At 73.4% G+C, this 111649-nt stretch carries 110 protein-coding genes, 2 pseudogenes and 1 riboswitch (2 of these 113 cut by a window edge); of the genes and pseudogenes, 58 read left to right on the forward strand and 54 right to left on the reverse strand.

Translation table 11 applies throughout. From position 1 onward, the window contains the following. The 6 genes from PV364_RS03985 to PV364_RS04010 form a co-directional block, all read right to left on the reverse strand. Positions 1–548, reverse strand: the 5' portion of a protein-coding gene (locus PV364_RS03985) for an HAD-IA family hydrolase (protein WP_319658203.1). It extends 157 nt beyond the left edge of the window; the window shows 548 of its 705 coding nt (coding positions 1–548); the start codon lies at positions 546–548; the stop codon falls past the left edge of the window. Between the two features lie 96 nt (positions 549–644). Then, positions 645–1055 (reverse strand): ester cyclase, encoded by a 411-nt coding sequence (locus tag PV364_RS03990; protein ID WP_319658204.1) that lies wholly within the window; start codon positions 1053–1055, stop codon positions 645–647. A gap of 102 nt (positions 1056–1157) precedes the next feature. After that, positions 1158–1871, reverse strand: a complete 714-nt coding sequence (locus PV364_RS03995; protein ID WP_319658205.1) for a phosphatase PAP2 family protein — start codon at positions 1869–1871, stop codon at positions 1158–1160. 10 nt (positions 1872–1881) lie between these two features. Next, positions 1882–2820 (reverse strand): M56 family metallopeptidase, encoded by a 939-nt coding sequence (locus PV364_RS04000; RefSeq protein ID WP_319658206.1) that lies wholly within the window; start codon positions 2818–2820, stop codon positions 1882–1884. Between the two features lie 74 nt (positions 2821–2894). Further along, on the reverse strand, positions 2895–3482 hold the full coding sequence (locus PV364_RS04005) for a DUF5134 domain-containing protein (protein ID WP_319658207.1): 588 nt from the start codon (positions 3480–3482) through the stop codon (positions 2895–2897). A 92-nt stretch (positions 3483–3574) separates the two neighbouring features. Next, positions 3575–4513, reverse strand: a complete 939-nt coding sequence (locus PV364_RS04010; protein WP_319658208.1) for a DMT family transporter — start codon at positions 4511–4513, stop codon at positions 3575–3577. On the opposite strand from PV364_RS04010, the gene PV364_RS04015 reads away from it, so the two are divergent. Beyond that, complete coding sequence (locus tag PV364_RS04015) at positions 4512–5969, forward strand: PLP-dependent aminotransferase family protein (protein WP_319658209.1); 1458 nt, start codon at positions 4512–4514, stop codon at positions 5967–5969. The two genes, PV364_RS04010 and PV364_RS04015, sit on opposite strands and share 2 nt — an antisense overlap. A gap of 15 nt (positions 5970–5984) precedes the next feature. Here PV364_RS04015 and PV364_RS04020 read toward each other — a convergent pair whose 3' ends face one another. Next, positions 5985–6593, reverse strand: a complete 609-nt coding sequence (locus PV364_RS04020) for a DJ-1/PfpI family protein (RefSeq protein ID WP_319658210.1) — start codon at positions 6591–6593, stop codon at positions 5985–5987. Between the two features lie 378 nt (positions 6594–6971). On the opposite strand from PV364_RS04020, the gene PV364_RS04025 reads away from it, so the two are divergent. From PV364_RS04025 to PV364_RS04035, 3 genes are read left to right on the forward strand one after another with little or no spacing between them, the layout of a single operon-like run. Beyond that, complete coding sequence (locus PV364_RS04025; RefSeq protein WP_319658211.1) at positions 6972–7922, forward strand: 3-hydroxyacyl-CoA dehydrogenase NAD-binding domain-containing protein; 951 nt, start codon at positions 6972–6974, stop codon at positions 7920–7922. Between the two features lies 1 nt (position 7923). Beyond that, positions 7924–9138, forward strand: a complete 1215-nt coding sequence (locus PV364_RS04030) for an acyl-CoA dehydrogenase family protein (protein ID WP_319658212.1) — start codon at positions 7924–7926, stop codon at positions 9136–9138. Between the two features lie 5 nt (positions 9139–9143). Further along, positions 9144–10376: a CoA transferase gene (locus PV364_RS04035; protein ID WP_319658213.1), complete on the forward strand. Its 1233-nt coding sequence runs from the start codon at positions 9144–9146 to the stop codon at positions 10374–10376. 57 nt (positions 10377–10433) lie between these two features. Here the strand turns inward: PV364_RS04035 and PV364_RS04040 are convergent, their stop codons facing one another. Beyond that, on the reverse strand, positions 10434–11342 hold the full coding sequence (locus PV364_RS04040; protein WP_319658214.1) for a LysR family transcriptional regulator: 909 nt from the start codon (positions 11340–11342) through the stop codon (positions 10434–10436). A 250-nt stretch (positions 11343–11592) separates the two neighbouring features. On the opposite strand from PV364_RS04040, the gene PV364_RS04045 reads away from it, so the two are divergent. After that, positions 11593–13545: a SpoIIE family protein phosphatase gene (locus tag PV364_RS04045; protein WP_319658215.1), complete on the forward strand. Its 1953-nt coding sequence runs from the start codon at positions 11593–11595 to the stop codon at positions 13543–13545. Here PV364_RS04045 and PV364_RS04050 read toward each other — a convergent pair. Beyond that, positions 13529–13915: a VOC family protein gene (locus PV364_RS04050; RefSeq protein ID WP_319658216.1), complete on the reverse strand. Its 387-nt coding sequence runs from the start codon at positions 13913–13915 to the stop codon at positions 13529–13531. The two genes, PV364_RS04045 and PV364_RS04050, sit on opposite strands and share 17 nt — an antisense overlap. Before the next feature lie 73 nt (positions 13916–13988). On the opposite strand from PV364_RS04050, the gene PV364_RS04055 reads away from it, so the two are divergent. The 3 genes from PV364_RS04055 (at position 13989) to PV364_RS04065 (ending at position 15438) form a co-directional block, all read left to right on the forward strand. Continuing rightward, on the forward strand, positions 13989–14264 hold the full coding sequence (locus PV364_RS04055) for a hypothetical protein (RefSeq protein ID WP_319658217.1): 276 nt from the start codon (positions 13989–13991) through the stop codon (positions 14262–14264). Positions 14265–14401: 137 nt separating this feature from the next. Beyond that, positions 14402–14857, forward strand: a complete 456-nt coding sequence (locus PV364_RS04060) for a hypothetical protein (RefSeq protein ID WP_319658218.1) — start codon at positions 14402–14404, stop codon at positions 14855–14857. Positions 14858–14895: 38 nt separating this feature from the next. Next, positions 14896–15438, forward strand: coding sequence for a GNAT family N-acetyltransferase (locus PV364_RS04065; protein ID WP_319658219.1), 543 nt, complete (start codon positions 14896–14898; stop codon positions 15436–15438). Between the two features lie 16 nt (positions 15439–15454). Here PV364_RS04065 and PV364_RS04070 read toward each other — a convergent pair whose 3' ends face one another. The 4 genes from PV364_RS04070 to PV364_RS04085 all read right to left on the reverse strand — a co-directional run bounded on the left by PV364_RS04070 (position 15455) and on the right by PV364_RS04085 (position 18782). After that, a complete protein-coding gene (locus PV364_RS04070) occupies positions 15455–16207 on the reverse strand; it encodes an amino acid ABC transporter ATP-binding protein (protein ID WP_319658220.1) in 753 nt (250 codons plus the stop codon). Further along, a complete protein-coding gene (locus PV364_RS04075) occupies positions 16204–17085 on the reverse strand; it encodes an amino acid ABC transporter permease (protein ID WP_319658221.1) in 882 nt (293 codons plus the stop codon). The genes PV364_RS04070 and PV364_RS04075 overlap by 4 nt, the downstream gene beginning before the upstream one ends. Next, a complete protein-coding gene (locus PV364_RS04080; protein WP_319658222.1) occupies positions 17082–17996 on the reverse strand; it encodes an ABC transporter substrate-binding protein in 915 nt (304 codons plus the stop codon). The genes PV364_RS04075 and PV364_RS04080 overlap by 4 nt, the downstream gene beginning before the upstream one ends. A gap of 90 nt (positions 17997–18086) precedes the next feature. Next, the gene (locus tag PV364_RS04085; RefSeq protein WP_319658223.1) at positions 18087–18782 is read right to left on the reverse strand and encodes a glycerophosphodiester phosphodiesterase; all 696 of its coding nucleotides are present in this window, start codon (positions 18780–18782) and stop codon (positions 18087–18089) included. Between the two features lie 233 nt (positions 18783–19015). On the opposite strand from PV364_RS04085, the gene PV364_RS04090 reads away from it, so the two are divergent. Genes PV364_RS04090 through PV364_RS04100 form a run of 3 tightly spaced genes read left to right on the forward strand, consistent with a single transcriptional unit; the run spans position 19016 to position 22301 of the window. Continuing rightward, the gene (locus PV364_RS04090) at positions 19016–20434 is read left to right on the forward strand and encodes a DUF6421 family protein (RefSeq protein ID WP_319658224.1); all 1419 of its coding nucleotides are present in this window, start codon (positions 19016–19018) and stop codon (positions 20432–20434) included. Positions 20435–20460: 26 nt separating this feature from the next. Next, positions 20461–21225 (forward strand): SDR family oxidoreductase, encoded by a 765-nt coding sequence (locus PV364_RS04095; RefSeq protein WP_319658353.1) that lies wholly within the window; start codon positions 20461–20463, stop codon positions 21223–21225. Beyond that, positions 21204–22301: a low specificity L-threonine aldolase gene (locus PV364_RS04100; protein WP_319658225.1), complete on the forward strand. Its 1098-nt coding sequence runs from the start codon at positions 21204–21206 to the stop codon at positions 22299–22301. Before PV364_RS04095 ends, PV364_RS04100 begins: the two co-directional genes overlap by 22 nt. A 126-nt stretch (positions 22302–22427) precedes the next feature. On the opposite strand, the gene PV364_RS04105 is transcribed toward PV364_RS04100, so the two are convergent. Then, positions 22428–22706 (reverse strand): chaplin, encoded by a 279-nt coding sequence (locus PV364_RS04105; RefSeq protein ID WP_319658226.1) that lies wholly within the window; start codon positions 22704–22706, stop codon positions 22428–22430. Between the two features lie 80 nt (positions 22707–22786). Then, on the reverse strand, positions 22787–23959 hold the full coding sequence (locus PV364_RS04110) for a sialidase family protein (protein WP_319658227.1): 1173 nt from the start codon (positions 23957–23959) through the stop codon (positions 22787–22789). 287 nt (positions 23960–24246) lie between these two features. Here PV364_RS04110 and PV364_RS04115 point away from each other — a divergent pair, with 287 nt between their 5' ends. Both PV364_RS04115 and PV364_RS04120 read left to right on the forward strand, forming a co-directional pair. Continuing rightward, positions 24247–25650: a peptidase C39 family protein gene (locus PV364_RS04115; protein WP_319658228.1), complete on the forward strand. Its 1404-nt coding sequence runs from the start codon at positions 24247–24249 to the stop codon at positions 25648–25650. A gap of 155 nt (positions 25651–25805) precedes the next feature. Next, a complete protein-coding gene (locus PV364_RS04120; protein ID WP_319658229.1) occupies positions 25806–26408 on the forward strand; it encodes a nitroreductase family protein in 603 nt (200 codons plus the stop codon). A 9-nt stretch (positions 26409–26417) separates the two neighbouring features. Here the strand turns inward: PV364_RS04120 and PV364_RS04125 are convergent, their stop codons facing one another. Further along, positions 26418–27353: a hypothetical protein gene (locus PV364_RS04125; RefSeq protein ID WP_319658230.1), complete on the reverse strand. Its 936-nt coding sequence runs from the start codon at positions 27351–27353 to the stop codon at positions 26418–26420. Between the two features lie 382 nt (positions 27354–27735). Here PV364_RS04125 and PV364_RS04130 point away from each other — a divergent pair, with 382 nt between their 5' ends. Beyond that, complete coding sequence (locus PV364_RS04130; RefSeq protein WP_319658231.1) at positions 27736–28284, forward strand: hypothetical protein; 549 nt, start codon at positions 27736–27738, stop codon at positions 28282–28284. A 9-nt stretch (positions 28285–28293) separates the two neighbouring features. Here the strand turns inward: PV364_RS04130 and PV364_RS04135 are convergent, their stop codons facing one another. Beyond that, the gene (locus tag PV364_RS04135; RefSeq protein WP_319658232.1) at positions 28294–29955 is read right to left on the reverse strand and encodes an IclR family transcriptional regulator domain-containing protein; all 1662 of its coding nucleotides are present in this window, start codon (positions 29953–29955) and stop codon (positions 28294–28296) included. Positions 29956–30089: 134 nt separating this feature from the next. On the opposite strand from PV364_RS04135, the gene PV364_RS04140 reads away from it, so the two are divergent. From PV364_RS04140 to PV364_RS41195, 16 genes and pseudogenes are all read left to right on the forward strand, one after another. Further along, the gene (locus PV364_RS04140; protein ID WP_319658233.1) at positions 30090–30860 is read left to right on the forward strand and encodes a CoA transferase subunit A; all 771 of its coding nucleotides are present in this window, start codon (positions 30090–30092) and stop codon (positions 30858–30860) included. Further along, positions 30860–31543 (forward strand): CoA transferase subunit B, encoded by a 684-nt coding sequence (locus tag PV364_RS04145; RefSeq protein WP_319658234.1) that lies wholly within the window; start codon positions 30860–30862, stop codon positions 31541–31543. The genes PV364_RS04140 and PV364_RS04145 overlap by 1 nt, the downstream gene beginning before the upstream one ends. After that, a complete protein-coding gene (locus tag PV364_RS04150; protein ID WP_319658235.1) occupies positions 31540–32733 on the forward strand; it encodes a thiolase family protein in 1194 nt (397 codons plus the stop codon). The genes PV364_RS04145 and PV364_RS04150 overlap by 4 nt, the downstream gene beginning before the upstream one ends. A gap of 10 nt (positions 32734–32743) precedes the next feature. Then, positions 32744–33526 (forward strand): protocatechuate 3,4-dioxygenase subunit beta, encoded by a 783-nt coding sequence (gene pcaH / locus PV364_RS04155; protein WP_319658236.1) that lies wholly within the window; start codon positions 32744–32746, stop codon positions 33524–33526. Then, positions 33523–34092, forward strand: a complete 570-nt coding sequence (pcaG, locus tag PV364_RS04160) for a protocatechuate 3,4-dioxygenase subunit alpha (RefSeq protein WP_319658237.1) — start codon at positions 33523–33525, stop codon at positions 34090–34092. Before pcaH ends, pcaG begins: the two co-directional genes overlap by 4 nt. Next, on the forward strand, positions 34079–35503 hold the full coding sequence (gene pcaB / locus PV364_RS04165; RefSeq protein ID WP_319658238.1) for a 3-carboxy-cis,cis-muconate cycloisomerase: 1425 nt from the start codon (positions 34079–34081) through the stop codon (positions 35501–35503). Before pcaG ends, pcaB begins: the two co-directional genes overlap by 14 nt. Positions 35504–35573: 70 nt before the next feature. Next, complete coding sequence (gene pcaC, locus PV364_RS04170; RefSeq protein WP_319658239.1) at positions 35574–36854, forward strand: 4-carboxymuconolactone decarboxylase; 1281 nt, start codon at positions 35574–35576, stop codon at positions 36852–36854. Between the two features lie 7 nt (positions 36855–36861). Further along, positions 36862–38043 (forward strand): 4-hydroxybenzoate 3-monooxygenase, encoded by a 1182-nt coding sequence (locus PV364_RS04175; RefSeq protein WP_319658240.1) that lies wholly within the window; start codon positions 36862–36864, stop codon positions 38041–38043. A 73-nt stretch (positions 38044–38116) separates the two neighbouring features. Beyond that, positions 38117–38827: a molybdopterin-dependent oxidoreductase gene (locus PV364_RS04180; RefSeq protein WP_319658242.1), complete on the forward strand. Its 711-nt coding sequence runs from the start codon at positions 38117–38119 to the stop codon at positions 38825–38827. Next, positions 38811–39551 (forward strand): cytochrome b/b6 domain-containing protein, encoded by a 741-nt coding sequence (locus PV364_RS04185; protein ID WP_319658243.1) that lies wholly within the window; start codon positions 38811–38813, stop codon positions 39549–39551. The genes PV364_RS04180 and PV364_RS04185 overlap by 17 nt, the downstream gene beginning before the upstream one ends. 233 nt (positions 39552–39784) lie before the next feature. Beyond that, entirely contained in the window at positions 39785–40234 is a 450-nt protein-coding gene (locus PV364_RS04190) for a phospholipase (RefSeq protein WP_319658244.1), read from the forward strand. Between the two features lie 137 nt (positions 40235–40371). Further along, positions 40372–40581, forward strand: coding sequence for an HTH domain-containing protein (locus tag PV364_RS04195; RefSeq protein ID WP_319658245.1), 210 nt, complete (start codon positions 40372–40374; stop codon positions 40579–40581). Positions 40582–40583: 2 nt separating this feature from the next. Next, positions 40584–41156 (forward strand): Clp protease N-terminal domain-containing protein, encoded by a 573-nt coding sequence (locus PV364_RS04200; protein ID WP_319658246.1) that lies wholly within the window; start codon positions 40584–40586, stop codon positions 41154–41156. 268 nt (positions 41157–41424) lie between these two features. Next, positions 41425–43050 carry a Na+/H+ antiporter gene (locus PV364_RS04205; RefSeq protein ID WP_319658248.1) on the forward strand — a complete coding sequence of 542 codons (1626 nt, stop codon included), beginning with the start codon at positions 41425–41427 and terminating at the stop codon, positions 43048–43050. A 33-nt stretch (positions 43051–43083) separates the two neighbouring features. Further along, on the forward strand, positions 43084–43770 hold the full coding sequence (locus PV364_RS04210) for a pyridoxal 5'-phosphate synthase (RefSeq protein ID WP_319658250.1): 687 nt from the start codon (positions 43084–43086) through the stop codon (positions 43768–43770). A gap of 121 nt (positions 43771–43891) precedes the next feature. Continuing rightward, a pseudogene (locus tag PV364_RS41195) lies at positions 43892–43990 on the forward strand (IS481 family transposase); the annotation flags it as partial. 293 nt (positions 43991–44283) lie between these two features. Here PV364_RS41195 and PV364_RS04215 read toward each other — a convergent pair. Beyond that, positions 44284–45549, reverse strand: a complete 1266-nt coding sequence (locus PV364_RS04215) for a D-arabinono-1,4-lactone oxidase (protein ID WP_319658252.1) — start codon at positions 45547–45549, stop codon at positions 44284–44286. A 216-nt stretch (positions 45550–45765) separates the two neighbouring features. Next, positions 45766–46263 carry a peptidylprolyl isomerase gene (locus tag PV364_RS04220; protein ID WP_319658253.1) on the reverse strand — a complete coding sequence of 166 codons (498 nt, stop codon included), beginning with the start codon at positions 46261–46263 and terminating at the stop codon, positions 45766–45768. Between the two features lie 97 nt (positions 46264–46360). Here PV364_RS04220 and PV364_RS04225 point away from each other — a divergent pair, with 97 nt between their 5' ends. Beyond that, the gene (locus tag PV364_RS04225; RefSeq protein WP_319658255.1) at positions 46361–46999 is read left to right on the forward strand and encodes a GNAT family protein; all 639 of its coding nucleotides are present in this window, start codon (positions 46361–46363) and stop codon (positions 46997–46999) included. A 40-nt stretch (positions 47000–47039) separates the two neighbouring features. Here PV364_RS04225 and PV364_RS04230 read toward each other — a convergent pair whose 3' ends face one another. Then, the gene (locus PV364_RS04230; RefSeq protein WP_319658257.1) at positions 47040–48047 is read right to left on the reverse strand and encodes an aldo/keto reductase; all 1008 of its coding nucleotides are present in this window, start codon (positions 48045–48047) and stop codon (positions 47040–47042) included. Positions 48048–48249: 202 nt separating this feature from the next. Further along, positions 48250–48381, reverse strand: a complete 132-nt coding sequence (locus PV364_RS04235; protein WP_319658259.1) for a hypothetical protein — start codon at positions 48379–48381, stop codon at positions 48250–48252. A 332-nt stretch (positions 48382–48713) separates the two neighbouring features. After that, positions 48714–48923: riboswitch (cyclic di-AMP (ydaO/yuaA leader) on the forward strand. A gap of 4 nt (positions 48924–48927) precedes the next feature. Between PV364_RS04235 and PV364_RS04240 the strand changes: the two genes are divergently transcribed. From PV364_RS04240 to PV364_RS04250, 3 genes are all read left to right on the forward strand, one after another. Next, the gene (locus PV364_RS04240) at positions 48928–50061 is read left to right on the forward strand and encodes a transglycosylase family protein (protein WP_319658261.1); all 1134 of its coding nucleotides are present in this window, start codon (positions 48928–48930) and stop codon (positions 50059–50061) included. A gap of 203 nt (positions 50062–50264) precedes the next feature. Then, positions 50265–51080 (forward strand): SAM-dependent methyltransferase, encoded by an 816-nt coding sequence (locus PV364_RS04245; protein WP_319658263.1) that lies wholly within the window; start codon positions 50265–50267, stop codon positions 51078–51080. A gap of 2 nt (positions 51081–51082) precedes the next feature. Continuing rightward, positions 51083–53239 carry a putative bifunctional diguanylate cyclase/phosphodiesterase gene (locus PV364_RS04250; protein WP_401974080.1) on the forward strand — a complete coding sequence of 719 codons (2157 nt, stop codon included), beginning with the start codon at positions 51083–51085 and terminating at the stop codon, positions 53237–53239. A gap of 458 nt (positions 53240–53697) precedes the next feature. On the opposite strand, the gene PV364_RS04255 is transcribed toward PV364_RS04250, so the two are convergent. After that, complete coding sequence (locus tag PV364_RS04255; protein WP_319658267.1) at positions 53698–54519, reverse strand: alpha/beta fold hydrolase; 822 nt, start codon at positions 54517–54519, stop codon at positions 53698–53700. Between the two features lie 141 nt (positions 54520–54660). Here PV364_RS04255 and PV364_RS04260 point away from each other — a divergent pair, with 141 nt between their 5' ends. The 5 genes from PV364_RS04260 (at position 54661) to PV364_RS04280 (ending at position 58401) form a co-directional block, all read left to right on the forward strand. Next, positions 54661–56007, forward strand: a complete 1347-nt coding sequence (locus PV364_RS04260) for a PLP-dependent aminotransferase family protein (RefSeq protein ID WP_319658269.1) — start codon at positions 54661–54663, stop codon at positions 56005–56007. 135 nt (positions 56008–56142) lie between these two features. After that, the gene (locus PV364_RS04265; RefSeq protein ID WP_319658271.1) at positions 56143–56526 is read left to right on the forward strand and encodes a hypothetical protein; all 384 of its coding nucleotides are present in this window, start codon (positions 56143–56145) and stop codon (positions 56524–56526) included. Beyond that, positions 56523–57437, forward strand: coding sequence for a transcriptional regulator (locus PV364_RS04270; protein WP_319658273.1), 915 nt, complete (start codon positions 56523–56525; stop codon positions 57435–57437). Before PV364_RS04265 ends, PV364_RS04270 begins: the two co-directional genes overlap by 4 nt. Positions 57438–57517: 80 nt before the next feature. Next, positions 57518–57910 carry a roadblock/LC7 domain-containing protein gene (locus PV364_RS04275; protein WP_319658275.1) on the forward strand — a complete coding sequence of 131 codons (393 nt, stop codon included), beginning with the start codon at positions 57518–57520 and terminating at the stop codon, positions 57908–57910. A gap of 116 nt (positions 57911–58026) precedes the next feature. Then, positions 58027–58401 (forward strand): hypothetical protein, encoded by a 375-nt coding sequence (locus PV364_RS04280; RefSeq protein ID WP_319658277.1) that lies wholly within the window; start codon positions 58027–58029, stop codon positions 58399–58401. 89 nt (positions 58402–58490) lie between these two features. On the opposite strand, the gene PV364_RS04285 is transcribed toward PV364_RS04280, so the two are convergent. Next, positions 58491–58955, reverse strand: a complete 465-nt coding sequence (locus PV364_RS04285; protein ID WP_319658279.1) for a hypothetical protein — start codon at positions 58953–58955, stop codon at positions 58491–58493. 347 nt (positions 58956–59302) lie between these two features. Here PV364_RS04285 and PV364_RS04290 point away from each other — a divergent pair, with 347 nt between their 5' ends. Next, positions 59303–60481: an acyl-CoA dehydrogenase family protein gene (locus PV364_RS04290; protein ID WP_319658282.1), complete on the forward strand. Its 1179-nt coding sequence runs from the start codon at positions 59303–59305 to the stop codon at positions 60479–60481. A 73-nt stretch (positions 60482–60554) separates the two neighbouring features. On the opposite strand, the gene PV364_RS04295 is transcribed toward PV364_RS04290, so the two are convergent. Next, positions 60555–61031: a hypothetical protein gene (locus PV364_RS04295; protein ID WP_319658284.1), complete on the reverse strand. Its 477-nt coding sequence runs from the start codon at positions 61029–61031 to the stop codon at positions 60555–60557. A 227-nt stretch (positions 61032–61258) separates the two neighbouring features. After that, positions 61259–62311 (reverse strand): LacI family DNA-binding transcriptional regulator, encoded by a 1053-nt coding sequence (locus PV364_RS04300; protein ID WP_415924523.1) that lies wholly within the window; start codon positions 62309–62311, stop codon positions 61259–61261. 149 nt (positions 62312–62460) lie between these two features. On the opposite strand from PV364_RS04300, the gene PV364_RS04305 reads away from it, so the two are divergent. From PV364_RS04305 to PV364_RS04335, 7 genes are all read left to right on the forward strand, one after another. Continuing rightward, the gene (locus PV364_RS04305) at positions 62461–63765 is read left to right on the forward strand and encodes an ABC transporter substrate-binding protein (RefSeq protein WP_319658286.1); all 1305 of its coding nucleotides are present in this window, start codon (positions 62461–62463) and stop codon (positions 63763–63765) included. A 16-nt stretch (positions 63766–63781) separates the two neighbouring features. Beyond that, the gene (locus tag PV364_RS04310) at positions 63782–64711 is read left to right on the forward strand and encodes a sugar ABC transporter permease (protein ID WP_319658287.1); all 930 of its coding nucleotides are present in this window, start codon (positions 63782–63784) and stop codon (positions 64709–64711) included. Further along, positions 64711–65529, forward strand: coding sequence for a carbohydrate ABC transporter permease (locus PV364_RS04315; protein WP_319658288.1), 819 nt, complete (start codon positions 64711–64713; stop codon positions 65527–65529). Before PV364_RS04310 ends, PV364_RS04315 begins: the two co-directional genes overlap by 1 nt. Positions 65530–65576: 47 nt before the next feature. Further along, the gene (locus tag PV364_RS04320) at positions 65577–67883 is read left to right on the forward strand and encodes a beta-glucosidase family protein (RefSeq protein WP_319658355.1); all 2307 of its coding nucleotides are present in this window, start codon (positions 65577–65579) and stop codon (positions 67881–67883) included. Continuing rightward, positions 67880–69505 (forward strand): glycoside hydrolase family 43 protein, encoded by a 1626-nt coding sequence (locus PV364_RS04325; RefSeq protein WP_319658289.1) that lies wholly within the window; start codon positions 67880–67882, stop codon positions 69503–69505. Before PV364_RS04320 ends, PV364_RS04325 begins: the two co-directional genes overlap by 4 nt. 19 nt (positions 69506–69524) lie before the next feature. After that, complete coding sequence (locus PV364_RS04330) at positions 69525–70496, forward strand: acetylxylan esterase (RefSeq protein ID WP_319658290.1); 972 nt, start codon at positions 69525–69527, stop codon at positions 70494–70496. Between the two features lie 146 nt (positions 70497–70642). Next, entirely contained in the window at positions 70643–71419 is a 777-nt protein-coding gene (locus PV364_RS04335; RefSeq protein ID WP_319658291.1) for a hypothetical protein, read from the forward strand. A 116-nt stretch (positions 71420–71535) separates the two neighbouring features. Here PV364_RS04335 and PV364_RS04340 read toward each other — a convergent pair whose 3' ends face one another. Beyond that, on the reverse strand, positions 71536–72330 hold the full coding sequence (locus PV364_RS04340) for a metalloregulator ArsR/SmtB family transcription factor (protein WP_319658292.1): 795 nt from the start codon (positions 72328–72330) through the stop codon (positions 71536–71538). A 252-nt stretch (positions 72331–72582) separates the two neighbouring features. On the opposite strand from PV364_RS04340, the gene PV364_RS04345 reads away from it, so the two are divergent. Further along, entirely contained in the window at positions 72583–73527 is a 945-nt protein-coding gene (locus tag PV364_RS04345) for a sensor histidine kinase (RefSeq protein ID WP_319658356.1), read from the forward strand. A 64-nt stretch (positions 73528–73591) separates the two neighbouring features. Here PV364_RS04345 and PV364_RS04350 read toward each other — a convergent pair whose 3' ends face one another. From PV364_RS04350 to PV364_RS04380, 7 genes are all read right to left on the reverse strand, one after another. Beyond that, complete coding sequence (locus tag PV364_RS04350) at positions 73592–73726, reverse strand: CsbD family protein (protein ID WP_319658357.1); 135 nt, start codon at positions 73724–73726, stop codon at positions 73592–73594. After that, complete coding sequence (locus tag PV364_RS04355; RefSeq protein ID WP_319658293.1) at positions 73680–74639, reverse strand: YhjD/YihY/BrkB family envelope integrity protein; 960 nt, start codon at positions 74637–74639, stop codon at positions 73680–73682. The genes PV364_RS04350 and PV364_RS04355 overlap by 47 nt, the downstream gene beginning before the upstream one ends. 15 nt (positions 74640–74654) lie before the next feature. Next, positions 74655–75131, reverse strand: coding sequence for a hypothetical protein (locus tag PV364_RS04360; protein WP_319658294.1), 477 nt, complete (start codon positions 75129–75131; stop codon positions 74655–74657). A gap of 170 nt (positions 75132–75301) precedes the next feature. Then, on the reverse strand, positions 75302–76525 hold the full coding sequence (locus PV364_RS04365; RefSeq protein ID WP_319658295.1) for a glutamate--cysteine ligase: 1224 nt from the start codon (positions 76523–76525) through the stop codon (positions 75302–75304). Positions 76526–76535: 10 nt separating this feature from the next. Then, a complete protein-coding gene (locus tag PV364_RS04370) occupies positions 76536–77417 on the reverse strand; it encodes a hypothetical protein (protein WP_319658296.1) in 882 nt (293 codons plus the stop codon). A gap of 18 nt (positions 77418–77435) precedes the next feature. Further along, a complete protein-coding gene (locus PV364_RS04375; RefSeq protein WP_319658297.1) occupies positions 77436–77897 on the reverse strand; it encodes an SRPBCC family protein in 462 nt (153 codons plus the stop codon). Positions 77898–78407: 510 nt separating this feature from the next. Next, positions 78408–78623, reverse strand: a complete 216-nt coding sequence (locus PV364_RS04380) for a hypothetical protein (RefSeq protein WP_319658298.1) — start codon at positions 78621–78623, stop codon at positions 78408–78410. A gap of 167 nt (positions 78624–78790) precedes the next feature. Between PV364_RS04380 and PV364_RS04385 the strand changes: the two genes are divergently transcribed. The 5 genes from PV364_RS04385 to fxsA all read left to right on the forward strand — a co-directional run bounded on the left by PV364_RS04385 (position 78791) and on the right by fxsA (position 84630). Then, the gene (locus tag PV364_RS04385) at positions 78791–79231 is read left to right on the forward strand and encodes an Lrp/AsnC family transcriptional regulator (RefSeq protein WP_319658299.1); all 441 of its coding nucleotides are present in this window, start codon (positions 78791–78793) and stop codon (positions 79229–79231) included. 147 nt (positions 79232–79378) lie between these two features. Further along, on the forward strand, positions 79379–80929 hold the full coding sequence (locus PV364_RS04390; RefSeq protein WP_319658358.1) for an amidohydrolase: 1551 nt from the start codon (positions 79379–79381) through the stop codon (positions 80927–80929). Positions 80930–81486: 557 nt separating this feature from the next. After that, a complete protein-coding gene (gene lnt, locus PV364_RS04395) occupies positions 81487–83145 on the forward strand; it encodes an apolipoprotein N-acyltransferase (RefSeq protein WP_319658300.1) in 1659 nt (552 codons plus the stop codon). Beyond that, on the forward strand, positions 83142–83936 hold the full coding sequence (locus PV364_RS04400; RefSeq protein WP_319658301.1) for a polyprenol monophosphomannose synthase: 795 nt from the start codon (positions 83142–83144) through the stop codon (positions 83934–83936). Before lnt ends, PV364_RS04400 begins: the two co-directional genes overlap by 4 nt. A 46-nt stretch (positions 83937–83982) precedes the next feature. Continuing rightward, on the forward strand, positions 83983–84630 hold the full coding sequence (gene fxsA / locus PV364_RS04405) for an FxsA family membrane protein (RefSeq protein ID WP_319658302.1): 648 nt from the start codon (positions 83983–83985) through the stop codon (positions 84628–84630). Positions 84631–84692: 62 nt separating this feature from the next. On the opposite strand, the gene PV364_RS04410 is transcribed toward fxsA, so the two are convergent. The 4 genes from PV364_RS04410 to PV364_RS04425 form a co-directional block, all read right to left on the reverse strand. Continuing rightward, a complete protein-coding gene (locus PV364_RS04410) occupies positions 84693–85067 on the reverse strand; it encodes an RNA polymerase-binding protein RbpA (protein ID WP_319658303.1) in 375 nt (124 codons plus the stop codon). Positions 85068–85323: 256 nt separating this feature from the next. After that, entirely contained in the window at positions 85324–86781 is a 1458-nt protein-coding gene (locus PV364_RS04415) for an MFS transporter (RefSeq protein WP_401974053.1), read from the reverse strand. A 113-nt stretch (positions 86782–86894) separates the two neighbouring features. After that, on the reverse strand, positions 86895–88211 hold the full coding sequence (locus PV364_RS04420; protein WP_319658304.1) for a hypothetical protein: 1317 nt from the start codon (positions 88209–88211) through the stop codon (positions 86895–86897). Positions 88212–88538: 327 nt separating this feature from the next. After that, complete coding sequence (locus PV364_RS04425; RefSeq protein ID WP_319658306.1) at positions 88539–90371, reverse strand: acyltransferase family protein; 1833 nt, start codon at positions 90369–90371, stop codon at positions 88539–88541. A 761-nt stretch (positions 90372–91132) separates the two neighbouring features. Here PV364_RS04425 and PV364_RS41200 point away from each other — a divergent pair. Next, positions 91133–91774: pseudogene (locus PV364_RS41200) on the forward strand (class F sortase); the annotation flags it as partial. A gap of 174 nt (positions 91775–91948) precedes the next feature. On the opposite strand, the gene PV364_RS04435 reads toward PV364_RS41200, so the two are convergent. Together PV364_RS04435 and PV364_RS04440 are read right to left on the reverse strand one after the other, a co-directional pair. Next, positions 91949–92737 carry a glycerophosphodiester phosphodiesterase gene (locus PV364_RS04435; protein WP_319658308.1) on the reverse strand — a complete coding sequence of 263 codons (789 nt, stop codon included), beginning with the start codon at positions 92735–92737 and terminating at the stop codon, positions 91949–91951. Further along, on the reverse strand, positions 92734–93429 hold the full coding sequence (locus PV364_RS04440; protein ID WP_319658309.1) for a hypothetical protein: 696 nt from the start codon (positions 93427–93429) through the stop codon (positions 92734–92736). The genes PV364_RS04435 and PV364_RS04440 overlap by 4 nt, the downstream gene beginning before the upstream one ends. A 98-nt stretch (positions 93430–93527) precedes the next feature. Here PV364_RS04440 and PV364_RS04445 point away from each other — a divergent pair, with 98 nt between their 5' ends. Continuing rightward, positions 93528–95018 carry a PLP-dependent aminotransferase family protein gene (locus PV364_RS04445; RefSeq protein WP_319658310.1) on the forward strand — a complete coding sequence of 497 codons (1491 nt, stop codon included), beginning with the start codon at positions 93528–93530 and terminating at the stop codon, positions 95016–95018. A gap of 74 nt (positions 95019–95092) precedes the next feature. Here the strand turns inward: PV364_RS04445 and PV364_RS04450 are convergent, their stop codons facing one another. The 3 genes from PV364_RS04450 to PV364_RS04460 form a co-directional block, all read right to left on the reverse strand. Beyond that, positions 95093–95485 carry a hypothetical protein gene (locus PV364_RS04450; protein ID WP_319658311.1) on the reverse strand — a complete coding sequence of 131 codons (393 nt, stop codon included), beginning with the start codon at positions 95483–95485 and terminating at the stop codon, positions 95093–95095. 110 nt (positions 95486–95595) lie between these two features. Beyond that, complete coding sequence (locus tag PV364_RS04455; RefSeq protein ID WP_319658312.1) at positions 95596–96057, reverse strand: MarR family winged helix-turn-helix transcriptional regulator; 462 nt, start codon at positions 96055–96057, stop codon at positions 95596–95598. 123 nt (positions 96058–96180) lie between these two features. Then, positions 96181–97482, reverse strand: coding sequence for a M28 family metallopeptidase (locus tag PV364_RS04460; RefSeq protein WP_415924524.1), 1302 nt, complete (start codon positions 97480–97482; stop codon positions 96181–96183). Positions 97483–97643: 161 nt separating this feature from the next. Between PV364_RS04460 and PV364_RS04465 the strand changes: the two genes are divergently transcribed. Continuing rightward, a complete protein-coding gene (locus PV364_RS04465; protein ID WP_319658313.1) occupies positions 97644–98021 on the forward strand; it encodes an RNA-binding S4 domain-containing protein in 378 nt (125 codons plus the stop codon). Between the two features lie 522 nt (positions 98022–98543). On the opposite strand, the gene PV364_RS04470 is transcribed toward PV364_RS04465, so the two are convergent. The 4 genes from PV364_RS04470 to PV364_RS04485 form a co-directional block, all read right to left on the reverse strand. Continuing rightward, positions 98544–99344 (reverse strand): crotonase/enoyl-CoA hydratase family protein, encoded by an 801-nt coding sequence (locus tag PV364_RS04470; RefSeq protein ID WP_319658314.1) that lies wholly within the window; start codon positions 99342–99344, stop codon positions 98544–98546. Between the two features lie 157 nt (positions 99345–99501). Further along, complete coding sequence (locus PV364_RS04475; RefSeq protein ID WP_319658315.1) at positions 99502–99966, reverse strand: acyl-CoA thioesterase; 465 nt, start codon at positions 99964–99966, stop codon at positions 99502–99504. Between the two features lie 123 nt (positions 99967–100089). Further along, positions 100090–100539, reverse strand: coding sequence for a tetratricopeptide repeat protein (locus tag PV364_RS04480; protein WP_319658316.1), 450 nt, complete (start codon positions 100537–100539; stop codon positions 100090–100092). Positions 100540–100918: 379 nt separating this feature from the next. After that, complete coding sequence (locus PV364_RS04485) at positions 100919–101362, reverse strand: YchJ family protein (RefSeq protein ID WP_319658317.1); 444 nt, start codon at positions 101360–101362, stop codon at positions 100919–100921. Between the two features lie 93 nt (positions 101363–101455). Between PV364_RS04485 and PV364_RS04490 the strand changes: the two genes are divergently transcribed. Continuing rightward, entirely contained in the window at positions 101456–102358 is a 903-nt protein-coding gene (locus PV364_RS04490) for a hypothetical protein (protein WP_319658318.1), read from the forward strand. Between the two features lie 26 nt (positions 102359–102384). Here PV364_RS04490 and PV364_RS04495 read toward each other — a convergent pair whose 3' ends face one another. The 8 genes from PV364_RS04495 to PV364_RS04530 all read right to left on the reverse strand — a co-directional run bounded on the left by PV364_RS04495 (position 102385) and on the right by PV364_RS04530 (position 110430). Then, complete coding sequence (locus tag PV364_RS04495) at positions 102385–103152, reverse strand: uracil-DNA glycosylase (RefSeq protein WP_319658319.1); 768 nt, start codon at positions 103150–103152, stop codon at positions 102385–102387. A 100-nt stretch (positions 103153–103252) separates the two neighbouring features. Continuing rightward, the gene (locus PV364_RS04500; protein WP_319658320.1) at positions 103253–105532 is read right to left on the reverse strand and encodes an MMPL family transporter; all 2280 of its coding nucleotides are present in this window, start codon (positions 105530–105532) and stop codon (positions 103253–103255) included. Between the two features lie 88 nt (positions 105533–105620). Beyond that, entirely contained in the window at positions 105621–106241 is a 621-nt protein-coding gene (locus PV364_RS04505) for a TetR/AcrR family transcriptional regulator (RefSeq protein WP_319658321.1), read from the reverse strand. A gap of 122 nt (positions 106242–106363) precedes the next feature. Further along, positions 106364–106891, reverse strand: a complete 528-nt coding sequence (locus PV364_RS04510) for a VanZ family protein (RefSeq protein WP_319658322.1) — start codon at positions 106889–106891, stop codon at positions 106364–106366. After that, on the reverse strand, positions 106888–107598 hold the full coding sequence (locus PV364_RS04515; protein ID WP_319658323.1) for a DUF3152 domain-containing protein: 711 nt from the start codon (positions 107596–107598) through the stop codon (positions 106888–106890). Before PV364_RS04515 ends, PV364_RS04510 begins: the two co-directional genes overlap by 4 nt. Before the next feature lie 103 nt (positions 107599–107701). Continuing rightward, positions 107702–108868 carry a sensor histidine kinase gene (locus PV364_RS04520; RefSeq protein ID WP_319658324.1) on the reverse strand — a complete coding sequence of 389 codons (1167 nt, stop codon included), beginning with the start codon at positions 108866–108868 and terminating at the stop codon, positions 107702–107704. After that, entirely contained in the window at positions 108865–109521 is a 657-nt protein-coding gene (locus PV364_RS04525; RefSeq protein WP_319658325.1) for a response regulator transcription factor, read from the reverse strand. The genes PV364_RS04520 and PV364_RS04525 overlap by 4 nt, the downstream gene beginning before the upstream one ends. Positions 109522–109710: 189 nt before the next feature. Continuing rightward, positions 109711–110430, reverse strand: a complete 720-nt coding sequence (locus PV364_RS04530; protein ID WP_319658326.1) for a TetR/AcrR family transcriptional regulator — start codon at positions 110428–110430, stop codon at positions 109711–109713. Between the two features lie 156 nt (positions 110431–110586). On the opposite strand from PV364_RS04530, the gene PV364_RS04535 reads away from it, so the two are divergent. Continuing rightward, positions 110587–111649 carry the 5' portion of a saccharopine dehydrogenase family protein gene (locus PV364_RS04535; protein ID WP_319658327.1) on the forward strand. 161 nt of this gene lie beyond the right edge of the window, so the window shows 1063 of its 1224 coding nt (coding positions 1–1063); the start codon lies at positions 110587–110589; its stop codon lies off the right edge, out of view.

Consider the following 111649-nt stretch of genomic DNA (forward strand, 5'->3'; position numbering starts at 1 on the left):
GCCTCGCAGGCGATCTCGAACAACCTCGGGTCCGGCTTCTGCACCCCGTGCTCGTAACTCAGCACGAACACGTCCACCAGGCCGTCCAGTCCGTGCGCGCGGAAGACCGGGCGCAGGTCCCACCCGATGTTGCTCACCACGGCCACCGGCACCCCGCGCCGCCGCAGCTCACCGAGCACCTCCGCGGTGTCCGGGTAGGGCGTCCAGGCCTCCGGCCGCATGTGCCGCTCGTACAGCGCGTCATAGATGCCGTGGGCGCCGTCCCACGGCAGCCCCGCCTCCCGCGCGAGGCCCGTGTACGCGGCCCTGTGGTGATCGGCCGACAGGTCGCGCTCGCCCCAGGCCTCGGCCAGGTGCGCGGGCACGTGCGCCGGTGCCACACCGCCCGGCAGCGCCCCGACCCGCTCCAGGCGCTCCGCGTACGCCGCCAACTCGCCCTCTTCGAGCGGGATGCCGCGCTCCGCCACGACCGCGCGCAGCCAGCTCTCCGTGGGCTCCACGCGCAGCAGCGTGCCGGAGAAGTCGAACATGAATCCCTTGATGGTCATGCCCGACATCCTCTCCGACCCTGCTCGCGGAGACGTCACGGGGCGGCTGCGCGGGGCCGAACCGCGGCCTTCCGGGCGGTTGCCGTCCCGCGGCGGTCAGTCGACGAGGCCGAGCTGCCGCAGCATGCCGAGTTCGTCGCTGCTGCCCCAGCGTTCGACGAGCTTGCCGTCCTCGACGCGGCTGATCTGCATGCCCCGGTAGCTCACCGTGCGGCCGGTCGGCGGATGCCCCATCAGCTCGCCGAGGTGGGTCCCCGTGACGGTGTAGGCGAAGGCGATCTCGTTGTCGGTGGCGAGTACGTGCTCGACGTCGATGTGCAGATCGGGGAAGGCCGTCCGCATCGCCGCGAACATCTCCTCGTAGCCCTCGGGACCCGGGACCTGCCCCGGCGCCGGGTCGTGGTCGACCGAGGCGGGCGCCACATAGGAGTCGATCTCGTCCAGCCGGCCGTCGTTCACCGCCGAGCCGAAGTGCTCCAGGATGGAGAGGTTGGATTCGCGCGACATGTCGTGCTCCCTGACGTGGGGACCGCGGGCGCCCTCCGACCGAGGCCGTGTGCCCGCCCCTTCCACTCTCCACGGTAGGCGCGAAGGACGCCGCGTGCCGCGTCAGGCGTCCCGTCGTCCCCGAGGTGTCCGCGGCGCCGACGTGCGCCAGGGTTCGCAGAGCGCCGCGGTCCCCGTGAGCACGGCCGCCCCCAGAAGCCAGCCGCCGAGGACGTCGCTGGGCCAGTGGACGCCCAGGTAGATCCGGGTGAGGCCGACCCCGACGACCGAGACCGCGGCCAGGGCCCAGGCGGCGGCCCGCCACGGGGTCCCGGCCCGGGGACAGCGCAGGAGGAACAGCCAGAGCAGGGCGCCGCAGCCGATGGCGGCCGTCATGGCGTGCCCCGACGGGAACGCCGCGTAGGACGCCGTGGCGAGGGGATCGGGCCAGTGGGGCCGGGGGCGCCCCACGGCGGCCTTGACGGCATGCTGGAGGGCCCAGCCCAGGATGCCGCAGACGCCGAGCCACAGCGCCTGCCGCCCGGCCCGCCGCCACACCAGCCACAGCAGGCAGACGGCGAGCAGGGCGCGCATGGTCGCGGGGTCCCAGACGGCGTCCGACAGCACGCGGTTGACCCGCGTCCAGCCGGGGTGAAGGACCCCGAAGGAGTGGAACGCGACGACGATGCGCCGGTCGGCGTCCGTCAGCGGGCCCCACCGACCCGCGACGAGCGCCAGGAGCAGCAGGAAGACGGCAGCCGTCGCGGCGCAGTACCGCAGGCACACGGCGCGCGGGCCACCGCCCCGGGTGGCGGTGGGGGCGGGTGGGGCGTCCATGCGCCCGAGATTACGTCAGGGCGCCGATCCCGGGGCCGAACGCGACGAGCAGCGGCACGAAGGGGATGAGCAGGGCGCACGCGGAGGCCTGGGCACGGCCGAGCCGGGTCAGCCGCGGCGCCGGGTCGAGCAGCCGGCTGACACGGCCGGGCAGATGGCCGTGCGGGGCGGAACCGGGGCCGAACACCCCGCGGTCCTCGTTGAGTTCGACCAGGGCGAGGGCTGTCGTGAGCCCTCCGAAGCGGCGCGAGGCGATGTCGTCGGCGGCCAGTTCGATCAGGTGGTGCACCTGGTGGCGGAAGCCCGCGAAGACCGGGATCTGCGGGAAGCCGGCCGCAAGCGCGCCCGCGCAGTGCAGGAGTACGTCGTGCCGGGCCCGGGCGTGGCCCTGCTCGTGCGCGAGGACCGCATCGAGCTGACGGCCCTTCAGGCGGCGCAGCGCGCCCGTGGTGATGACCAGTTGGGGCCGCTGCCCGGCCAGCCACCACGCCTCCGGCCGCTCGTCCTCCAGGACGACCAGCCGCTCGCCGGAGGCCGCCGCCTCGCCGGGCAGCCGCGGCGAACGCACGCGCAGTTCGGCGCGCCGCCGACGCTGCCGGGAGCGCGCGGTACGGATCTCGCGGGCCAGCATGGCGCCCGTCCAGGCGCCGCCACAGGCCAGCAGAACGGCCAGGTACCCCGCCCAGGGGCCGTAGTCGGAGAGCCCGTAGGCCTCCACGACCCCGTTCGGCGCGAACGCGAACAGTCCGCCGCGCAGCCAGCCCCACGCGGCGGACGCGCTCAGCGCCATCGCCAGGAAGCAGCACAGGAGCACGGCGCCGACCACGCACTGCCACACCCACAGGGCCAGGACGGGTTCACGCTCAGGCCATCCGGCCCGGGTCAGCAGTCGGGGCGCCGTGGCCGCCGCCGTCACACCGAGCAGCAGCAGCACCAACGGGACCGTCATGGCGCCACACTATGAGGGCCCCACGGCCCCCCGGTACGCCGCCGCGCCCTAAAGTGACGTACGCCTCACGGGCGTCACAGCGTCAGGAGCATGGCGAACATCCCGATCGCCATCGACACCCGGCACGCCGACGCGAGCTCGGGCGCGTGCCGCACCGCGACGGGCCCCGCCGGCCCTGCCGCTCCCGTCCCCGACGCGACCGGAACGGACACCAGGCGCACGCCCCCGGCCAGCACATAGACCGCGAAGTACACCAGCAGCAGTCCGGTCAGCAGGGGCGCGCCCACCGCGCCGTGCCCCGCGTGCGCCGACCCACCGGCGCCCTCCATCGCCGCGGTCATGTAGACCATCGCGACCGCGCCCACCGCGTGGTGCAGATGATGCGCGCTCCGCCGTGCCGGCAGCAGCGATCGCACCGCGGCCGCGCCGAAGACCAGCGCGAGAACGGCGGCCGCCCACGGCGGCTGCTCCAGGACCGACACCGGTACCGCCATCACCGCCATGCCGACGCCCATCAGCGCCTCGGCACGCGCCACGCTCTGTTCCTCACGTTCGTCCCGTGTCGTCCCCGGGCAGCCCGGCCGTGCGCGCACCAGACAGTAGGCGGCGGTGGCCGCTCCCAGCGCCACGAGCAGCCAGGCCACCAGCGGTGGTCCGTGCATGACCCGACCCCCTTCGGCTCCTCACCGGAGGATGCCCCTGCCCGGCGGCGCGAACCCCCGCGCATGGGGGCATAGGGGGGCGCGGCACGGGATCAGCTGCGGGCGCGCTGCGTCACGGCGACGCACACGAGCACCGCCACCGCCGCGGGCGCGGTCAGCGTGCCCAGGTCCTCGCCCAGCAGCGCGGCCGCCCACACCAGCGTCAGCAGCGGCTGCGCCAACTGCAGTTGGCTCGCGCGGGCCACACCGATCGCGGCCATCCCGCGGTACCAGACCATCAGCCCGAGGAACTGCGACACCAGCGACACCCAGACCAGCCCGACCACGGCCCGGGCGTCCGCGTGCGCCGGTTCCGCGGTCAGCGACACCGCGGCCGCGGGCACGGTCAGCGGGAGCGCCCCGACGAGCGCCCAGCCGATCACCTGCCAGCCGGGCATCACGGAGGCCAGCCGGCCGCCCTCCACGTAGCCCGCCGCGCAGACCACCAGCGACGCGAACAGGAAGAGGTCGCCGGTCGTCGGGGCGCCACCGCCCTGCCACAGCGCGAACCCCACCACGACCGCCCCGCCCGCGACGGCCGCGGTCCAGAACAGCGACGAGGGCCGCGCCCCCATGCGTACGGCGGCGAGCGCGGCGGTGACCAGCGGCAGCGCGCCGACCACGACGGCGGCGTGCGAGGTGCCGGTGGTGCGCAGCGCCAGCGTCGTCAGCAGCGGGAAGCCGAGCACGACCCCGGCCGCCACGACCGCGAGCCCCGCCCAGTACCGCCGCTCCGGCACCGGTACGCGCGCGAGAGCCAGGCACGCACCGGCGACGGCGGCCGCGAGGACGCCCCGGACCGTCGCCGCCGTCCAGGGGCCGAAGCCGGTCAGCGCCCAGTGCGTGGCCGGGAAGGTGAGGGAGAAGGCGGCGACGCCGAGGCCGGCCAGGGCCGTGCCGCCGAGAGCCGTGCGCGCGCCCGGTCCACCCGGCGTTCCGGGTCCGTCGACCGCTATCGGCGTGGGTGCGGTAGCGCTATTGTGTGCTGTCATGAATGACGGTAGCAGTTCGGGGAATCTCGCAGAATCCCTCCGAAGTGAGCTGATCCGCTACTCTCCGGGAGAGAAACTGCCGTCGAGTCGCGTCCTGGTCGAACGCTTCGGCGTCTCCCCGGTCACGGTCTCCCGCGCCCTCGCCGCCCTCGCCGCGGAAGGACTCGTGGTCACCCGGCCCGGCGCCGGCGCCTACCGCTCGCCCGGACGCACCAGGGACGCCCCGGCCGTCGACACCTCCTGGCAGCAGGTGGCCCTCACGGCCGAGGAGCAGCACGGCGAACCCGCGCCGCGGGTCGTCGACGCCTCCGGGGTCACCACGAGCCTCGCGGTGCCGCCGCCCGGCGTCATCGCCTTCAACGGCGGCTATCTGCACCCCTCGCTCCAGCCCGAGCAGGCACTCGGCGCCGCCCTCGCCCGCGCCGGCCGCCGCCCCGGAGCCTGGGAGCGGCCCCCGCTGGAGGGACTGACCGCGCTGCGCACCTGGTTCGCCCGCGAGACCGGCGGCCCCGGCGGCGACTTCGGCCCCGCCCACGTCCTGGTCACCGCGGGCGGACAGGCCGCGATCACCACCGCCCTGCGGGCCCTCGCACCGCCCGGCGCCCCGGTGCTCGTGGAGTCACCGACCTACCCGGGCGCCCTGGCGGTAGCCCGCGCCGCGGGACTGCGTCCGGTTCCGGTGCCCATGGACGACGACGGGGTGCGGCCCGACCTGCTGGCCGAGGCCTTCGCCGCGACCGGCGCCCGGGCCTTCTTCTGCCAGCCGCTGTTCCAGAACCCGACCGGCACCGTGCTCGCCCCCGGCCGGCGCCGCCGCGTCATCGAGATCGCGCACGCCGCCGGAGCCTTCGTCATCGAGGACGACTTCGCGCGCCGTCTCGGCCACGGCGGGCCGCTGCCGCCCCCGCTCGTCGCCGAGGACCCGTACGGCGCGGTCGTCCACGTGACCTCGCTGACCAAGCCGACCGCGCCCAGCCTGCGGGTCGGCGCGCTCGTCGCCCGGGGGCCGGTCATGGAACGCCTGCGCGCGATCCAGGTCGTCGACAGCTTCTTCGTGCCCCGGCCTCTGCAGGAGGCCGCCCTCGAACTCGTCGGCGCCCCCGCCTGGCCCCGCCACCTGCGCGCGGTCTCCGCGGGGCTGCGCGAGCGGCGCGACGCGATGCTCGGCGCACTCCACCGCCACCTGCCCGCCCTCGCCGCCGGCGTCCGGGCGCCCAGCGGCGGCTACCAGTTCTGGCTGCGCCTTCCCGACGGCACCGACGAGACCGTGCTGGCCGCCGCCGCGCTCCGCGCGGGCACGGCCGTCGCCCCCGGCCGCCCCTATTTCGCCGCCGAGGCACCGGCCCCGTACGTCCGCCTCAGCTTCGCCGACACCACCGGCACCGACGAGATCGCCGACGGCGTCCGCCGCCTTGCCGCGGCCTGCGCGGAGACCGGCGTCACAACAGGTACCTGAGCCGGTCGCGGGGCGTCAGCTCAGCGCGACCTCGCCCGCGTGGACGGCCCGCAGGGCGCGCTCGACGGTCTCCTGGCTCTCGCCGACCGGGGCCACGTAGCCGATCACCTCGCGTACGGCGTCCTCCCCGAGCGTCCGGTGCATCACCCAGGTGGCGAGGTACTGCGACGCCAGGCAGGCGCCGGCCGTGGCGATGTTCCCCTCGGCGTGGAACGGGGCGTCCAGCACGGTGACATCGAGGGCTTCGACAAAGGGCCGGGTCTTGGGGTCCGTGCACACCGGCATGTCCCCCAGCAGCCCGAGCCGCGCGAGCACCAGCGCACCCGAGCACTGCGCGCCGACCAACTGCCGTGAGGGGTCGAGCGGCAGCAGGGAGAGCAGCCTTTCGTCGGCGGCGACCTCGCGCGCCTTCACGCCGCTGCCGATCAGCACGACGTCGGCCTCGGCCACGAAGTCCATGGGCCGCTGGCCGCTCACCTCGACGCCGTTCATCGACGTGACGACCGGCGTCGGGGTGGTGATGAAGGCTTCCAGACCGTCCTTGCGGCATCGGTTGATCAACGAAGAGGCGATGAAACTGTCGAGTTCGTTGAACCCGTCGAAGGTGACCACGGCTACCTGCATCACAACTCCTCCAGTAGGGCAGATGTCCAGTCTCCCCGGCGCGCTGTCCCCGGGTCGAGGGCCAATCGGCGGTCCGCGGCCCCGTGCACCCCGGGCAGAATTCCGGCTGCGCGAAGCATTCACGCGGGGCCGGGAATTGTCGCGCGAAAGGGCGCGAGTCAATTCAAGGAAAGTGTCGCCGGGGAAATTCCGGGACGGTGTGACCGCTGCGGTCACGGTGCCGTTTCCGGTTCGATAATTCCGTCCGGCGTTGCCCGCCTTTAGCGTCGGGTGTGAAATGAGAGAGCGCGCAGTGGAGACGGAGAGGGTGGCGGAATCCCGCCGGCCCGGTGTCCGCCCCGGCGCGCCGGCCCTCGACTCCGCGAAGGAGGACGGGCGATGACACGCCCCTTCCGCACCGCCGCCGTGATCGGCGCAGGCACAGTCGGACTGTCCTGGACAGCCCTGTTCGCCGCACACGGACTGACCGTCCAGGTCAGCGATCCCCGCCCCGATCTGGAGGACGCGACCGACGAGGCGCTCGCCGAGTTCGCCCCGCACCTGGCTGCCCAGGGCCTGGACACCGACGGTCTCGCCGGCCGCGTGCACCTCGCGGCCGACGTCGCCGAAGCGGTCCGCGACGCGGACGTCGTGCAGGAGAACGGGCCCGAGCGCGTCGAATTCAAGAAGGAATTGTTCGCCCAGCTGATCCGGGAGACCCCCGGACACGCGCTGCTGCTGAGCTCCTCTTCGGCGATCCCGGCGACAGCGTTCAGCGCGGGGCTGGAGGACGCCGGCCGCGTCCTCGTCGGACACCCCTTCAACCCGCCCCACCTGATGCCGCTCGTCGAGGTCGTACCCGGCGAGCGGACCACCGAGGAGGCCGTGCACGCGGCCGTCGACTTCTACACCGCGGTCGGCCGCACCCCCGTCGTCGAACGCCAGGAGATGCCCGGCTTCGTGGGCAACCGGCTGCAGAGCGCGCTCAGCCGCGAGGCCGTCTACCTCGTCCAGCAGGGAGTGATCTCGCCCGAGGACCTGGACACCGTCGTCACCCACTCACTCGGCATCCGCTGGTCCGCGGTGGGGCCGTTCCTCGGCTCGCACCTGGGCGGCGGCCCCGGCGGCTACCGCCACATGAGCGCGCACATCGGCCAATCCATGCAGCAACTGGACCTCGGGCAGCCCTCGCAGGACCCGCAGGACCGGGAGCGCGTCATCGAAGCGGTGGAGAAGGCCTACGCCGCCACGCCGTACACCGAGCTCGCCGAAGCCCGCGACCGCAAGCAACTCGCCGTCCTGGCCGCCCTGGACGACGTCCGCCGCACACAGCACGACAAGGAGAACTGACATGACCACCAACGCCACGCCCCTCACCCAGGTGGACGACCAGTTGGAGGCCGACTTCTACATGTACCAGTCGCTGCTGTCCGGCGAGGAGCTCGAGATCCTGCTCGGGGCCCGCGCGTTCCTGAGCAAGGAGATCAAGCCGCTGGTCAACGAGTACTGGGCCAAGGCCGAGTTCCCCGTCGAGTACATCGAGAAGTTCCGGAGCAGCGGACTGGCCGCGCTGCCCTACGAGGGCTACGGCGAGCACAAGCAGGCCGTCAGCCACCTGCTCAGCGGGATGCTCGCGGTGGAACTCGGCCGCGTCGACGCCTCGACCGCCACCTTCTTCGGGGTCCACAACGGCCTCGGCTTCTACTCCATCTACTACGGCGGCGACCAGGAGCAGCGCGACCGGTTCCTGCCCGCCATGGCCACGATGGAGAAGATCGGCGCGTTCGCGCTGACCGAGCCGCTCGGCGGCTCCGACGTCTCCGGCGGCATGCGCACCACCGCCAGCCGCGAGGGCGACACTTGGGTCATCAACGGGGCCAAGAAGTGGATCGGCAACGCCACCTTCGCCGACTACACCGTGGTCTTCGCCCGTGACGTCGACGACAACAAGGTCAAGGCCTTCGTCGTCGAGAAGGGCACCCCCGGCTTCTCGCCGGCGAAGATCGAGGGCAAGATCGCGCTGCGGATCGTGCAGAACGCGGAGATCACCCTGACCGACTGCCGGGTGCCGGAGGCGAACCGGCTGCACAACATGAAGGGCTTCCGGGACGTCGGCGAGGTCCTGCGCCGGACCCGCGGCGGCGTCGCCTGGCAGTCACTGGGCGTCATGATCGGCGCCTATGAGCTCGCACTCGAGTACGCCAAGCAGCGCGTCGCCTTCGGCCGCCCGATCGCCGGGTTCCAGCTGATGCAGGACCTCCTGGTCAAGAGCCTGGGCAACATCACCGCCTGCTGGGGCATGCTGGTGCAGCTCGCCCGGCTCCAGGACGGGGGCGTGTACCGCGACGAGCAGTCCGCACTCGCCAAGGAGTACGTCGCGGCCCGTATGCGTGAGGTCGTCTCCTGGTGCCGCGAGCTCTTCGGCGGCAACGGCATCCTCCTCGACTACGACATCGCCCGGTTCTTCACCGACGCCGAGGCCCTCTACTCCTACGAGGGCACCCACCAGATGCAGACCCTCATCGTCGGCAAGTCCATCACCGGCCACAGCGCCTTCGTGGGGTGACCGACATGACCACCGAATCCGTCTTCACCGGCCTGAAGGTCCTCGACGTGGCGACCTACATCGCAGGACCGGCAGCGGCCACCATGCTCTCCGACTTCGGAGCGGACGTCATCAAGATCGAACCCCCGGGAAGGGGCGACCCGCAGCGGCTGCTGAGTTCCGTGCCGCCCAGCCCCGTGGCGCAGGCCAACTACGGCTGGCACCTCGCCAACCGCAACAAGCGCGGCATGGTGGTCGACCTGAAGTCCCCCGCGACCGTGGAGGTGCTCAAGCGCCTCGTCCGGTGGGCCGACGTGGTGATCACCAACTTCCCGCACGGCACACGCGAGAAACTGCACCTCGGTTACGACGAGGTGGCGGGCTGGAACCCGAGGGTCGTCTACGCCGACCTCACCGGCTTCGGGGACGCCGGCCCCGACGCCAGGCAGCCGGGCTTCGACCTGACCGCCTTCTGGTCGCGCAGCGGACTGCTGGCCTCCACCCGGGACGCGGGAGCCCCGCCGACGGTGCCGGTCTGGGGCAGCGGCGACTACACGTCGGCGACGGCGATCTACGCGGCGATCGCGACCGCCCTGTACCGCCGCGAGCGGACGGGGCAAGGGGCCGACGTCGGGACGTCGCTGCTCGCCACGGGCGTCTGGGCCACCGGAACACTCGTGGCCGGGGCCCTCGCCGCGGGCACGCCGTTCGAGCTGCACGACCGCACCATGCCGGCGAACGCGCTGACCAACCCCTATCGGACGGCCGACGGCCGCTGGTTCATGCTGGCGACCTCGTCCGTGCACTGGCCGGCACTCGCGCGGGCCATCGACCGCCCCGAACTGGCAGAGGACCCCCGTTTCACCGACCTCGAGGGCTTCGCCAAGAACGCCGCCGCGCTGGCCGAACTGCTCGACGACGCGTTCCGCGCACGGCCCTTCGCCGACTGGAAGGAGGCTCTGGCCCGCGAACGCGTCAACTACAGCCTCATCCAGACTCCGGAAGAGGCCGCGCAGGACCCGCAACTGCGCGCGAACGCCATCGTCGTGCCGATCGAAGGTGTCACCGGGCTGGACCACACCGTCAACAGCCCCGTCACCCTCCGAGGGGTGCCGAAGGTGCCGGCGAAGCGGGCGCCCGACCTGGGCGAGCACAACGACGAGATCCTCGCGGAGCTGGGCTTCGACACCGCCGAGATCGACGAACTGCGGGCGCGGGGAGCGATCCCCGCCACGGCCGAGGCGCAGCGGGTGCGCTGAGCACGGCGCCGCGGAACACGGCGGCCCCGGGGGGCCGCCGCGCAGCGTTTCCCCGGCTCAGACGTGCAGCGGTTCGGCGAAGACCTTCCGGGCCATGGCGACGAGTTCGTCCAGGTCCCCGTCGCGGGCCCGGTCGCGGCGCCAGACCAGGACGGTCTCCAGGCGGCGCTCGAAGTCCGTGAACGGCAGGACCCGTGTGTTCTTCCTGGCGTAGCCGTGCAGGGGGCTGTCCGGATCGAGCAGGGAGAAGGAGAAGGCCATCCCGCTGGACACTATCTCGGCGATACCGGAATAGTCGGTGTCGGTCAGGTCGATGCGTTTCCTGATCCCCCGCTCGAAGATTTCCCGGTCGAGTTCGTCGAAGTACGCGGGTCTGCCTTCCTTGGGGGCGACGACGAAGCTGAGGTCGGCCAGCTCGGCCAGCGCCACGCGGTCCCGCCCCGCGAACCGGTCGGCGGGCACCACCGCTCCCAGCCTCTCCGTCATGACGGGCAGCAGGTCGAGTGCCGGATCGCCCACCGGCAGCCGCACCAGCGCGAGGGCGAGCCTGCCCTCGCTCACGCCGCCGATCAGGGCCCTGGACGTGCCCGGCCAGCACATCAGCTCGTACCTCTCGCCGACCCGCTCGCGGAGCGTCTCGGCGAGGTCGCGCACTCGGGGGTGCACCCCCAGAGGGATGCCCACGAAGAGGGTGCCGCGCCCCGACGAGGTGGCCTCGCGCAGCCGCCACGGAACGGAGTTGATCTGCTCCAGTACGTCGCGCGCGATCGGCAGCAGCGCCTCGCCGGCCCGGGTGAGCGTGACGCTGTGGGTGTCACGGTCGAACAACCGGTGGTCGAGCTCGTGCTCGAGGTCCTTGATCCGCTGGCTGAGCGGTGACGTGGCCATGTGCAGCCGCCGCGCCGCCGCCGAGAAGTTCAGCTCCTCCGCGACGGCGACGAAATAGCGCAGATGGAATATCTCCACGCATTCACGTTAACCCCCGCCGGGCCGGCCGGGCCGGGTCCCGGCCGGCGGCCGGTCCTGCGGCGCGGGGGTGGGGGCGACCGGTGCGGGGCAGGCACAGGGTGTAGGACTCCTGCAAACGGCTTCGGCGCGAAGGGCTGCCGCAAGGCCCCGCCCTCGGCCATGGGAGGTGCCCCGCGTGCACTCGGTCCGGGACGACAGAAGCTTCGCCGTTCTCCTTCTGAGCGTTGTGCTGATCTCAGGCGTGAGAGTGGGATTCGCCGCTGCCGGCCTGCAGATCATGGGCGTAGCGGAGTACGCCGTGCTGATCCCCGTGGTGGCGAGCGCACTGCTGTCGGTACGCCGGACGCTGATCGTGGGGCTGTTCAACATGGCCGCCGCCGTCGCCGTCTACGGGACGGTCCTCCACGACGTCATGGGGCTCATCAGCCAGGTCACCACCATCACGGCGCTGGCCGTCGCACTGGGCGTCAGCCTGGTCGTCTGCCGCATCCGTGTGGCGGGGGAGAGGCGCTTCGGACGCCTGATGATCGCCCGCGAGCGCCTCGCGCTGCTCAGCGAGGCCAGCGCGTACGTCGGCAGCACCCTCGACGCGGCGCGGACCGCCGAGGAACTGGCCGACGTCGCGGTGCGCGGCTTCGCGGACCACGCCGCGGTGGACCTCTTCGACTGCGTGCTCAAGGGCGAGGAGCCGGTTCTCGGACCCGGCACGGACAGGATCACCCTGCGCCGCACCGCGCAGTCGGGCTCGGCCCTGCCCCTGGGGGGTGTACGGACCGGCGGCGTCGTCGCCCAGTGCCAGGGATCGGCGCCGGCCCCCGACGTGATGACCGCCGGCCCCGTGATGACGGAGATCGCCGACGCGGCCGACACCAACGCGCCGCACTCCGCGCTGGTGGTACCCCTTCGCGCACGGGGGGTCACCCTCGGCGCCGCGCTGTTCACCCGCTCCCGCAGCCGCGCCCCCTTCGACGCCGACGACCTGCTCCTGGCGGCGGAGATCGGGGCGCGGGCCGCGGTGTGCGTGGACAACGCCCGGCGCTACACCCGCGAGCGCAACACGTCCCTCGCCCTCCAGCGGAGCCTCCTGCCACAGGTGGTGGCCGAGCAGCCGGCGGTGGAGGCGGCGACACGCTACGTGCCCGCGGGAGTGCGCGCGGGCGTGGGCGGCGACTGGTACGACGTCATCCCGCTCTCGGGGGCCCGGGTCGCCCTGGTGGTGGGGGACGTGGTCGGGCACGGCGTGCAGGCCTCGGCGACGATGGGGCGGCTGCGTGCCGCGGTCCGCACGCTCGCCGACGTGGACCTGCCGCCCGACGAACTGCTCACCCACCTCGACGACGTCGTCACACGGTTCCGCGAGGAGATGGGAGGGACCCCGGACGGGAGCCGCGATCCCCGGTCGGACACCGGAGGCATCGTCGCGACCTGCCTGTACATGATCTACGACCCGGTCTCGCGCCACTGCGTGGCCGCTCGCGCCGGCCACCCGCCACCGGCCGTGGTGGGTCCGGGATCGAACGCCGAGTACCTCGACATCCCCGCGGGACCCCCGCTGGGCGTGGGCGGACTCCCCTTCGAGACCGCCGAGCTCGACCTGCCGGCGGGCACTCTGCTCGCCCTCTACACCGACGGACTCATCGAGTCCCCCGGACGCAGCCTCGACGAGGGACTGGGGCGCCTGAGGAAAGCCCTGTCCGAGCCGATGTCCTCCCTGGAGGACATGTGCGACCACGTCCTGAACACGCAGATCGGCGGGGGCTCGCGGGACGATGTCGCCCTCGTCATCGCCCGTACCCGGGAGTTCGACACGACGCACGCCGCCGCGTGGGACCTGACGGACGACCTCGCCGAGGTCGCCCGCGCCCGCGACCTCGCCTCGTCCCGGCTGGCCGGCTGGGACCTCGAAGAGCTCGCGTTCACCACGGAGATGGTCGTCAGCGAGCTGGTCACCAACGCCATCCGCTACGGCACGGGTCCCGTGCAGCTGCGCCTCATCCGCCAGTCCACGTTGATCTGCGAGGTGTCCGACAGCAGCAACACCGCCCCCCACCTGCGCCGGGCCCGGATGCTCGACGAGGGCGGGCGCGGGCTGTTCATCGTGTCGCAGCTCGCCGAGCGCTGGGGCACCAGGCAGCGGCCCGACGGAAAGACCATCTGGGCCGAGGTGGCCCTCCCGCCTGTGGTCACGGCCGGTACCTGAGCGGATGGTCCTCCGGCACCTCCACGACGCAGACGCGCACCCCGTCGGGATCCTCGATCCACATCTCCAGGAGCCCCCACGGCTCCTGCCGCGGCTCCCGCACCACGCGCACGCCGCGCTCCGCCAGCTCGGCATGGGCCGCGCTCACGTCCGGTACCTGGAGCCAGAGTTGCAGACCCGGCGCCGGTGGGCCTCCGGCGTGCCCGGAGACCTCCAGGAACCCTCCGCCCAGGAAGAAGACCGTGCCGCGCGTCTCGCGGGGCCCGAACTCCCGGTAGACCGCGAGCCCGAGGTCGTCCCGGTAGAAGGCCCGCGAGCGCTCCGGATCGGTGGGCCGCAGCAGGATCCTGCTGCTCAGTACGTTCACCATGCGCGCGAAGCTACCCACGAGCCCCCGGGAAAACCGCCTGACACGTCGGGCCGCCGTCCGGCACCCTGACCGCATGGCTCACGGACCGGGCGCGATCGCCCCGCTGTACAGGACGTGTCCGGGGTGCGGTGCGGAAGCCCGCTGCGAGAGCGGGGCGATCGTCATCGACGGGGATCTGCACTGGAGCGTGGAGGGCACGTGCGCGGCGTGCGGGAAGCACGCGGGGTTGGAGTGCGGTCGCGGTGAGATCCCCTGGTACGTGCGGGACGCGCTGATCGCCGGGCACGGCGAGGCGGTGCTGCGCGCGGAGCCGCGGCCCGGTGGCCGCCGCGCTCAAGACCGTCCGTGAGCTGTTCGGCGTGCCGCTCTCCGAGGTCCGCGCCCGCCTGCGCGCCCTCGCCGAGGACGGCGTGCGGGGCGCCGAGGTGGAGCTGAGACTGCCGGCCGCCCGTCTGGAGGAGGCCGGTTTCAGCGGTCTCCGTGCGGGTGGCGGAACCGCTCGCCAGGAAGCGCCGCGACGCGCCGGACGAGCACCGGCGCTTCGACGCCCGCCGGCCCGCCAACCCTGCCGCGCAGGGCAGGCCGGCATTCGCCCGTGCCCCGTTCCGGGCGAGCGGGGCCGAGGTGGAGGAGGCCGGTGAGATACCGGACGCGCCAGAGGTCGAGCTGGTGCCGGGGAGCCTCGCCGAGGAACTGCGCGCCCCCCTGGCCGTCCACCTCGCCGGGGGCAGCGTCGTCGTCATCGCGGCGGGCGTGGCACCGGACCCGCTGGCGCAGGACCCGTACGACCACGTCCCGGTCGACCTGGCCACCGACGGTACGTGGACCTGGGACCTGGCGTGGCGGCACTGGGTGCACGAGCACGGCTGCGCGCCGCCCGCGGAGTTCGTCGCGCACGCACGGGCCAGGGGTTTCGCGCCGCCGCCCGCCGTGACCGGCTAGCCTCGGGACGACCCGCCGGCCCCGAGAGGACCCCCGTCATGGAGAGCGAGCCCCTCGTCACCCCCGACTTCCGCACCGCGACCACCGCCGACGTGCCCGCGCTCGTCGCGCTCGTCGAGTCGGCGTACCGCGGCGACGCGAGCCGGGCCGGATGGACCACCGAGGCGGATCTCCTGGAGGGGCAGCGGACCGACCCCGCGGGCGTCGCGGCCGTCGTCGACGGGGAGCGGAGCCGGATGATCGTGGTCGAGTCGGACGGTGAGATCGTGGCCTGCTGCCAGCTGGAGAACCGGGACGGGCACGCCTACTTCGGCATGTTCGCCGTCCGCCCGGGCCGGCAGGGCGGCGGCCTCGGCAGGATCGTGCTGGCCGAGGCGGAGCGTTTCGCGCGTGAGGAGTGGGGCGCCGACGCGATGCACATGACCGTGATCACCCAGCGCGAGGAGCTGATCGCCTGGTACGTGCGCCGTGGCTACGAGCGCACCGGCACGATCAGCCCCTTCCCGTACGGCGACGCCCGCTTCGGCCTGCCCACCCGTGACGACCTGGCCTTCGAGCTGCTGGTGAAGAAGCTCGGCTGAGCCGGCCCGCGGACGCTCAGAGCCGCCCGGCCTCGACGATCCGCGACAGGAAGCGCCGGGTCCGCTCCTGCTCGGGGGCGCCGAAGACCTGCTCGGGCGTGCCGCGCTCCAGGACGACGCCGCCGTCCAGGAAGCACACCTGGTCGGCGACGTCGCGGGCGAAGCCCATTTCGTGCGTGGCGATCACCATGGTCATCCCCTCCCCCTTCAGGTCGCGGACGACGCCGAGCACCTCGCCGACGAGTTCGGGGTCGAGCGCGGCGGTGATCTCGTCGAGGAGCAGCAGCCGGGGCCTGCCCGCCAGGGCCCTGACGATCGCCACGCGCTGCTGCTGTCCGCCGCTGAGCCGGTCCGGGTACTCGCGCGCCTTCCCGTCCAGCCCGAGGCGGCCGAGCAGTTCGTGCGCCCGCGCCTCCGCCTCCGCGCGGGCCACGCCGTGCACCCGGCGCGGTGCGAGGGTGACGTTGTCCAGCACGGTCATGTGCGGGAAGAGGTTGTACGCCTGGAAGACCACGCCGACGCGACGCCGCACCGTGTCCGGGTTCACGCGGGGGTGGGTGATCTCCTCGCCGTCCAGGAAGATCGCCCCGTCATCGATCTCCTCCAGGAGGTTGGCGCAGCGCAGCAGCGTGGACTTGCCGGAGCCGGACGCGCCGATGAGGACGGTGACGCTGTGCGGCGCCACCTCCAGGTCGACGTCCCGCAGCACGGGTGCGCCGCCGAAGGTCTTGCGCACGGACTCCAGCCGCAGCACGGGTGCGTCGGTCATACGGTCCCTCCTTGCGACTCACGGCGGTTCATCCGCGCGGTGACCCAGTCGGTGAAGCGGGTCATCGGGATGGTGAGGGCGACGAACACGAGCCCCGCGACGATGTAGGGGGTGTAGTTGAAGCTCTGGCCGGCGATGATCTGCGCCGCGTAGACGGCGTCGACGGCCCCGGCGATGGAGACCAGGCCGGTGTCCTTCTGCAGCGACACGAGGTCGTTCAGGAGTGCGGGCACGACGCGCCGTACGGCCTGTGGGAGCACGACGAACCGGAGGGTCTGCGCGCCGCTCAGCCCGAGCGAGCGCGCCGCCGCCCGCTGGCTGGGGTGGACGCTCTCGATACCGGCCCGGAACACCTCGGCCACGTACGCGGAGTAGGTGAGCACCAGCCCGGTGCCGCCGAGCACCACCGGGTCGGTGGGCACACCTTGGAGGCGGAGGGCCGGGACGCCGTAGATCACCGTCAGCAGGCAGATGATCAGCGGCAGGCCCCGGAAGAAGTCGACGTACACGACGGCCAGCGCCCGCAGCGGGAAGAGCACCGGTCCGCGCAGGGTGCGCGCGATCGCCAGCAGCAGGCCCACGACGAGCACGACGGCCCCGCACACGACCAGCAGCCGCAGGTTGAGCAGCAGCCCTTCGAGGACCTTGGGCAGCGCCTCGCGCGCGTAGTGGCCGCTGAGAAACGTCTCCCGCACGCGGGGCCAGCCGGGGGAGCGGGTGATGCCGAGGTACAGCAGCACGGCCGTGACGAGGGTGCTGGCCGCGGCGATGCCCGCGGAACGGCGGGTCCGGACACGGCGGTGGCGCTCGCGGGCGATCCGCCGCTCCGACGGCGTGTACGGGTGCGGGTCCTTGCGGACGTCCTCGCCGAGGGTCACTTGAGCACCGGCGCGTCGACGGCGTCGGACAGCCACTGCTGTTCGAGCTTCGCCAGGGTGCCGTCGGAGCGCAGGGCGTCGACGGCCCGGGTGACGCAGGCGGTGAGCGGGCTGCCCTTGTCCAGGACGAGGCCGAACTGTTCCTGCGCGCCGCCGCCGGTAGCGAACTGGCCGACGATCCGGGCGTCCTCCAGCTCGGCGGAGGTGATGTAGAAGGCGGTGGGCAGGTCGAGCACGATGGCGTCGACCTGGCCGTTCTTGAGCGCGGCGACCGCGAGGTCGTTCTTCTGGTAGACGGCCGCGGCCGCGGTGGGCCTGATCTCGTCGTTGATCACGTCGAGGCTCGTGGTGCCGATCTGGGCACCCAGCTTCACCTTCTTCAGCGCCGCGACGCTCGTGGCGGAGGCGGCCTTGGAGCCCTTGAGGGCGATGACCGCCTGACGGACGTCGTAGTAGCCGGAGGAGAAGTCCACGGCCTTGCGGCGCTCGTCGGTGATCGAGATCTGGTTGATGTCGAAGTCGAAGGTCTTGGCGCCGGGTGCGAAGGCGTTGTTGAAGGGGACCGACTGCCAGTCGACCGCGGCCCGGTCGTAGCCGAGTCGCCGGGCCACCGCGTAGGCGACCGCCGACTCGTAGCCCTTGCCGTTGGCCGGTTCGTTGTCCTCGAACCAGGGTGCGTAGGCCGGGTTGTCGGTGCCGATCGTCAGCTTGCCCGAGGTGCGTGTGCGCAGTGCGGAAGGCGGGCACGAGGCGGCGGACGCGGATCCCGAGGGCCCGGGCGTGACGGCCTTGGTGTCGCCCGAGGCGGAGTCCTCCTGCGGCGCGCACGCCGCCGCGGTGAGGACGAGGACGGAGAGGGCCGCCGCGGCGGCGAGGCGCGAGGACGCCCGGGAGGCGGGAGCGTGAGACATGGCGGGACCTTGGCACCGCCGGGCGGGCACTGTCCACGCCAAAACGCGGCGATCCCGTATGCCGGACGTTTGTGTCCGGCGTGTTGCCGGCTACCAGTCCGTGAGGCCGGTCTCGACCGCGCGCTTGACCTTGGGGACGTCGGTGACCGCGCCGTCCAGGCCCAGGGCGTGGGCGAGGGCGAGTTCGCGCGGGGTGTTGACCGTCCAGGCGATCACCGAGATGCCGGCGCGGTGGCACTCCTGCACCAAGGCGAGGCTGATGCGCCGCAGGCTGAGGCTGACGAGGCGGGCGCCGACGGCCTGGGCGCGCGGGATGATCTCGGAGCCCATCGGGCCCTCGGCGACCAGCACGGTGCGGGCCTCCGGCAGGCAGGCGCGGATCTCGGCGAGGGCCGCGTCGTGGAAGGACAGCACGTCCACCCGCTCGACCAGGTCGCGCTCGCGCAGCACGTCCGCGAGGACACGGGCGGCGGCGACGTCCTTGATCTCCGCCTGGATGGGCGCCGCGACCGCGTCGACGACCTCCTCGAAGACCGGCACCCGCTCGCCGCGGCCCGCGTCGAGGCCGCGCAGCTCCTCCAGGGTGAGATCGGAGACGAAGCCGGAGCCGTCGGTGGTGCGGTCGACCTTCTCGTCGTGCATGACGATCAGGGCGCCGTCCTTGCTGAGGTGCAGGTCGAGCTCGATCTGGTCCAGTCCCTCCCGCTCGGCGCGGACGAAGGAGCGGAGGGTGTTCTCGGGCTCGACGCCCATGACACCGCGGTGACCGACGGTGAAGAAGCTCAAGACGGTTCGTTCGCTTCCGGTGCTGGTGCTTGCGTTTGGTCCACGGACACCGCGCAGCCTAGCGGGCCCCTGAGGCGGCGGGCCGAACGCCGGGTGAACGGCGCGCCCGCCCGCAGGAAGAATCGCGGCGAGGGCCGCCCTGAGCGGAAGATTTTCCTCCGCCTGCACTTGAACGGAAGAAGCAGGCCTATATACGGTGGCCATACAAGAGGTTCTTCTGTGAAGGAGGGGTCATGACGGAAATCCTGTCGCCGGCGACGGCGTCGAACGACAGCGCGGGCACCAGCGGGACCGGTGTGTCCGGCGGCGGTGTTGTCCGGCACCCGGCCTGGGCGGTCCTGAAGCAGGCGGTGGAGGAGATCCGCCCCTGGCAGCTCAAGGACGGCTCCATCGACTTCTCCGCACAGGACGCGCCGCAGCGCGCCGTCGTCGACAACGCGCTGGACCGCGTGGTCCGCGCCGTGGAGGAACTCTCCCCGCTGCTCCCGCACGACTCCGCCTACCACGAGGCCCTGGTCAAGGACCTGCGGCGCTGGTCGGACGGCGGCTACGCGGTCCCGGACTTCCTGGACGCCCTGCTCTCCTTCCACCCCGCCGCCGAGCGCACCGACGGCCTGGAGCACCTCGTGGTGTTCCCGATGTACACCCAGAACGGCAACCCCGACCGCAACCTGGAGGCCGTCGCGCTGCGCGTGGTGTGGCCGCAGTGGCTGTCCGAGCTGGAGCGCACCCGCTACGACAACCCGCTCTTCGTGCCGATCACCTTCGAGGACTTCACGCCCGGGTACGACACGAACTCCGCGGTGCTCTTCCCCGAGACCGTCGCCGTGCGCGAGGCCCCCGAGCGCTTCACCTGGGGCGGCATCTTCTGCGACCGCGAGGCCGCCCGCTTCCGCGCCGTGAGCCGCGCCGCCGTGGACACCCTCGGCGTGGCGCTGCCCGAGGACGCCGAGGAGCTGCTGGCGGACCAGGAGCTCAGCCAGCAGACCTTCGTGCTGTGGGACATGATCCACGACCGCACCCACAGCCACGGCGACCTGCCCTTCGACCCCTTCATGATCAAGCAGCGCCAGCCGTTCTGGATGTACGGCCTGGAGGAGCTGCGCTGCGACCTCACGACCTTCAAGGAGGCCGTGAACCTGGAGGCCGAGGGCCACGGCATGGGCCGCTACCTCCAGTACGCGATCCTCTTCGACCGCCTCTTCCGCTTCCCGGTCACCGGCGACCGCGTCCGCAACTACGACGGGCTCGGCGGCCAGCTGCTCTTCGCGTACCTGCACAAGCACGACGCCGTGCGCTGGACCGACAACAAGCTCCGCATCGACTGGGAGCGCGCCCCGCAGGTGACCAACCAGCTCTGCGGCGAGATCGAGAAGCTGTACCGGGACGGCATCGACCGCCCCAAGCTCGTCCACTGGTTCGCCGCCTACGACCTCGTCTCCACTTACCTCTCCCCGCACCCCGGCTCGGTGTGGGCCAAGGGACCGGACGCCCTGGACCTCGGTCTGCCGCCGCGCAAGCTCGTCGACGAGGTGCTGCCGGACGAGTTTCCGCTGAGCATGTTCTACGAGGCCCTGGCCAAGAAGCTCCGTGATGTGATCGCCTCGACCAAGGGCATCACGGCCCACGGCACGGGTCAGGTGGCCGCGTGACCGACGCAGCGGAGGAGGCGGCGCAGATGACGGAAGCAGGCGGTACGGCCGGAGGATCCCTGGCCGGGGCCGTGATCGCGGTGGCGGGGGCCGGCGGTCCCGCCGGACGCGCGACCCTGCAGCGGCTCGCCCGCGCGGGGGCCCGTGTGGTCGGCGCGGACGCCAATCCGGAGCGGCTCGCCGAGGCCGTCGACCTGGCGCGCTTCGACGCGGGCGGCGCCGTCATCACCGGCGACGTGGTCGACCTGCTGGACCTGTCCGCGACCAAGGAGTGGGCCGGCCGGATCGAGAAGGAGCACGGGCGCGTCGACGGGATGGTCCACCTGGTGGGCGGCTGGCGCGGTTCCGCGTCCTTCCCCGAGACCGACCTCGCGGACTGGGACTTCCTCGAGAAGCTGCTGATCCGCACCGTCCAGCACACCTCGCTCGCCTTCCATGACGCCCTGCTGGCCGCGCCCGCCGGGCGGTACGTACTGATCAGCGCGGCCGGCGCCAGCCGGCCCACCGCGGGCAACGCGGCGTACGCCGCCGCCAAGGCCGCCGCCGAGGCGTGGACGCTGGCGCTCGGCGACTCCTTCCGCAAGGCGGCGGGGGAGCAGGCGCCGACCGCGGCCGCCACCGTCCTGGTGATCAAGGCCCTCGTGCATGATGGGATGCGCAAGGAGCGCCCGAACGCCAAGTTCGCGGGCTTCACCGATGTGACCGACCTGGCCGACGCCGTCGCCGACGTCTGGAGCCGGCCCGCCGAGGAAGTGAACGGAACCCGCCAGTGGCTCACACCCCGCCCGTGACCGATACCCGTACGGACGCCGTCCGCCACCACGACCCGCGGACCCGCGGCTTCGCGAGCGACAACTACGCGGGCGTCCACCCCGAGGTGCTGGCGGCGATCGCCCTCGCCAACGGCGGCCACCAGGTCGCCTACGGCGAGGACGAGTACACCCTGCACCTGCAGGACGTCTTCCGCGCCCACTTCGGCCCGCGCGCCCAGGCCTTCCCGGTCTTCAACGGCACCGGCGCCAACGTGGTCGGTCTGCAGGCGCTCACCGAGCGCTGGGGCGCGGTGATCTGTGCGGCCTCCGCCCACATCCACGTGGACGAGGGCGGCGCCCCGGAGCGCATGGGCGGTCTGAAGCTGCTCACCGTGGCCACCCCGGACGGCAAGCTGACCCCCGAGCTGATCGACCAGGAGGCCTGGGGCTTCGACGACGAGCACCGCGCCCAGCCGCAGGTCGTCTCGATCACCCAGACCACCGAGCTGGGCACCTGCTACACCCCCGAGGAGATCCGGGCGATCTGCGAGCACGCGCACGAGCGCGGTCTCGCCGTCCACCTGGACGGCTCGCGGATCGCGAACGCGGCCGCCACCCTCGGCGTGCCCCTGCGCGAGTTCACCACCGACGCGGGCGTGGACGTGCTGTCCTTCGGCGGCACCAAGAACGGGCTGCTGTTCGGCGAGTGCGTCGTGGTGCTGAACCCGGAACGGGTCCGGGCGATGAAGCATCTGCGCAAACTGTCCATGCAGCTCGCCTCGAAGATGCGCTTCGTCTCGGTGCAGTTCGAGGCGCTGCTCACGGGCGACCTCTGGCTGCGCAGCGCCCGCCACGCCAACGCGATGGCCCGCCGCCTGGAGGCGGCCGTGCGGGAGGTGGACGGGGTGACGGTCGTCCGCCCGGTCCAGGCGAACGCCGTCTTCGCGCTGCTCCCGCGCGAGGTCGGCGAGCGGCTGCAGAAGCGCTACCGCTTCTACTTCTGGGACGAGGCCACCGGCGAGGTGCGCTGGATGTGCTCCTTCGACACCACCGAGGAGGACGTGGACTCCTTCGCGGCTGCGCTGGCCGAGGAAATGGCCGCGCAATCCGTGTGAGCGGTTCCCCGGGGGAGAATTTCCCGGGGAACGAATTCCCCGGGAAAGGCCGCCGCGGAACTGCTGGAGAACGCCGAGGGGCGTACCGGACGATCCCGGTACGCCCCTCGCGCCGTTCTCGCGGTGTCAGCGGTTGACGCAGACGTTGCCGGCCACCGGGTTGAGCAGCGCGACGGCGTTGATGCCGTTGCCGCAGACGTTGATCGGGATGTTGACGGGCACCTGGACGATGTTGCCGCTCAGAATGCCGGGCGAGCCGATGGCGGCGGCCCGCGCGTTGGCACCGCCACCGCCGTGGCCGCCGAAACCGCCGCCGTGGCCGCCGGCGACGGCGCCGGTGGCGGCACCGAGCACGGTCACACCGGCGACGGCGGACAGGGCCGCGGCCTTCGCGATGCGCTTCATGGCGTTCTCCTTCGAAATTCGTTGGTGACCCCGTCCGACGACGTGCGGCGCCACCCGAATGTGTGCGCCCGCCGGTCCGGTCACGTGGTGAACCGGGTGAAGGTCAGGGTCTCGTACGGAGAAGTGGTTCCCGTCTCGTAGAGCAGCCCCACCGTGCCACCCCCCAAGTCCACCAGGTCGGAGTACGCGGCCGGGTGACTACTCGTCAGCAGGGCCGGTTCCCAGTAGATGCCGCCGTCGGCGCTGGCCCGGACCTCCATGGCGGCGCGCGCCCCCGGATCGGACGGTCCGGAGTACAGCAGCAGCCCGCCCGGCAGCTGCAGGACGCTGCCCTGCACCTCCGGCCCCTCGATGGCCTCCTGGGGCTCGAAGCTGCCCTCCACGCTCTCTCCGCCGTCGGTGCTGTAGGCGTTGGCGCGCGAGGCGTTGGAGAAGCCGCCGTCGTCACGGCTGTTGATGTAGATCCGGCCGTCCGGCAGCTCGGCCATGGTGGTCTCGTTGAGATTGATCCAGCCGCCCGGGACCTCCTCGACGAACCCGATGTGCCAGGTCTTGCCGTGGTCGTCGCTGTAGAGGGAGTGGGCGCCGTGCACCACCTCGCCGTCGACGACGGCGGTGTGGTTGGCCGGCACGAGCAGGCGTCCTGCGTGCGGGCCGTTGCGCAGCGCGATGGCGTGGCCGGGCCCGGTGGCGTACCAGCGCCAGTTGTCGGGTTTGACGCTGCTGGTGATCTGCCGGGGCGCGGACCACTTGGCCCCGCCGGAGTCGCTGTGCAGTTCCCAGACCTGCCGGGCGTCGTAGACCGCCTTGGAGCTGCCGCCGAGTTGAGCCTTCGTCAGATTTCCGACGGTGCGGCAGATCAGCAGCACGATGCGGCCGGTCTTCGGGTCGGCCACCGGGGTGGGGTTGCCGAACGTCTCACCGGCGCCGCGGGCGACGACGCGCATGGCCTGCCAGGTGCAGCCGCCGTCCAGGGAGCGGCGCAGCACCACGTCGATGTCCCCCTCGTCGTCCGCCGACGTACGGCGGCCCTCGGCGAACGCCAGCACGGTGCTCTTGCCGATCCGCAGCACGGCCGGGATACGGAAGGTGTGGTAACCGCCGGTGCCGGAGCGGAACGGCACGGACGTGGCGCATTGGGCGGTGGGTGCCACGGCCGCCTCTCCGGCCGGCGCCTGCCAGCCCGCCGCCCCGGTGAACAGGACGGCCAGACCGGCCAGTGTGCGCTTGCTTCTGACGGCACCGAGTGTCATCAGGCTTCCTCCGGACGGCGTCGACATGGCCAGAAGCGCAAGATTCTCATCCGCCATGCGGGGTGCGTGGATGACACTCCGTTCGCGTTTTTTCCGGTAAGTCAATATGAGTAATGCGCGCGAAACGGTGCGGATATCCTTGACACTTTTTTGGCGTGTCCCTTGGCTGCATTCCATGGTATCCACCACGGACCGTGCTCCAATGTGCCGGGAAGTGATGGTCGAGAGGCGCGCGCGGGACGACAGTTGAGAAACCGGCGTCCGTGCTCATGACAGGGGGACCGTTCATGACACGACCCGCCCCACGCCGTACGATGCTGGTCGGCGCCCTCGTGGCCGCGACCGCCGCGGCCACTCCGCGGGCCCTCGCAGCGACCGGCGGGGACCGCCGCCCCTGCGAGCCCGGCCCGTCCGGCGGCCGACCCGGCCGGCACCCGTACGGCGATCACGACGAGGCCTCCGTGGACCACCACGCATGGACCCGCTGGTCCGACTGGCACAGCGGTGACGGCAGCGGCACCTGCGTCGAGCCCGGTCCCCGCCCCGGGATCGCCATCGGCAGGCCCTCGGGCGTCCTGGAGTACGCCGACCCGCACACCGGGATCACCGAGACGTGGGAGACCGCCACGTGGACGTCACCGGTCCACACCCCGCGCAGTCCCGCGACCGAGATCGTCGCCTCCTGGAACGCCCGGACCCCCGCGGACACCTGGATCCAGGTCGAGCTGTGCGCCACCTACACCGACGGCAGCATGACCCCCTGGTACGTCATGGGCCGCTGGGCGTCCGGCGACGCCGACATCCGGCGCACCTCGGTGGACGGCCAGACCGACGCCAAGAGCAGCGTCTCGACCGACACCCTCGCGATCGACGACCCCGCCTCCGGCGTGCGCCTGGCCTGGTACCGCCTGCGCCTCACCCTCCTGCGCCGCCCCGGCAGCGACGCCACCCCCACCGTCTGGCGGGTCGGCGCGATGGCCTCCGACATCCCCGACCGCTTCACCGTGCCCCCCTCCGGGCCCGGTGTCGCCCGCGGCATCGAACTGCCCGTGCCGCGCTACTCCCAGGAGATCCACAAGGGCCAGTACCCCGAGTACGACAACGGCGGCGAGGCCTGGTGCAGCCCCACCTCCTCGCAGATGGTCATCGAGTACTGGGGCCGGGGACCGGACGAGGACGACCTCGCCTGGGTCGACCCCTCCTACGAGGACCCGCAGGTCGACCACGCCGCCCGCTCCACCTACGACTACCAGTACGAGGGCTGCGGCAACTGGCCCTTCAACACCGCCTACACCGCCACCTACCGGGACCTCGTCGCGACCGTGACGCGTCTGCACGGCCTGCACGACGTGGAGCGGCTGATCCGGGCCGGCATCCCGGTGATGACGTCCCAGTCCTTCCTCGCCACCGAGCTGGACGGGGCCGGCTACGGCACCTCCGGCCATCTGATGTGCGTCATCGGATTCACCCCTGAGGGCGATGTGGTCGTCAACGACCCCGCGAGCCGGGACGACGAGGCGGTGCGCCGGGTCTACCGGCGGGAGCAGTTCGAGACCAACTGGCTGAGGACGAAGCGCTACGCCGCCGACGGCCAGGTCCGCAGCGGCACCGGCGGCGTCTGCTACCTGTCCTGGCCGTTGTGGCCGTCCCCGGCCCAAAGCCGGGTGCTGCACCGGATCGGGGTGCTCTGAGCCCGGCCCGGGCCCGGCACTGTTGCGGCCGTGTGAAATCACCGCCGCGGGCCCTGGAAAGCAGCGGAAGCGGGAATTCCGGTGCGGGTCCGGCCCGCTGAGCGGATGGGGCACCACGATGCCCCGGCCGGCTCTCTGCCGACAGGAGTCCACACATGCCGCACCGCGCCCTCACCTCGGTCCCCGTGCACCCGCTGCTCGCCGAGCGCTGGAGCCCCCGGTCCTTCGACCCCGCGCACACACTCGGCGGCGGACAGCTCGCCTCCCTGCTGGAGGCCGCCCGCTGGGCGGCGTCCGCGTTCAACGTCCAGCCCTGGCGGTTCCTCGTCGGCCGGCGCGGCGACGCCACCTTCAAGGCGGTGCACGGTGCCCTCGTCGGCTTCAACCAGCGGTGGGCCGGCGACGCGTCCGTCCTGATCGTCGCCGTCGCCGCCGAGTCCGGGGCGGACGGCGCACCGGTCCCCACGGCCGCCTACGACACGGGGCTGGCCGCCGCCCAACTGACCACCCAGGCGCACGCGGAGGGCCTCCACGCCCACCAGATGAGCGGCTTCGACGCCGGCCGCCTCGCCACCGCCTTCGGCATCCCCGACGGATTCCGTCCGCTCGCCGTCATCGCCGTCGGCGCGGTCGCCGACCCGGAACGCCTGGACGACTCCCTGCGGGCCCGCGAGACCGCCCCGCGCCACCGGCGGCCCCTGGACGAGAGCTTCTTCTCCGGTGCCTGGGGCGAGCCGGTCGACCTGCGCCCGGCGTGACGGGCCGCGTCATCCGCGCAGGGGCAGCCGTACCAGCGGAGCGAGTTCGGCGTCGGTCGCGGGCCGGAGGGTCGACAGCACGCGGCGGGCGGCCGGGAGTCCGGACCCGGGTCGGGGGCCGGGGCCGTACAGGGTCACGGTGCAGACCAGGCCGCCGCGCCGCAGCCGCAGTTCCTGTCGTTCGTAGGCGCCCTCGTACGTGACGAGCCGTCGGCCCCCGCCGTCGCCGGTGCAGCGGATCGTCCCGCCGAAAGGGACCGGGCAGCCGCGCGCGTCCACGCGCCGGGTGTCGTGGCCGGCGCGTTCGACGGCCAGGTGCATGGCCGTCGTTCCCGGGCGTTCGTAGTCGGCGCCGAAGCCGTCCTCGCCCGCGCCGAGGACCCGCAGCGTGTAGCCCGGCGGCGGGTCGCCCACGCGCAGCAGGCCGCGGTCCACACCGTTCGCGCGGATCCACGCGTCGAGGGTGGGCAGCCGCCCGGCATCCCACGCGGTCCAGGCCCCGGCGGCCGCGAACACCGCGGCCGCCGTGACGGCGGCGATCCGGGTCCGGGCGCCGGGCAGGAGAAGCGCGGCGGCGAGGGCGTAGCAGACCCCTCCGGAGACGCAGAGCACGAAGCCGTTCCGCAGCCCGTCGACATGCAGGCGCACCGCCACGGCGATCAGCACTCCGGCCGTGCCCGCACCGAACACCCCGACCGACCATGCCCACACCCCGCCGCGCCGGCCCGTCACCGGGCTCAGCCGGCGCGCCGCGAACCCCGGCGCCGCGAGCAGCGCCACCGCGAACGGCGCCCAGCAGGCGGCGGCGGCCACCCCCGCCGCGGCGCCACCGGTGAACAACCCGAACAGCACCGCCTCGAACCCGATCGCGGTGAGCGCACAGCCCACGAACCACACCGCGGTGAGGTGCACGAGTGCCGGCGCTGCCACGTTCTTCGGGATCACGTCCTGTGATCACGCACGCCCGGCCGGCGTGGTTCCCCCGGTGCGAGGGATCTTCCACCTCTGATCCTGGCCAGTACTCCGTCCTTTGGGGCGGGGGTGAAGGCCGTCCTCGGCCCGGAGCCGCGAGGCGGCGGATGCCGCTACGGCTCCGGCGTGACGGTCAGGCAGGCCGCTTCCGGCTCTCGATGTACCGGCGTACGACGGTCGTCGTCGCGAAGGCGGCCGGACTGGCCGTATCGGCCTGCGGAGCGCGGGTAGGACCGGTACTCGTACCGGCGCAGCGCGAAGAAACAGGGACCCACCCGAGGCCCCAGCCGGTGTCCACCGGCAGGCAGGCGGGAATCTCCTTCCTTCAGGACGGAGAGGATGTCAAGGTGACGCCGTGGACCAGGGGGTGCGGCGCTACCGCTACGTGGGACCGGCGGACCTGCGAGCCGCCGTCCGGCCCGGGGGCACCGGGCGCCCGATCCGCGACGCGGCCGACCTCGCCGCCTGGGCCGAGGAACAGACGGCGGCGGACCTGGCCGAGCCCTTCACCTACGTCGTCGACGTCGCCGGTGTGCTGCGCCTGGCGCCGCGCCGCAGCGAGCACGTCGCGTGCGCGGACGGCGGGGAGGTCCTGGGTGCCGGGGAGATCGCCTTGCGCGAGACCTCCGGGACATGGGCGGCCGCCGAGGTGAGCAACCTCTCGACCGGCTACTGCCCCGACACCCCCTCGTGGTCCTCCGTCGCCCGCGCCCTGGACCGCGCGGGCCTCGGCCGCCCGTCAGGTTTCACGCACGCGGTGGTCTTCCGCCGCTGCACCGGCTGCGGGGAGCGCGGCATCGTGCGCGAGGACGACTTCGTGTGCGTCTTCTGCGGGAGCGCCCTGCCCGGCGAGTGGAATGTGGATCCGTCCCACGGGGACGGCGCACCCTCGCCCCCGTCGTGAGGCGGCCGGTCACGAGACGGCGACGCGGGCGTAGCGGCCCACCACGCGCAGATCCTCCTCGATGCGGGAGGCGGCCGCCCGGAGCGGGGGGAGGAGGTCGGCGCGGGACTGCTCGACGGTGCGGCGGCTGGCGTGCATCGAGACGTTGACGGCGGCGACGACGCGACCGGTGCCGTCCCGGACGGGGACCGCGATGGACCGCAGGCCCTCCTCCAGTTCCTCGCTCACCAGCGCGTGGCCGTCGGCGGCGACCACGTCGAGGACGTCGTTCAGGGCCCGCGCGTCCGTGACGGTGTGCGGGGTGAGCGCGGCACGATCGGTGTGCGCGAGGAGCCCGGCGCGCTCGTGGGCGGGCAGGCCCGCGAGCAGGACCCGGCCCATGGCGGTGGCGTAGGCGGGGAAGCGGGTGCCGACGGTGATGTTGACGCTCATGATGCGGACGGTGGGGACCCTGGCCACGTACTGGATGTCCGCGCCCGACAGTACGGCCATGGAGGCGGAGTCGTGCACGCGCTCCACGAGGCCGACCAGGTGCGGCCCGGCGATCTGGGACAGGGTCAGCCGGGACAGGTGGGCGCAGCCGAGCTCCAGCACGTGCGGGGTGAGCCGGAAGAGCCGGTCCTCGGAGGCGACGTAGCCCAGGTGCTCCAGGGTGATCAGGGAGCGGCGCGCGGTGGCCCTGGCCAGGCCGGTCGCCTCGGCGACGGCGGTCAGGGACAGTGCGGCGCTGCCCTCGCCGAAGGCGGTGAGCACGGTGAGCCCGCGCGCCAGGGACTCCACGAACTCGGGTCCGAGTTCCTGCTTGGAGGCCCGCGTCCATGCCGCCGGGGTGGGGCCGGCCGGCACGGCGGCGGGCCGGCCGGCGGGGGCCGCGAGGGAGCGTTCCATCGCGGCGACGGTCTCGCGCAGCCGGGGCAGCACCGCTTCCCGCAGCGACGCAGCGCTGTGCCGGCTGGTGTGGCTGACCACGCTCACCGCGCACACCGCGGCGCCGGCCGGGTCGCGCACCGGTACCGCGACGGCGATCAGACCGGGCTCGATGAGCTGGTCGTCCGCCGACCAGCCGTGCTCGCGGGCGGCCCGGACGCGTTCCTCGAAGGAGTCGGCGCCCTCGCCGTGCCCGTCGGGCAGCGCGGGGAAGCCCGCGCCGTGCGGGTCGGACGCCCGGCGCAGCCGCCAGCCGTCCCACTCCGCCTCGCCCCACCCGGAGGCGAACAGCGCACCGGGGGCGCCCCGTTCGGCGGGCAGCAGATCCCCCAGCCGGAAGGTCAGCGACATGGCGCGGCGCCGGGTGACCTGGTGGACGAAGCGCACCCCGTCCCCGTCGGGCACCGCGATGGACACCGACTCGTCCAGGCCGTCCGCCAGCGCGTCGGCGAGCGGTCCCAGGACCTCGGGCAGCCGGCTGGCGGCCAGGTAGGCGTTGCCCAGTTCCATCAGCCGGGGCGCGAGGACCGCGTCCCGGCCCTCCAGGCGCAGGTAGCCGGTGCGGGTGAGCGTGCTGACCACCCGGTCCACGGTGGAGCGGGCGAGCCCGGTGTCGCGTACCAGGTCGCCCACCGAGCGCCGTCCGTCGGCCGCCGCGAGCCCGCGCAGCACGGCGAGCCCCCGGATGAGGGGGCCCACGGCCTCCTGCGGCGGGGGAGCGGTCACGAGTGCGGGGGATGTCATCGGCGCTCCAGCATGGAGATATGTCGTCGAAACCGTACCGCCCCGAAACGTTGACAGAGCGGGCACCGAGGATCAGACTCGGCCACGGAAGATTGTGAACTTAAGTTCACTGGACGAACAAGAGGTGGCACAGGATGGACAAGGTGGTCGCCTCGGCCGCCGAGGCCGTGGCGGACGTCCATGACGGGGCGTCGCTGGCCGTCGGCGGTTTCGGGCTGAGCGGTGTGCCCGACACGCTCATCCAGGCCGTCCACGATGCCGGGACCGGCGGCCTCGCCGTGGTCTCCAACAACTGCGGCGCCCTGGAGTCCGGCCTCGCCGTTCTGCTCGCCGCCGGGCGCATCGCCCGGGTCACCGGCAGCTACATCGGCGCCAACAAGGAGTTCGCCCGCCAGTACCTGGCCGGCGAGCTGGAGCTCGAACTCATCCCGCAGGGCACCCTCGCCGAGCGGCTGCGCGCCGGAGGCTGCGGCATCCCCGCCTTCTACACGCCCGCCGGGGTCGGCACGCAGGTCGCCGAGGGCGGACTGCCCTGGCGCTACGACGGCGACGGCGGGGTGGTGCTGGCCTCCCCGCCCAAGGAGGTCCGCGAGTTCGACGGCGTCGAGTACGTCCTGGAGCGCGGCATCACCACCGACTTCGCCCTGGTCAGGGCCGCCAGGGGCGACCGGCACGGCAACCTGGTCTTCGCCAAGTCCTCCCGCAACTTCAACCCGCTGGCGGCCATGGCCGGCCGGATCACGATCGCCGAGGTGGAGGAACTGGTCGAGCCCGGTGAACTCGACCCCGACCAGGTGCACCTGCCGGGCATCTTCGTCCAGCGGGTGGTGGCCCTCACCGCCGAGCAGGCCGCCGACAAGAAGATCGAGTTCCGCACGGTCACCGCGAGGGAGGCGTCGGCCTGATGGCCTGGACACGCGACGAGATGGCCGCCCGCGCGGCGCTGGAACTGCGCGACGGCGAGTACGTCAACCTCGGCATCGGCCTGCCGACGCTGATCCCCAACCACCTGCCCGCCGGTGTCGAGGTCGTCCTGGAGTCGGAGAACGGCATCCTGGGCACCGGCCCCTTCCCGTTCGAGGACGAGGTCGACCCCGATCTGATCAACGCCGGCAAGGAGACCGTCACCGTCCTGCCCGGCGCCTCGTTCTTCGACTCCGCGCTGTCCTTCGGCATGATCCGCGGCGGCCACATCGACACCGCCGTGCTGGGCGCCATGCAGGTCTCCGCCCGAGGCGACCTGGCCAACTGGGCCATCCCCGGCAAGCTGGTCACCGGCATCGGCGGTGCGATGGACCTGGTGCACGGCGCCCGGCGCGTGATCGTCACCATGACCCACACGGCCAAGGACGGCAGCCCCAAGATCCTCCAGGAGTGCGCCCTGCCGCTCACCGGCAAGGCGTGCGTCGACCGGATCATCACCGACCTCGGCGTCCTCGACGTCACCGACGACGGACTCGTCCTCGTCGAGACGGCCCCCGGCGTCGCCGTGGAGGAGATCCTGGAGAAGACCGCCGCCCCGGTCCGCACCACCCGAGGCGCCGGCAACGCCGCCGTCGCCGCCACCGGCCAAGGAGGCCAGTCATGAGCCAGCAGCTGCGCGAGGTCTACATCGTCGACGCCGTCCGCACCCCGGTCGGCAAGTACGGCGGCGCCCTGTCGGGCGTGCGTCCGGACGACCTCGCCGCGCACGTCGTCGGCTCGCTCATGGCCCGCACCCCCGACCTGGACCCGGCCCGCGTCGACGACGTGTTCTTCGGCGACGCCAACGGCGCCGGCGAGGACAACCGCGACGTCGCGCGCATGGCCGTCCTGCTGGCCGGACTGCCCGTCACCGTCCCCGGCACCACCGTCAACCGGCTCTGCGGCTCCGGCCTCGAAGCCGTCATCCAGGCCGCCCGCGCGGTCGCCGTCGGCGACGTCTCCGTCGCCATAGCCGGCGGCGTGGAGTCCATGAGCCGCGCCCCGTGGGTGCTGCCCAAGCCCGAACGGGCCTTCCCCGCCGGGCACCAGGAGATGTACTCCACCACCCTCGGCTGGCGCATGGTCAATCCGCGGATGAACCCGCAGTGGACGATCCCGCTGGGCGAGAGCGCCGAGCTGATCGCCGACCGGCACGGCATCACCCGCGAGCAGCAGGACGCCTGGTCCGTCGCCAGCCACGAGAAGGCCGCCCGGGCGTGGAAGGACGGCCTGTACGAGGCCGAGGTCGTGCCGCTCGACGGCGTGGACCTCGCCCGTGACGAGACCATCCGCGACAACACCTCCATGGAGGCGCTCGCCCGCCTGAAGCCCGCCTTCCGCAAGGACGGCGGCACGGTCACCGCGGGCAACTCCTCGCCGCTCAACGACGGCGCGGCCGCCCTGCTGATCGTCGACGAGGAGGGCCTGCGGGCCACCGGCCGCGAGCCGCTCGCCCGCATCCGCTCCTCCGCGGTCACCGGCATCGAGCCCGACTACTTCGGCCTGGCGCCCGTGGAGGCCGTGCGCAAGGCGCTGGCCAAGTCCGGCAAGGGCTTCGGCGACCTCAGCACCGTCGAGCTCAACGAGGCCTTCGCCGCCCAGGTGCTGGGCTGCCTGGCCGGCTGGCCGGAACTCGACCCGGCGCTCGTCAACCCGCGCGGCGGCGCCATCGCGGTCGGCCACCCGCTCGGCGCGTCCGGCGCCCGCATCGCCGGCGCCGTCGCCCACCAGCTCGCTGCCCGGGGCTCCGGCACCGGCCTGGCGGCCCTGTGCATCGGCGTCGGGCAGGGCCTGGCCCTGGTCCTGGAGAGGTAGGAGCCCCCGCATGGCCACCCCGCTCACGCAGGACGAGATCTCCCGCGAGATCGCGGAGGCGCACGCGGCGTACGCCAAGCGCCTCGCGGACGGCGCGGCCGCCGAGCACCACCCCAGGCGTGGCTACGCCCCCTACCGCAGCAGCGCGCTGCGGCACCCCAAGCGCCCGCTGGTCGCCGCCGGTCCGGCGGGCGGCGACCCCGAGGCCGTCGAGCTGTCCGGGCCGGTCTTCGGCGTCACCGACATCACCGCCCTCGACCACGACCTCACCCGGCAGCACCAGGGCGAGCCGCTCGGCGAGCGGATCCGGGTCACCGGGCGCGTGCTGGACCGGCGGGGCCGGCCCGTACGCGGCCAGCTCGTCGAGATCTGGCAGGCCAACGCCTCGGGCCGCTACGCCCACCAGCGCGACGACCACCCCGCCCCGCTCGACCCCGGCTTCACCGGGGTCGGGCGCACCCTGACCGGCGACGACGGATCGTACGAGTTCGTCACGATCAAGCCCGGCGCCTACCCCTGGCGCAACCACGTCAACGCCTGGCGCCCGGCGCACATCCACTTCTCGCTCTTCGGTACCGCGTTCACCCAGCGCCTGGTCACGCAGATGTACTTCCCCGGCGACCCGCTCTTCGCCCGGGACCCGATCCTGCAGTCGGTGACCGACGACTCGGCACGGCAGCGGCTGGTCGCGGCCTACGACCACGGGCTGTCCACCCCGGAACGGTCGCTCGGCTACCGCTGGGACATCGTCCTGGACGGCCCTGCCGCCACCTGGACCGAGGAGGGCCGATGAGCTCACCCCTGGCTCCCACCCCCTCCCAGACCGTCGGCCCCTTCTACGGCTACGCGCTGCCCTTCGCCAAGGGCGGCGAGCTGGCGCCAGCCGGGCATCCCGGCACGATCACCGTGCACGGGTACGTGTACGACGGCGCCGGGCGGCCCGTGCCCGACGCGCTGATCGAGATCTGGCAGCCGGCCCCCGACGGTTCCCGGCAGGGCGCACCCGGATCACTGCGCCGCGACCCGGTGAACGGCGCGGTCCTCGGTCGCGACGGACTGGTCTTCACCGGCTTCGGCCGCGTGCCCACCGACGCCGACGGGCACTACGCCTTCCGTACGCTGCCGCCCGGCGGCGTCCCGTACCTGTCGGTGATCGTCTTCGCCCGCGGCCTGCTGCACCATCTGCACACCCGCGTCTATCTGGACGACGCGGCAGACGACGCGCTGCTCGGCTCGCTGGAACCCGGGCGGCGTGCCACGCTGGTCGCCACTCCGGACGGTGAGGGCGTCCACCGCTTCGACGTCCGACTGCAGTACGACGGAGTGCACGAGGAGACGGTCTTCCTTGCCTTCGACTGAACCCTTCGCGGACACCGGCCTGCTCTCCCCGGGCCGGGCCGGCACGCCCGTGGAGGAGGCGACCGGCGACGCGGCGTTCGTCCGCGGCATGCTCGACGCCGAGGCCGCGCTGACCCGCGCGCAGGCCACGCTCGGCCTCGCGCCCGCTTCGGCGGCGGCCGCGGTCACCGCCGCCGCGGCCGAGACCGGCAGGTACGACGCGCGCGACCTCGCACTGCGCGCCCGCTCCGGCGGCAACCCCGTCATCCCGCTGGCCGCCGACCTGACGGCTGCCGTGGGAGAGCGGGACGAGGCCGCCGCTCCCTATGTGCACCGCGGCGCCACCAGCCAGGACATCGTCGACACCGCCGCCATGCTGGTGGCCTTCCGCGCGCTGGAGCCCGTACTCGACGACCTCGCCCGCGCCGCCCGCGCGCTCGGAGCGCTCGCCCGCGAGCACCGGACCACGCCCATGGCCGGGCGCACGCTCACCCAGCACGCCGTCCCCACCACCTTCGGGCTCAAGGCGGCCGGCTGGCGCGCCCTCGTCCTGGACGCCCACGACCGACTGACGGCCGTTCGCCGCACGCTGCCCGCACAACTGGGAGGCGCCGCGGGCACGCTCGCGGCGTTCCACGCCTTCGCCGAGGCGGACGCAGCGGGCGGGGGTGGCGGCGCGGAGGGGGTGCCCGACCTGGGGGAGCGGCTGACGGCCGCGTACGCCGCCGAGACCGGGCTCGCCGAACCCATGCTGCCCTGGCACACCCTGCGCACGCCGGTCGCGGACCTCGGCGGAGCGCTCGCCCTCACGGCGGGCGCGCTGGGGAAGATCGCGGCCGACGTCCTGGTACTGAGCCGCACCGAGATCGGGGAGGTCACCGAAGGCGCCGGCGGGGACTCCTCCGCCATGCCCCACAAGGCCAACCCCGTGCGCGCCGCCCTGATCGCCGCCGCGGCCCGCCAGGTGCCGGCGCTCGCCTCCGTCCTGTACGGCTCCCTGGCCGCCGAGGACGAACGGCCGGCCGGCGCCTGGCACGCCGAGTGGCAGCCGCTGCGCGAGGCCCTGCGCCTGGCCGGCGGCGCGGCGCGGGGAGCGGCGGAACTCGCCGAGGGACTGCGCGTCCACCCGCACCGCATGCGCGACAACCTCGACGCGACCGGCGGCCTGGTCGTCAGCGAGCGCCTGGCCGCCGCCCTCGCCGCCCTGATCGGCCGCGGCGAGGCGAAGGCCGCGCTCTCCCGGGCCTCGCTCCGGGCCGTCGAGGAGGGCATCGACCTCGACGACGTCCTCGCCGAGGACCCCGGCCTCGCGGCCCTCCTCCCCAAGGAGCGCCTGCGCGACCTCACCGACCCGACCCGCTACACCGGCTCCGCGGCCGCTCTCGTCGACCGGGCCCTGCGCCGCCCCGACCCGCCGGGCACCGCTTCGTGACCCTCCGGCCGCCGGAGCCCACCCGTACGCCCGCGCAGAGCGCGCACGAAGCCCGCACAGAGGAGGACGCATGAGCGGCAGCACATCGGCCGGCGGCGCGGAGCCGCGGCTGCTGCATCACCGGGTGGACGGGGCGGCCGGGCGGCCCGCGTTGCTGCTGGGGCCGAGCCTGGGGACGTCGCTGGCGGTGTGGGACGCCCAGGTGCCCGCGCTCGCCCGCGACCACCGGGTGATCCGCTGGGACCTGCCGGGACACGGCGGCACGCCGGCCGGGCTGCTGCCATCGGACCCGACGACGGCGGACCTGGGACGGCTGGTGCTCGAACTCGCCGACGCGCTCGGCGTCGAGCGCTTCGCGTACGCGGGCATCTCGCTGGGCGGCGCGGTCGGGACCTGGCTGGCGGTCCACCACCCGCGGCGGGTGACCTCGCTGGCGGTCCTGTGCGCCGCGGCCCGTGTCGGGACGCCCGAGAGCTGGCGGGACCGGGCCGCGCTGGTACGGGCGAAGGGCACCGGGCCGGTCGCCGACACCACGGCGGCACGCTGGTTCACGTCCGGCTCCGTACCGGGCCCCGCGGCCGAGGCGCTCGTGGACGATCTGCGGGCCGCCGACCCGGAGGCGTACGCGCGGCTGTGCGACGTGCTCGCCACGCACGACGCGCGGGCCGGACTGGCCGCGATCAGCACACCGACGCTCGTCGTCGCGGGCCGGGAGGACCCCGTCGTACCGGTGGCCGACGCCCGGGCACTCGCGGACGGCATCCGCGGCGCGAGCCTCACCGAGGTCGGGCACGCCGCGCACCTGGCCAACGTCGAGCGGCCGGCACCCGTACTGGCCGCGCTGCTCGGGCACCTGACACCCGGCCCCGCCGCCGACGACGGCTCCCGGCACGCCGCGGGCACGGCCGTCCGGCGCGCGGTGCTCGGTGACGCCCACGTGGACCGGGCGGTCGCGCGGACCACGGCCTTCACGGCGCCGTTCCAGGACTTCATCACCCGCTACGCGTGGGGCGAGATCTGGACCCGTCCCGGGCTCGACCTCAGGACCCGCAGCTGCGTCACGCTCACCGCGCTCGTGGCGCACGGCCACCACGAGGAACTGGCGCTGCACGTCCGGGCCGCCCGGCGCAACGGACTGACCCGGGAGGAGATCCAGGAGGTCCTGCTCCAGTCGGCGGTCTACTGCGGCGTGCCCGCCGCGAACACGGCGTTCGCCATCGCGAACCGCGTCCTCGAAGAGGAAGAACCAGAAGAACCAGAAGAGCCCGAAGTACCGGAAGAAGCACGGGAACACGTACGGGAACGAGTACGGGAAGAAACACCGGTAGCAGTACCTGAAGAGGGGGAGTAGCCCACCCATGCAGCCCCACACCACCGTCGGCATCGTCGGCGGCGGCCCCGCCGGCCTGCTGCTGGCCCGGCTCCTGCACCGCTCCGGCGTCGACTGCGTGGTACTGGAGAGCCGGGAACGCGCCTACGTCGAGCACCGTCAGCGGGCCGGCATCCTCGAACAGTCCACGGTCGACGTGCTGCGGTCCTCCGGTGCGGCCGGCCGGCTGGATCGCGAGGCCATGGTCCACGACGGCATCGAACTGCGCTGGAACCGGCACACGCACCGACTGGACTTCCCCGCGCTCACCGGCGGCCGCCGCGTGTGGGTGTACGCGCAGACCGAGGTGGTCAAGGACCTCATCGCGCTGCAGATCGAGGACGGCGCCCCGCTGGTGTTCGGCGCCCAGGTGCGTGCGGTCGAGGGGGCCGACACGGACCGTCCGGTGATCCACTACACCCACGAGGACCGCGACAAGACCCTGACCTGCGACTACGTCGTGGGCTGCGACGGCTTCCACGGTGTGACCCGCCGCGCGGTCCCGCGGGGCGCGATCCGGACGTACGAGCGGGTCTACCCGTACTCCTGGTTCGGCATCCTCGCCGACGTCCCGCCGTCCTGCGACGAGTTGATCTACGCGCACTCGCCGCGCGGCTTCGCCCTGCACAGCATGCGCTCGCCCGAGGTCAGCCGGCTGTATCTGCAGGTGCCGAACGGCACCGACACGGACGACTGGCCCGACGAGCGGATCTGGGACGAGCTGGACGCCCGCTTCGCGATCGACGGCGACTGGAAGCTGGAGCGGGGGCCCATCACGGCCAGGGCAGTGCTGCCGATGCGCAGTTTCGTCACCGAGCCGATGCGCTGGGGCCGGGTGCTGCTCGCCGGGGACGCCGCGCACATCGTGCCGCCCACCGGCGCCAAGGGGCTCAACCTGGCCGCCGCCGATGTGGTCGTCCTGGCAAGGGCGTTCGCCCACCTGAGGGCGACCGGGTCGGAGGAACTCCTGGAGGCGTACTCCGCCACCTGCCTGCGCCGGGTGTGGCGGGCGGAGCACTTCTCCTGGTTCATGACCACGACCCTGCACACCGACCCCGCGCACAGCGACTTCGACGCCCGGCTGCAGACCAGCCAGCTCGACCGCATCGCTGCCTCCCGGCACGCGGCGGCGGAGCTGGCGGAGAACTACGCGGGCCTGGAGATCGGCTGACCGACCTATTACGTGTTGCTTACGGGGGGACCAGGCACTCTGTGGGCAGCGTCCACGGGATTACGGTGAGGACATGGAAAGCAAGGGCACGCCGGTCGGGCGGCGCGTGGTGCTCGGCATGCTCGGGCTGGGTGCCCTCGGCGTGGCGGTGGGCAGCCGGGTGCAGGACGGCCTGGACTCGGCGCTGTCGCAGGTGACGAGCAAGGACCCCACCGGTCTGACGGGACTGCTGCCAGGCGGCGGGGGGTTCCGCTTCTACAACGTGACGGGCTCGGTCCCGCACCGCGACGCCACGGACTACCGGCTGACCGTCTCCGGACTCGTCGAGCGCCAGGCCGGTTACACCCTTGCCGACCTGCGGGCCATGCCGCAGACGCACATGGTGCGCGATGTGCAGTGCGTGACCGGGTGGCGGGTGGACGACACCGCCTTCGAAGGGGTGCGGCTGTCCCATCTGCTCGACCTCGCGGGCGTACGGGACGGGGCCGGCGCCATCCGCTTCACGTGCTTCGACGGCGCGTACACCGAGAGCCTGACTCTCGAACAGGCCCGCAGGGACGACGTGCTGGTCGCGCTGAAGATGCAGGGCAAGCCGGTGACCCCGGCCCACGGCGGTCCGGTGCGGCTGTACGTCGCGCCGATGTACTTCTACAAGTCCGCCAAGTGGCTCTCGGGCATCGAGGTCACCGAGGCGGTGCAGCCCGGCTACTGGGAGCACTACGGCTACGACGTCGACGCCTGGGTCGGCCGCTCGAACGGACGCGACGATGCCCCGACTTCCTGAGTCCGTACGCCGTTTCACCCGGGCCGAGCGCTGGGTGCACCGCAGCACGGCGACGCTGATGATGATCTGCCTCTTCACCGCGGCGTGCCTCTACCTGCCCCCGCTCGCCGAGATCGTGGGCCGCAGGCGCCTGGTCGTCACCGTCCACGAGTGGTCCGGCATCGCGCTGCCGGTTCCGGCGTTCGCCGGCCTGGCCTCCCGGGCGTTCCGGCACGACCTGCGGCGGCTCAACCGCTTCGTTCCGTACGACAGGAGCTGGCTGCGCGCCGCGTTGCGCGGCCGGCTCTACCAGGGGCGCCCGGCGGGCAAGTTCAACGCGGGGCAGAAGCTCTACGCGGCCTTCGCGGCCGGAGCGGTGCTGGTGATGCTGGGCACCGGGCTGATGATGATGTTCCCGCGGCTGACGGCGGTCGTGTGGCGTACGGGGGCCACCTTCGTCCACGACTGGCTCGCGCTGGCCGTCGCGGTCGCGGTCGCGGGCCACTGGTGGATGGCGGCCCACGACGCCGAGGCGCGGCTGGGGATGCGCACGGGCTTCGTCACGCCGAACTGGGCGCGGCTGCACCATCCGCACTGGGACCACGCCGAGGACGCCGCGGACGGGGACACGGCGGTCGCCGGGCGGACCGCGTCCGCCGCCGTCCCCTCCGCCGGTTCCTCGGATGCCTCCGGTTCATCGGGTTCCTCGGGTTCCGGTGGCCCGGCGGGCGGCCAGGACTCCTGATCCGCGGGCCGCGGGGCCGTTCCCCGCGCTCCTGAACCGTTCGTGATGCGCCGTCGACGATTGACGCCGACGGCGCTTAGGCATGTTCATGCAAATTTTGCCGTCCCAGGTCTACTCGCATAGACCCTCCCGGCGCGATTCTGATCCGGCACGTCCGCACCACCCGTGAGATTCCGCATCCGGTGCCACCCCCGTACCCGCGCGCCGTCCGCGCGCCCGTCTCAGGAGACCCCATGCGCCGAATCACCACCGGCTTCGCCGCCGCCGCGGTCGCCGCTGTCGCCACCGTCGCCCTGACCACGCCCGCCAACGCCGTCCCCGCCGACAAGGCCCAGGTGCTGTCGAGCTGGACCCAGACCAGCGCCTCCAGCTACAACGCCTGGTCGGCCGCGCGCCAGAACCAGGCCGCCTGGTCGGCCTACGCCTTCGACTGGTCCACGGACTACTGCAGCACCTCCCCGGACAACCCCTTCGGCTTCCCGTTCGCGACCTCCTGCGCCCGGCACGACTTCGGCTACCGCAACTACAAGGCCGCCGGCACCTTCTCGGCCAACAAGAGCCGGCTGGACAGCGCCCTCTACGAGGACCTGAAGCGCGTCTGCGCGGGCTACAGCGGTGCCACCGCGACCGCGTGCAACGGCACCGCGTGGACCTACTACCAGGCGGTCAAGGCCTTCGGCTGACCGGCGCCCCCCGCCGCAACCCGCTCCGGCGCGCGCCCGGCCCTCCGTCGACACGGAGGGCCGGGCGCGTTGTCGTCGCCCCGCGCCCCCGTCAACTCTGGTTGACGTGCGGCGTCTGTCAACGTAGATTGACAGGCATGACCGAGGCAACCGATCTCGCCGAGCGTGCGGGAGACCGTGATCCGCGGATCGGGCTGCGGGCCGTCGCCGCACTGCGGCGGCTGCTGGAGCAGCTCGAGGCCGTGCAAGTCAGGAGCGCGCGGGCCAAGGGGTGGTCCTGGCAGGAGATCGCCCACGAACTGGGCGTCAGCAGGCAGGCCGTGCACAAGAAGTACGGGAGGAATTGACGATGTTCGAGAGGTTCACCAAGAGCGCTCGCGACGTGGTGGAGGGCGCGCTCGCGCGCGCCGACAAGGTGCGGGACGAGGCGGTCGCCGAGGAGCACCTGCTGTTCTCGATCCTGGACGCGGACGGTACCCGGGCCTCCGGCGTGCTCGCCGCGCTGGGCGTGGACCGGCGTCGCGAGGAACTGGCGCAGGCACTCGCGCAGACCCGGCGCCGCGGCGGGGTCTCACGGGCGGACGCCGAGGCGCTTGCCGGGCTCGGCATCGACGTCGCCGAGATCGTCGCCCGCGTCGAGGACGCCCACGGGGCCGGAGCGCTGGCCGTCGGCCGCAAGCCCCGGCGGTGGCGCCCGGCCGGGCGCCCGCCCCTCACCCGCGGCGCGAAGACCGTGCTGGAGCGCTCGCTGCGGGCCGCGCTCGCCCGCGGCGACCGCCACATCGGTGACGAGCACCTGCTGCTGGCGCTCGCCACCGGTCCCGGCGTGGTGGCCGACGTGCTCGCGGAGTTCGGGGCCTCGTGGGCCGACATCGAGCGGGTGCTCGGGGAGGGCGACGAGGGCCGGGCCCGGGCGAGCTGACGGGCCGCGGGCGTGGCCGCGGTGCCGTCCGCGACCGCGTACGACCGCGTACGACTGCGTTGACGTGCCGAACGCACCCCGGGCGCGCCCAGGACGCCCTGATCCGCGGGGTGCGCACGTTCGGCCGAAGGCCCGGGGGAGGGCGGTCTTCGGGGGCGCCTCCCAGCGGGGGCCGGGCAGGCGCCTCCCTCGGACGGCGCCGCCTGCGGGCAGCAGGTCGCGCGGGGCGAGCCGATGCCACGGCCCTGAGCACCGCCACGGTATGACGGTGCTTCGGACGAGCTGGGCGGAGGTGGCCTCGGTGCGGGGCCTGGAGATCGTCGTCGTGGTCCTCACGGCGGTACTGGTACTGACCTGGGTGGCGCGGCGGCTGCGGCTGAGCGAGCCGCTGCTCCTCGTCGCGGGCGGCTGCGCCATCGGGTTCGTCCCGGCCCTCGGATCGGTGGAACTCCCCTCGGACGTCGTGCTGCTGCTGTTCCTCCCGGCGCTGCTGTACTGGGAGTCGCTGTCGACGTCGCTGCGGGAGATCCGGACCAACATCCGCACGATCTTCATGCTGTCGACCGTCCTGGTGCTGGCCACCGCCGCCGCGGTCGCCTCCGTCGGCAACGCGCTGGGGCTGTCCTGGGCGATGGCGCTCGTCCTGGGCGCGGTCGTGGCCCCCACCGACGCCACGGCGGTCGCCGCGGTCGCCAAGGGCCTGCCGCGCCGCACGGTGACCATCCTGCGTGCGGAGAGCCTGGTCAACGACGGCACGGCACTCGCCCTGTTCGCGGTCGCGGTCGGCATCGCCACCGGCGCGCACCCCTTCGGCTGGGGCAGCGCCGTCCTGCGATTCGCCGTGGGATACGTGGGCGGCGTGGCGGTGGGACTGGCGGTCGCCGCCCTGGTCGTCGTCGTGCGCGGGCGCGTACGGGACCGGCAGGTGGAGACCGCGCTGAGCCTGCTGACCCCTTTCGCGGCCTACCTGCCGGCCGAGGCGCTGAACCTCTCCGGTGTGCTGGCCGTGGTCGCCTGCGGGCTGGTCCTCAGCCAGGCGGGCCCCCGGCTGATCCCGGCCGGGACGCGGATTCGGACCGAGGCGTTCTGGGAGACGACGACCTTCGTGCTCAACGGGGCGCTCTTCGTGCTGGTGGGCATGCAGGTGCCCGGCGCCGTCCGGGGGATCGCCTCGGTGCGTCCCGTCGAGGCGCTGCTCGGGGCGCTGGCCACCGGCGGGGTCGTGATGGCGACCCGCCTGGTGTGGACGTACACCGTGCCCTATCTCATCCGGCTGATCGACCGGCGGGCCGTGCAGCGCACCCTGCGCATGGGCGCCCGCGAGCGGATGCCGCACGCCTGGGGCGGCATGCGCGGCGCGGTGTCGCTGGCGGCGGCTCTGGCCGTACCGATGACGGCCGTCGACGGCAGCCCGCTGCGCGGCCGTGACGCGGTGGTCTTCGCCACGGTCGTCGTGATCATCGTGACGCTGCTCGTGCAGGGCCAGACCCTGCCGCACGTGATCCGATGGGCGCGCCTCGCCCCCGACACCTCGGTGGCGGACGAGGAACTGCTGGCCCGCCGGGAGATGACCGACGCCGCCCTGCACGCCCTGGAGGGCGCCACGGACCGGCCCAGTGCCCACGCCGAGGTCGCCGAGTCCCTGCGGCAGGAACTGCTCGCGCAGCGCGACGCGTTGTGCGACGACAGCGTCGGCCGCTCCTCACCCCGCGCGGTGCTGCGCGCCGACCGCGAGCTGCGCCGCCTGGTGGTCGGCGTCAAGCGGACCACCGTCGTGCGCCTGCGCGACAGCGGCCGCATCGACGACATCGTCCTGCGCCGTGTGCAGGCCGCCCTGGACGCCGAGGAGATGCGCCTCGACATCGCCGAGGCGGCCTCGGCGCGGGAGCCCTGACGCCAGGGCACGCCGACCGTGTACGTTCGGCACGTGAACGATCACGAGGGTGACAGCACGTCCGGCGCGGCCGGTGTGCGTGAACTGCTGCGGAGCATCGAGGTCTTCGCGGGGGACCTGCCGGGCTTCGACCCCGCGGCCGCTCCGGAGGACCCGGTGGCCCTGTTCACCGAATGGCTGCTGGCGGCGGTACGGGCCGGGGTGCGGGAACCGCACGCCATGACGCTGGCGACGGTGGACGCGGACGGGAATCCGGCCGCCCGGGTGCTCATCCTCAAGGACGTGGGCGAGCGGGGCTGGCAGTTCGCCTCCGACGCCGGCAGCGCCAAGGGCCGCGACCTGGCCGCCCGCCCCAGCGCGGCGCTCACGTTCTACTGGCCCGCGCTCGCCCGGCAGGTCCGGGTCCGCGGTCCCGTCGTGGCCGAGGACCCGGAGCGCAGCGCGGCGGACTTCCTGGCCCGCGGTCCGGGCGCGCGCGCCGAGGCCCTGCTCGGCCGGCAGTCGCAGCCGCTGGCCGACCTGGCCGAACGGGACGCGGCCGTGCGGGAGTCCTCGGCACGGCTGGCCCGCACGCCGGGCCTCGTGGCGCCGGGCTGGACGCTGTACGCGCTGCGCGCGGTCTCCGTCGAGTTCTGGCAGGGCGACAAGGAACGACGGCACACCCGTCTCGTCTACCGCGCGTCCGCCCAGGGGTGGACGAAGCAGCTGCTCTGGCCCTAGGTGTCCTGTCCGGGGAGGTCGTGGACGGTGAAGCGGGCCCCGGTCGAGGGATCTCGACACGGGTGAGGGCCTTCGGGCCGGTGGTGGATCGCGACTCCGCACCGCGACCGGAAAGGCCTTCGTGCCCCACCGGAACGCACCCCTGACCGAGACCGGGCGGCCGCGCCCGGCCCGTTGTGCCGCGGACGACGGCCGGCTGCGCACCCGCGGCCACGACCGCGGACACACCGCCCCGAACGGCACACCACCAGCGGGCCGTAGCGGCATGCGCGCCGCGGCCGCGGGACGTGTGCGTCGACGTGGCCGGGCGTGCGGGCGGGCTCGAGCGGGCGTGCATCCCGTCGGCGCCGGCCGGCCCGGAGGCGCTTCGCGGTGGGACGCCGCGGCCTTCCGGCGGCCGGTGGGGGATGTGGGCATCGCCCCCGGACCGCCGGGAGGCCCACGGCACGTGTCCCACCGACGTCCCGGGACGGCACACCTCAGCCCGGCGGCCCCGGCCGGGCCGCCTGCCGGTCAGCGGCCGGGGAAGAACTCCCGCAGGTAGTCGTTGCGGAAGGTGCCGTTGGGGTCCCGGCGCGCGGCGAGCGCGCGGAAGTCGTCGTAGCGCGGGTAGAGCGCCGGGAGGTCGGCGGCCGGGGTGGTGAAGAGCTTGCCCCAGTGCGGGCGGGCGGAGAACGGGCGCAGCGCCTGCTCGATCGCCTTGAGGGCGGGCAGGACCGCCGCGGTGTCGGGGATCCAGGTGAAGTGGAAGGCGACGCTGTCGCGCCCGAACGCGGGGCTCAGCCACAGCTCGTCGGCCGCGATGGCGCGGATCTCGCCGATCTGCACGGCGGGCGCGAAGTGCTCGCGCACCTCCCACAGGGCGTCGAACGCCGCCGGGGCGTCCGCGCGGTCCACGAAGTACTCCGACTGGATCTCCTCGCCGCTGCTGGGCGTGAACTCCATCCGGAAGTGCGGCAGCCGCTCGTACCAGGAGCCGACGTCGCCGTTCTGCGGAGTGCAGTGCGCGGCGGGCATGCCCGGGACGGGATGGCGGGGGCCGTCGGCCAGGACGGCGCCGTACCACTCGCGTGGCGCCGGGGCGGGGGGCGCCGAGGGGTCCTCGACGCGCTCCTTGAGCCACACCTGCTCCAGCACGGGGTCCTGCCAGCGCGTGAAGGCGGACACGCTGTACCCGGCGGACATCACCTCGGCGAAGTTCCGCCCCAGCTCCTCGCGCGGCATGTCGTCGTACACCCACTGCCGCACGGAGAAGGCGGGCAGCAGGTCCAGCGTCAGGTGCGTGACGATGCCGAGCGCGCCGAGGGAGACGACGGAGCCCTCGAAGTCCGGGTCGCCGCGGCGGACCTCGACCTGCTCGCCGTCGGCGGTGACCATGTTGAGCGCGCGGACGGCCCCCGCCAGGCACGCGTTCGCGGTCCCCGAGCCGTGGGTGCCGGTGGCGCACGCGCCGGCCACGGAGATGTGCGGCAGCGAGCCGAGGTTGTGCAGCGCGAAACCCGCCCGGTCGATGGTCCCGGCGATCTCGCCGAAACGCAGGCCCGAGCTCACGGTCGCGGTGCGCGCGGCGCTGTCGACGTCGACCACGGGCGGCAGCGCCGCGGTGGAGACGTGGTCGCCGTCCGTGTCCGCGACGGTGCTGAAGGAGTGCCGGGTGCCCAGCGGCCGGATGCGCTCGGAGCGGGCCACGATCTCCTGCAGTGCGCCGACGGACTCCGGGCTGTGGAGCCGCCGCGCGTGGAAGGCGATGTTGCCGCCCCAGTTCCTCTCCGCGGACATCGTGGTCGTTCCTTTCCGTCGTACGGCGCCCGGCGTGCCGCCAGGCGCCCGGACTGGTCGGCGCGCGCACCAGCGGTGAGCAGCGCCGATGGGGATCGTACGCCGCCCGCGGTTCGGCCGGGACGGGGGCCGGTCGCGGACCGGGACCGGGAAAGCCGGGCGCCCGGCACCGGAGGCCGCGCGGGGCGGCCCGGGTGCCGGGCGGCGGGACGTGGGTCAGGCGACGGTGCCGGACTTCGCGATCTCGATGCGGGCACTGGTGGTGCCGCTGCGCGAGCCGAGCGACTCGATCTTCTTGACCACGTCCATGCCCTCGACGACCTCGCCGAAGACGACGTGCTTGTTGTCCAGCCAGTCGGTGACGATGGTCGTGATGAAGAACTGCGAGCCGTTGGTGTTCGGGCCCGCGTTGGCCATCGACAGCTGGCCCGGCTTGGTGTGCTTGAGCTGGAAGTTCTCGTCGGCGAACTTGGCGCCGTAGATGCTCTTGCCGCCGGTGCCGTTGCCGGCGGTGAAGTCACCGCCCTGGAGCATGAAGTCCGGGATGACGCGGTGGAAGTGCGAGCCCTCGTAGCCGAAGCCGTTCTCGCCGGTGGCGAGCTCGCGGAAGTTCCGCGCGGTCTTGGGCACCACGTCGTCGAAGAGGGTGAAGACGATCCGTCCGGCGGGCTCGCCGTCGATCGTGATGTCGAAGTACACGTCGTTGTTGCTCATGCCGACATTTTCACATCCCCGCTCGCCACTCCCGACCGCGCCCCGCGCGGGACACGCAGTTGACCAGCCGCGCGGCGGTGCGCATAGCATCCGGGGCATGCCGGAAACCGTGACCTTGCGAGGCGGGTACGTCCGCCTGGAGCCGCTCACCGCGGACCACGCGGACGGGCTGCTGCGCGCCGCCCAGGAGTCCCGCGACACCTATGGATTCACCTTGGTGCCGGACGACCTGCCCGCGATGGAGCGGTACATCCAGGGGGCACTGGCGGACCAGGCCACCGGCGCCGCTCTCCCGTTCGCCGTGGTCGACATCGCGCGCGACACCCTGATCGGCTCGACGCGCTTCCTGGACCTCGACTACTGGACCGCCACGCCGGCCCGGCCCGCGGGGCGCACCGCACCGCGCCCGGACGGGGTGCCCACGGTCGCCGAGATCGGCAGCACCTGGCTGTCCGCCTCCGCCCAGCGCACCCCCAGCAACACCGAGGCCAAGCTCCTGCTGCTCACGCACGCCTTCGAGACCTGGGGCGTGCTGCGCGTCACGCTCAAGACCGATGCCCGCAACGCCCGCTCGCGCGCCGCGATCGAGCGCATCGGCGGACGCTTCGAGGGCGTCCGCCGCGCGCACGTTCCCGCGACCGACGGCACCGTGCGCGACAGCGCGTACTACTCCGTCCTCCAGGACGAGTGGCCCGGCGTCAGGGCGGCTCTGGAGGAGCGTCTCCGGAGGTCCTGACGGCGGCCAGGACCTCCGGGGCGGCCGAGGCCCGGGGGACCTACGGGATCTCGACGCCGGCCTGCGCCGACAGGCGGTCGATCTCGGTGAGTTCGGCCTCGGTGAGGGGCGCGGCGTCGAGGGCGGCGAGGTTCTGGTCGAGCTGGGCCACGCTGCTCGCGCCGATGAGGACGGAGACGACGCGCGGGTCGCGCAGGACCCAGGTGAGGGCCAGCTGCGCGAGGGTCTGGCCGCGTTCGCCGGCAAGCTTGTTGAGGGCGTGGAGCAGCGTGAGCTTCTCGTCGGTGAGGGCGTCGCGCTTGAGGAAGTGGCCGAGGGCCATACGGGAGTCCGCGGGGACGCCGTCGAGGTAACGGTCGGTCAGCTGGCCCTGGGCGAGGGGTGAGTAGGCGATCAGGGCGGTCTCGGTCTCGCCGACGGCGTCGAGGACGCCGGCCTCGGGGCTTCGCTGCAGGAGGCTGTAGGCGGCCTGGTGGATCAGCAGCGGGGTGCCGAGCTCGCGCAGGATCTCGGTGGCCCGGCGGTGGGCGTCCGCGGGGTAGTTGGAGATGCCGGCGTACAGCGCCTTGCCCTGGCGGACCGCGGTGTCCAGGGCGCCCATGGTCTCCTCCAGGGGCGTGTCGGGGTCGAAGCGGTGGGAGTAGAAGACGTCGACGTAGTCCAGGCCCATGCGGCCGAGGGACTGGTCGAGCGAGGCCAGCATGTACTTGCGGCTGCCCCACTCGCCGTACGGACCGGGCCACATGTCGTAGCCCGCCTTGCTGGCGATGAACAGCTCGTCGCGGTACGGGCGCAGGTCCTGGGCGAAGAGGGTGCCGAAGTTGGCCTCGGCCGAGCCGGCGGGCGGCCCGTAGTTGTTGGCGAGGTCGAGGTGGACGACCCCGCGGTCGACGGCACGGCGCAGCACGGCGCGCTGGGTCTCCAGCGGCGAGGTGTCGCCGAAGTTGTGCCACAGGCCCAGGGAGACGGCGGGGAGCAGGACCCCGCTGCGGCCGGTGCGGCGGTACTGCATCGAGGCGTAGCGGTCTTCGGCGGCGAGGTAGGGCACGCGGGGGCTCCCGGTCGAGGTGTCGATGTAAGAAAATGTTCGGGATTGGGAGGCTACCCCTGGGGCTTGGCCGTGTCACCCGGGTTCCGGACCGTCCCCTGCCCCTGCCCGCGGGGCAGGTCGGACCGCCCGGGAGGTGCCGCCGGACGCGGGGTCGGCCCGTGCCTTCGCGGTGCGGCCGAGCGCGGAGCGAGAGCCGCGGTCACCGGTCCCGGAGGGCGGCGACGCCGTCGGGAATCGACGCGGGCCGGTCGTCGGTTGTCCTGCTGGACACGACGACGTGTGCGGGCGCCACGACGCCTTCCTGGAAGGCGGGTTGGAACGCCCATGTCATGCCTTATCCGGCATCGAAGGTCGTAAGCGGACATATGTATCCACAGTGCATGCGTAGGCAATAGGCACGTGATGGGTGTCACGCGGCGAACACGCTCCGGCAGGTTTGAACCACCGAGCGTCGATTTATCTTCCCCGTATTCACCGCCTGTGCAATGCCGTTCGCCCGGGGTCATTATTTCGCCTACGCAGAGCGGACACTTCTCACGTAACGTCACGGAATTCATTGATCGACTTGCCGGTCCGGGATTGCTGTGATTCGGGACCTTGCCGGGGCGCGATTGCGTCGTCTAGCTTCCAAGTCCCGCAGGCCGGATGCCGGCGGGAATTCTTCCGAGTGGAACGCCTAATCCTGCCGCCACTCGTAAGCCGGATGACAAGACCGCACGGCAGGAGCGGGGGACCCAGGTAAGTGCCGTTCCGTGTCACGGGACGGCTTGGGGTGAAGTCGCAGCGACGTGCCTTTAGTCGGCATGCCTCGAAGCGGCCGGGCATCTCCAGCCCGAACCCGACAGCTCACCTCGTAGGCGTCGGAGAGGAATTCCCCATGCCCGCAAAGGGAAAGCACCGTCGTCAGCGGACCAATCGATTCGTCCGTCTCGGCGCATTCGCCGGCACCACGAGTGCCGCGATCGCCCTCCCGGTCGTCGGCGCCACCGGCGCCCATGCCGCACCGGTGAGCGTCTGGGACAAGGTCGCCAGCTGCGAGAGCACCAACAACTGGGCCATCAACACCGGTAACGGTTTCTACGGCGGGCTGCAGTTCACCCAGAGCACCTGGGCCGGTTTCGGCGGGACCAAGTACGCCGCGCGTGCGGACCTCGCCACCAAGTCCGAGCAGATCGCCGTCGCCGAGAAGGTGCTGGCCGTCCAGGGCCCGCAGGCCTGGCCGGTGTGCGGCCCCAGGGCCGGTCTGACCAAGGCGATGGCCGACACGTCGGCCACCCCGGAGAGCGTCGCCGGTACCGGTACCACCACCCCCAAGCCCGCCACCCCCGCCACCCCGGCGAAGGACACGCAGGCCTCCAAGCCCGCCACCGGCGACACCTACAAGGTCGTCGTCGGCGACACCCTCTCCAGGATCGCCGACGCCCAGGACGTGACCGGCGGCTGGCACGAGCTCTACGCGGCCAACCGGTCCGTCATCGGCGCCGACCCCAACCTGATCCGCCCCGGACAGGTCCTGGCGCTGAGCGGCAAGGCCACGGTCGCGCTCCCGGACAAGCCCGCCGCGAGCACGCCCGCCCCGGCCAAGCCCTCCTCCTCGTCCGCCTCCGGCTACACGGCCCCGCTGGACCACGTCACCCTGGGCACCCCGTACCACCAGGCGGGTTCCATGTGGTCGAAGGGCTACCACACCGGTGTCGACTTCATCGCCTCCACCGGTACCAAGGTGAAGGCGATCGCGTCCGGCACCGTGGTCTCCGCGGGCTGGGGCGGCTCCTACGGCAACCAGGTCGTCATCAAGCACGCCGACGGCAAGTACTCGCAGTACGCCCACATGTCCTCGCTGTCGGTCTCGGCCGGCCAGACCGTCTCCGAGGGCCAGCAGCTGGGCCTGTCGGGCGCCACTGGCAACGTCACCGGCCCGCACCTGCACTTCGAGGTGCGCACCACCGCGTCGTTCGGTTCCGACATCGACCCGCTGGCCTACCTGCGCGCGCACGGCGTCAGCATCTGAGCCCACTGATCACCCGTCATCCGGCGGTAGCATGTGCCCTGTTCCCCGCATTCCGGGGGCAGGGCACTTGCCGTTGGCGAGTGACCGAAACGGATCGAATATTTCCATTTCTGGTTTCCTCTCGAACGAACGATCAGTAGCCTCTGAGCCACGCGGCCGTCCGCACGGCCCGCTGTCCTGATCCCGACGAGCTGGAGTCGTTGATGGAGCGTCCTGCCTGGGCCCCCCACGGAATCGACCTGTCCGTGCCGAGCGTGTCCCGCATCTACGACTACTACCTGGGCGGCTCGCACAACTTCGAGGTCGACCGGGAGGCGGGGCGACGGGCGATCGAGGCCTTCCCGGGCCTGCCCAAGATCATGCAGGCCAATCGCGCCTTCATGCGCAGGGCCGTGCGCTTCGCGGTGAACGAGGGCGTCACCCAGTTCCTCGACATCGGCTCCGGCATCCCCACCTTCGGCAACGTCCACGAGGTCGCCCAGGCCGCGAGCCCCGGCGCCCGCGTGCTCTACGTCGACAACGATCCGGTCGCGGTCGCGCACAGCCGCGCCGTGCTGGACGGCAAAGAGGACGCCGTGGTCGTCGCCGCCGACCTGCGGTCCCCGCGCGACATCCTGGACAGCGAGGAGGCCGGCCGGATGCTGGACCTGGACCGTCCGGTGGCGCTGCTGCTGGTGGCCGTCCTGCACTTCCTCGAGGACGCCGACGATCCGGCCAAGGCCGTCGCCGAACTGCGCGACGCCCTCGCTCCGGGCAGCCTGCTGGTCCTCACCCACGCCTCCATGGAGGGCGGCCCGCGCCGGCCCGAGGAGGGCGAGGGGGTGCAGAACGTCTACCGCAGCGCCAGTTCACCCTTGATCATGCGGTCACGGGACGAGGTGGAGACGTTCTTCGACGGCTTCGACCTCGTCGAACCCGGTCTGGTCCCGGCACCGCTGTGGCGGCCGGACGGCGCGGACGACGACGAGCCCGACCCGGTCGTCTTCAGCGGGTTCGCGGGCGTCGGCCGCAAGGCGTGACCGTGGCCACGGAACCCGACCCGGAACCGGACCCGGAGTCCGCCGACAGCCTGCGGCGCTTCGCGATCATCTGGAGCCGGGCGATCTATCCGGCCACCGCCACCTCCATGACCCGCGGCGAGTTCGAGGAGTACCTGCTCCCGCTCGCCGCGCGGCTGGAGGCGGCCCTGCACGCCCAGCCCTTCGACCCGCGCGCCGGTGCGGAGATCGGCGCGGCGCTGGTGGCCGCGCACTGCACGGACCCCGAGTCGCTGCCCCGCATCCTCGGCGTCGTGGACGCCTACCTGCTGCTGTACTCGCCGCTGGACCCGTCGCTGCCGGCCGACGAGGGCCGCACCCGCTCCGCCCGGCTGCAGCACTGGATGGCCTCCGGCTACGCGCGCGCCCTGCAGGAGCGGACCAGGACCGAGCAGGAGGCGCTGTCCCGGGCCGCGCTGGCCGCCCGCATCGCCGTCGAACAGGCCCTCCACGAGAGCGAGGTGCGGTTCCGCGCCGTCTTCCAGGGCGCCTCCATAGGCATCGGCATCGCCGACATGGAAGGCCGCATCCTCGACGTCAACGACGCCCTCACCGCCATGTTCGGCGGCATGGAACGCCGCATCCTCAGCAGGAACGTCTACGACTGGGTGCACCCGGAGGACGCCCCCGAGGTCTGGGAGATGCAGCGCCAGCTCAACCGGGGCGAACGCGACCGCTACAGCGTGGAGAAGGCGTACTACCGCCCCGACGGCACCGCCCTGTGGACCAATCTGACGGTCTCCCTGCTCCGCGACCACGCCGGCGTCCCGCAGTACATGCTCGCGCTCACCGAGGACATCACCGAGGAACGCCTGCTCAACGAGCGCCTGCGGTACGAGGCGACACACGACGCGCTCACCGGGCTGGCCAACCGGAACCTGTTCTTCGAGCGCCTGGAGCAGGTGCTCGGAGGCCCGGACGGCTCGCGCGTCGGGGTCTGCTACCTCGACCTCGACGGGTTCAAGGACGTCAACGACAGCCTCGGCCACGCGGTCGGCGACCGGCTGCTGGTGGCCGTGGCCGAGCGGCTGAAGGCCTGCGTCACCTCGTCCGACCAGCTCGTCGCCCGGATCGGCGGCGACGAGTTCGCCGCGCTCGTGGTCAACCCGGCGAGCCGCGCGGACGTCACCGGCCTCGCCGACCTCGTGCTCGCCGCGCTCGCCGACCCCATCCGCGTCGACGACCGCGAACTGTCCGTGCGGTGCAGCATCGGCATCGTCGAGGGCCAGGCCGGCAGCCTCGGCCCGGCCGAGGTGCTGCGCAGCGCCGACATCACCATGTACCGCGCCAAGGCCGCGGGCGGGAACCGCTTCGAGCTCGCCGACCCCGACTCCGACGCCCGCGCCATCACCCGGCACGGACTCACCAACCGGCTGCCCATCGCCCTGGAGCGCGGTGAGTTCTTCATCGAGTACCAGCCGCTGGTCCGGCTCGCGGACGGCAGCGTGCGCGGCGCGGAGGCGCTGGTGCGCTGGTGCCACCCGGTGCACGGGGTGCTCGGTCCCGACCGGTTCATCCCGCTGGCGGAGAGCACCGGGCTGATCGTGCCGCTCGGCCACTGGGTGCTGGAACAGGCCGCCTGGCAGGCCCGCGACTGGCAGTTCCCGCGCAGCGACGGCCACCCGCTGCGGATCAACGTCAACCTGTCCCCGGCGCAGTTGAGCCACCGCGGGCTGGTCCCGGAGACCCTCGCCGTCATCAAGGACGCGGGGCTGGAGCCGACCGCCCTGTGCCTGGAGGTCACCGAGAGCGCCTTCATCGGCGCCGACGAGGAACTGCTCCGACCGCTGCGGGAGTTCGCCGACCTGGGCATGGCCATCGCGCTGGACGACTTCGGCACCGGCTACTCCAACCTGGCCGCGCTGCGCCGGCTGCCGATCACCACGCTCAAGCTGGACCGCTCCTTCACCCGCGGCATGCAGCAGCACCCGGCCGACCCGGTCGACGTGAAGATCGTCGAGGTCGTCGTCGACCTCGCCCACACGCTCGGCCTGTCGGTGACCGTCGAGGGCGTCGAGACCGGCACCCAGGCCGAGTACCTGCGGGCCCTCGGCTGCGACACCGCCCAGGGCTGGTACTACGCCAGACCCGGCCCGCCCGACCGCCTCCACTCGCTGTCGCTGGTCGACGCGACGGCCTGAGCCCGGGCGCTGCCGCGGGCCGTGAGGTCGCGCGGGGGGTGCCGCGCGATCGCCGCCCTTCGCTGCCGCTGGACGACGCGACGGCCTGGGCGCGGGAGGTGGGGCGGGGGGCACGCGCCGGCGGAGTCCCTGTCGGGGAGCGTGCGGTTCGCGGTGCGGTGGGTTGTGCCGTGGTGGGGCCTCTGGATGTGATGGCCCGGACGAGGGTGGGACGGCCGCTGGGGGCCCCTGTGGTGGTGCTGCGGGCTGTGAGGGGGTGCGCGGGGCCGCCCGATTGCCTTCCCCTCGCTGTGCCCGGTGGACGCGAACGGGGTCGTGAGCGGCGGTGCGGTGGCGGCCGTGCGTGGTGCCGTGGCGTGTGACGCCGTGCAGGCCCGTGCCCGTGCGGCAGCGGCCGGGTCTGGCGGCGAGGGTGCCGTTCCCGTCGCAACCCGGCCCGGGACGTGGCGGATGCGCTCCTATTCGTCCAACTCGCCGAGAAAATCGCGCAGTACGCCCTCGAAGGCCTCGGGACGTTCCAGGTTGGGCAGATGCCCGGCCTCCTCCACCACCGCCAGCCGCGAACCGGCCACGGCACGGTGCATCGCCTCGGCCTCGGCGACGGGGGTGAACACGTCGTCCCGGCCGACCACGATCAGGGTGGGCACGCGGACGGCGGCGAGCACGTCGCCGTAGTCCGGACGGATGGCGCGCCCGCGCAGCGCGGCGGCGGCGCCCCCGGGCGGGGTGCCGCGCATCATGCGCAGCACATGGGCGGCCACTTCGGGCCGCCCGCTGACGTTGTACGGCGCGAGCATCCGGTCCAGCACCTCGTCGGCGTACCCCGCCATGCCCTCGCCGAGCAGGCGCTCGGCCATCGCCTCGCGGGCCTTCCTGCCGTCCTCGGTGTCGGCGCCGGGGAAGGTGTCCGCGAGGACGAGCGCGGCGACCCGTTCCGGGAAGCGCCGCTGGAACTCCATCACGATCTGGCCGCCCATCGACAGCCCGCCGAGCACGACCCGGGCGACTCCCAGGTGGTCCAGCAGGGCGGCGAGGTCCTGCGCGAAGGTCCCCAGCGGCGTGATGCCGGGGACCACTTCGCTGGCCCCGTAGCCGCGCAGGTCGGGGGCGATCACCCGGCGCCCGGACGCGGCGGCCGCGGCCAGTTGGGGGGCCCACATGGTGCGGTCGAAGGGGTGCCCGTGCACGAGCAGCAGCGGGAGCGCGGCGCCGTCCCCGTGCCCGCCCTCGTCCTCGTCCTCGTAGGCGACGGTGATGCCGTTGACGTGCGCGGTCGCCACAACCGTGCCCCTTTCCCGCCGGAGGATTCCCCGATCGCCCGACGGTGCCGGGCCGTTGGCCGTGATGCTAGGCGCCCCCTCTCGCTCCGAGCAATAAGCTCTTTGCTCTCGGTGCAATACGGGCTTCGCTCTGGAGGGGACATGCCGACGGAGGACTACCGCACGGTCGCCGACGCCGTGGCGGCCGACATCGCCGCGGGCCGGCTGCGTCCGGGTGACCGGCTCGCGCCGCAGCGCGCCTTCGCGCGGCGGCACGGCATCGCCAACTCGACGGCCGTCCGCGTCTACGCCGAACTCGCCCGCCGCGGGCTGGTCGTCGGCGAGGTGGGCCGCGGCACCTTCGTCCGCGCCACCGCACCGGCGGCGGGCCCCGCGCTCGCCGAACCCGCGCGGCAGCGCGTCGACCTGGAGCTCAACTACCCCGTCGCCGAAGGCCAGTCGGAACTGCTGGGCGCAGGCCTCGCCCCACTCCTGCGGCCGGACGTCCTCGGCGCGGCCCTGCGGCCGCTCACCGCCGACGGCACGCCGGCCGCCCGGGAGGCGGTCGCCGCGCTGCTGTCCGGCCCGGCGTGGCGGCCGGACCCGCGGCGGCTGCTGTTCGCGGGCAACGGGCGCCAGGCCATCGCCGCGGCCGTCGCCGCCCTGGTCCCGCCGGGCGGCCGGCTCGGCGTCGAGCCGTTGACGTACCCCGCGATCGCCTCCGTCGCGGCACGGCTCGGAGTGAGCCTCGTCCCCGTTCCGTGCGACGAGGACGGCGTGCGGCCCGACGCGCTCGCCGCACTCCACGCCGCCGCTCCGCTGCACGCCCTCTACCTGCAGCCCACGCTCCACAACCCGCTCGGCGTCACCATGTCCGGCGACCGCCGCGCCGAGCTCGCCGCTACCCTCGGCCGGCTGGGCCTGCACGCGGTCGAGGACGCCGTCTGGGCCTTTCTGCGGCCCGACGCACCGCCCCCGCTCGCCGCGTACGCGCCCGGGCACGTGATCCTCACCGACAGTCTCTCCAAGCGGCTGGCCCCCGGCCTCACCGCGGGCTTCGCCCTCGTCCCCGGGGCACTGACCGCCCCGGTCGCCGCCGCCCTGCGCTCCGCGGGCGGTCTCGCCACCGGCTTCGCCCTGGAGGCGGCCACGCGGTGGATCGGCGACGGGACGCTCGACACCGTGATGACGGCCAAGCGGCACGACGCGGCCGCCCGCGCGCGCCTGGCCGCCGAGCGGCTGGCCGGCTTCGCGGTGTCCGCCGACCCGCACGCCTACTTCTGCTGGTGGCGGCTGCCCGGCCGGTGGCGGGCCGACACCTTCGTCGCCGCGGCCGCCCGGCACGGCATCGCCGTCACCCCCGCCGCCGCCTTCGCCGCCGGGAAGGGCGGTGCCCCGCACGCCGTGCGGATCGGCCTCGCCTCACCGTCCCCGCAGGTCCTCGGGCGTGCGCTGGACACGCTCGCGGTGATCGCCAAGGGGGCACCGGAGGACAATTCCGCCGAGTGAGCGCAAGCGGTTCGGAATCCTAGCGAGTCCGTCGCACGTGCCAATGGAAAATGCCGTAACTCACCTGATTCGCGTACGGCTTGAGTAACGTTCCGTGCTGTTCCGTATACCAGACGTGGCGGCGAAGGGGTGCGCGTGCCCGGCATCGACGAATGCCTTTCCGAGGCGTTGGCCATACCCGGTGTGCTCGGGGCGAGCGTGGTCGACTGGAGCAGCGGCCTGATCCTCGGGGCGGTCGGGCAGGAACCGGGCCACGGCCACGAGGCCGCGGCCGCGGACACCACCGAGGCGGCCCGGGCGGTCGTGGAGGGCGCCACCTTCACGGCGAAGGAGCCGGGGCGTATACCGGTGGAGGACATCATCATCACCGCGCCGGGGAGCTATCACCTGATCCGCTTCCTGGACACGTCCTTCGACAGCGACGTCATCCTGTACATCTGGCTGGACCGGGCGATCGCCAACCTGGCCGTCGCCCGGATCGGGCTCCAGTCCATCGCCGACCGGCTGGTGCTCGTATGACCGGGGCCGAGGCCGCGCGGCCTCCGCTTGCGCTGCGTTCGCTGCCCCGCCGGACGCCGTCCCGCGGAGGCGTCCCGGCTCCGGACCCGGTCGCCGGCGGCCCCGGCCGGTTCGGGGCGTACGCCTTCGGCGCCGCGCTCGCCCGGCTCGCCGACGCGGGGGCCAGCGGCGCGCTGTACGGGTCCGCGGGCGCGGTCTACCTGCGCGACGGCGCCGTCGTGCACGCCGAGAGCCCGTGCGCCCCCGACCTGGGGGTGCGGCTGATGGCCTGCGGCCGTCTGACTCCCGACCAGTGGCGTGAGGCGGTCACCACCGCGGACGTCGGCCGCGGCGTGGGCCCGCACCTGGTGGACACCGGCCGGGTGGCCCGCGGCGAACTCGAACTGTGCCACCTGCTCGCGCTGTTCGACGCCGCGTACTTCACCCTGCTGCCCGACTCGGAGCCCGACCGGTTCCAGCCGGGCGCCACCTCCCGGCTCGGCCCGATCTCCCGGCCGGTCCCGGCACAGCGGATCGCCAGGGAAGCCCAGCGCAGGCGCACCCAGCTGGAACGCGCCTGGCCGTGGGACGACACCGACGCGGGCCCCGTCGTCCCGCGCCCCGGGGAGGAGTTCCGCGGCGGGCGGGCCCGCGCCCCCACCCGGGGTCAACTGGCCGTGCTCGCGGCGGCGGACGGCTGCCGCACCCCCGTCCAGATCGCGTGGCACCTGGGCCGCTCCGCCTTCGCCACGCTGCTGGACGTCCGGCGGCTGGCCGCCGGGGGCCGGATCGCCACCGCGGCCCGGGCCGAACCGTCCACCCTCGCCCCACCCCCGGCGGCCGCCGGACCGCAGCCCGCGGCGTCGGCGTCCACCGATCCCTCCGTCGCCCTCTTGCTCCGACTACGTGCCGCCCTGGAGGCCCGCCTGTGAGCGCCCTGCCGACCCGCCCGGCGCCTGCCGACCGACCGTGGAGGAAGGCTCTGCGGCAGCTCGCCGGAAGGAGACAGCTCGTGGCACTCGAAGCCGATGTGCTGGCCGAACTCCGGAGTCTGCGGACGAGGGTGCCGCACCTGACGGGCGGGCTCGTCGCCAGTGCCGACGGCCTGGTCGTGGCGCACGACCTCAGCGGGCCGGAACCGGAGGGCGTCGCCGCGCTCACCGCCGCCGCGCTGGGCGTGGCGGCGAGGATCACCGAGGCGACCGAACGGGGTGCCTTCCGGGAGCTGATCGTCCGGGGGGACAGCGGATACGTCGCGGCGTACGCGGCGGGCAGCGCGATGGCCCTCGCCCTGGTCGCGGGTCCAGGTTCGAACGTGGGCCGGCTGCACCTGGAGGCCCGCCGATCCAGTCGACGGATCGAGGATCTCGTCGACCTCGCGCTCCAACGTCAGGAGCGGAAGTGACCGTACGACCACCTTCACCAGCCGACAAGCCGTCGGGCACCGGACGCGGCCGCGCCGCCACGGGTCCCAGGCATTCATCACGCAACAGAACTCAACGACAAGGAAGCGAGACCGTCATGGCCAACACCGAGACCGCGCTGAAGGATGTAATGACGTCGATCGAGGGCGTCCTGGGCGTCGCTCTCGTGGACTACGGCAGTGGCATGGCCCTGGGCACCCTCGGTGGTTCCAAGGACCTCGACCTGACCGTCGCGGCCGCGGGCAACACCGACGTCGTCCGCGCCAAGATGCGCACGATGGAGATGCTCAACCTCAAGGAGCACATCGAGGACATCCTGATCACGCTCAACACCCAGATCCACATGATCCGGCTGCTGACCGGTCGCTCGGGCAAGGGCCTCTTCCTCTACGTCGCGCTGGACAAGGACCGCGCGAACCTGGCGATGGCCCGCCACCAGCTCAAGCGCATCGAGGCCGACCTGGAGATCTGACCCCGTCCGACCCGACCACCCCGCGGCCGGTGACGGCCCGGCACACGGCGGCGACGCCACGTGTGCCGGGCCGGTCCCGTGGGGGGAGATCAGCCCTTCGGCGAGTCCGGGGACGCCGAGGAGGAAGAGGGGGCGGAGGGAGCCGAGGCGCCGGGGTGGGAGGCGTGCCCCCCGTGGTGCTGCCCCTCCTCGACCGTGCCGCCGAGCTCCTTGCGGACCGGCTCCAGGGCGTCGGGCTCGGCCTCGACCACCCAGCGCTCGCCGACCAGGTACGAGCCTCCGTACGGCTGCGCCTCGTCCAGCCAGGACTGCTGCCCCGCGGCGCTGGTGAAGGTCACCATCACGTACGCCCCGCGCTCCGTCGTGCACGCCCCCTGGCGCAGCTCGTCGACATCGGTCTGCACCTGCGGGGTGCAGCCGATCGCCCGGCCGATCCGTTCCAGCGCCACCGGGCCGTCCGGCGTCCCGGAGCCCTGGCCGCCACAGGCCGTCACCAGCAGCGCCACCGCCGCGGCGGCGGCCGCCCGCGGACCCCACGTACGGATCACGGACACCCGCATCACCCTTCCCCAGCGTCTGTGCCGGCCGCACGGATCGCACGGCCCTCGACGCGCACCGCGCGCCCGCAGACGGTATCCCGGACCCCGCGCAACCCGTGCGGCCTTGCGAAAGCCGTGCCTGGGCGGCGCGCGATATGACAAAATCCGCCGCTCCCGCTCAGCCGACCGGCAACCCGTGACGCCGGCACCTCCGATCGGGCATACTCCATCGCGCCGAAGCCGCAGGTCGGACCATGCCGTGACCCGGCGGGAGACCATGGGCGGAGGGTACGTATACCGGTAGCGCCGCCACATCCTGGGCGGACGCCACCGCCGCGCCCGACAGGGAGGAGAGCGCCGCCATGACCCACGACGGCCCCCAGCCGGTGGAACGCCAGCTACCCACCGAGGAGGCCCGCGACCTGCTCGCGCTCGTGCGTGAGCTGGCCCAGCGGGAGATCAAGCCCAAGGCGGCCGAGGAGGAGGACGCGGGGATCTTCCCGCGCGACACCTTCCGCCTGATCGGAGAGGCCGGACTGCTCGGCCTGCCCTACCCCGAGGAGTACGGCGGCGGAGGCCAGCCGTACGAGGTGTACCTGCAGGTGCTGGAGGAACTGGCCGCCGCCCGGCTCACGGTGGGGCTCGGCGTCAGTGTGCACACCCTGGCCAGCCACGCGGTCGCCCACTACGGCGCCAAGGAGCAGCGCACCGAGTACCTGCCCGCGATGCTGGAGGGCTCGCTGCTCGGCGCCTACTGCCTGTCCGAGCCGGCCGCCGGTTCCGACGCCGCCGCGCTGCGCACCCGGGCCACCCGGGTGGGCGAGGGCTGGCGTATCGAGGGCACCAAGGCGTGGATCACGCACGGCGGCGTCGCCGACTTCTACACCGTGCTCGCCCGCAGCGGCGTCGAGGGTGCGCGCGGCATCACCGCCTACCTGGTCCCGGGCGACGCCGAGGGGCTGTCGGCGGCGGCCCCGGAGAAGAAGATGGGCATGAAGGGCTCGCCCACCGCACAGGTGCACTTCGACGGGGTCACCGTTCCCGACGCCCGCCGGATCGGCGAGGAGGGGCAGGGCTTCACGATCGCGCTGTCCGCCCTGGACTCCGGGCGCCTCGGCATCGCCGCGTGCGCGATCGGCATCGCACAGGCGGCCCTCGACGAGGCGCTGGCGTACGGCATGAACCGGCAGCAGTTCGGCCGGCCCGTGGTGGACTTCCAGGGCCTGCGCTTCATGCTCGCCGACATGGCGACCCGGATCGAGGCGGGCCGGGCCCTGTACCTCGCGGCGGCCCGGCTGCGCGACGCCGGCCGGCCGTTCTCCCGGCAGGCCGCCATGGCGAAGCTGTTCTGCACCGACGCCGCGATGCAGGTGACCACGGACGCGGTCCAACTGCTCGGCGGCTACGGCTACACCGCCGACTTCCCGGTCGAGCGGTACATGCGCGAGGCCAAGGTCCTGCAGATCGTCGAGGGCACCAACCAGATCCAGCGGATGGTCATCGCCCGCAGCCTCGCCGGGCCGGAGAGCAAGGCCCCCTGAGCGGCACCCGGTGGTGCTCCGGTGCCGCGCCGCTCCTCACGGGTGGCGCGGCACCGCGGCCGGCGGGGCGCGGTCAGGCGGCGCGCTGGAACGGCAGCCGGATCGGCTGCGAGCCCGGGCCGCCGACGTGCGAGAAGGGCTGCGTGCGCCAGTCGAGGCTGTCCGGCAGCGTGAGCAGCTGCCCCCAGTCCTGGTCCTCGGCCGCGTCGTCCCCGTCGGCGGACGTCGCGTCCGCGGCGGGCCGGCCCGAGCCGGGGCAGACCGTCAGCCCGAAGGGATTCCAGGGCGAGGAGCACAGCGCGTGCTCCGGCAGCAGGTCCTCGTCGGCGAGCAGCGCGATCGGGCGGGCACAGTCGGGGCAGTGCACGCGGAAGATCTCGTAGCCCTCTTCGTCGAAGGCGTCGAGGCCGTCGGCGGCGTCATCGGTGGAGTCCGGAGCGGCGTCGGAGTCGTCCGCCGCCAGGAGCGCGAGCACCTGAGTGCGTTCGTGCTCCTCCCCGAGCGCGGCTGTCGTGCGCTCGCCGCGACTGTGTCGTGCGTGGGTACGCATGGGTGCATCTCCCCCTCAGAAGAACGCCCATCAGTGGGGCCGACCAGGGCTCTCGGCCGCGGCCATAGCGAGCATTTCCCGCCACCCGCCCGTGGTAATCGCCGCCGCTCCGAAGACCGTTGACATTGGGTGTGGCCTTCGTCACACCTCCTCGCCGGAGGGTCCTCCGTGCTCACGCCGACGCTGCCGTGCGCCCGCCGTGCGCCCTGCCCGCGGCCGCCGCCGGCTCAGCCGGCGCCCGGACCTGTGGAGTCGCGGGGCGGGGCGGTGCTCTTCCTGACGATCAGTCGGACCCCGAGCTCCACGCGCATGGTGCCCGCGTCCGCGGTGTCCCCGGAGTGGGCCATGCGCAGCAGCATCTGGGTCGCCTCCTCGGCCATTTCGAGCAGCGGCTGATTGACGGTGGTGAGGGCCGGGCTCGCCCACTGCGCCAGCGGGATGTCGTCGTACCCGACGACGGACAGGTCCCGGGGCACCTGCAGCCCCTTCACCCGGGCCGCCTCCAGGACGCCGAGCGCCTGCAGGTCGCTGCCCGCGAAGATCGCGGTCGGCGGGTCGGGCCGCTCCAGCAGGTCGAGCGCGCCGTCGTGGCCGCCCTGGACGTGGAAGTCCCCGTACCGGATGAGATCGGGGTCGACCGCGAGCCCGGCCATGCCCATGGCCGAGCGGAAGCCGTCCAGGCGGGCGAGGGAGCAGAGCATGTCGTCCGGGCCGGTGATGATCCCTATGCGGCGGTGGCCGAGTTCGATCAGGTGCCGGGTGGCGGCGACCCCGCCGGCCCAGTTCGCCGAGCCCACGGAGGGCACATCGGGTTCCGGGTCGCCCGCGGGGTCGATGATCACGAAGTTGATGGCCCGTGACCGCAGTTTCCGCTTCAGGTCGTCCGGGAGCGTGGAGAACACCAGGACGACGCCCAGCGGGCGGCGGCGCAGCACCCCCTCGATCCACTCCGGGCCGGGGGCGTGCCGGGTGCCGCTCTCGGTGAGCACCACGCTCATGTTGCGGCTCTTGGCGACGTTCTCCACACCGCGGATCAGCTCCATCGCCCAGATGCTCTCGAGCTCGTGGAAGACGATCTCGATCAGCCGGGACTCGGGCTGGGTGGGCGCCGGGCGCTGGTAGCCGTTGGCCTCCAGCAGCCGTTCGACCTTGCTCCGGGTCGGGGCGGCGACATCGGGACGGCCGTTGAGGACTTTCGAAACTGTCGAAAGTGATACGCCGGCTTTCGAAGCCACGTCGGCCAGCGTGATCCGGCCGCCCGCGATCTCATCTTCATGCATGGCGCACAGGATAGGGCACCGGGAGCGCCGCCGTTCGATAACGGTTTGGTCCCGGCGATTCCACCCTGTTGACCCCGGGCTGAGGGAAGCCTACGGTCCGTCGTCAGGCGAATTTCGGCAAAGTGGCCGAAACTTTCGAGAGGTCGAAGATGAAGAAGCGTGCGTGGTTTCCCCGTGCCGTCGCCGGCGGTGCGGCACTGGCACTGGGCCTGACCCTGAGTGCCTGCGGCGGCAGTGACTCCTCCGCGGGCGGCGGTTCCGGGACGATTCACGTCCTGGTGTACGGCGACTCCGCCAACAAGGTGGAGAAGGCGCTCGTCGCCGAGTTCAACAAGACCTCGAAGGTCAAGGCGGTCCTCGACACCATCCCCGGCGCGGACTACCAGCAGAAGCTGCAGACCGTCATCAACACCAAGCAGGCCCCCGACGTCTTCTTCAACTGGGGTGGTGGCAGCATCCAGCCGTTCGTCAAGGCCGGTCTGCTGCTCCCGCTCGACGACTTCATCCAGAAGGACCCGGGCCTGAAGGACAACTTCCTGCCCTCGGTCTTCAACACCGCGGTGATCGACGGGAAGGCCTACGGCGTGCCGATGCGCGGCACCCAGCCGGTGCTGATGTTCAACAACAAGAAGGTCCTCGCCGACGCCGGCATCCAGCCCCCGCAGACCTGGGACGAGCTCGTCGACGCGGTCAAGAAGCTCAAGGCCAAGGGCGTCACCCCGATCGCGCTCGGCGGCGGCGACAGGTGGCCGACCCTGATGTGGTTCGAGTACCTCTACGACCGCGTCGCGGGCCCGGAGCTGTTCTCGAAGGCGCTCAGCGGCGACAAGAGCGCCTGGGAGAGCGAGGACAGCAAGAAGGCGCTCGACATGCTCAAGCAGCTCATCGACGCCGGCGCCTTCGGCACCAACTACGACTCGGTGAAGTTCACCGACGGCGGCTCGCCCGCCCTGCTGGCCGCCGGCAAGGCAGGCTTCGAGCTCATGGGCTCGTGGGAGTACTCCACGCAGCAGGACGCCAACCCGGACTTCGTCAAGAACGACTTCGGCTACACCAGCTTCCCGACGATCCCCGGCGGCAAGGGCGACCCGGCGAACGTCGTCGGCAACACCAACAACTTCTACTCGGTGCTGAAGAAGACCGAGCACCCGGACGCGGTCGCGGACTTCCTCAAGCTCATGTACTCCGACAGCTTCGTGAAGCAGCAGCTGGCCATCGGCAACCTGCCGACCACCACGAACACCACCAAGTTCCTCGACACGACCGACCACCCCGAGTACCTGAAGTACCAGTTCGATCTGGTCCAGAAGGCCCCCTCGTTCCAGCTGTCGTGGGACCAGGCCTACCCGCCGGCGGCCGGCACGCCGATCCAGCAGGCCGTGCAGCAGTTCTTCAACGGCCAGCTCGACGCCGACGGTTTCATCAAGGCCATGCAGGCCCTGCCCGCCTCCTGAAAGCGACGTCCCCCGCATGGCTTCCCTCGCCGCCACCGTGACGGGCAAGCGACAGACCCAGCGCCCGGCCGGCCGCACCGTCGGCCGGCCGGGCCTGGCCTGGGCGCTCCCCGCCACCGTGTTCTTCGCGCTGTTCGCCCTCGTTCCGCTGGTGATGGTCGCGGTCCTGTCCTTCACCGCCTGGAACGGCCTCGGCTCGCCCGAGTACGCCGGCTTCGACAACTGGGTCCGCCTCTTCCAGGACCCGGTGATGATCAAGAGCCTGTGGCTGAGCGTCCTGCTCACCGTGCTCGGCGTCGTCGTCCAGACCCCGCTGAGCATCCTGCTCGGCGTCTGGGCGGCGGGTCCCGAGCGCAACCGGGCCGTGCTGTCCGCGATCTTCTTTGTACCGCTGCTGCTGTCGGCCACCGCCGTGTCGGTGCTCTGGCGGGCCCTGCTCGACCCGAACTTCGGCGTGCCCTCGCAGGCGCGCTGGCTGTTCGGCGACGGCAACCTCTTCGGCACGCAGACCGCCGCCATCGGGGTGCTGGTGTTCGTCAGCACCTGGCAGTTCACGCCGTTCCACGCCTTGATCTACCAGGGCGCCACCCGGGCCATCCCGCAGGTGCTCTACCAGGCGGCGGAGATCGACGGGGCGGGCACCGTACGGAAGTTCTTCCACATCACACTGCCGCAGCTGCGCAACTCGATCATCACCTCGGTGATCCTCATGGTCGTCGGCGGCCTCACGACCTTCGACACCGTGCTGATCCTCACCCAGGGCGGGCCCGGCACCGACACCACCATCAGCGCCTACTACATGTACGACAAGGCCTTCAAGGGCTTCGACTTCGGCGCGGGCGCCGCCATCGCGCTGATGCTCGTCGTCGTCGCCACCGTGATCTCGCTCGTCGTGGTCAAGGTCTCCGGCTACGACAAGATGGCCGGCACCAAGGAAGGGCTCTGATGAGGCGCCGCCCCAATTACCTCGCGGGCCTCGGCGCCCTGGTGTGGCTCGCACTGGTCGGCCTGCCGCTGTACGTGATGCTCGGCGCGACCGTGCAGTCCCGCTCGGCGTACAGCGCCAACGGCCCGCTGTCCTTCCCCAAGTCCTTCACCCTGGACAACTACGTCCAGGACTTCAGCAACGGCTTCGGGCAGTACTTCCTCAACACCGTGGTCGTCACCGTCAGTGTCGTCGCCATCGTCGTGCTGCTCGTGCCGCCGCTGGCGTTCACGATCGTCCGCAACCGGGGACGCGGCACCTCCGGGGTGTTCCGGCTCTTCCTGCTCGGACTCGCCATCCCCGCCCAGGCGGTGATCGTCCCGATGTTCTACGTGATCAGCAAGGCCGGGCTCTACGACAACCTTGTCGGCGTCATCCTGCCCACGGCCGCGTTCTGCCTGCCGGTCTGCACGCTGATCCTCACCGGCACCATGCGCGACATCACCACCGAACTGTTCGAGGCGATGGCCGTCGACGGCGCCTCGGTGCGCCGCACCTTCTTCCAGCTGGTGGTGCCGCTGTCCAAGAGCGGGCTGTCGACGATCGTCGTCTTCTCCGCGCTCCAGGCGTGGAACGGATTTCTCTTCCCCCTGGTGCTCACCCAGTCCGACGAGACCAAGGTGATCACGCTGGGCCTGTACAACTTCCGGACCCAGTACGGCATCAACATCCCCGGCCTGCTGGCCGCCGTGGTCCTGTCGACCATCCCCGTCCTGCTCGTCTACCTGTTCGCCCGCCGTGCCCTCGTCCAAGGGCTGATGGGTGTCGGAGGAAAGTGAACGACAACGTGACCGCCGACTCCCGCGTCGAGGCGCTGATCCGCGACATGACCCCGGACGAGAAGATCGCGCAGCTGTACGGCCTCTGGGTCGGCGCGTCCAACGAGGGCGCCGAAGTCGCCCCGCACCAGCACGACATGGACCAGCCCCCCAGCCTCGACGACCTTCTTCCGTCCGGCCTCGGCCAGCTCACCCGGCCCTTCGGTACCGCCCCCGTCGACCCCGCCCTCGGCGCGCTGTCCCTGATGCGCACCCAGGAGCGGATCGCCGCCGCCAACCGCTTCGGCATCCCCGCCATGGCGCACGAGGAGTGCCTCGCCGGCTTCGCCGCCTGGGGCGCCACCACCTACCCCGTACCCCTGTCGTGGGGCGCCTCCTTCGACCCGGACCTGGTCCGGGTCATGGCCGCCGCCATCGGCCGCGACATGCGCGCCGTCGGCATCCACCAGGGCCTGGCCCCCGTCCTCGACGTCGTGCGCGACGCGCGGTGGGGCCGTGTGGAGGAGACGATCGGCGAGGACCCGTACCTGGTGGGCACCATCGCCACCGCGTACATCCAGGGACTGGAGTCGGCCGGCATCGTCGCCACCCTGAAGCACTTCGCCGGCTACTCGGCCTCCCGCGCCGGGCGCAACCTGGCGCCCGTCAGCATGGGACCGCGCGAGCGCGCCGACGTCGTCCTGCCGCCGTTCGAGATGGCGGTCCGCGAGAGCGGCGTCCGGTCGGTGATGCACGCCTACACCGACACCGACGGCGTGCCGTCGGCCGCCGACGAGGAACTGCTGACCGGACTGCTCCGCGACACCTGGGGCTTCGACGGCACCGTGGTCGCCGACTACTTCGGCATCGCCTTCCTCAAGACCCTGCACGGCGTCGCCGCCGACTGGGCCGATGCCGCCGGCACCGCGCTCACCGCCGGTGTCGACATCGAACTGCCGACCGTCAAGACCTTCGGGCAGCCGCTGCGCGACGCCGTCGCCGCCGGCCGGATCGACGAGAAGCTGATCGACCGGGCCCTGCGCCGGGTCCTGACGCAGAAGGCGCAACTCGGGCTGCTCGACCCCGAGTGGAGCCCGGTGCCGCCCGCCCTCGCCGGTTCCGACCTCACCGACCCCGAGAGCCTGCGCGGCACCGTCGACCTGGACTCCGCGGCCCACCGCGAGCTGTCCCGGCAGCTCGCCGAGCGGTCGGTGATCCTGCTGAGCAACGACGGCACCCTGCCGCTCCACCGGCCCGCCAGGATCGCGCTCGTCGGCCCCCAGGCCGAGACCCCGGCCGCCGTCCTGGGGTGCTACTCCTTCCCCGTCCACGTCGGGTCGCAGCACCCGGGCACCCCGCCCGGCATCGACCTGCCCACGCTCCGCCAGGCGCTGGTCGCGGAGTTCCCCGGCGCCGAGATCGTCACCGTCGCGGGCTGCGGCATCGACGACCCCGACACCAAGGGCTTCGCGGCGGCCGTGCGCGCCGCGCGGGACGCGGACGTCGTCATCGCCGCGCTCGGCGACCGGGCCGGCCTGTTCGGGCGCGGCACCAGCGGCGAGGGCTGCGACGCCGAGTCGCTCACCCTCCCCGGCGTGCAGCAGCAACTCCTCGACGCGCTGCTCGACTCGGGCACCCCCGTGGTGCTCACCCTGCTCGCCGGACGGCCCTACGCCCTGGGCCGGGCCGTCACCGAGGCCGCCGCGATCGTGCAGTCCTTCTTCCCCGGCCAGGAGGGGACCCCGGCGCTCGCCGGCGTCCTGGGCGGCCGCATCGCCCCCTCCGGGCGCCTGCCGGTCAGCGTGCCCGCACACCCGGCCGTGCAGCCGTCCACGTATCTGGCCGCACCGCTCGCGCGGGCCAGCGAGGTCTCCAACATCGACCCGGCCGCCGCGTTCGCGTTCGGCCACGGGCTGACCTACACGGCCTTCGAGTGGGGCGATCTCGACGTCGCGGGAGCGGGCGCCGCGCAGGACGGCCGGGCCGTCACCGGCACCGACGGCGAGGTCGAGCTGTCCTTCACCGTCCGCAACACCGGTGCCCGCGCGGGCAGCGAGGTCGTCCAGGTCTATCTGCACGACCCGGTCGCCTCGGTCGTGCAGCCCGTGCAGCGGCTGGTGGGGTACCTGCGGCTCCCGCTGGAGGCGGGCGAGGCGACCCGCGTCCGGGTGACCGTGCCCGCCGACGTCGCGGCGTTCACCGGCCGGGACGGCCGGCGCGTCGTGGAGCCCGGCGCGCTGGAACTGCGACTGGGTGCCTCCAGTGCCGATGTCCGGCTCACGGCACGGGCCGAACTCACCGGCCCGGCACGGCAGGTGGATCACACCCGCAGGCTGCACGCGCGGGTCACGGCCGCCTCCGGGGCGACCGGGTGAAGCCGTCCGACGGTACGGGGGAGGTGGCGGGCGGCTGTGACCAGGCTGCCGCCCCCGCCGCCCCCGTACTGCCGGGCTGCCACCCCGACCCGAGCGTCTGCCGGGTCGGCGACGACCACTACCTGATCACCTCGACCTTCGAGTACTTCCCCGGCATCCCCGTCTTCCACAGCCGCGACCTGGTGCACTGGCGGCCGATCGGCCACGTCCTGGACCGCCCCGCGCAGGTGGACCTCGGCGGCGTCGCCTCCTCCGAGGGGATCTTCGCCGCCACCATCCGGCACCACGACGGGCTCTTCTGGGTCATCACCACCCTGGTCGGCGGCACGGGCAGGAACGGCACCTTCGTCGTGACCGCCACCGACCCCGCCGGGCCGTGGAGCGACCCGGTGTGGCTCGACGACGCCCCCGGCATCGACCCCTCCCTCTTCTTCGACGACGACGGCCGCGCCTGGTGCACGGGCACCCGGCTCGCCGAACCGGGGGAGTGGGACGGCCAGACCGACGTCTGGCTGCGGGAGTTCGACCCCGTCGCGGTCGCCCTCACCGGGCCCGAGCACCTGCTGTGGCGCGGAGCGCTGCACGGCGCGGTGTGGGCGGAGGGGCCGCACCTGTACAAGGTCGACGGCCGCTACTACCTGCTCGCCGCCGAGGGCGGCACCGAGCACCGGCACGCCGTCAGCGTCGCCCGCGCCGACCACGTCACCGGGCCCTGGACCGGCAACCCGGCCAACCCGGTGTTCACCCACCGGCACCTGGGCCGCGACTTCCCCGTCGTCGGCGTCGGCCACGCCGACCTCGTGCACACCGCGGCGGGGGAGTGGTGGGCGGTGCTCCTCGGCAGCCGCCCCTACGGCGGCTACCACCCCAACCTCGGGCGGGAGACCTTCCTCGTCCCCGTGACGTGGGAGGACGGCTGGCCCCTCTTCGCGCCCGGCGTCGGCACGACCCTCGGGCCGTTCGCCCCGCCCGCGGTCGCGGGCCCGCCGGCCGAGCCGTACCGGGAACCGGCCCGCGACGACTTCGACGGCCCCGCGCTGCGCCCGTCCTGGAACCAGGTCCGCACCGGCCCGCCGTTCTGGTCGCTGACCGCACGGCCCGGCCACCTGCGGCTGCCGCTCGGTGCGGCGTCGCTCGCCGACACCGCCACGCCCTGCTTCCTCGGACGGCGGCAGCAGCACCAGCGCGTCAGCGTCTCCGCGCTGTTCGACGTGGCGCCGCGGTCGCCCGGCGAGTGGGCGGGCCTGGCCGTCCGCCAGTCCGAGGCCGATCACCTCGTGCTGGCGGTCGCGGGCGACGGCCGCGGCGGGCGCCGCGTGCTCGCCGCCGTCCGCGAGCACGGTGTGCAACGCGTCGTCGCCGAGGCACCGCTGCCCGCGGGCGGTCCTGTGGTGCTGCGCATCCACGCCGAGGGCCAGCGCCTCGGGCTGCGGTACGCCCCGGTGGACGGCCCCGAGCCGGGGGAGACCGAACTGACCGCGGTGGACGGGGGATTCCTCAGCTCCCCGCGCGCCGGGGGCTTCCTCGGCGTGTGGTTCGGCCCCTACGCCACCGCGCACGGGGCCGCCTCCGCCGGCGTCGCCGACGTCGACTGGTTCGACTACCGGCCCCTCACCCCCTGACCACCCTGGAGCCACAGCCGTGTTCACCGATCTGCCCGAGCCGGAACTGCGGGCCCACCGCAGCACCCAGACCGCGCCGGACGACTTCGACGACTTCTGGTACGGCACGCTCGCCGCGGCGCGCGCCGCCGCGCCGCCCGGCGCCGTCACGGTCGAACCGGTCGACACCGGCCTGCGCACCGTGCACGTCTTCGACGTCACCTTCCCCGGGTACGGCGGCGAGCCGGTACGCGCCTGGCTGCGGCTCCCGCGCGGCGCGGAGGGCCCGCTGCCCGCCGTCGTGTCCTACGTCGGTTACGGCGGCGGCCGCGGGCACGCCCTGGAGTCGCTGCTGTGGGCGTCCGCGGGCTTCGCCCACCTCCACATGGACACCCGCGGCCAGGGCTCTGGCTGGAGCCGCGGCGACACCCCCGACTCCGGGTCCGCCGGCCCGCAGGCACCCGGCATGATGACCCGCGGCATCGAGGATCCCCACCGGTACTACTACCGGCGGCTGTTCACGGACGCCGTGCGCGCCGTCGACGCGGTACGCACGCTGCCCTCCGTCGACCCCGACCGCGTGGCGGTGCTCGGCGCCAGCCAGGGCGGCGGCACGGCCCTCGCGGTCGCGGCCCTCGTCCCCGACGTCTCGGCCCTGGTCGCGCACGTGCCGTTCCTGTGCGACTTCCCCCGCGCCGTCGTCGTCACGGACGCCGACCCGTACCGCGAGATCGGCCGCTACCTCGCCGTGCACCGCGACCGCGCCGCCCGCGTCCACCGCACCCTGGCGTACTTCGACGGCGTCAACTTCGCCGCCCGCGCCCGCGTCCCCGCCCGCTTCTCGGCGGCCCTGATGGACGAGATCACCCCGCCCTCGACGGTCTTCGCCGCGTACAACGCCTACGCGGGTCCCAAGGACATCGCCGTCTGGCCCTACAACGGCCACGAGGGCGGCGCGATCGACGACGACGAGGCCGCCCTGGCGTTCCTGCGCACGCGGCTGGGAGCGTAGCCCCGCGCCCTGTGCCCCCGGTGTCGCCTGTCCACCTCGCGGCAGTCCAGCCGTCGGACCCGAACCCGTGCGCGGCGCCCTGAAAGCACGGTAGCTTCCAGCGGTCCGCAGCTGCGGGTAGCAGGTCACGTCTCGAGGAGAAGCCGGTGGAAAGACGACCCACGTCCGGTCCGTTCACGCCTGTCCTGCAGGTGCTGACAGGCCTCCTGGGTGCCCTGTCCTTCGGGACCGGGGTGTTCGCCGTCTTCGTGACGCAGAACGGCACGGGTACGGCTGTGCTGTTGACCTTCGGCGGTGTGCTGCTGGTGTTCGGGCTGCTCGGCAATCGCGTCGAGAGCTTCGAAGTCGGGGGATCAACCCTCAGGCTGCGCGCCGCGGCAGCGGAGAGATACGCGTTGGCGGAGGAGTCGGAGCAGCGCGGCGATACCGCGGAGGCGGCCCAACTGCGCCTGGAGGCAGAGGCACTGCTCCAGGCGGCCGGTCCCATCGCTGCGGACTACCGGTCCGTCCGCGGTTCGATGCGCCCCGGCCGGGAGCGCACGCGCGCGATGGAAGCGGTGATGAGTCAGGCGCGGCGACTCGCCGCGGAGCAGGAGTTCGAGCCCGGCCAGGTGCTGCGCTGGCTCCAGGAGGGAAGTGACGAGGAGCGCATCACCGCGTTGGCCATGATGCAGGCCAGGCCGGAACTGCGGAACGTCGACGCGGCGCTCGGCACCGTCGCGGACTCGCACAGCGCCTTTGAGCAGTACCAGGCGATGTGCCTGGTCGAGGAGATGGTCGACGACCTTGACGCGGTGCAGCGGCAGCGGCTCGCAGGCGTCATCAGGGCCGGACAGCGGACGCGCCTCGTCCGCGACTCCGACAGGTGGCGGCTCGGCGAGGCCATCCTTCGCCGCGTGGACGCACACGCGGACGCCCGGTGATGCGTCGCGGACCCGGGACGGGGCGTCCCGTCCCACGGCGCGGCGACGCCTGACAGGCCCTGTCGTCACATTCCTGCCCGCCCTCCGGGCGGCCGGCGGCCATGTGACGACCGGGCCTAGCGCGGCTCGGGAAGGGTCTCGCCCGTCTCCAGGAGGGTCTTGAGGCCCGAGACGAGGGCGGGCCAGCCGTGCCGGACCATGTCGAGCGCGGTACTGCCGGGGTCGTGGGCCTCGTGGATCACGGTCAACTTGACCGTGTCGCCGAGCGGTTCGATCTCGAACGTCACGTGGGACCGCTGTTCGCGGGCCAGCCGGGCGAGCACGTCCGCGTCCACGCCGGCGTTCGCGGCCCACTGGGGGGTGAAGGCGTGCCAGGTGTACGACAGCCGCCGGTACGGTTCGGACTCCAGGACGACCTGGTCCGGGTCGGCGGTCCGGGCGCCCTTCTCCTCCCAGACCATGGCCGACCCCGCGCGCCAGTCGGTCTCGAAGGCCACGCCCCAGTAGCGGCGCGTGAAGGCCGGATCGGTCAGCGCCTGCCAGAGGCGTTCCGGCGTCGTGCGGATGTAGGTCGTGTAGACGAACGCGCTCTCGCTCATCGCCGGCAGCTCCCATGCCCTGTGCAGGTCCGCGAGCGCGCGGGCGCGTTCGCGGTCGTACTGGCCGATCCATCGCTCGGCGATGGCGTTGACGGGGGCGGCGTCGAGGAAGTGCAGCTTCTCGCGGCCGCGGCGGGCGGTCGTCACCAGGTGCGCCGCCTCCAGGACGGCGAGGTGCTTGCTGACCGACTGCCGTGCCATGTCCAGTCCGGCGCACAGCTCCCGCAGGGTCTGCCCGTTGCGGGCGTTGAGGCTGTCGAGCAGCGTGCGCCGGCTCGGGTCCGCCAGTGCCTTGAAGATCGCGTCGTCCATTCCCCGCCGTCCCGGACAGGCAGCCGGACGGCTGCCTGTGCCATCGACGATAGGCAGCCGTCCGGCTGCCTGTCAACGCGGGATCCGGGCGTGCCCGCACAAGCGCAGGCCGTCCCGGCCGGGCAGGACGCGCACGTCGCGCCGCACGCCCCGGGCACGGGGTTCCGCCGGACCCGCGCTGCCGCGCCCGCGGCGCGCGAGCGGTTGGTAGGGTCGCCGGGGGCGGCGGAAGGTGGCAAGGTGCGGGACGAGGTGCGGAGCGAGGCTTCCGGCGCCGGGCCGTTCGTGCACCCGGCGCTGTTCTACCGGAGCATGCGCGAGTACATGGAGGGCACGGTCCCCTTCGTCCTGGAGGGGCTCTACAGCGGGGAACCGGTCGCCGTCGCCGTGCCCGGGGCCCGACTGGAACTGCTGCGGGCCCAGTTGGGAGCGCGGGCCGACCAGGTCCACTGGCACGACATGCAACGGGCCGGCCGCAACCCGGGCCGCATCATCCCCGGCGTGCTGCGGGCCTTCGCCGACGAGCACCCGGACCGCCGCGTCCGCATCATCGGCGAGCCCGTCTGGCCGGGACGCACGGCCACGGAGTACCCCGCCTGCGCCCAGCACGAGGCACTGATCAACCTGGCCTTCGCCGACCGCCCCATGACGATCCTGTGTCCCTACGACGCCGCCCGCCTGGACGCCACCGCGCTCGCCGACGCCCACGCCACGCACCCGGTCACCGTCGGCGGCGGACGCCTGTCGCGCAGCGCGGCGTACGCGCCGGACCGCGTGGTGGCCGCGTACAACACCCTGCCGCCCCCGCCGCCCGACACCGTCCCCGACCCCTTCGACGCCGAGCACCTCGCCGACGCCCGCCACCTCGCGACCGAGCGGGCCCGCCGGCTCGGCCTGAGCGGGGAGCGGCTCGGCGACTTCTCTCTGGCCGCCGGGGAGCTGATCACCAACAGCGTGGTGCACGCGGGCGGTTCCGGGAGCGTAGGGGTCTGGGCCGAGGACGGCCATGTGGTGTGCGAGGTCGCCGACGCCGGTCGCCTGGACGACCCGCTCGCGGGGCGCCGCCCGGCGGTCCGCGGTATGCCGCACGGACGCGGATTGCTGATGGTGCACCACCTCGCCGACCTGGTCCGTACGCGGACCGGCGCCGACGGCACCCGGGTCCGCTTCTACCTGCGGCTGCCTTCCCCGGCATAGCCGTGGGCCGGCGACGCGCCTTCGCGCGTCGCCGGCCCACGGCGCCGTACGGTCGCCAGGCGCGTCACGGGTCGAGGGTGTCCTTCGACTTCTCGACGACCTGCTTCGCGTCGCCCTTGACCTGGTCGGCCTTGCCCTTCATCTTCAACCGGTCATTGCCGGTGGCCTTGCCCGCGGTCTCCTCGACCTGGCCTTTTATCTTCTGACCGGTGTGCTTGGCCTTCTTCTCGGCGCCCATGGGGGTCTCCTTCCGAGGCGTCGGCAGCTTCGTTCTCGTCCTTCGCCTGCCCGACGGAATGGGGAGAAAACCTGTCATTTGTCGCGGAGAGGTGCCGGCCCAGCAGAGACGCCCCGAAGACGACGTACCCGACGCCGATCAGCCACGACTGGACGATCAGCACCGTGCCGACCGAGCCGTAGGAGACGGCGTTGGTCACGATCAGCGGCGCGAACACCAGGGACGAGAAGATCCGCAGCCCCACCAGACCCGCCACGGTGAGAATGGCCCCCGGCAGCAGGGCCGCCCAGCCGATCCGCCCGGCCAGCAGGAAGTGCTGAGCCCACCAGAAGAACAGGACGCCCAGTACGAGCGTCAGCGCCACCCGCACGAACGCGGCCGGCAGGCCCTCCTTGAGCACCGTGCCGCTCTGCGCCTCCGCGAACAGGTACGCGGTCAGCGCCACGAGCCACACCGCACGGCGCCACAACTGGTGCCACGGCGCCGGCGGCAGTTCCCAGATCCGCAGGTACCCCACTTCGACCGCGGCGGCGAAGGACAGACCGAACAGCCCCAGCAACACCAGGCTCAGCACGCTCGTACTGCTCAACACCTTGCGCGGCGCGGCGAAGAGCTTGCGCACCGCCTCCGACGGGGTCGGCGACAGGCCCATCCCGTCCACGATCCACTGCGCGAAGCCGGCCTGCTGGAACGGCACGGCCGCCGCCACCACGATCAGCAGCGGTACCAGGGTCACCATGCCCAGCGCCGCGAACCCCATGGCCCGGTGCAGCAGTTCCAGTTCCCCGCCCTGGCGCATCACCTGGTGCCCCGTCGAACGGCGCCAGGCCCGGAGCGGATGCCGCAGCGTCCACCACACCCCGGGTCGGGCCATCACACACCTCGGCGATCAGCGGAAGGCGGCGACGGCCGCGTGACGACGTACGGCCTCCACCGTGTCGGCCTGCTCACGGGCCCGCTCCAGCAAGCCCTTCAGCTGTGCCTCGTCCAGGGCCCGGTGCGGCGTGAGCGACAGCAGCGTACGCCAGAGCAGGGCTTTCCCCTCGATACCGAGCCGGAGCGTCTCCAGTTCGATCACCGTGCTCAGCCCGGAACGGCGCGTCAGGCGCCCGTTGAGCTTCAGCAGCCGGCCCTTCTCCGCCAGCCGTCCGGCGTACACCTTGTGACGCCTTGCCGGCACGTCCAGGGCCTCCATCAGGTCGAGGAGAGCCTGCCGGTCCTCCGCGATCTCGTCCGCCACGCGGCTCAGTTCGCCGCCGTACGGCGAGGAGCGGTGGTGCTCGGCGAGATGCCGCGCGAGGTGCTGGCCGGCGGTGGAGCCCGCCAGATGGTCGTTCAGGTAGATCCCCAGGACCTCCGGGCGCATGACGGGCCTCCCTTCCCCGGGTCCGCGCGGGCGGACGCCGACATCACGGGCTCGCGGCCCGGAGCCGCGGTGTCCCCCGCACCGGGGCGGGCCGGACGGGCCTCATGAGGAGCGGCTTTCCCCTCCGGACCCGGACAAACCCGAGGCCATGCGGGTGGACGGCGGCCGGCTCACCCACCGGCCGGGAGCGCGCCCTCCGTCTGTGCGGCGAGCATGTCGACCGCGGCGGTGGGCCCGGACGGCGTGCCGGCGTCGCGCTGGCGGGCGGCACCGGTGCCGTGCCGGTGGAGGGCGCTGAGGGCGCCACGGACGAAGGGGAGGTCGCCTGCGGCCTCCAGGGCGGGGGCCAGGTGTGCCAGGAGGCGGTCGAGGAGGGCGCGGGCCGGCACACGGGTCTCGCGCACGGGGTCGACCGCCGGGCCGTCGAGGCCGAAGCGGGCCGCGGTCCACAGGGCGGCGGAGGCGAGCTGCGGAGGTACGGGAGGCGCTTCGCGCCCGGCAGCGAGGTCGGCGAGGGCGGTCGCGACGAGGGCCCGGGTCAGGGCCGCCTGCAAGGCCGTCTCCCACGTCGTGCCGAGGGCGTCCGCGACCCGGACCTCGACCGTCGGCAGGTGCGGCGACGGCCGGGCGAGCCAGAAGGTCATCCGCGGGTCCACGAGAACGCCGCACTCGACGAGCCGGGCCACCTCCGCGGCGTGCTCGGCCGCCGAGCCGAAGCGGGGCGGTATCCCCGAGCCCGGGAAACGCGCCTGATCCATGACCCGCCAGCTCGCGTACCCCGAGTCCCGGCCCCGGTCCCAGGGTGAGTTCGCGGACAGGGCGAGCAGCGTGGGCAGCCACGGCCGCAGCCAGTTGACCACCGCGACCGCCGTCTCCGGGTCCGCCACCCCGACGTGCACATGGCAGCCGCAGGCGAGGTAGGAGGCCGCCTGGTGCTCGTAGAGCCGGGCGATCGCGGTGAACCGCTCACCGCCGGTCACGGGCGCCGCCCCGTCGAGCACGGGCAGGCCCGTCGACACCAGGCGTCCGCCCTCGGCCCGCGCGGCGGCGGCCAGCGTGCGCCGTGCCCCGTCGAGTTGCCGGACCAGTTCCTGCAGGTCCGTCGTCACGCCCGTGGCCGCCTCGATCTGCGCCGCGGACAGCTCCCGCTGCAGTACCGCGTCGGGTGCGGGCGGGGGCGTCCTGCGGGCCCGGTCGATCACGGCGCCGGCCAGCCCCGCGATCCGCCGGGTGCCGGCGTCCACGAGCAGGAACTCCTCCTCGACCCCCAGGGTCCTGCCGGGCTCCGGAGCCGCCGCTGGCAGCGGTGGCGCGCTCCCGTCCGGGGTGGTCGTGGCCGCCCGTCCACCCGCCCGATCCGGCGGGGGCGGCGACTCGTCGGCAGTGCTGCTCATGCTCATGCGTCTACCCGCCGGAGCCGGGTCCGGCGAGGTCCGCCGCGAGCTCGCCGACCCGGGTCGCGGCGGCGTCCGCCTGGCCGGCGGCGGCCCGCGCCGACTCCTCGGCGTCCGCGACCCGGCGGAGCGCCCGCTCGTGGTCGGCGGCGCCGCGCCGCCGGTCCTCCTCCGCGCGCCGCGCGGCTTCGGCGAGCTCGCCGAGCCGGGCGGCCGCGGCGTCCAGTGCCGTGCGGGCGTCCGCGAGGTCCGCGTCGCGGGCCAGCGCCTCGTTGCGGGCCCGTTCGGCGTGGCGACGGGCCTCGTCCAGTCGGCGGCGGCGCCTGGCCGCGTCGTGCGGGCGGGACCGCAGGGGAACGACGGTGTCCCCGTCCGCCGTCCCGTCCACCGCCCCCGGCGGAGCGCCCCCCACGGCCTGCTCGAAGTCGACGGTGCCGCTGAGGGGCCGCACGAGGCGCCCGGTCGCCCAGGCCCGCGCGGCGCCGGCGTCGGCGAGGGCGGCGTGCAGCGTGCCGCGGACCTCGTCGAGCGCGGCCTCCGCCAGTGGCCGCCCGGCGTCGGCCGCGAGCCGGGCGGCCTGCTGGCCCAGGGCGTCGACGAGGGCCCGCTGCTGCCGGCCGAGCGCCCGCAGCTGCGCGCCGTCGAGGTCGCGGTGGGCCCGCCGCAGTGCCTCGCCGAGGCCGAGCAGGGCCGCGACCTCGTCGCCGTGCTCACGGACGAGCAGGTTCCCGGCCCACGCCGCGAGCGAGGGCCGGCGCAGTCCCGCGATCCGGGCGGCCAGGGCGCGGTCCCCGGACCGGCGGGCGTTCCTGACGTGCTCGTCGCGGGCGGCGGTGAAGTCCTCCGGCGCCAGCGCGTACAGCGCGTCCGCCACCGCGTCCAGGTCCGTCATGGCGCCACGGTCGCACCGTCACCCGCCCGGCGCTACCCGGCCGCGCCAGCCGCCGGACTCGCTGCCCCGTTCCTCGATGTAGTTCTTGAACCGCCGCAGGTCGCCCCGGGTGCGGCGGTCCAGCACCCCGAGCGCGTCGGCGGCCTTCTCGGCGAGCCCCGAGGTCTCGACCTCCATGGCCAGGTTGACCCGGGTGTGCGTCCGGTCGAGCCGCTGGAAGGTGACGACGCCGCGCTGCCTGACGTCGCCGGACAGGGTGCGCCATGCCACGCGCTCGTCGGGGAGCTGGTCGACGATCTCGGTGTCGAATTCCCGGCGGGAGCCCGCGACATTGGTGACCCAGTGACTGTGTCGGTCGTCGACCTGGGTGACCTGCTCCACGCCCTCCATGAATTGGGGGAATTCCTCGAATTGCGTCCACTGGTTGTACGCCGTGTGCAGCGGGACGTCGACGTCGACGAATTCGCTGATGGTGCCCATGTGGTTTCTCCTTTCGGGGAATCGTCGGTGGTTCGGCTTCCCGAAGGAGGTGCGCCTAACCCCGGTCGTCCCGAGCGCGCCCGCGCGAGGGGCGGTGCCGAGGGGTGCGGGTCGGGTGGTGTTCGTGACGTGAGCCGAAGACGGACACGAATCCGCGGTGGGTGCGAGCAGGAGCGGCCCAGCGTCGGCCGGGCCGTCGGCGGGCAGCGTTGCCCGCCTTCGTGCGACGGCCGAGCCAGGGGCGGTGCCGGGTGGTGCGGGCCGGGCGATGTTCGCGACGTGAGCCGGGACGCGCACGGTCCGCGGTCGGTTTCCCGCAGGAGTCGCGCGCCGTCGTCCGCGTGCGTGCGGAGCCGGGCGAGCGGCAGCGCACGGTCCGCGGCCGGGGACGCGGTGGAGCGGGCCCGGGGCGTGGCGTTCGGCCTCACCACCGCACCGGGTCCGGTCGATCCGAGCGACGGCACCTGCCCGCTGTGCGGGTGCGCATCGCGGTGGGACCGGCCCACCGCCTCAGCCGTGCTCGTCGTCCCCGGCGCACTCGTCGCGGAGCCGTTCGCGGCGTGCCCGGAGCATGCGCAGCACCGCGGGCCGGTCGCCGTGCTCGCGTTCGTAGCGCAGCAACTCGTCCAGCTCGCCGGTTTCGGGGGAGCCGCCCCCGTCCTCCCGCGGGTCCCGGGGGGCGGACCTGCCGTCGTCGCCCGGTGGCCCTCCATGACGTTCCGGCACCGTCATCACCTCCGCGGACGTTCGGCACCAGGTCGGATTCCCCGTCACGGATTGCCGGAAACAGATGTTTCGCGAGCTTTGACCGTGATGCGAGCCGTCCGGGGCCGGACCTGGGAGAACCGGGCCGGATGTCCCGGACGACCATGGACCCTGTAGGTTCTTGGGTCGTGGAGGAGCTGGACCGGCAAATCGTGGAACTTCTCGTGGCCGACGGGCGCATGAGCTACACCGACCTGGGCAAGGCCACCGGCCTGTCCACCTCGGCCGTGCACCAGCGGGTCCGCCGCCTGGAGCAGCGAGGGGTGATCCGCGGGTACGCCGCGATCGTCGACCCCGACGCGGTGGGTCTGTCGCTGACCGCCTTCATCTCCGTCAAGCCCTTCGATCCCAGCGCTCCGGACGACATCGCCGACCGGCTCGCCGAGGTCCCGGAGATCGAGGCCTGCCACAGCGTGGCCGGCGAGGAGAACTACATCCTCAAGGTCCGAGTGGCCACGCCGATCGAGCTGGAACACCTGCTGGCGCGGATCCGCACCCTGGCCGGGGTCTCCACCCGGACCACGGTCGTGCTCTCCACCCCCTACGAGGCCCGGCCGCCACGCGTCTGAGGGCCGACCCACCGAAGCACTCCCACACCGCACCACCCCGCGAGGCGAAAACCAGTGCCGCACACCACGAACGAGCCGACCACCCCCCGCACCGTGCTGCTGCGCGGCGGCAACGTCTACAGCCCCGCCGACCCCTTCGCCACCGCCATGGTGGTCGACGGCGGCACGGTCGCGTGGCTCGGCTCCGAGGGCGCCGCGGACTCCTTCGCGGAGGGCGTCGACGAGGTCGTCGACCTCGCCGGCGCGCTGGTCACCCCGGCGTTCACCGACGCGCACGTGCACACCACCGCGACCGGCCTGGCCCTCACCGGCCTGGACCTCGCCGGGGCCGGCACGCTCGCCGAGGCACTGGACCGGGTGGGTGCCCACGCTCGGGCCAACCCCGGCCACCGCGTCCTGCTCGGCCACGGCTGGGACGAGTCCCGCTGGCCCGAGCAGCGCCCGCCGACCCGCGCCGAACTCGACGCCGCCACCGGTGGCCGCCCGCTGTACCTGACCCGCGCGGACGTGCACTCCGCGGCCGTGACCACCGCTCTCCTGGCACTGGTGCCCGGCGTCGAGGCGCTGGCCGGCCACGACGGCGCCGGGCCGCTCACGCGCGACGCGCACCACGCGGTACGCCGCGCCGCGTACGCCGCGGTCACCCCCGCGCAGCGGGCCGCCGCCCAGCGGGCCGCGCTCGCGCACGCCGCCTCGCTCGGCATCGGGGCCGTCCACGAGTGCGCGGGGCCCGAGATCTCCTCCGAGGACGACCTGACCGCGCTGCTGCGCCTGGCGGCCGACGAGCCGGGCCCGCACGTCCTCGGATACTGGGCCGAGGCCGTCACCGGCCAGAAGGACCTGGAGCGCCTGCGCGACCTGGGAGCCGTCGGGGCGGGCGGCGACCTCTTCGTGGACGGCTCGATCGGCTCCCGCACCGCCTGCCTCCACGCCCCGTACGCCGACGCGCCCGGCACCAGCGGGACCGGGTACCTCGATGCCGCGGCCGTTGCGGAGCACGTCGCGCTGTGCACCGCGGCGGGCGTGCAGGCCGGCTTCCACGCCATCGGGGACGCCGCGGTCGCCGCAGTCGCCGAGGGCGTGCGCGAGGCCGCCGGGCGCGTCGGTCTGGACCGGGTGCGCGCCCTGCGCCACCGGGTCGAGCACGCCGAGATGATGACCGGGGACACCATCGCCGCCTTCGCCGAACTGGGGCTCGTCGCCTCCGTGCAGCCCGCCTTCGACGCGGCGTGGGGCGGCGAGGACGGCATGTACGCCCGGCGCCTGGGCGCGGACCGGGCCCGCACGCTGAACCCCTTCGCCGCGATGACCCGTGCCGGGGTGCCGCTGGCGCTCGGCTCCGACAGCCCCGTCACGCCGCTCGACCCCTGGGGGACGGTCCGCGCCGCCGCGTTCCACCGGACCCTGGACCACCGCATCTCGGCACGGGGCGCCTTCAACGCCCACACCCGGGGCGGGTGGCGCGCCGCCGGCCGCGACGACGCGGGCGTGCTCGTCCCGGGCGCGCCCGCCGACTACGTCGTCTGGCGGGCCGGCGACCTCGTCGTCCAGGCCCCGGACGACCGCGTCGCCAACTGGTCCACGGACCCGCGCTCCGGCACCCCGGGCCTGCCCGACCTCAGCCCGGACCTGCCGCTGCCCACCGCCCTGCGCACCGTCGTCGGCGGTCGCACCGTCTTCGCCCGGCCGAACGAGTGACGCGACCCCGCGCGATGCGGCCGAACGGTTCTCCCTGGGCATGGCGTGACACGGTCCGCGGCCCGCGCTTGACCTGCTGATTTGGTCAATCCGCGCAGGTCAAACGGCTGTTGACAGGCGACGGTCGGGGGCGAGTAGGTTCGGCCGGGTCCACCACCGGACGTCCGACCGGAGGCCTCCACGCGTCCGGCGACCGCCGCTGGGCCACGGGGCGTCGCGCCGCAACGGCACGCGCGCCTGGAAGCCAGGTCCAGCGTCCGCGGTACGGAACGGGCTCGCCCGGCCGGCAGGTGTGACCGGGAGGGGCCCGGACGCCCAGTAGACAACGGCCTTGTCGCCGATCCGCAGCCAGCGGGTCCCAGGTCGGCCCGAAGGGCGCTCCGGGCCCCGAGCCCCCCTCCTCTCCCGTCCCCCTCCGCGGGGCCGTTGCCCCGCGGACCGGGACGTCGGCGCGTCGGCGCGTCGTGCCGCCCGCTTTGCCTGCCCGGGGTCCGCGCCGGGCGCCATCCGGGGTACCGTCACTTCTCACAGTGCCCACCTGCAGGAAGGCCGCGAACGTGCGACCGCGTTCCGACGCCGCGACGGCGACCGCCGCGCCGACGGCGACGACCGATGAGGCCCGCCCGGCGGCGGCCGCCGCCCCGGGGCGACTGGCCCGCGTGCGGCGCTCCGTGCGCCGGCACGCGCGGCGGTCGGCGATCGCGGCCGTGTGCGGCCTGGGGCTCGCGGCGGCCTTCCCCCCGTACGGGCTGTGGCCGTTGTCGATCGCCGCGGTGGCGGGACTCGCGCTGCTGACCCGGGGCCGTACGGGCCGTCAGGGCGCCTGGCTCGGCTTCGCCTTCGGCCTGCCGTTCTTCCTCTGGCTGCTGCTGTGGCTGCGGGTGATCGGCTACGACGCCGTCGTCGGCCTGTCGGTGATCGAGGCCGCCTTCGTCGCGCTGCTCGGCGCCGCCTTGGCCGTGACGTCGCGGCTTCGGGCCTGGCCGCTGTGGGGCGCCTGCCTGTGGGTCGCCGAGGAACTCGCCCGGGACCGCCTGCCGTTCGGCGGCTTCCCGTGGGGGCGGCTGGCGTTCGCCAACACCTCCTCGCCGTTCACGCGCCTGGCGGCGCTCGGCGGGGCCCCGCTGGTGACCTTCGCCGTGGCGCTGTGCGGCTCCCTGCTCGCCGCGGCCGCCGTCGCCGTGTGGCGGCTGCGCACCGGCCCGGTCGTGTTCGGCGGGCGGCGCTTCCTGCCGGTGGCCGCGGCGGGCGTTGCGGCGGTCGCCGTCTTCGCGGCGGGCTGGGCCGTACCGGTCCCGACCAAGGCCGACGACACCGTCCGGGTCGCCATAGTGCAGGGCAACGTCCAGCAGCCGGGCCTGGACTTCCTCGGCCGGCCGCTGAAGATCCTCAACAACCACGTCGAGGCGACGCTGAAGCTCGCCGCGGACGTCAAGGCGGGGCGGGCCCCCAAGCCGGACCTGGTGATCTGGCCGGAGAACTCCTCCGACATGGACCCGTTCGCCGAGCCCCAGGCCTACGCGCTGATCACCAGGGCCGTCCAGGCCATCGGGGTCCCGGTGCTCGTCGGCGCGCTGGTCAACGGCCCGGACGCCACCCATGTGCAGAACGAGGGCATCGTCTGGGACCCGATGACCGGCCCCGGCGCCTCGTACACCAAGCAGCACCCGGTGCCGTTCGGCGAGTACGTGCCGTTCCGCCAGGAGCTCACCAAGGTCATCAAGCGCCTGGACCAGATCCCGCGCGACTTCTACCCCGGCAAGCACAGCGGGGTGCTGCAGATCGGCCCGGCCCGGCTGGGCGACGTGATCTGCTTCGAGGTCGCCTACGACGGCATCGTGCACGACACCGTCGCCGCGGGTGCCCGCGCGCTGATCATCCAGACCAACAACGCGACGTACGGCCGCACCGGCCAGCCCGAGCAGCAGCTGGCCATGTCGCAGCTGCGGGCGGTGGAGCACGGCCGTGCCGTCGTCACGGCCGCCACGAGCGGCATCACCGCCGTGGTCGCCCCCGACGGCCGGATCGAGCAGCGGACGCGGGAGTTCACGCAGGACGTGCTCAGCGCTCAGCTGCCGCTGAGGGACGAACTGACCGTGGCCGACCGCGTCGGCGACGCTCCCGAATGGGTGCTCGCTATGGTTGGCCTCCTGTCGTGCGTCGCGGCGTTCGTGCTGGGCAGGCGAGACAGCAAGGAAATGGAGGAGCAGCAGTGAGCGTTGGCGGTGGGGTCACCCGCGGTACGGCCCCGGGGAGCGCCTACGGGCCGCTCGGCACGGTTCTCGTGATCATTCCGACGTACAACGAGGCCGACAACATCAAGCCGATCGTGAGCCGGGTCCGGGCTGCCGTACCGGAGGCGCACGTCCTTGTCGCCGACGACAACAGCCCCGACGGCACGGGCAAGCTCGCGGACGAGCTGGCCGTCGTCGACGACCACGTGCACGTGCTGCACCGCAAGGGCAAGGAGGGCCTCGGCGCCGCCTACCTCGCGGGCTTCCGCTGGGGCATCGACCAGGGCTACGGCGTCCTGGTCGAGATGGACGCCGACGGTTCCCACCAGCCCGAGGAGCTGCCGCGGCTGCTGACCGCCCTCAAGGGCGCCGACGTCGTGCTCGGTTCGCGCTGGATCCCCGGCGGCCGGGTGGTCAACTGGCCCAAGTCCCGCGAGTACCTGTCCCGCGGCGGCAGCACCTACTCGCGCTTCCTGCTCGACGTGCCGCTGCGCGACGTGACCGGCGGCTACCGGGCCTTCCGCAAGGAGACGCTGCTCGGCCTCGGCATGGACGAGGTCGCCTCGCAGGGGTACTGCTTCCAGGTCGACCTCGCCTGGCGCGCGGTGAAGGCCGGCTTCCACGTCGTCGAGGTGCCCATCACCTTCGTCGAGCGCGAGCGCGGCGACAGCAAGATGAGCCGGGACATCGTGGTGGAGGCCCTGTGGCGGGTCACCGCCTGGGGTGTGGGCTCCCGCGTGCGGCGGTTCACGGAGGCCCGGCGCAAGAGCTGACCGGGGCGCTCGGGGCGTTCGGCGGCGACCAGGCACAATGGGGCCTATGACGATCAGCACCCCGCCGCCGGACGGGTCCGGTGGACCGCAGCAGCAGACAGAGCAGGGGCGCTCCCGCGGCCGGCGCTGGATTCCCCTGGCCGCGGCCGTGTACGCCCTGCTGGAGATCTGGCTGCTGATCCTGGTGGGCAGGGCGGCCGGCGGTCTGACCGTCCTGCTGCTGCTCGTCGCGGGCCTGGTCCTGGGCGGCCTGGCGATACGCAACGCGGGCCGCAGCGCCTGGCGGTCGCTGAGCGAGGCGGTGCGCGCGGCGACGCCGCCCGGCCAGGAGGGGAACGAGGCCGGCCACCGGGCCGGCGAGGACACCAGGGGCGGCAAGGGCAAGGGCGGCGCGGGCGCGCTGCTGACCGGCGGCCTGCTGCTGATGGTGCCCGGCCTGATCTCGGACGTGGCCGGTCTGCTCTTCCTCTTCCCGCCGACCCGCTCGTTGCTGACGCGTCTCGGCGGGCGCGCGCTGGAACGCAGGGTGGCCGCCCACCCCCAGGAGCAGGGTTCGCTCGGCGACCTCTTCCGGCAGGCCCGCGACGCGGAGACGCAGATCCGCATCCACCGCCCGGACGGCAAGGTCATCCAGGGCGAGGTGGTGGACCGGGGACCGGGCGAGGACAACGAAAACCCCGGGACGCGGCACTGAGGCCACGTTCGCCGGGGCGCACGTCGGACCGGGCCCGCCCCTCACGGGCCCGCTACCTTCTGTCAGGCGGTCTTGCGGTTGTCGCGCGGATGAACGGCGATGTTCATCGCGCCGGAGCGCAGGACGGCCAGCCGTTCGGCCAGAACTTCCTCCAGCTCCTCGACCGTACGCCGCTCCATGAGCATGTCCCAGTGCGTACGCGCGGGCTTGCTCGTCTTCTCCTCCGGGCTCTCTCCGTCGACCAGAAGTGCCACCTGGCCACAGGCCCGGCACTCCCACTCCGGCGGAATCTCGGCCTCCACCGAGAACGGCATCTCGAATCGATGGCCGTTCCGGCATGCGTACTCAACGGTCTGGCGAGGTGCCAGATCGATGCCGCGGTCGGTCTCGTAGCTCGTCGCCCCGAGTCGCGTGCCGCGGAGAGCTCGCTCACTCATGAATCGTGCCTCCCGGGCTGTGTCGCCCACAGGACAGGTGTCGCTGTCGTCGTCATCCGGTCAACGTCCGGTCGGCGGTGAAGATTCCCGTATCGGGAGGTGCGTCGCCCGTCGTGCCGCCCCTTTTTGTACCCATCGGCGCCCGTTTTGTCACATCTCGCGAAAGATGTCACCCTGCGTTCTGATATCTTTAGCGCGCAGTAACGGTCCATCCGTCGAACCAACGGCGTACACTACCGCGTCGCACTCCGAGGGGCTAAATCGTCTCGGGGACCGGATTGCCCGCGGCCGCCACCGCCCGTCGCATCGGCACCCGCAGCAGCAGGACGAAGCCGATCGCGAAGAAGACCACCAGCGAGATGATCGCTTCCCGGTAGCTGCCGCTGAGCTGGTACGTCAGCCCGAACAGCAGCGGCCCGAGCCAGCTCGTCCCGCGGTCGCTCACCTCGTACACCGAGTAGTACTCGGCCTCCTTGCCGCGCGGCACGAGGTGGGAGAAGAGCGAGCGCGACAGCGCCTGGCTGCCGCCCAGCACCATGCCGATGGCCGCGGCCAGGAGGAAGAAGCCCACCGGCCGGCCGGCGGGCAGGAAGAAGCCGGCCGCCAGGGTGATCGTCCAGGCGACCAGCGAGCCGAGCACGGTGCGGTGCGTCCCGTACCGCGCGGCGAGCCGGCCGAGCAGCAGGGCGCCGAAGACGGCCAGCACCTGCACCAGCAGGATCGCGCCGATCAGCGTGGTCTGGTCCAGGTCCAGTTCCTCGGAGCCGTAGACGGAGGCCTGGGAGATCACCGTCTGGATGCCGTCGTTGTAGATGAGGTAGGCCAGCAGGAAGCCGAGCGTGAGCGGGTAGCGGCGCATGTCCCGGACGGTGTCGGCGAGCTGGCGCCAGCCCTGGCGCAGCCCCCAGGATCCGGCCCGGGTGCTGACGGCCCCGGCCGTGGTGACCGCCCCGGCCGCCCCGTCGAGACGATCGCGCAGCCGCAGCAGCGGCACGATCGTGAAGCCCGCCCACCAGAGCCCCGCGGACGCGAGGCAGATCCGCACCGCCGTGCCCTTGGACAGGCCGACGGCGTCGTGGCCGAGGAAGAGGGCGAGGTTGGCGACCAGCATCAGCGCGCCGGCGGCGTAGCCGAACGCCCAGCCGCGCGAGGACACCGCGTCCCGCTCGTGGGGCTCGGCGATCTGCGGCAGGAACGCGTTGTAGAGGACGACCGAGGCCGCGAACGCGACGTTGGCGACGATCAGCAGTGCGCCGCCCAGGAGATAGCGGTCACCGCCCACGAAGAACATGGCGGTGGTCGCGGCGGCCCCGGTGTAGGCGAAGACCCCCATGAGCGCCTTCTTGCGGCCGGTGCGGTCCGCGATCGCCCCGGCCAGCGGCATCACCAGGACCGACAGCAGCACGGAGGCGGAGATGACGTACGCGAAGTAGGCGCCGGCCCGCACGGGTATCCCGAGCGGGCGGACGTAGCCGTCGGGGTCGGCGGCGGCCTCGGCGATGTCGGTGAGATAGGGGCCCAGGAAGACCGTGATGACGCTGGTGGAGAACACCGAGTTGGCCCAGTCGTAGAAGTACCAGCCGCGTTGCTCGCGGCGCCGTTCCCCCGCGGCCGCCACGGCGCCGTCGCCCGCCGCCGTGTCCCGCACCTCGTCCGTGCTCACCACTTGTGCCCGCCGTTCCGTGTCCGTGCGCCGTGCCGATGTGATCGGCATGATGCCATCAGCGGACGGCCGAGTGAGAGCCAGCACACATGACTGCCCCCGGGCGCCACTTGGGCGGCCCGGGGGCAGGGGCGCTATGCCCGGATCGCGGAGGTCCGCAACGATCAGGCCTTGCCGCCGTTCGTGCGGCGACGACGCAGCACCCAGAAGGTGGCACCGGCACCCGTGGCCAGCAGCGCGCCACCCACGATCGTCTCGGGGGTGTTCATGCCGATCGAACCGCCGAGACCGGTGTTCGGGGCGCCGATCGGGCCGCCGCCGCCGATACCGCCACCACCGATGCCGCCGCCGATACCGCCGCCGCCACCACCCCAGCAGCCGCCGCGGCCGCCGCCACGGCCGCCGCCGTAACCGCCTTCGCCGCCGCGGCCGCCGCCGTAACCGCCGTCGCCGCCACGGCCGCCCTCACCGCCACGACCGCCGCCGAAGTCACCGCGGTCGTCGCCGCCGCGGCCGAAGCCGCCGTCGTCCATGTTGCGGCCGTCGGCCAGGTCCGTGCCCGCGCCGTCGTTCAGGCCCAGGCCCTGGCTGCCGGTGTTGTTGAGGCCGGCGCCCGCGCCGGCGCCGTTGAGGACGGGGCCGCCGTTGCCGTTGTCGCCCCGGCCGCCGTTGTCCCCGCGGCCGCCGTCGTCGCCGCGACCGCCGTTGTCGCCCCGGCCGCCGTCGTCGCCGCGACCACCGTTGTCGCCGCGGCCGCCGTCGTCGCCGCGTCCGCCGTCACCACGGTCGTCGCCGCGGCCGCCGCCGTAACCGCCGTCGCCACCACGGCCGCCCTCGCCGCCGCGGCCGTAGCCGTCACGGCCACCGCCCCACCACGACTCGCAGTTGTCGCCGTAGCCGCCGCGGCCGTGTCCGTAACCGCCGTGCCCGCCATGGCCGTAGCCCCGGTCGCCGTGGTCCCGGCCCCGGTCGTCGCCGCGGTCGCCGTGGTCGTCGCCGCGGTCCCCGCGGTCGTCCCCGCGGTCGTCACCGCGGTCGCGGTCGTCGCCGCGGCCGTCGCCCCGGTCGTCGCCGCGGTCACGGTCACCGCCGTTGGCGTTCCCGTTCCCGTTGCCGCCGGCCGGGCCGTTGCCGTTCCCGTCGATGGCGCGAACGGTCAGCTGCACGACGCTCGGGCCGGTGTCCTGGCCGGCCGGCTCGGTGCAGTCGACGGTCACGTTGTACGTGCCCGGGGGCGTGGCGGCCGGGACGGTGAAGCTGGCGCCGCCGCCGGTCGAGCTGACCGCCACGGTCGGGCGCTCGGGGATGCTGGTGGTGATGACGGTGTCGCTCACGCAGTTGGCGACGGTGACCGTGACGAGGTCACCGGGGGAGACCCGGTAGCTCGAGAGCCCGACGCCAGGGGCCGCGATAGCGTTTGTTGGCAGGACGACTGCGGCTACGGTCATCGCCGCCCCGGCCATGATGCGTGAAGCACGCATGGGGTGAACCTCCTTGCGGACGGGGCAGGTGGGACTGGCTTCCCGTGACACGAACTGCGACCGCGTCCTTGCTCCCATGGCACGAGGACCCGGATACGGGCGCACCTTGGAACGGCCTCCCGCGTTGCTCCGGACGGGGCATCAGGCTCCCCGCCCGTTCGCGGTTGCCGCAGGTCAGCGACATATCTGGAGCCGCGTCAGAAAAATGTGAAGAGATCGTCAAACGGGTGACTGATTGTCAGAGGATCTTGGTGTGAGAGGGGGCGGACCGGACGCGGTCCGATGCACCGTCAGAACGTCGGGTGCCGTCCGTGTGTGGACGGTGCGTCAGATACCGGCACCCACCGCGGCGGAGAGGGTCCGCGCATACAGGCGGGCGCCCTCGGGGCGGGGGTGGATGCGGTCCCCCCACAGCCACTGCGGGTGCCCGGCGATCACGGCACGCCACGGGACCAGCACGGATCCGGGGTGTTCGCGCACCTCCTCCCTCAGCGCACTGTTCACCCGGCCCTCCCAGGACCGGGGTGCCCGGACGTCCACGAACGCGACCAGCCGTCCGGGGCCGGCGATCCGCACCACCCGGTCGAGGGTCTCCCGGGACACGTCGCCGTTCGTCCCGAGCCCGACGACGACCACACGGCGCAGCCGCCCGGTGTCCCGCAGCCGCTCCAAAACCTCTGGTGCGGCGTTCATCTGACGGCCCACCACGGCGTCGACGGCGATGCCGGGCAGCAGCTCCTGCAGGGCGTCGGCCGAGGCCAGCATCACCGAGTCGCCCACCGCCGTGATGTCGGCGCCGGTCACCTCCGGTGCGCCGCCCTCCCCGGTGTCCGGCGCGTCCTCCCGGCGGTCCGGGCGCAGTGCGCGGAGCGGCACGGCGGGCCGTGCCGGCGGCGACGCCGGCGCCGCCGCGACCACGCGCTCGCCCGAGGCGATCTGCGACTGCAGTCCGCCGCCTGACGGCGCCCGCAGCACACCGACGTAACCCACGCACGCCACCGCGACACCCGCGGCCGCCGTTCCCAGTACCAGGCGGGGCCGGGCGACCCATGCCCGCCGCAGGAACGTGCTGCACAACTCGGCGTACCCGCGCACGCCGAGCCGCAGCAGCGGCTCCTCCAGGACGCGGTACGACACCGCGGCCAGGGCCACCGGCACGGTCAGCGCCGCGCACCGCGCGAAGGGCGAACCCAGCGCCTCCGGCGCGGCGTTGACCAGGCAGGCGAGGACCGGCCAGTGCCACAGGTAGATCCCGTACGAGCGGCGTCCGGTCCAGGCCAGCGGCCGCCACGCGAGCAGCCGGGCGACCCTCCCGGGGCCCCCCGCCGCGACCGTGAGCGCGGCCGCCGCCAGGCACACGGGCACGAGGCCGCCCCGGTACACGAAGGCCGAGGTCCCCGACACGAGCAGGGCCGCCCCGGCCAGCAGGGCCAGCCCCGCCGCGCCCAGCGCGTCGATGGCCCGCACATATCCGGCCCGGCGCATCGTCCCGGCCCGCGACAGGGGGAGGACGAGCGCGACCGCCGCACCGAGCAGCAGTCCGCCGCCGTGCGTGTCCGTTCCGTAGTACACGCGGGAGGGGTCGGTGCCCGGTACGTGGAGCAGCGCCATCGCCGTGAAGGACGCGGCAGCCGGCACCGCCACGATCGCCGCCTGCGCCCATTGCCGGCGCACCACCGCCATCAGCGCCCACAGCAGCAGCGGCCAGGCCACGTAGAACTGTTCCTCGACCGCCAGTGACCACAGATGCCGCAGCGGCGGTTCGGCGCCGAACTGCGCGAAGTACATGTCGTGCCGTCCGAGCTGCCACCAGTTGCTGCGGTAGGTGAGCGCCGCGGCCACCGCTCCCCGCAGGTCACGCCGCCCGTCCCCGCCGACCAGTGTCGCCGCGCACGCGGTGACCGCCAGGACCAGCCACAGCACGGGCAGCAGCCGCAGTGCGCGGCGCCGCCAGAAGGCGACGAGCCGCAGGCGCCCGCCCCGCCAGCGGTCGGCGGCGAGCAGACTGGTGATCAGGTAGCCGGAGAGGACGAAGAAGAGGTCCACGCCCAGGAAGCCGCCCGGCAGCCACGGGGCGTGCACGTGGTACACGACGACCGCCGTCACGGCCAGTGCGCGCAGACCGTCGAGACCCTGTGCACGCGGGTGCTGAGTGTTCATCAGGCCACGGTCGGTACCCCGGGCGGGCTCCGCATCCCGGCAGCGCCCGATTGGACCCGCTGCCTCACCCGCTCTACCCGATCGGGTGAGGTGCGGATTGCCCCGTTCGCACTCCTCCGAATGCGGTCCGCGCGCTCCCGTCCTACGGTCGTGTATGACGGGCCGTCATGTGCCGTCACGCACCTGGCTGCCGAAGCTGAAGGACTGTGATGGATCACTATCCCGGGGAGCACACCACTCCCGTGCCGTGGTACGGACATCCCGATGCCTGGTACGGGCAGCCCGACCCCTGGTTCGGTCAGCCGCTCCCGGCCTCGTGGGAGGACGAGGTGCCCCGGGCGCCCGCGCGCCCCCGCCCGGCCTCGAAGGCGCCGGGCCGTGCCGGCCGGCAGCGCGGCAAGCCGGAGCCCGCGCCGCGCCCGCGGCAGAAGGCGAAGACCGGCCGCGCGTCCGAGCCGGCGCCGAAGTCGCGCGCCCAGGGCGCGCCCGCCGCCAAGTCCCGCCAGGAGGCCAAGGAGCCCAAGGAGGTCAAGGACCGTTCCGCTGCGAGGGCCCGTCCCGCCGCGAAGAGCCGTCCCGCGACCCCGGACACCCGGGCCGCCGCCCCCAAGGTTCCCAAGGCACCCGCCGGGCGGGGGAATCCGCCGCGTCCCGCCGTCCGTGCCACCGGGGCCGGGGCCGGGGCCGCGGTCGGGGCCGGGCGTCCGCGGGCCGGTGCTGCCGCCCGGCCCGCCGTACGCCGTCACCAGCAGCCGCCGCCGCTGCGCCTCACGCGGCGCGGACGGCGGGTCGCCGGGGTGGCGGTGGGCGCGGTCGTGGTGACCGGGCTCGTGCTGACCTTCGACGGCTTCCTGGGGTCGGGCGGTCCGCCCCAGCCCACGGCCGCCTCCGCGGCCCTGGCGGGCAGTGCGGGCGGTGCGGGCTCCGGCATCAAGGCGCCGCCCCCGCTGCCGCCGGCCCAGCCGACGCGTGTGCGCATCCCCTCGATCGGCGTGGACGCCCCGTTGATGAACGTGGGCCTGGACAAGGACGGTGTCATCGAGACGCCGCCGCCCGAGGAGAAGAACGAGGCCGCCTGGTACAAGGATTCGGTGAGCCCCGGGGCGCGCGGCGCCTCGGTCATCGTCGGCCACGTCGACAACATGAGCGGCCCCGCCGTCTTCTACAGCCTCGGCGCGCTGAAGAAGGGCTCGACCATCGAGGTCGCCCGGGACGACGGCACCACCGCGGTCTTCACCATCTTCGGCATCGAGGTCTTCAACAGGACCGGCTTCCCGGCCCACCGGGTCTACGGGGACACGAAGGACCCCGAGCTGCGGGTCATCACCTGCGGCGGCACGTACAGCAGCGCCAGCGGCTACTCCGGCAACGTGGTGGTCTTCGCCCGGATGTCGAAGACCAGGTCGGCGGCCGACGAGAAGGCCCGCGGGACCGAGAAGCCCGGGAAGCCGGACGGGACCGACAAGGCCGACAAGGACGGAAAGGCCGGCGAGAGCGCCACGACCGGCGCCGCGAGCCCGACCGCGACCCCCGGCAAGGAGGAGAAGACGCCTGCGGGGTGACGGGTCGTCAGCAGGTCAGGTCCAGACGCCGCGTTCGACGAAGACCGAGCGCAGCAGCTCCAGCCGGTCGGTCATGATGGCGTCCACGCCCAGATCCAGCAGGGCGTGCATCCGGGCCTCGTCGTTCACCGTCCACACGTGCACCTGGAGGCCCAGGCGGTGCGCCGTGCGCAGGAACGCCGCGTCGACCACGCGGATGCCGTACGCGCGCTCCGGTACCTGCACGCAGACCGCGCCGCGCCGCACCGCCGTGTCGAGCAGGAAGCGCTCGGCGACCCGGCCGCCGACCGACAGCAGGCGGAGGTCCGCCACGCCGCGGGTGCCGAGCGAACTGGCCATGCGCGGCCCGCCCAGCGCGCGGGCCCTGACCAGCCGCGCCTCGGAGAAGGAGCCCACGCACACCCGGTCCCAGGCGTCCGCGCGGCCGATCGCCGCGATCAGCGGGGCCACGGCCTCGTCCACCTTGGCGTCGACGTTCCAGCGGGCCTCGGGGAAGGCCTGGAGCAGGTCCTCGAAGAGCGGCACCGGCTCCTTGCCCGCCACGCGGGCCTCGCGGACCTCGTCCCAGGTCAGCTCGGCGATCCGGCCGCGCGTGTCGGTGACACGGTCCAGGGAGCCGTCGTGGAAGGCCACCAGCACCCCGTCGGACGTGAGGTGGACGTCCGTCTCCAGGTAGCGGTAGCCGCCCTCGACGGCGGTCCGGAAGGCGGCCATGGTGTTCTCCAGGCCGCCGGCGTCACCACCTCGGTGGGCGAAGGCGATCGGTGCCGGGCTGTCGAGGTACGGGTGGCGTGTCGCGGTCACTCGTGCAGTATCGCGTGTCCCCCCGCGGGCTCCGCCACCGGCCGCCCCCCTCGGGCCACGACCTGCCCGTCCTCCCGCTCGGCCGGGGGCCGCGGGAACGCGAGGACGCGCAGGAAGAACTGGGCCAGCGGGCCGATCGACAGCGCGTACAGCACGGTGCCGACGCCCACGCTGCCGCCCAGGACGAAGCCCACCGCCAGAACCGTGACCTCGATCCCGGTGCGCACCAGCCGGATCGAGCGCCCGGTGCGCCGGTGCAGTCCGGTCATCAGGCCGTCGCGCGGCCCCGGCCCGTAGCGGGCGGTGATGTACAGCCCGGTCGCGACGCCGTTGAGCACGATGCCCGCGACCAGGAGCGGGACGCGGACACCGAGGGAGTGCGGCTGGGGGAGCAGCCCCAGCGTCGCGTCCATCGACAGGCCGACGACGAAGACATTGGAGACGGTGCCCAGGCCCGGTCGCTGGCGCAGCGGCCACCACAGCAGCAGGACGAGCGCCCCCACGCCCACCGACACCAGGCCGATGCTGACGCCGGTGTGCTTCGAGATGCCCTGGTGCAGCACGTCCCACGGATCCAGACCGAGCGCGGCGCGCACCTGAAGGGCGGCGCTCGCGCCGTACAGGGTCAGACCCGCGTAAAGGTGCACCAGCCTGCGGCCGGTGCGGGCGGCTGTGCGTGATTGGCCCTCCACAGGACCCCCCTCTGGACGTGATGACGCTGTACGGGACACTGTGTGGCATGGTCGTGGTCGCAATCCATGGCCAATGTGCGGAAGGTGGACCGATAACCATGTCGCAGTGGACCGCAACCGTGGGTGTCACCCATCTCGCCCGGCTGCTCGAACCCCGCCCCCAGCGCTCCACCGGACGCCGCGTCCCGGCCTACCGGGGCCTCGCCGACGGCATCCGGGTCCTGGTCCTGGAGGGCCGCGTCCCCGTGGCCGCGCGCCTCCCCGCGGAGCGCGAACTGGCCCTCGCCCTCGCCGTCAGCCGGACCACGGTCGCCGCCGCGTACGAGGCGCTGCGCGCCGAGGGCTTCGCGCGCTCCCGGCGCGGCGCGGGAACCTGGACCGCGGTCCCGGAGGGGCACGCGCTGCCCACGCGCGGTCTGGAGCCGCTGCCCCCGGACGCCGCGGGCACCGTCATCGACCTCGGCTGCGCCGCCCTCCCCGCGCCCGAGCCGTGGCTGTCCCGCGCGGTCGGCGGCGCCCTGGCGGACCTGCCCTCCTACTCCGCCACGCACGGCGACTTCCCCGCCGGGCTGCCCGTCCTGCGTGAAGCCATCGCCGAGCGCTACACCGCGCGCGGCATCCCCACGCTCCCCGAGCAGATCATGGTCACCACCGGTGCCATGGGGGCCATCGCCGCCGCCGTGCGGCGCCTGGTCGCGCCCGGCGAACGGGTGGCCGTGGAGTCCCCGAGCTACGCCAACGTCCTGGAACTGCTGCGGGAGAGCGGTTCCCGGCTGGTACCGGTCGCGCTGCGCGAAGGGCTCGCCGGCTGGGACCTCGACCACTGGAAGCGCGTCCTGCGCGACGCGGCGCCGCGCATGGCGTACGTCATGCCCGACTTCCACAACCCGACCGGCACCCTCGTGCCCGACGACCAGCGCCGCGCGCTGGTCGAGGCGGCTCGCGCCGCCGGGACCGTGCTGATCGCCGACGAGACGATGGCCGAACTGACCCTGGACGCCGGAACCGGGCCCGCGCCGCGTCCGATGGCCGCCTTCGACCGCGGCGGCACCGTCATCACCGTCGGCTCGGCCAGCAAGGCGATCTGGGCGGGCCTGCGCATCGGCTGGGTGCGCGCTACGCCGGACGTCGTGCGCCGGCTGGTCAGCGCCCGCGCCTACCTCGACCTCGGCTCGCCCGTCGTCGACCAGCTCGCGGTCGCCTGGCTGCTGCGCAACGACGTCTGGGACGACGCCGTGGCCGCCCGGCGCGAGCGCGCCCGCTCCCACCGCGACGACCTGGCCGCCGCCCTGCGCGACCGGCTGCCCGAGTGGGAGTTCGCCGTGCCCTCCGGCGGGATGACCATGTGGGTGCGCACCGCCGAGGTCTCCGGGTCCCGCCTCGCGGTGGCGGGCGAGCGTCTGGGCGTCCGCGTCCCGTCCGGTCCGCGGTTCGGTATCGACGGGGCCTTCGAGTCCTACATCCGGCTGCCCTTCACCGTCGGCGGCAGCGTGGCGCGCGACGCCGTCGAGCGGCTGGCCGCCGCCGCGCAGGCCGTACGCGACGGCGGCGGCGCGGAAGCCGAGGGGACCGGCCTGTTCGTGGCGTGAGAGGGCCCCCGGAGCAGAGGCTCCGGGGGCGCTTCGAGGGCGGGGCGGTTCTGTGGCTCTCTGGATGGGCGGTCTCAGCGGTCGGGCAGCTCCGTCAGGCGGACGCGGAGCTCGACCTCCTGGTCACCGGAGACGCTGCCCTGCTCCTCCAGTTCGAAGCAGTCGCCGAGTACCTTCTTGACCTCGCGGACGTGCCGCGGGCCGCCGGACAGGTCCGCGGTGAGCGTGCCGTCGAGATGGACCGGCCCGAGCTCGTGACCGTGGCTGCGTGTGTCGACGGAGGCCGACCACACGGTCGGGTGCTTGGCGCCGGGCCGTGGTTCCAGGGCCTCGGTCAGGCTCTCGCCGGGGCGCGTGGGGAAGGCGGCTTCCAGCGCGCCCAGTACGGCTCCTGCGTCCTGCTTGGCGCAATCGGTGAGCATGACGTCGACGTGGGAGTCGTGGGATCCGGTGTGGTGCGTGGTCATCGGCGATTCTCCTCTCGCGGGATGCCCCGTCGCGGTACGGCGATGCGGCGACCGCGGTCCGCGCCCCTCTCAGCGTAGGTCGGTGCCTGCCGGGCCGCAGCGGGCCGCGGTCACGCGCCGGTGTCCAGCGCCTCCAGCGCCTCGACCAGGGGCGTGAGTTCCGGCTGCGCGGCGGCGTCCGCGAGCGCCTGACGCAGTGCCTCGTCGTGGGTCGGGCGGGCCTGTGCGAGCAGGGCGAGGCCGTCCTCGCTGACGTCGGTGTAGATCCCGCGGCGGTCGGTCGCGCACAGGTAGCGCGTGAGCAGCCCGCGGTCCTCCAGCCGCGTCACCAGCCGCGTGGTGGCGCTCTGGCTCAGCACCACGGCGTCGGCCACCTGGGCCATCCGCAGATGGCCGCCCTCGCCCGGGTGCTGGCGGCTGAGCGCGTCGAGCAGGGAGAACTCGCGCACGCTCAGCCCGTGGCCGGCCTCGAGCGCGCGCTCGACGTGCGCCTCGATCCGGTGGTGCAGCAGGGACAGGGCGCACCAGCTCTGCGCCAGCCCGGCGGGTGCGGGGTCCGTGGTGGCCGTCATGGGCCCAGGATAAGTCACGCCGCCGATAGTCCGCGCGTGCAAATTTTTCATGGGGCGGGACGGGACGGACACGGCGGACGTGAGCGCCGGGTGCGTCCGGAGCCCACGTCCCCCGCCGCGCGATCAGAAGGTCAGTTTCCAGCTGTTGATGTATCCCGTGTCCTGGGCCGCCACGTCCCGGACCCGGAGCTTCCACGTGCCGTTGGCGATCTCGGCGGAGGCGTTGACCGTGTACGTCGCGATGACGTTGTCCGCCGAGTCGTTGCTGCTGGAGTTCTTCAGCCGGTAGGCGGTCCCGTCCGGGGCGACCAGGTCGACGACGAGGTCGCCGCGCCAGGTGTGCCGGATGTCGACGCCGACGGCGAGGGCGGCGGGCGCGTTGCCCGAGATGCCGCTGACGGTGACCGGGGACTCCACGGCCGCGCCCGCGTCGGGAACCGTGACGTCGGCGGTGTTCTCGAACACCGTGCCCGGCGGGGGAGCCGTGGCGGTGGAGAGCGTCCAGATCGCGTTGGCGATGGCGTCGGTGTTGTTGTCCAGCGCGGTGTCGTTGATGTTCGACGACGTGTCGCAGGAGGAGTGGTAGCAGCGGTCGAAGGCCTGCCCCGACGTGCCGCCCCACTTCTGCGCCTGCGACGCGGTCTTGATGTAGTCGGCGCCGCTGAACAGGCCGCCCACGGGCACGCCCGCGTTCTTGAAGGGCGCGTGGTCGGAGCGGCCGTCGCCCTCGGTCTCGATCTCGGTCGCGATCCCCTTGGCCGCGAACCAGTCCTTGAAGACCTTCTCCAGGGCGGTGTCGTCGTCGTAGACGAAGTAGCCGGGGTTCGGGGAGGCGATCATGTCGAAGTTCAGATAGCCGTCGATCCTGCCGCGGTCGGCGGTGGACAGGCTGTTGACGTACGCCTTGGAGCCGATCAGACCGAGTTCCTCGGCGCCCCACCATCCGAAGCGCAGGTGCTTGGTGGGCTGCAGGTTCTCGCGTGCGACCGCGAGGGCGGTCTCCAGGACGGCGGCCGAGCCGGAGCCGTTGTCGTTGATGCCCGGGCCGGCGGTCACGGAGTCGAGGTGCGAACCGGCCATGATCACATGGTTGGTGTCGCCGCCGGGCCAGTCGGCTATGAGGTTCCAGCCGGTGGCGCCGCCCGACGTGAACTGCTGGAGCGTGGTGGTGTAGCCGGCCGCGTCCAGCTTGGCCTTCACGTAGTCGACGGAGGCCCGGTAGCCGGTCCGGCCGTGGGCGCGGTTGCCGCCGTTGGCGGTGGCGATGGACTGCAGCTGGCTCAGGTGCGCCTTGACGTTCGCGACCGGGATGTCCGGCGCGGCGGCGAGGGAAGGCCGTGCCGAGACGGGTGTGGCGGTCGCGGTCAGCAGGGCCGCGGCCAAGGCGCCGGCGGCGCCGGCCGCGACGAGTCTGATTGCGGGCACAGGTCACTCCGGTGTGTGGGGGGATGGAGTCGCGCGGGGATGGGGCGTTCTTGAGCAGAACTTGACGCGTACATGCCTGAGCAGATCCTGTGTACCGGCTTCCCGTCAAGGGCGCATACCGGACGCCGCGTTCCGCGAAGCGGGCGCGCTAGGGTCGGAGCATGGCTGACGACGAGGGCCCGGTGCGGGTCGACGCCTGGATCTGGTCGGTCCGGCTCACGAAGACGCGTTCCATGGCCGCCACCGCGTGCCGGGCCGGACACGTGCGCGTCAACGGCGAGCGCGTGAAGCCGGCGCACGCGGTCCGCCCGGGCGACGAGGTGCGGCTGCGCGGCGCCGGGCGGGAGCGGGTCGTCGTCGTATCCCGGCTGGTCCGCAAGCGTGTCGGCGCGACCGTGGCCGCCGACTGCTTCGTCGACAACAGCCCGCCGCCGCCCACCCCGGAGGAGGTGCCGGCGCCCGTGGTCCGCGACCGCGGCACCGGCCGCCCCACCAAGCGCGACCGGCGCGACATGGAGCGCCTGCGCGGCGCCCGCTGACGGCCGGGCAAGCGTGGCCTTGGAGCGGGCGGACGCTCGGCTGCCGTTCGCGGGTGCGCCGTCGGGTGTGCCGGGTGGGTGGCGCGGGGTCCGAGCGTCGTGGCGGCTACAGGGGCATGCCCGCGACAGTGGGTACGACGCGGAGGCCCCGCGACGGTCACCGGACGTGTCTGCCGTTCCGGGCCGGAGCGTGCCCCGGGATGTCGGACGGGTCTCGGCAGTGCGCGCCTGCGCGCCTTGGCGATGTGCCCTGGCGACGGGGCGGTCGGGCGCCCATCAGGCGCTGCGGTCCCGCGGTGGCGGGGAGGTCGCGGCTCAGCGCCCGGCGTCGCGGTGAGCCGCAGTCGGGTCGCGCGCCGGGCCCGGCACCCCGCGAGGGTACCGGACCTGCCGCTACCCGGCCGCAGCGTACGGCATTCCGGCCGGCAGTCGGCCGGGGCGGATCAGCCGATCCCCTTCGGCCGGCTCATCCTGCTGCCGCGATCCCGCCCGTGCAGTCGGCAGGGTGGAGGTGCCGGGCCGTCAGCGGCCGGTGAAGACGGCGTCGCGGCGTTCGACGAAGGACTTCACACCTTCGGCACCGTCAGCGGAGTTCATGAGCCGAGCGAGGTCGGGCTTGAGCTGGGCGATTGCCGCGGCATCACCTTGCTCGCGGGCCTGATGGGCCGAGGCGAGAGCGGCGCGCACACCGAGGGGAGCCGACCGGTCACTGATGACGCGTGCGATCTGCCTGGCTCGCTCGATCGCCGTGGCCCCGTCGAGCAGGACTTCCTGGATCAGACCGATGCGGTGTGCCTCGGCGGCGTCGAACTCCTCGCCGGTCAGGATCCAGCGCATGGCGTTGCCCCATCCCGCTTCGCGGGGAAAGCGGAAGGTGGCGCCACCGAAGGGGTAGATCCCACGCCGGACCTCGAGCTGGCTGAAGCGGGAATCCTGGGCCGCCACGCGGATGTCGGCGGCCAGGAGCAGCTCGATGCCGGCGGTCATCACCCAGCCCTGCGCGGCCGCCACGAGAGGCTTTGACCACACCCCGTCCCGCCGCCACGGGTCGCGGCCGCCCTCCGGGACCGCGAAGGCCCCCGAGGCGAGGTCGGCGCCCACATCCTGCATGTCCAGGCCGCCGGTGAAGTGGTCGCCGTGGCCGAACAGCACGCCGCACCACACGTCCTCGTCCGACTCCAGCAGTCCGTAGGCCATCGACAGCTCAGCGATCATCTGCCTGGTGAAGGCGTTGCGCTTGGCCGGGCGGTTCAGGCCCATCAGCAGCACGTGCCCGTCCCGCTCGACCGTGACGGTGGCGGCATTCTCAGACGTGGGGCTCATAGTTCCTCCGAGGTCGTGTCGAGGCCAGGTGATGTGTCTGCGACCGGCGGTGAGCCGCTTTTCTTCCGGTGTTCACCCCGAGGAGACGCAAGGGCGGTCCGCGAAAGGCTCGCAGCTGCTGTGGCCCAGGGTTCGCCTCCTGGGGCTGGTGCGCCCGTCAGCACGGCGGAGGCGCCTCCCGCGATCGCAGCGGTCCGCGCAGCACGGCGATCCACTCCTCGGGCCAGGGGGTGCTCCTGGCGCCCGTGCGGTGGTTGCGGTCGCTGTGCGCGGTCACGTACCGGCCGTGCGCCGCGCGGCGACGCGGCAGCCCCCGGAACTCCTCGCCCCACACCTCGAAGGTGAAGGTCATCGACGCCGTGCCGATCCGGGTCAGTTCGACGACCGTGCACACGCCCTGGCCGAAGAAGAGCGGCGCCTCGAAGTCGACCTCGTAGTGCACGCGAGGTGCGACCGGGAAGTAGTGGTGAAGACCCACCTCGTCCATGAGGGTGGCCTCTGCGGCCTCCACGAATCGGATGACCGCGCTGTTGTGGTAGATGCCCCCTGCATCGGTGTCGATCCACTCGACTCGCGTCCGGTGGACGCCGGAGGGGTTCCGGGACGGGAGCGGGGTGGTCACGCGGTGCTCCTGGGCCATGCGGGACTGATTCATTCCATTGTCCGTGCGCCCTTTGGGCGTCGCCTCCCCAGGCGCCGGGCCCACGACTCCCGCGCACCGTGCGGCCCGCGTCCGGGAGCGCGGTCACGCGTCCTGGGCGGGCAGACCGAGGGCGTCGAGGCGGGCGCGGAGTTCTCGTAGTTCGGGGCCGGTCGCGGCGCCGGAGAGCAGGGAGTCGGCCAGGCGCTGCTGCTCGGCGGCGGGGAGGTCCGAGCCCGTTGCCAGTGCCGCGGCGAGACGGAGCCTTGCGGTGCCCTCGGCGACCGGATGGCCCAGGTCCTTCAACAGGCGGACAGCCGACTCCAGTTCGCGTCTGGCTCCGGGGATGTCGCCGCGCAGGAGCAGCAGGTCGCCGATGGCGCCGCGCGCGTCGGCGATGCCCGGGGTCGTGCCCAGCTCCTCGAACAGTCGCAGCGCGGCGCGGTGCGCGAGGAGTGCCGTTTCGTGGTCGCCCTCCTCCCGCTCCAGTGCGGCCAGGCCGCCGAGGCCGTACGCCTCGCCCAGCCGGTTTCCGGCGCGCCGGTGGACGCTCACGGCCTCCTCGGTCGCCGCCCGGGAACGCCCCGAGCCGCCGCAGCAGGCGCCGGTCGCCGGTGTCCAGGTCCTCGTAGGCGGTGGCGAGGGTGGCGCGCACCGCCCAGTCGCGGAAGCGCAGTTCGTCCAGCCGGGACCGCTCGTCCTCCAGTCGCCCGGCGAGTTCGGCGATGCCGAGCCGTGAGCGTGCGGCCCGGGCGCCGGCCAGCCGGATCGCCAGCGGCAGTCCCTCGCAGGCGCGGATCACCGCGGCGGCGGCTTCCGGGTCCCCCACCCCTCCGACCCTCACGCCGCGGACCCCGGTACGCGCAACGGGAGTGCTCGCGCTGACGCCGCACGGCGTGGCACGCGGCGTCGCGCCGCTCTGACCTGGCGCCGCTCAGGGCAGCGGCGCGACGTACACCCAGGCCCCGTCGTGGCGGACGAACCGGCTCTGCTCCTCCATGGCGTCGCGCTCGCCCCGCAGGGCGTAGTGCGCCCGGAAGGTGACGGTGCCCTCGGTGTGGAAGGCGCTGCCGTCGGTCGTGCCGAGGATCTCCAGGCGCTCCCAGCGCAGGTGCGGGTCGAGGTCGAGGTCGGCCGGGCGGGTGTCGGGGTGCCAGGTGCGCAGGACGTAGGCGGCGTCGCGGACCGCGTACGCGGTGAAGCGCGAGCGCATCAGGGCCTCGGCGGTGGGCGCGGCGGCGTGGCCCGCGTGGTAGCGGCCGCAGCAGTCCGCGTAGCCCGCGGGAAGGCCGCAGGGGCACGGGGCGCCGGGGGAGTGGAGGACCGGCCGGGTGTGCGGACGGGCCGCGGAACGGCGGCCGGGGCGCGACGTGGACATACCGCAATTGTGCCGTGCGGGAGGCCCCCGGCCGGCGCCGACCCGGCCCGGATAGCCTGCCGGGGTCACGGCAGCCGACCAGGAGGAGACCCCGTGCCGCGCAGCACAAGCCGTACGAGCGGCACGAGGATCGCGCTGGTGACGTCCGCACCGCGCCCGGACACCAGCACCGACCGCGACCTGCCGTTCCTGCGCGACGCCGTCGCGGCCACCGGCGCCGAGGCCGTCGTCGTCCACTGGGACGACCCCGCCGTGGACTGGGCCTCCCACGACCTGGCGGTCATACGCTCCACCTGGGACTACACCTGGCGGACCGAGGAGTTCCTGCCGTGGGTCGACCGCTGCGCCGCGGCGACCACGCTCGCCAACCCGCCGGCCGTCGTCCGCTGGAACTCCGACAAGCGCTACCTCGGCGAGCTGTCCGCGCGCGGTGTCCCCGCCGTGGCCACCCGCTATCTGCCGCCGGGCACCGAGCCGGACGGGCTTCCGGACGGCCACGAGTACGTGGTGAAGCCGGCCGCCGGAGCCGGCGCCCGCTACGCCGGCCGCTACCGCGCGGGCAGCCACGGGGCCGCGCGGGCGCACATCGCGCGCATGCACGCCGAGGGCCTGACCGCGATGGTCCAGCCGTACATGCCGGCCATCGACACCAGCGGGGAACGGGCCCTGGTCTTCGTCGGCGGCCGCTTCCTGCACGCCGTCGCCAAGAACGCCGTCCTGTCCCACGCGACGGCCTGGGACGAGCGCAAGGTCGCCCACCCGGGTGTGCGCCCGTGGACCCCGACCGCGGCCGAACTCGCCACCGCAGAAGCCGCGCTGGCCGCGGTTCCCGTCCGCTCCGAGCTGCTGTACGCGCGGGTCGACCTGGTCGACGACGAGGACGGCACGCCGTGCGTCATGGAGCTGGAGCTGATCGAGCCCAACCTCTTCCTCGCTCTGCACCCGGCCTCGCTGCCCGTCGTCGCCGACGTGATCGCCTCCGCGGCCCGGCGCTGACCCCCCGGGGGCCGGGGTTCACCGCCTCACGCCCGGCCCCGCAGCCCGGCGTACGCGGCGCCGCGCGCCAGGACTTCGCGGAGCATCGCCGGGGTGAGCCGTCCGGTGAAGGTGTTCTGCTGGCTGACGTGGTAGCAGCCCAGCAGGTGCAGCGGCGGCTCCGAGGTGTCGGCGCCCGGAAGTTCGACGTGTGCGCCGTGCCCGAAGCGGGGCAGCGGGCGCGGCAGGCGACGGCCGGAGTCGGCGAGCACCGGCAGCAGGGCCTGCCAGCCGAAGGCGCCGAGCACGACGACCGCGCGCAGGGTGGGCCGCAGCAGTTCCAGTTCGCGCACGAGCCAGGGGCGGCAGGTCAGCCGCTCCTCCGTGCTGGGCTTGTTCGCGGGCGGCGCGCAGTGCACGGGCGCGGTCACCCGTACCCCGTACAGCTCCAGGCCGTCGCCGCGGGCGGTGGAGGTCGGCTGCGAGGCGAGCCCCTCCGCGTGCATCGCGGCGAACAGCACGTCGCCGGAGCGGTCGCCGGTGAACATCCGGCCCGTCCGGTTGCCGCCGTGGGCCGCGGGGGCCAGCCCGACGACGGCCAGTCCGGCGTCGGAGGGGCCGAGGCCCGGCACGGGCCGGGCCCAGTACTCCTCGTCCGCGTACGCCCGGCGCCGCACCCGGGCGGTCTCCTCGCGCCAGGCCACCAGCCGCGGGCAGGCACGGCAGCCGGTGAGGGCCTCGTCCAGGGCCGCGAGATCGGTTGCCCGCGCTGCCGCGCGGTCAGGGAACCGCGGCGACTCCTCCCGTACTGCCATGGGTGGTCCCCTTCGTGGTCGTCCGGCCTCCGGCACCACCACGCTACTGACGCCCCCGCGCGGTCGCAGCGGGGGCGTCAGTCGGCCGGCGGCGACGGCGTCAGACGCGGACGGGCCGGAGCCGGTCGTCGTCGGGGTCCCGGTCGCGCTCCTCGTGGCGGGCGGCGTCCGCGGCCGGCACGCGCAGCCCCTGGCCCTCGACGTCCACGTCCGGCAGGACGCGGTCCAGCCACTTCGGCAGCCACCAGGCCCGCCGGCCGAGCAGGGCGAGCACCGCCGGGACGATGGCCATGCGCACGACGAAGGCGTCGAAGAAGACCGCGATCGCGAGCCCGAAGCCGATCGACTTGATCATCGACTCGCTCGACCCGATGAAGCCGGCGAACACGGCGATCATGATGACCGCGGCGGCGGTGACCACCCGGGCGCCGTGCCGGAAACCCGTCACGATCGCCTGGCCGGGCCGCTCCCCGTGCACGTACGCCTCACGGACCCGGGTCACCAGGAAGACCTCGTAGTCCATCGCGAGGCCGAAGACCACGCCCACCAGGAAGATCGGCATCATCGACATGATCGGGCCGGTCTGTTCCACTCCCAGCAGCGAGGCGAACCAGCCCCACTGGAAGACCGCGACCACGGCGCCGAGGGCGGCCATCACCGACAGCAGGAAGCCCAGGGCCGCCTTCAGGGGCACGAGCACCGAGCGGAAGACGACGATCAGCAGGAGGAAGGCCAGCCCCACGACGAGGCCGAGGTAGGGCAGCAGGGCGTCGGTGAGCTTCTGCGAGGTGTCGATGTTCAGCGCGGTGGTGCCGGTGACGGAGATCCGCGCCCCGGTGTCGGCGGTGATCTCGCCGCCGGTGGCACGGATCGCCGTGACCAGCCGCTCGGTCTCGGTGCTGCTCGGCTTGGAGTCCGGCACCACGTTCATGACCGCGGTGTCCCCGGCCTTGTTGAAGGTGGCCGGGGTGACGGCCGCGACGTCGTCGAGGCCCCTCAGGCTCTTCCCGACCTCCTTGACCGCGTCCTTCGGGTCGCCGGCGCCCCGGGCGTCGGTGACGACGACCAGCGGGCCGTTGAAACCGGGGCCGAAGCCGTCGGACAGGAGATCGTAGGCGCGGCGCTGCGTCGTCGAGACGGGCTGGGAGCCGTCGTCGCCGAGGCCGAGCTCGATCGACGCGGCGGGCACGGCGATCGCGCCGAGCGCCGCGGCGCCGAGCAGGAGGACGGCGACGGGCCGCCGGATGACGAAGCGCGCCCAGCGGGTGCCCATGTTCGGCCGGTCGGTGCCCCGCGCGGCCAGGGCCCGCGCCTTGCGGTGGGCGTGGTGCTCGGGTGTCCTCCGGCGGCGGAGCAGACCGCCGCGCGCGTCGGCGGGCCGGATGCGGCGCCGGGCGAAGCCGATGAGGGCCGGGATCAGGGTGAGCGCGATGAGCACGGCGATGACGACGGTGCCCGCGGCCGCGACGCCCATCTTGGTCAGCATGGGGATGTCGACCACGGACAGGCCGACGAGCGCGATCACCACGGTCAGTCCGGCGAAGACCACGGCGGAGCCCGCCGTTCCGACGGCCCGGCCCACGGCCTCCTCGCCCTCGCGGCCCTCGGCGAGTTCGGCGCGGTAGCGGGAGACGATGAACAGCGCGTAGTCGATCCCGACCGCGAGGCCGATCATCATCGCGAGCGTGGACGTGGTGGAGCCCAGGTCGAGCGCGTCGGCCAGGGCCGTGATCGAGCTGACGCCGATGCCGACCCCGACCAGGGCGGTGAGCAGCGGCAGCCCGGCGGAGACGAGGGAGCCGAAGGTGATCACGAGCACGACCGCGGCGATGGCGATGCCGATCACCTCGGTGGCCCCCGTCTCGGGCGCTGCCTGGAGCGCGTCACCGCCGATCTCGACGGTCAGCCCGTCCGCGCGGGCGTGCTCGGCCGCCTTCTCCAGCGCGTCGCGCGAGGAGTCCTTCAGCTGCATGCCGGGCACGTCGTAGGCGACCCGGGCGTAGGCGGTGGTGTGGTCCTTGCTGACCGCCTTGGCCGTGAACGGGTTGTCCACGGAGGCCACTTCGGAGCCGCGGCGCAGTTCCGCCACCGCCGCTCCGACGGCCTTCCTGTTGTCCGGGTCGGTCATCTTCCCGCCCGCGGGGGCCTTGAAGACCACGCGGGCGGTCGCCCCGTCGGAGCTGGAGCCGGGGAAGCGCTGGTCCAGCAGGTCGAACGCCTTCTGGGACTCCGTCCCGGGGACGGAGAACGACGAACTCCCCGCCGTGGGCGCGTTGGCGGCGCTGACACCCGCGAGCGCGAGCAGCGCCACCCAGATCAGGACGGCGAAGTGCCGTCGCCGGTAGGCGAGTCTGCCGATGCGGTAGAGGAATGTGGCCACGAGGACGTACTCCCGGTCGGGTCGTGGAAGGGCGGGGCGGGGCGGGACGGGGGGATGGGGGAGGAGCGGGGGCCGCGGCGGCACCGGGCTACGGGGCGGGTGGATCGTCCCCGACGGGGGCGATGCCGAGTACGGGAAGGATCACCGCGTCCAGGTAGGCGGTCAGATAGGCCACCGTGGGGGGCCGGTCCTCGATCACGGCGCGGGTGACGAAGGCGCCCACGAGCATGTGCATGAGGTAGTCGAGGGCGGGGTTGTCGGCGCGTACTTCCCCGCGGTCGACGGCCCGCCGCAGTACGAGGTCCAGGCCCCTGCGCTCGGGCTCGACCATCAGCTCGCGGAAGGCGCGCAGCAGGTCGGGGTTGGCGTGCATCGCCATCGCCAGCCCGCGCATGAGCGCGAAGTCGCGTGCCAGCCGGCTGTCGTCCTCCACGGTCAGCATGGCGTGGAAGTCGCCGCGCAGGCTCCCGGTGTCGATGTCGGCGGCGTGCACCGGCTTCTGGTGCCGCAGCGCCCGGGCCACCAGTTCGGCCTTGCCGCCCCACTGGCGGTAGAGGGTCGCCTTGCTGCAGTGCGAGCGCGCGGCGAGCGAGTCCATGGTGAGCGCCTCGTAGCCGACCTCGCGGAGCAGGTCGAGGGCGGTCGTGTACAGCTCCGCCTCCCGCTCGGGCGTGAGGCGGGAGCGGCGCTCCACGGCGGCTTCGGACATGGGGTTCCCACCGATCTAAACGAAACGGTTTCGTACTCGTCTGAGCCTAGGGGAGCGCTCAGCGAAACGAAACCGTTTCGTACGTGTCCTGTGTCACGCTCTCGACGGGAACCCGCGCCGGCTCACGGGCGGCGGAGCGGCCGGGTGACCGCGCCGAGGATCAGTCCGGCGAGGAGGCCGCACAGGTTGTCGGCGATGTCCTGGGCGTCGGCGGCGCGCAGCAGCCACACGACTTCGTACTGCACGGCCTCGATGGCGAACGGCAGGACGGCGGCCGCGGCCGCCAGGCCCAGGGCCCGCCGTGCCGGGCGGGTCCGGGCGACGGCCAGGCCCAAGGGCACGAAGAGCAGCACGTTGAGACCGCGCTGGCCGAACCCGGCGAGGTCGGCCGGGCCCGGCAGGGTCCAGTCGGTCGCGAAGGTGCCCGCTCCGAAGCGCCGCATGGCGTTCGGTTCCAGGGTGATGTCCGCCAGCAGTGTGGTCACGGCGATGCCGCCCAGTGCCAGCACCAGGCAGAAGGCGGTGACCGGTCCCGTCCCGAGTCGCCGGGCCGTCCGGCGGGCGCACACGCCCGCGGCCACCGACGACAGCAGCGCTCCCGGCCAGAACAGCGGCATCGCGCCCAGCACCCGGAACAGTTGCCCGGTCACGGAGCCGCGGGACCGTTGATCGGCTGCCCGTGGGCGTCGTACGGCCACGGGTTGGGCACGCAGCCGTGCAGCCCCTTGATCTGCTGCATCATCGCCGGCGCGGGCCGGCCGGGGCCCGGGCAGTCCTGGTGGCCGTGGCCGAGGCGGTGGCCGACCTCGTGGTTGATGATCAGGGCGCGGTAGTCGGCCGTCCGGTTCTTGTAGAAGGGGCTGAGCAGCACCCAGCGCTTGAGGTTCACCACGACGTCCTTGCCGCCGCTGCAGTTCACCTCCCCGCCGGTGTCCAGGCCGTACGAGCCGCACAGGCGGTCGGTGGTGTCGGGCGTGGCCAGCCGGACCACGAAGTCGTACGGCGGCCCGGCCACGCGGCGGAAGACGATGCCCTCCGCGGTCCAGCCGCGCCGGTCGCCGAGGATCCGGTCGACCTCGCGGGCCACGGACGCGGCGGTGTACCCCGTGCCGTCCTCGACCTCCACGGCGTAGCGCAGGGTCCAGGTTCCGTGCCCGATCGCCCCCGAGCCGGCGGGGGCGGCGGTGAACCTGCCGTCGCCGTGCTGCGGGACGTGTGGTGCCGCGGACCCGTCCAGGGACGAGGAGCCGCCGCGGCCCGAGGCCACGGCCACGACCCGCTCGCGGACGTCCGGCTGCGCCACCACCAGGCCCAGCACGGCGACGAAGAGCGCCGGCACGGCCAGCCGCCGCGCCATGACGCCCCGTGCGGGCCCCGGCGTCGGTCGATCATCTGTCGGACTGTGCTTCATGCACCGCACTCCACACTCCGGCGGGTGAATCGGCGGTGAGCGCCGGAGCTCACGCCCCCCTCACACCGCCGTGGCCATGCTGGGAGGGCAGCGCGACGGTCACGGTCAGGCCGCCGCCGGCCCGCGGCTCGGCGGTCACGTCACCGCCGTGCGCCTGTGCCACGGCCCGCACGATCGACAGGCCGAGGCCGCTGCCGCGCGCCGAGCCGACCCGGTCGGTGAGCCGGCGGAACGGCTCGAACAGCACCGGGATCTCGTGCGGGGAGATCACGGCCCCGGTGTTGCCGACGACGATGCGCGGGCCGGCCGGCAGGTCGGTGGAGGTGATCCGTACGAGGCCGCCGCGCGCGTTGTGACGGACGGCGTTGTCGACGAGATTGCGCACCAGCTGTTCCAGCAGGATGGGGTCGCCGACCACGGGCGCCGGGTCCAGGTCGGACTCCAGCCGCACACCGGCCCGTTCGGCCTCGGGCGCGGCCGCGGTCAGCACGGTGCGGCCGACGTCCGCGAGGTCCAGCGCCACCCGGTCGGTGAGTTCGTCCTCGGCGCGGGCCAGCGTGAGCAGGGCGTCGATCAGCCGCTCGTGGCGGGCGTTGACGGCCAGCAGATTCTCGCCGAGCCGCACCAGGTCCTCGGTGGCGCCGGGTCGGTTCATCGCCACCTCGACCAGGGTGCGGTTGATCACCAGCGGGGTCTTCAGCTCGTGCGCGGCATTGGCGATGAATCGTTCCTGCCCCGCGAAGGCACCGTCCAGGCGGTCCAGCATCCGGTCGAAGGAGTCGGCGAGCCGCTTCACCTCGCCCGAGGGCAGGTCCAGAGCGATCCTGCGGTGCAGGGTCCGCCCGGCGATGCGCTCGGCGGTGGACGTGATCCGGTTCAGCGGCCGCAGCAGCCGGCCCGCGGCCAGCCAGCCCGCGGTCGTCGCCAGCAGGCCCACCGCCAGCACCGTCAGCCCGCCCTTGGCCAGCAGATTCGACTGCATCGACTCCACGATCAGCGTCTTCGTCACCTCCGACCCCGGGAAGACCTTCGGGCTGAAGGCGAGGTCCAGACTGAAACGCATGCTGTTGCGGACCAGGATCAAGGACCCCGCCAGCACGGCACCGCCGGCGACGAAGAACAGCACACCGAAGACCAGGGTGAGCTGGACGCGCAGGCTGCCGCGCCAGGCGCGGCCGGACGGGCGGCGGGAGGTCGGGCGGGATGCGGCACTCATCGGATCCGGTACCCCACTCCCGTGACGGTCTCCACGACGCCCGGATCGCCGAGCTTGCGGCGCAGCCCGCGGATCGTGACCCGCACGATGGTCGTGAAGGGGTCGATGTTCTCGTCCCAGACCCGCTCCAGCAGCTCCTCGGCCGACACCGGGCCGCCCCGCGCCCGCAGCAGCTCCTCCAGCACCGCGAACTCCTTCCGCGACAGCGCCACGTACCGGCCGTCCCGGTAGGTCTCGCGCAGATGCGGGTCCAGCCGGATGCCCGCCCGCTCCAGGACGGGCGGCGTCGCCGTCCGCACCCGCCGGCCGAGCGCCCGGATCCGCGCGACGAGTTCGGCGAAGGCGAACGGCTTGGCCAGGTAGTCGTCCGCCCCGAGGCTCAGCCCCGCCACGCGTTCGGCCACCGTGGTCGACACCGTCAGCATCAGCATCCGTACGTCCGCACCGGAGGCGGCCGTGCGCCGGCAGACCTCGTCCCCGTGCACCCGCGGCAGGTCCCGGTCGAGCACCATCACGTCGTACTCGTTGACCCCCAGCCGTTCCAGCGCCGCCTCCCCGTCGTGGACGACGTCCACCGCGAACGCCTCCTGCCGCAGCCCCTCGGCTATCGCGTCGGCGAGCAGTTCCTCGTCCTCGACCACCAGCACGCGCACGCCACGACCCTCTTCCGTCGGCTTCCCGGACCCTCCAGTATGCGGAGACCAGGTGAACCGGCCGTGAGTACGCCGGCGGACCGGCTTTCGGGTGCGCCGGGCACACCGTGGTCCGACCGACGGATCTCGCGACCCGGCGCGTCGTCCGCTGCCGGCCTCCGGGCGCGGTTTCCCCGACCCGTGTCCCGCTCACGTCGCCGCGGCGGCTCGGGCCCGGGTCAGGCGGCCCTCGGCGCTGTCGAGGAGCATCTCCAGCGCGGTGGGGTAGGCGCTGCGGTTCATGCGGGCGACCAGCAGGCCGGCGGTGGCGGCGATGTTCGGGTGGGTGCGGGCGGGGAGCCGGGCGTAGGTCGCGCCCCACACGGCGTGGTCGGCCTCGCGGGCGGCCGCGGGGAGGGCGAGGGTGGCCGCGTCGAGCGCGGCGAAGGCGAGGGCCTGGTCGATGAAGGCCTGGTAGACGGCGACCGCGTCGGGGTCGGGGAACCCGGCCGTGCGGAGGATGCCGAGGATGGTCTCGTCCGCGGCGGTCTCATGGGGGCGGCCCGAGACGCGGCCGGCGGTCAGGACCGCCGCCTGGGGGTGGGCCTGGTAGGCGGAGTGGACGCGCAGGCCCAGGTCGCGCAGGTCGGCGCGCCAGGCGCCGGTGCCCTGCCAGCCGTCGACGGCGCGGCCCATGAGGTCGTCGGCGATGGCCAGGATCAGGTCGTCCATGCCCCGGAAGTAGCGGTAGAGGGCGCTGGGGTCCGCGCCGAGCGCGGCGCCGAGCCGCCGCGCGGACAGCCCCGCGCTGCCGTGCTCGCGCAGCATGCGCAGCGCGGTGTCCACGATGAGGCGGTGCGACAGGACGGCTCCGCCGCGGGTCGGGCGGCGGCGCCTGCGGGCCGCCTCGGGTACCACCTTCTTCGGCACGGCCGCCTCCTCGCACCCTCACGCACGCAGGCACGCGCGCTCCTCGAAGCTTATGCCAACACCATTGACCGTAGGTGCGGGCGGGGCGTTCGATCGGGCCATCGGGTCACCCCTGCCGGAGGGGGGCACCGCCTCGGAAACGGAGACTGGTCAGCCATGCGAGTACTGCTAGTGGGAGCCGGCGGCGTGGGCACCGCGATCACCCGGATCGCGGCGCGGCGGGAGTTCTTCGAGGCGATGGTGGTCGCCGACCACGACCCGGCGCGCGCGGAGGCAGCGGTCGCCGCCGTGTCCGCCGCCGGCGACGCCCGGTTCACCGCCGCCCGGGTCGACGCGTCCGACGAGGCCGCCGTCACCGCGCTGCTCGCCGCCCACCGCTGCGACGTGCTGCTCAACGCCACCGACCCGCGGTTCGTGATGCCGCTGTTCGGCGCGGCGCTGGCGGCCGGCGCCGACTACCTCGACATGGCGATGTCGCTGTCCCGCCCGCATCCGGAGCGCCCGTACGAGGAGTGCGGTGTCAAGCTCGGCGACGCCCAGTTCGCGCGCGCCGCCGAGTGGCAGAAGGCCGGGCGGCTGGCGCTGGTCGGCATGGGTGTCGAGCCGGGGCTGTCGGACGTCTTCGCCCGCCACGCGGCCGACGAGCTCTTCGACACGATCGACGAACTCGGGGTGCGCGACGGCGCGAACCTCACCGTCGACGGCTACGACTTCGCGCCCTCGTTCAGCATCTGGACCACGATCGAGGAGTGCCTGAACCCTCCCGTCGTCTATGAGCAGGACCGCGGCTGGTTCACCACGGCCCCGTTCAGCGAGCCGGAGGTCTTCGACTTCCCCGAGGGCATCGGCCCCGTCAGTTGCGTGAACGTCGAGCACGAGGAGGTGCTGCTGATGCCACGCTGGGTCGACGCCCGGCGGGTGACGTTCAAGTACGGGCTGGGGGAGGAGTTCATCGGCACCCTCAGGACGCTGCACCAACTGGGTCTGGACCGCACCGGGCCGGTCACGGTCGCGGGCCAGGACGGCCCGGTCCGGGTCAGCCCCCGCGACGTGGTGGCCGCCTGCCTGCCCGATCCGGCCGCGCTGGGGGAGCGCATGCACGGCAAGACCTGCGCGGGGACGTGGGTGAAGGGGACGCGGGACGGCCGGCCGCGCGAGGTGTACCTCTACCACGTGGTCGACAACCAGTGGTCGATGCGCGAGTACGGCTCCCAGGCGG

It is taken from the genome of Streptomyces sp. MI02-7b, from assembly GCF_033793585.1.
In the GTDB taxonomy this organism is placed as follows: Bacteria; Actinomycetota; Actinomycetes; order Streptomycetales; family Streptomycetaceae; genus Actinacidiphila.

What these genes read in the sequence shown, in the direction of transcription:
- PV364_RS03990 (WP_319658204.1), bottom strand. Translation starts at nt 1,055, where the DNA reads ATGTCGCGCGAATCCAACCTCTCCATCCTGGAGCACTTCGGCTCGGCG.
- PV364_RS03995 (WP_319658205.1), bottom strand. Translation starts at nt 1,871, where the DNA reads ATGGACGCCCCACCCGCCCCCACCGCCACCCGGGGCGGTGGCCCGCGC.
- PV364_RS04000 (WP_319658206.1), bottom strand. Translation starts at nt 2,820, where the DNA reads ATGACGGTCCCGTTGGTGCTGCTGCTGCTCGGTGTGACGGCGGCGGCC.
- PV364_RS04005 (WP_319658207.1), bottom strand. Translation starts at nt 3,482, where the DNA reads ATGCACGGACCACCGCTGGTGGCCTGGCTGCTCGTGGCGCTGGGAGCG.
- PV364_RS04015 (WP_319658209.1), top strand. Translation starts at nt 4,512, where the DNA reads ATGAATGACGGTAGCAGTTCGGGGAATCTCGCAGAATCCCTCCGAAGT.
- PV364_RS04010 (WP_319658208.1), bottom strand. Translation starts at nt 4,513, where the DNA reads ATGACAGCACACAATAGCGCTACCGCACCCACGCCGATAGCGGTCGAC.
- PV364_RS04020 (WP_319658210.1), bottom strand. Translation starts at nt 6,593, where the DNA reads ATGCAGGTAGCCGTGGTCACCTTCGACGGGTTCAACGAACTCGACAGT.
- PV364_RS04025 (WP_319658211.1), top strand. Translation starts at nt 6,972, where the DNA reads ATGACACGCCCCTTCCGCACCGCCGCCGTGATCGGCGCAGGCACAGTC.
- PV364_RS04030 (WP_319658212.1), top strand. Translation starts at nt 7,924, where the DNA reads ATGACCACCAACGCCACGCCCCTCACCCAGGTGGACGACCAGTTGGAG.
- PV364_RS04035 (WP_319658213.1), top strand. Translation starts at nt 9,144, where the DNA reads ATGACCACCGAATCCGTCTTCACCGGCCTGAAGGTCCTCGACGTGGCG.
- PV364_RS04050 (WP_319658216.1), bottom strand. Translation starts at nt 13,915, where the DNA reads ATGGTGAACGTACTGAGCAGCAGGATCCTGCTGCGGCCCACCGATCCG.
- PV364_RS04055 (WP_319658217.1), top strand. Translation starts at nt 13,989, where the DNA reads ATGGCTCACGGACCGGGCGCGATCGCCCCGCTGTACAGGACGTGTCCG.
- PV364_RS04065 (WP_319658219.1), top strand. Translation starts at nt 14,896, where the DNA reads ATGGAGAGCGAGCCCCTCGTCACCCCCGACTTCCGCACCGCGACCACC.
- PV364_RS04070 (WP_319658220.1), bottom strand. Translation starts at nt 16,207, where the DNA reads ATGACCGACGCACCCGTGCTGCGGCTGGAGTCCGTGCGCAAGACCTTC.
- PV364_RS04080 (WP_319658222.1), bottom strand. Translation starts at nt 17,996, where the DNA reads ATGTCTCACGCTCCCGCCTCCCGGGCGTCCTCGCGCCTCGCCGCCGCG.
- PV364_RS04090 (WP_319658224.1), top strand. Translation starts at nt 19,016, where the DNA reads ATGACGGAAATCCTGTCGCCGGCGACGGCGTCGAACGACAGCGCGGGC.
- PV364_RS04095 (WP_319658353.1), top strand. Translation starts at nt 20,461, where the DNA reads ATGACGGAAGCAGGCGGTACGGCCGGAGGATCCCTGGCCGGGGCCGTG.
- PV364_RS04105 (WP_319658226.1), bottom strand. Translation starts at nt 22,706, where the DNA reads ATGAAGCGCATCGCGAAGGCCGCGGCCCTGTCCGCCGTCGCCGGTGTG.
- PV364_RS04110 (WP_319658227.1), bottom strand. Translation starts at nt 23,959, where the DNA reads ATGACACTCGGTGCCGTCAGAAGCAAGCGCACACTGGCCGGTCTGGCC.
- PV364_RS04115 (WP_319658228.1), top strand. Translation starts at nt 24,247, where the DNA reads ATGACACGACCCGCCCCACGCCGTACGATGCTGGTCGGCGCCCTCGTG.
- PV364_RS04120 (WP_319658229.1), top strand. Translation starts at nt 25,806, where the DNA reads ATGCCGCACCGCGCCCTCACCTCGGTCCCCGTGCACCCGCTGCTCGCC.
- PV364_RS04135 (WP_319658232.1), bottom strand. Translation starts at nt 29,955, where the DNA reads ATGACATCCCCCGCACTCGTGACCGCTCCCCCGCCGCAGGAGGCCGTG.
- PV364_RS04140 (WP_319658233.1), top strand. Translation starts at nt 30,090, where the DNA reads ATGGACAAGGTGGTCGCCTCGGCCGCCGAGGCCGTGGCGGACGTCCAT.
- PV364_RS04145 (WP_319658234.1), top strand. Translation starts at nt 30,860, where the DNA reads ATGGCCTGGACACGCGACGAGATGGCCGCCCGCGCGGCGCTGGAACTG.
- PV364_RS04150 (WP_319658235.1), top strand. Translation starts at nt 31,540, where the DNA reads ATGAGCCAGCAGCTGCGCGAGGTCTACATCGTCGACGCCGTCCGCACC.
- pcaH (WP_319658236.1), top strand. Translation starts at nt 32,744, where the DNA reads ATGGCCACCCCGCTCACGCAGGACGAGATCTCCCGCGAGATCGCGGAG.
- pcaG (WP_319658237.1), top strand. Translation starts at nt 33,523, where the DNA reads ATGAGCTCACCCCTGGCTCCCACCCCCTCCCAGACCGTCGGCCCCTTC.
- pcaC (WP_319658239.1), top strand. Translation starts at nt 35,574, where the DNA reads ATGAGCGGCAGCACATCGGCCGGCGGCGCGGAGCCGCGGCTGCTGCAT.
- PV364_RS04175 (WP_319658240.1), top strand. Translation starts at nt 36,862, where the DNA reads ATGCAGCCCCACACCACCGTCGGCATCGTCGGCGGCGGCCCCGCCGGC.
- PV364_RS04180 (WP_319658242.1), top strand. Translation starts at nt 38,117, where the DNA reads ATGGAAAGCAAGGGCACGCCGGTCGGGCGGCGCGTGGTGCTCGGCATG.
- PV364_RS04185 (WP_319658243.1), top strand. Translation starts at nt 38,811, where the DNA reads ATGCCCCGACTTCCTGAGTCCGTACGCCGTTTCACCCGGGCCGAGCGC.
- PV364_RS04190 (WP_319658244.1), top strand. Translation starts at nt 39,785, where the DNA reads ATGCGCCGAATCACCACCGGCTTCGCCGCCGCCGCGGTCGCCGCTGTC.
- PV364_RS04195 (WP_319658245.1), top strand. Translation starts at nt 40,372, where the DNA reads ATGACCGAGGCAACCGATCTCGCCGAGCGTGCGGGAGACCGTGATCCG.
- PV364_RS04200 (WP_319658246.1), top strand. Translation starts at nt 40,584, where the DNA reads ATGTTCGAGAGGTTCACCAAGAGCGCTCGCGACGTGGTGGAGGGCGCG.
- PV364_RS04215 (WP_319658252.1), bottom strand. Translation starts at nt 45,549, where the DNA reads ATGTCCGCGGAGAGGAACTGGGGCGGCAACATCGCCTTCCACGCGCGG.
- PV364_RS04220 (WP_319658253.1), bottom strand. Translation starts at nt 46,263, where the DNA reads ATGAGCAACAACGACGTGTACTTCGACATCACGATCGACGGCGAGCCC.
- PV364_RS04225 (WP_319658255.1), top strand. Translation starts at nt 46,361, where the DNA reads ATGCCGGAAACCGTGACCTTGCGAGGCGGGTACGTCCGCCTGGAGCCG.
- PV364_RS04235 (WP_319658259.1), bottom strand. Translation starts at nt 48,381, where the DNA reads ATGACATGGGCGTTCCAACCCGCCTTCCAGGAAGGCGTCGTGGCGCCC.
- PV364_RS04240 (WP_319658261.1), top strand. Translation starts at nt 48,928, where the DNA reads ATGCCCGCAAAGGGAAAGCACCGTCGTCAGCGGACCAATCGATTCGTC.
- PV364_RS04245 (WP_319658263.1), top strand. Translation starts at nt 50,265, where the DNA reads ATGGAGCGTCCTGCCTGGGCCCCCCACGGAATCGACCTGTCCGTGCCG.
- PV364_RS04260 (WP_319658269.1), top strand. Translation starts at nt 54,661, where the DNA reads ATGCCGACGGAGGACTACCGCACGGTCGCCGACGCCGTGGCGGCCGAC.
- PV364_RS04270 (WP_319658273.1), top strand. Translation starts at nt 56,523, where the DNA reads ATGACCGGGGCCGAGGCCGCGCGGCCTCCGCTTGCGCTGCGTTCGCTG.
- PV364_RS04280 (WP_319658277.1), top strand. Translation starts at nt 58,027, where the DNA reads ATGGCCAACACCGAGACCGCGCTGAAGGATGTAATGACGTCGATCGAG.
- PV364_RS04290 (WP_319658282.1), top strand. Translation starts at nt 59,303, where the DNA reads ATGACCCACGACGGCCCCCAGCCGGTGGAACGCCAGCTACCCACCGAG.
- PV364_RS04295 (WP_319658284.1), bottom strand. Translation starts at nt 61,031, where the DNA reads ATGCGTACCCACGCACGACACAGTCGCGGCGAGCGCACGACAGCCGCG.
- PV364_RS04300 (WP_415924523.1), bottom strand. Translation starts at nt 62,311, where the DNA reads ATGCATGAAGATGAGATCGCGGGCGGCCGGATCACGCTGGCCGACGTG.
- PV364_RS04305 (WP_319658286.1), top strand. Translation starts at nt 62,461, where the DNA reads ATGAAGAAGCGTGCGTGGTTTCCCCGTGCCGTCGCCGGCGGTGCGGCA.
- PV364_RS04310 (WP_319658287.1), top strand. Translation starts at nt 63,782, where the DNA reads ATGGCTTCCCTCGCCGCCACCGTGACGGGCAAGCGACAGACCCAGCGC.
- PV364_RS04315 (WP_319658288.1), top strand. Translation starts at nt 64,711, where the DNA reads ATGAGGCGCCGCCCCAATTACCTCGCGGGCCTCGGCGCCCTGGTGTGG.
- PV364_RS04320 (WP_319658355.1), top strand. Translation starts at nt 65,577, where the DNA reads ATGACCCCGGACGAGAAGATCGCGCAGCTGTACGGCCTCTGGGTCGGC.
- PV364_RS04340 (WP_319658292.1), bottom strand. Translation starts at nt 72,330, where the DNA reads ATGGACGACGCGATCTTCAAGGCACTGGCGGACCCGAGCCGGCGCACG.
- PV364_RS04355 (WP_319658293.1), bottom strand. Translation starts at nt 74,639, where the DNA reads ATGGCCCGACCCGGGGTGTGGTGGACGCTGCGGCATCCGCTCCGGGCC.
- PV364_RS04360 (WP_319658294.1), bottom strand. Translation starts at nt 75,131, where the DNA reads ATGCGCCCGGAGGTCCTGGGGATCTACCTGAACGACCATCTGGCGGGC.
- PV364_RS04365 (WP_319658295.1), bottom strand. Translation starts at nt 76,525, where the DNA reads ATGAGCAGCACTGCCGACGAGTCGCCGCCCCCGCCGGATCGGGCGGGT.
- PV364_RS04370 (WP_319658296.1), bottom strand. Translation starts at nt 77,417, where the DNA reads ATGACGGACCTGGACGCGGTGGCGGACGCGCTGTACGCGCTGGCGCCG.
- PV364_RS04375 (WP_319658297.1), bottom strand. Translation starts at nt 77,897, where the DNA reads ATGGGCACCATCAGCGAATTCGTCGACGTCGACGTCCCGCTGCACACG.
- PV364_RS04390 (WP_319658358.1), top strand. Translation starts at nt 79,379, where the DNA reads ATGGTGGTCGACGGCGGCACGGTCGCGTGGCTCGGCTCCGAGGGCGCC.
- fxsA (WP_319658302.1), top strand. Translation starts at nt 83,983, where the DNA reads ATGACGATCAGCACCCCGCCGCCGGACGGGTCCGGTGGACCGCAGCAG.
- PV364_RS04410 (WP_319658303.1), bottom strand. Translation starts at nt 85,067, where the DNA reads ATGAGTGAGCGAGCTCTCCGCGGCACGCGACTCGGGGCGACGAGCTAC.
- PV364_RS04415 (WP_401974053.1), bottom strand. Translation starts at nt 86,781, where the DNA reads ATGCCGATCACATCGGCACGGCGCACGGACACGGAACGGCGGGCACAA.
- PV364_RS04420 (WP_319658304.1), bottom strand. Translation starts at nt 88,211, where the DNA reads ATGCGTGCTTCACGCATCATGGCCGGGGCGGCGATGACCGTAGCCGCA.
- PV364_RS04425 (WP_319658306.1), bottom strand. Translation starts at nt 90,371, where the DNA reads ATGAACACTCAGCACCCGCGTGCACAGGGTCTCGACGGTCTGCGCGCA.
- PV364_RS04445 (WP_319658310.1), top strand. Translation starts at nt 93,528, where the DNA reads ATGTCGCAGTGGACCGCAACCGTGGGTGTCACCCATCTCGCCCGGCTG.
- PV364_RS04450 (WP_319658311.1), bottom strand. Translation starts at nt 95,485, where the DNA reads ATGACCACGCACCACACCGGATCCCACGACTCCCACGTCGACGTCATG.
- PV364_RS04455 (WP_319658312.1), bottom strand. Translation starts at nt 96,057, where the DNA reads ATGACGGCCACCACGGACCCCGCACCCGCCGGGCTGGCGCAGAGCTGG.
- PV364_RS04465 (WP_319658313.1), top strand. Translation starts at nt 97,644, where the DNA reads ATGGCTGACGACGAGGGCCCGGTGCGGGTCGACGCCTGGATCTGGTCG.
- PV364_RS04470 (WP_319658314.1), bottom strand. Translation starts at nt 99,344, where the DNA reads ATGAGCCCCACGTCTGAGAATGCCGCCACCGTCACGGTCGAGCGGGAC.
- PV364_RS04485 (WP_319658317.1), bottom strand. Translation starts at nt 101,362, where the DNA reads ATGTCCACGTCGCGCCCCGGCCGCCGTTCCGCGGCCCGTCCGCACACC.
- PV364_RS04495 (WP_319658319.1), bottom strand. Translation starts at nt 103,152, where the DNA reads ATGGCAGTACGGGAGGAGTCGCCGCGGTTCCCTGACCGCGCGGCAGCG.
- PV364_RS04505 (WP_319658321.1), bottom strand. Translation starts at nt 106,241, where the DNA reads ATGTCCGAAGCCGCCGTGGAGCGCCGCTCCCGCCTCACGCCCGAGCGG.
- PV364_RS04515 (WP_319658323.1), bottom strand. Translation starts at nt 107,598, where the DNA reads ATGGCGCGGCGGCTGGCCGTGCCGGCGCTCTTCGTCGCCGTGCTGGGC.
- PV364_RS04520 (WP_319658324.1), bottom strand. Translation starts at nt 108,868, where the DNA reads ATGAGTGCCGCATCCCGCCCGACCTCCCGCCGCCCGTCCGGCCGCGCC.